107 protein-coding genes, 2 pseudogenes and 1 riboswitch (1 of these 110 cut by a window edge) are annotated in these 108,361 nt (G+C 72.1%); of the genes and pseudogenes, 46 read left to right on the forward strand and 63 right to left on the reverse strand.

Annotated elements, in window-relative coordinates:
* Positions 1 to 932, forward strand: the 3' portion of a protein-coding gene (locus ABD691_RS26670; protein WP_344684280.1) for a chitinase. It extends 49 nt beyond the left edge of the window; 932 of the gene's 981 nt are visible here — the last part of the coding sequence; its start codon lies beyond the left edge, outside the window; its stop codon occupies positions 930 to 932.
* Between the two features lie 120 nt (positions 933 to 1,052).
* Positions 1,053 to 1,340: an MGMT family protein gene (locus ABD691_RS26675; RefSeq protein WP_344684282.1), complete on the forward strand. Its 288-nt coding sequence runs from the start codon at positions 1,053 to 1,055 to the stop codon at positions 1,338 to 1,340.
* A 173-nt stretch (positions 1,341 to 1,513) separates the two neighbouring features.
* On the opposite strand, the gene ABD691_RS26680 is transcribed toward ABD691_RS26675, so the two are convergent.
* The 4 genes from ABD691_RS26680 to ABD691_RS26695 form a co-directional block, all read right to left on the reverse strand.
* Positions 1,514 to 2,338 carry a uroporphyrinogen-III synthase gene (locus ABD691_RS26680; protein ID WP_344684284.1) on the reverse strand — a complete coding sequence of 275 codons (825 nt, stop codon included), beginning with the start codon at positions 2,336 to 2,338 and terminating at the stop codon, positions 1,514 to 1,516.
* Positions 2,339 to 2,488: 150 nt separating this feature from the next.
* A complete protein-coding gene (locus ABD691_RS26685) occupies positions 2,489 to 3,286 on the reverse strand; it encodes a TIGR02569 family protein (RefSeq protein WP_344684286.1) in 798 nt (265 codons plus the stop codon).
* A gap of 105 nt (positions 3,287 to 3,391) precedes the next feature.
* Positions 3,392 to 4,564 (reverse strand): adenylyltransferase/sulfurtransferase MoeZ, encoded by a 1,173-nt coding sequence (gene moeZ, locus ABD691_RS26690; protein WP_344684288.1) that lies wholly within the window; start codon positions 4,562 to 4,564, stop codon positions 3,392 to 3,394.
* Positions 4,565 to 4,827: 263 nt separating this feature from the next.
* Complete coding sequence (locus tag ABD691_RS26695; RefSeq protein WP_344684290.1) at positions 4,828 to 5,886, reverse strand: DUF3152 domain-containing protein; 1,059 nt, start codon at positions 5,884 to 5,886, stop codon at positions 4,828 to 4,830.
* A gap of 462 nt (positions 5,887 to 6,348) precedes the next feature.
* On the opposite strand from ABD691_RS26695, the gene ABD691_RS26700 reads away from it, so the two are divergent.
* Positions 6,349 to 6,969 (forward strand): TetR/AcrR family transcriptional regulator, encoded by a 621-nt coding sequence (locus ABD691_RS26700; RefSeq protein WP_344684292.1) that lies wholly within the window; start codon positions 6,349 to 6,351, stop codon positions 6,967 to 6,969.
* Positions 6,970 to 7,172: 203 nt separating this feature from the next.
* Here the strand turns inward: ABD691_RS26700 and ABD691_RS26705 are convergent, their stop codons facing one another.
* Positions 7,173 to 8,090, reverse strand: a complete 918-nt coding sequence (locus ABD691_RS26705) for an alpha/beta fold hydrolase (RefSeq protein ID WP_344684294.1) — start codon at positions 8,088 to 8,090, stop codon at positions 7,173 to 7,175.
* Complete coding sequence (locus ABD691_RS26710) at positions 8,087 to 8,986, reverse strand: AurF N-oxygenase family protein (protein ID WP_344684296.1); 900 nt, start codon at positions 8,984 to 8,986, stop codon at positions 8,087 to 8,089. Before ABD691_RS26710 ends, ABD691_RS26705 begins: the two co-directional genes overlap by 4 nt.
* Before the next feature lie 63 nt (positions 8,987 to 9,049).
* Here ABD691_RS26710 and ABD691_RS26715 point away from each other — a divergent pair, with 63 nt between their 5' ends.
* Positions 9,050 to 9,799 carry a TetR/AcrR family transcriptional regulator gene (locus tag ABD691_RS26715; RefSeq protein ID WP_344684297.1) on the forward strand — a complete coding sequence of 250 codons (750 nt, stop codon included), beginning with the start codon at positions 9,050 to 9,052 and terminating at the stop codon, positions 9,797 to 9,799.
* Position 9,800: 1 nt separating this feature from the next.
* Positions 9,801 to 10,115 carry a DUF4873 domain-containing protein gene (locus ABD691_RS26720; protein WP_344684299.1) on the forward strand — a complete coding sequence of 105 codons (315 nt, stop codon included), beginning with the start codon at positions 9,801 to 9,803 and terminating at the stop codon, positions 10,113 to 10,115.
* 58 nt (positions 10,116 to 10,173) lie between these two features.
* Here ABD691_RS26720 and ABD691_RS26725 read toward each other — a convergent pair whose 3' ends face one another.
* Positions 10,174 to 10,401 (reverse strand): DUF3107 domain-containing protein, encoded by a 228-nt coding sequence (locus ABD691_RS26725; RefSeq protein WP_344684483.1) that lies wholly within the window; start codon positions 10,399 to 10,401, stop codon positions 10,174 to 10,176.
* Between the two features lie 106 nt (positions 10,402 to 10,507).
* Positions 10,508 to 11,209: a ferritin-like fold-containing protein gene (locus tag ABD691_RS26730; protein WP_344684300.1), complete on the reverse strand. Its 702-nt coding sequence runs from the start codon at positions 11,207 to 11,209 to the stop codon at positions 10,508 to 10,510.
* 391 nt (positions 11,210 to 11,600) lie between these two features.
* Between ABD691_RS26730 and ABD691_RS26735 the strand changes: the two genes are divergently transcribed.
* Positions 11,601 to 13,301, forward strand: a complete 1,701-nt coding sequence (locus ABD691_RS26735; RefSeq protein WP_344684302.1) for a DEAD/DEAH box helicase — start codon at positions 11,601 to 11,603, stop codon at positions 13,299 to 13,301.
* Between the two features lie 71 nt (positions 13,302 to 13,372).
* On the forward strand, positions 13,373 to 14,578 hold the full coding sequence (locus ABD691_RS26740; protein ID WP_344684304.1) for an Rv3212 family protein: 1,206 nt from the start codon (positions 13,373 to 13,375) through the stop codon (positions 14,576 to 14,578).
* Here ABD691_RS26740 and ABD691_RS26745 read toward each other — a convergent pair.
* The 7 genes from ABD691_RS26745 to ABD691_RS26775 form a co-directional block, all read right to left on the reverse strand.
* Positions 14,512 to 16,080 carry an FAD-dependent monooxygenase gene (locus ABD691_RS26745; protein ID WP_344684306.1) on the reverse strand — a complete coding sequence of 523 codons (1,569 nt, stop codon included), beginning with the start codon at positions 16,078 to 16,080 and terminating at the stop codon, positions 14,512 to 14,514. The genes ABD691_RS26740 and ABD691_RS26745 overlap by 67 nt on opposite strands.
* Before the next feature lie 78 nt (positions 16,081 to 16,158).
* Complete coding sequence (locus ABD691_RS26750) at positions 16,159 to 16,758, reverse strand: TetR/AcrR family transcriptional regulator (protein WP_344684307.1); 600 nt, start codon at positions 16,756 to 16,758, stop codon at positions 16,159 to 16,161.
* Between the two features lie 52 nt (positions 16,759 to 16,810).
* The gene (locus tag ABD691_RS26755; RefSeq protein ID WP_344684309.1) at positions 16,811 to 17,257 is read right to left on the reverse strand and encodes a hypothetical protein; all 447 of its coding nucleotides are present in this window, start codon (positions 17,255 to 17,257) and stop codon (positions 16,811 to 16,813) included.
* Positions 17,258 to 17,259: 2 nt separating this feature from the next.
* Positions 17,260 to 18,087, reverse strand: coding sequence for a RecB family exonuclease (locus ABD691_RS26760; RefSeq protein WP_344684311.1), 828 nt, complete (start codon positions 18,085 to 18,087; stop codon positions 17,260 to 17,262).
* Between the two features lie 56 nt (positions 18,088 to 18,143).
* A complete protein-coding gene (locus ABD691_RS26765) occupies positions 18,144 to 19,025 on the reverse strand; it encodes a PHP domain-containing protein (RefSeq protein WP_344684485.1) in 882 nt (293 codons plus the stop codon).
* Between the two features lie 98 nt (positions 19,026 to 19,123).
* Positions 19,124 to 19,687 (reverse strand): PH domain-containing protein, encoded by a 564-nt coding sequence (locus ABD691_RS26770; RefSeq protein ID WP_344684312.1) that lies wholly within the window; start codon positions 19,685 to 19,687, stop codon positions 19,124 to 19,126.
* Between the two features lie 26 nt (positions 19,688 to 19,713).
* Positions 19,714 to 19,875, reverse strand: a complete 162-nt coding sequence (locus ABD691_RS26775; RefSeq protein WP_344684314.1) for a hypothetical protein — start codon at positions 19,873 to 19,875, stop codon at positions 19,714 to 19,716.
* 148 nt (positions 19,876 to 20,023) lie between these two features.
* Between ABD691_RS26775 and ABD691_RS26780 the strand changes: the two genes are divergently transcribed.
* The 4 genes from ABD691_RS26780 (at position 20,024) to ABD691_RS26795 (ending at position 22,945) form a co-directional block, all read left to right on the forward strand.
* Positions 20,024 to 20,458 (forward strand): NUDIX hydrolase, encoded by a 435-nt coding sequence (locus tag ABD691_RS26780; RefSeq protein ID WP_344684316.1) that lies wholly within the window; start codon positions 20,024 to 20,026, stop codon positions 20,456 to 20,458.
* 413 nt (positions 20,459 to 20,871) lie between these two features.
* On the forward strand, positions 20,872 to 21,951 hold the full coding sequence (locus tag ABD691_RS26785) for a magnesium and cobalt transport protein CorA (protein WP_344684317.1): 1,080 nt from the start codon (positions 20,872 to 20,874) through the stop codon (positions 21,949 to 21,951).
* A gap of 146 nt (positions 21,952 to 22,097) precedes the next feature.
* Positions 22,098 to 22,262, forward strand: a complete 165-nt coding sequence (locus ABD691_RS26790; RefSeq protein WP_344684319.1) for a hypothetical protein — start codon at positions 22,098 to 22,100, stop codon at positions 22,260 to 22,262.
* Between the two features lie 260 nt (positions 22,263 to 22,522).
* Positions 22,523 to 22,945, forward strand: a complete 423-nt coding sequence (locus ABD691_RS26795) for a CAP domain-containing protein (protein WP_344684321.1) — start codon at positions 22,523 to 22,525, stop codon at positions 22,943 to 22,945.
* A 5-nt stretch (positions 22,946 to 22,950) separates the two neighbouring features.
* Here ABD691_RS26795 and ABD691_RS26800 read toward each other — a convergent pair whose 3' ends face one another.
* Genes ABD691_RS26800 through ABD691_RS26815 form a run of 4 tightly spaced genes read right to left on the reverse strand, consistent with a single transcriptional unit; the run spans position 22,951 to position 27,069 of the window.
* The gene (locus ABD691_RS26800) at positions 22,951 to 24,117 is read right to left on the reverse strand and encodes an ABC transporter ATP-binding protein (RefSeq protein ID WP_344684323.1); all 1,167 of its coding nucleotides are present in this window, start codon (positions 24,115 to 24,117) and stop codon (positions 22,951 to 22,953) included.
* A gap of 5 nt (positions 24,118 to 24,122) precedes the next feature.
* Positions 24,123 to 24,956 (reverse strand): carbohydrate ABC transporter permease, encoded by an 834-nt coding sequence (locus ABD691_RS26805; protein ID WP_344684325.1) that lies wholly within the window; start codon positions 24,954 to 24,956, stop codon positions 24,123 to 24,125.
* Positions 24,956 to 25,846 carry a carbohydrate ABC transporter permease gene (locus tag ABD691_RS26810; protein WP_344684327.1) on the reverse strand — a complete coding sequence of 297 codons (891 nt, stop codon included), beginning with the start codon at positions 25,844 to 25,846 and terminating at the stop codon, positions 24,956 to 24,958. The genes ABD691_RS26805 and ABD691_RS26810 overlap by 1 nt, the downstream gene beginning before the upstream one ends.
* On the reverse strand, positions 25,846 to 27,069 hold the full coding sequence (locus ABD691_RS26815) for an ABC transporter substrate-binding protein (protein WP_425565166.1): 1,224 nt from the start codon (positions 27,067 to 27,069) through the stop codon (positions 25,846 to 25,848). The genes ABD691_RS26810 and ABD691_RS26815 overlap by 1 nt, the downstream gene beginning before the upstream one ends.
* 267 nt (positions 27,070 to 27,336) lie before the next feature.
* On the opposite strand from ABD691_RS26815, the gene ABD691_RS26820 reads away from it, so the two are divergent.
* Entirely contained in the window at positions 27,337 to 28,260 is a 924-nt protein-coding gene (locus ABD691_RS26820; protein WP_344684329.1) for a threonine/serine dehydratase, read from the forward strand.
* Here the strand turns inward: ABD691_RS26820 and ABD691_RS26825 are convergent, their stop codons facing one another.
* The 5 genes from ABD691_RS26825 to ABD691_RS26845 form a co-directional block, all read right to left on the reverse strand.
* Positions 28,261 to 28,782: a YflT domain-containing protein gene (locus ABD691_RS26825; RefSeq protein WP_344684330.1), complete on the reverse strand. Its 522-nt coding sequence runs from the start codon at positions 28,780 to 28,782 to the stop codon at positions 28,261 to 28,263.
* Between the two features lie 107 nt (positions 28,783 to 28,889).
* The gene (locus ABD691_RS26830; RefSeq protein WP_344684331.1) at positions 28,890 to 32,246 is read right to left on the reverse strand and encodes a patatin-like protein; all 3,357 of its coding nucleotides are present in this window, start codon (positions 32,244 to 32,246) and stop codon (positions 28,890 to 28,892) included.
* Between the two features lie 87 nt (positions 32,247 to 32,333).
* Positions 32,334 to 33,314, reverse strand: a complete 981-nt coding sequence (locus tag ABD691_RS26835; RefSeq protein WP_344684333.1) for an HpcH/HpaI aldolase/citrate lyase family protein — start codon at positions 33,312 to 33,314, stop codon at positions 32,334 to 32,336.
* 75 nt (positions 33,315 to 33,389) lie between these two features.
* Complete coding sequence (locus tag ABD691_RS26840; RefSeq protein WP_344684334.1) at positions 33,390 to 33,788, reverse strand: NUDIX hydrolase; 399 nt, start codon at positions 33,786 to 33,788, stop codon at positions 33,390 to 33,392.
* A 263-nt stretch (positions 33,789 to 34,051) separates the two neighbouring features.
* Positions 34,052 to 34,543, reverse strand: a complete 492-nt coding sequence (locus ABD691_RS26845) for a MarR family winged helix-turn-helix transcriptional regulator (protein WP_344684335.1) — start codon at positions 34,541 to 34,543, stop codon at positions 34,052 to 34,054.
* Between the two features lie 168 nt (positions 34,544 to 34,711).
* Between ABD691_RS26845 and ABD691_RS26850 the strand changes: the two genes are divergently transcribed.
* The gene (locus ABD691_RS26850) at positions 34,712 to 35,848 is read left to right on the forward strand and encodes an Mrp/NBP35 family ATP-binding protein (RefSeq protein ID WP_344684336.1); all 1,137 of its coding nucleotides are present in this window, start codon (positions 34,712 to 34,714) and stop codon (positions 35,846 to 35,848) included.
* Between the two features lie 51 nt (positions 35,849 to 35,899).
* Here ABD691_RS26850 and ABD691_RS26855 read toward each other — a convergent pair whose 3' ends face one another.
* Complete coding sequence (locus tag ABD691_RS26855) at positions 35,900 to 36,511, reverse strand: O-methyltransferase (protein ID WP_344684337.1); 612 nt, start codon at positions 36,509 to 36,511, stop codon at positions 35,900 to 35,902.
* Between the two features lie 312 nt (positions 36,512 to 36,823).
* Here ABD691_RS26855 and sigE point away from each other — a divergent pair, with 312 nt between their 5' ends.
* The 4 genes from sigE to tatB all read left to right on the forward strand — a co-directional run bounded on the left by sigE (position 36,824) and on the right by tatB (position 40,924).
* Positions 36,824 to 37,429: an RNA polymerase sigma factor SigE gene (sigE, locus tag ABD691_RS26860; protein WP_344684339.1), complete on the forward strand. Its 606-nt coding sequence runs from the start codon at positions 36,824 to 36,826 to the stop codon at positions 37,427 to 37,429.
* Positions 37,426 to 38,154, forward strand: coding sequence for a zf-HC2 domain-containing protein (locus ABD691_RS26865; RefSeq protein ID WP_344684340.1), 729 nt, complete (start codon positions 37,426 to 37,428; stop codon positions 38,152 to 38,154). Before sigE ends, ABD691_RS26865 begins: the two co-directional genes overlap by 4 nt.
* A 931-nt stretch (positions 38,155 to 39,085) precedes the next feature.
* Positions 39,086 to 40,441, forward strand: coding sequence for a S1C family serine protease (locus ABD691_RS26870; protein WP_344684341.1), 1,356 nt, complete (start codon positions 39,086 to 39,088; stop codon positions 40,439 to 40,441).
* Positions 40,442 to 40,543: 102 nt separating this feature from the next.
* The gene (gene tatB, locus ABD691_RS26875; RefSeq protein ID WP_344684342.1) at positions 40,544 to 40,924 is read left to right on the forward strand and encodes a Sec-independent protein translocase protein TatB; all 381 of its coding nucleotides are present in this window, start codon (positions 40,544 to 40,546) and stop codon (positions 40,922 to 40,924) included.
* On the opposite strand, the gene ABD691_RS26880 is transcribed toward tatB, so the two are convergent.
* A complete protein-coding gene (locus tag ABD691_RS26880) occupies positions 40,903 to 42,093 on the reverse strand; it encodes an MFS transporter (protein ID WP_344684343.1) in 1,191 nt (396 codons plus the stop codon). The two genes, tatB and ABD691_RS26880, sit on opposite strands and share 22 nt — an antisense overlap.
* A 62-nt stretch (positions 42,094 to 42,155) precedes the next feature.
* On the opposite strand from ABD691_RS26880, the gene ABD691_RS26885 reads away from it, so the two are divergent.
* A complete protein-coding gene (locus tag ABD691_RS26885; protein ID WP_344684345.1) occupies positions 42,156 to 43,076 on the forward strand; it encodes a LysR family transcriptional regulator in 921 nt (306 codons plus the stop codon).
* Between the two features lie 30 nt (positions 43,077 to 43,106).
* On the opposite strand, the gene ABD691_RS26890 is transcribed toward ABD691_RS26885, so the two are convergent.
* Positions 43,107 to 44,672: a leucyl aminopeptidase gene (locus ABD691_RS26890; RefSeq protein ID WP_344684346.1), complete on the reverse strand. Its 1,566-nt coding sequence runs from the start codon at positions 44,670 to 44,672 to the stop codon at positions 43,107 to 43,109.
* Between the two features lie 158 nt (positions 44,673 to 44,830).
* Positions 44,831 to 44,998, reverse strand: a complete 168-nt coding sequence (locus ABD691_RS26895) for a DUF3117 domain-containing protein (RefSeq protein WP_009949794.1) — start codon at positions 44,996 to 44,998, stop codon at positions 44,831 to 44,833.
* A gap of 382 nt (positions 44,999 to 45,380) precedes the next feature.
* On the opposite strand from ABD691_RS26895, the gene ABD691_RS26900 reads away from it, so the two are divergent.
* On the forward strand, positions 45,381 to 46,169 hold the full coding sequence (locus tag ABD691_RS26900) for an enoyl-CoA hydratase-related protein (RefSeq protein ID WP_344684367.1): 789 nt from the start codon (positions 45,381 to 45,383) through the stop codon (positions 46,167 to 46,169).
* A gap of 245 nt (positions 46,170 to 46,414) precedes the next feature.
* Here the strand turns inward: ABD691_RS26900 and ABD691_RS26905 are convergent, their stop codons facing one another.
* From ABD691_RS26905 to ABD691_RS26915, 3 genes are all read right to left on the reverse strand, one after another.
* Positions 46,415 to 46,972, reverse strand: coding sequence for a DNA-3-methyladenine glycosylase I (locus tag ABD691_RS26905; RefSeq protein ID WP_344684368.1), 558 nt, complete (start codon positions 46,970 to 46,972; stop codon positions 46,415 to 46,417).
* A 13-nt stretch (positions 46,973 to 46,985) separates the two neighbouring features.
* A complete protein-coding gene (locus ABD691_RS26910; RefSeq protein WP_344684370.1) occupies positions 46,986 to 47,327 on the reverse strand; it encodes a DivIVA domain-containing protein in 342 nt (113 codons plus the stop codon).
* A gap of 67 nt (positions 47,328 to 47,394) precedes the next feature.
* The gene (locus ABD691_RS26915; RefSeq protein WP_344684372.1) at positions 47,395 to 47,727 is read right to left on the reverse strand and encodes a PadR family transcriptional regulator; all 333 of its coding nucleotides are present in this window, start codon (positions 47,725 to 47,727) and stop codon (positions 47,395 to 47,397) included.
* Between the two features lie 227 nt (positions 47,728 to 47,954).
* Between ABD691_RS26915 and ABD691_RS26920 the strand changes: the two genes are divergently transcribed.
* Positions 47,955 to 48,242, forward strand: coding sequence for a hypothetical protein (locus ABD691_RS26920; protein WP_344684374.1), 288 nt, complete (start codon positions 47,955 to 47,957; stop codon positions 48,240 to 48,242).
* On the opposite strand, the gene folP is transcribed toward ABD691_RS26920, so the two are convergent.
* From folP to ABD691_RS26935, 3 genes are read right to left on the reverse strand one after another with little or no spacing between them, the layout of a single operon-like run.
* Positions 48,243 to 49,112, reverse strand: coding sequence for a dihydropteroate synthase (gene folP / locus ABD691_RS26925; RefSeq protein WP_344684376.1), 870 nt, complete (start codon positions 49,110 to 49,112; stop codon positions 48,243 to 48,245).
* A gap of 55 nt (positions 49,113 to 49,167) precedes the next feature.
* The gene (locus ABD691_RS26930; RefSeq protein ID WP_344684378.1) at positions 49,168 to 49,725 is read right to left on the reverse strand and encodes an LOG family protein; all 558 of its coding nucleotides are present in this window, start codon (positions 49,723 to 49,725) and stop codon (positions 49,168 to 49,170) included.
* Positions 49,722 to 50,495, reverse strand: coding sequence for an LOG family protein (locus ABD691_RS26935; protein ID WP_344684379.1), 774 nt, complete (start codon positions 50,493 to 50,495; stop codon positions 49,722 to 49,724). The genes ABD691_RS26930 and ABD691_RS26935 overlap by 4 nt, the downstream gene beginning before the upstream one ends.
* Positions 50,496 to 50,714: 219 nt before the next feature.
* Here ABD691_RS26935 and ABD691_RS26940 point away from each other — a divergent pair, with 219 nt between their 5' ends.
* Together ABD691_RS26940 and ABD691_RS26945 are read left to right on the forward strand one after the other, a co-directional pair.
* On the forward strand, positions 50,715 to 51,575 hold the full coding sequence (locus tag ABD691_RS26940) for a slipin family protein (RefSeq protein ID WP_344684381.1): 861 nt from the start codon (positions 50,715 to 50,717) through the stop codon (positions 51,573 to 51,575).
* A 70-nt stretch (positions 51,576 to 51,645) separates the two neighbouring features.
* Positions 51,646 to 52,278, forward strand: a complete 633-nt coding sequence (locus tag ABD691_RS26945) for an NAD(P)-dependent oxidoreductase (RefSeq protein WP_344684383.1) — start codon at positions 51,646 to 51,648, stop codon at positions 52,276 to 52,278.
* A 7-nt stretch (positions 52,279 to 52,285) separates the two neighbouring features.
* On the opposite strand, the gene dapE is transcribed toward ABD691_RS26945, so the two are convergent.
* Entirely contained in the window at positions 52,286 to 53,362 is a 1,077-nt protein-coding gene (dapE, locus tag ABD691_RS26950) for a succinyl-diaminopimelate desuccinylase (RefSeq protein ID WP_344684385.1), read from the reverse strand.
* 99 nt (positions 53,363 to 53,461) lie between these two features.
* Here dapE and ABD691_RS26955 point away from each other — a divergent pair, with 99 nt between their 5' ends.
* The 6 genes from ABD691_RS26955 to ABD691_RS26980 all read left to right on the forward strand — a co-directional run bounded on the left by ABD691_RS26955 (position 53,462) and on the right by ABD691_RS26980 (position 58,928).
* Positions 53,462 to 53,758, forward strand: coding sequence for a hypothetical protein (locus tag ABD691_RS26955; RefSeq protein WP_344684387.1), 297 nt, complete (start codon positions 53,462 to 53,464; stop codon positions 53,756 to 53,758).
* Positions 53,758 to 55,443, forward strand: coding sequence for an alpha/beta hydrolase (locus ABD691_RS26960; protein WP_344684388.1), 1,686 nt, complete (start codon positions 53,758 to 53,760; stop codon positions 55,441 to 55,443). Before ABD691_RS26955 ends, ABD691_RS26960 begins: the two co-directional genes overlap by 1 nt.
* The gene (locus tag ABD691_RS26965; RefSeq protein WP_344684389.1) at positions 55,443 to 55,970 is read left to right on the forward strand and encodes an LppA family lipoprotein; all 528 of its coding nucleotides are present in this window, start codon (positions 55,443 to 55,445) and stop codon (positions 55,968 to 55,970) included. The genes ABD691_RS26960 and ABD691_RS26965 overlap by 1 nt, the downstream gene beginning before the upstream one ends.
* A 44-nt stretch (positions 55,971 to 56,014) precedes the next feature.
* Complete coding sequence (gene dapD / locus ABD691_RS26970) at positions 56,015 to 57,004, forward strand: 2,3,4,5-tetrahydropyridine-2,6-dicarboxylate N-succinyltransferase (RefSeq protein WP_344684391.1); 990 nt, start codon at positions 56,015 to 56,017, stop codon at positions 57,002 to 57,004.
* Positions 57,005 to 57,107: 103 nt separating this feature from the next.
* On the forward strand, positions 57,108 to 58,046 hold the full coding sequence (locus ABD691_RS26975) for a CHAD domain-containing protein (protein WP_344684393.1): 939 nt from the start codon (positions 57,108 to 57,110) through the stop codon (positions 58,044 to 58,046).
* A gap of 69 nt (positions 58,047 to 58,115) precedes the next feature.
* Positions 58,116 to 58,928 carry an NAD(P)H-binding protein gene (locus tag ABD691_RS26980; protein ID WP_344684395.1) on the forward strand — a complete coding sequence of 271 codons (813 nt, stop codon included), beginning with the start codon at positions 58,116 to 58,118 and terminating at the stop codon, positions 58,926 to 58,928.
* 30 nt (positions 58,929 to 58,958) lie between these two features.
* Here the strand turns inward: ABD691_RS26980 and dapC are convergent, their stop codons facing one another.
* The 7 genes from dapC to typA form a co-directional block, all read right to left on the reverse strand.
* Positions 58,959 to 60,068: a succinyldiaminopimelate transaminase gene (gene dapC, locus ABD691_RS26985; RefSeq protein ID WP_344684397.1), complete on the reverse strand. Its 1,110-nt coding sequence runs from the start codon at positions 60,066 to 60,068 to the stop codon at positions 58,959 to 58,961.
* A complete protein-coding gene (gene fdxA / locus ABD691_RS26990; RefSeq protein ID WP_344684399.1) occupies positions 60,065 to 60,385 on the reverse strand; it encodes a ferredoxin in 321 nt (106 codons plus the stop codon). The genes dapC and fdxA overlap by 4 nt, the downstream gene beginning before the upstream one ends.
* A 188-nt stretch (positions 60,386 to 60,573) precedes the next feature.
* Positions 60,574 to 60,942: a hypothetical protein gene (locus tag ABD691_RS26995; protein WP_344684401.1), complete on the reverse strand. Its 369-nt coding sequence runs from the start codon at positions 60,940 to 60,942 to the stop codon at positions 60,574 to 60,576.
* Positions 60,939 to 61,850, reverse strand: coding sequence for an N-acetyl-1-D-myo-inositol-2-amino-2-deoxy-alpha-D-glucopyranoside deacetylase (gene mshB / locus ABD691_RS27000; RefSeq protein ID WP_344684402.1), 912 nt, complete (start codon positions 61,848 to 61,850; stop codon positions 60,939 to 60,941). Before mshB ends, ABD691_RS26995 begins: the two co-directional genes overlap by 4 nt.
* A gap of 67 nt (positions 61,851 to 61,917) precedes the next feature.
* Positions 61,918 to 63,051 carry a threonine synthase gene (locus tag ABD691_RS27005; RefSeq protein ID WP_344684404.1) on the reverse strand — a complete coding sequence of 378 codons (1,134 nt, stop codon included), beginning with the start codon at positions 63,049 to 63,051 and terminating at the stop codon, positions 61,918 to 61,920.
* A 24-nt stretch (positions 63,052 to 63,075) separates the two neighbouring features.
* Positions 63,076 to 64,824: an ABC transporter family substrate-binding protein gene (locus tag ABD691_RS27010; RefSeq protein WP_344684406.1), complete on the reverse strand. Its 1,749-nt coding sequence runs from the start codon at positions 64,822 to 64,824 to the stop codon at positions 63,076 to 63,078.
* 203 nt (positions 64,825 to 65,027) lie between these two features.
* Positions 65,028 to 66,947, reverse strand: coding sequence for a translational GTPase TypA (gene typA / locus ABD691_RS27015; RefSeq protein ID WP_344684408.1), 1,920 nt, complete (start codon positions 66,945 to 66,947; stop codon positions 65,028 to 65,030).
* Between the two features lie 314 nt (positions 66,948 to 67,261).
* Between typA and ABD691_RS27020 the strand changes: the two genes are divergently transcribed.
* Positions 67,262 to 67,432 (forward strand): hypothetical protein, encoded by a 171-nt coding sequence (locus ABD691_RS27020; RefSeq protein ID WP_344684410.1) that lies wholly within the window; start codon positions 67,262 to 67,264, stop codon positions 67,430 to 67,432.
* A 45-nt stretch (positions 67,433 to 67,477) separates the two neighbouring features.
* On the opposite strand, the gene ABD691_RS27025 is transcribed toward ABD691_RS27020, so the two are convergent.
* Positions 67,478 to 67,789, reverse strand: coding sequence for a YciI family protein (locus ABD691_RS27025; RefSeq protein WP_344684411.1), 312 nt, complete (start codon positions 67,787 to 67,789; stop codon positions 67,478 to 67,480).
* 206 nt (positions 67,790 to 67,995) lie between these two features.
* Here ABD691_RS27025 and trpS point away from each other — a divergent pair, with 206 nt between their 5' ends.
* Together trpS and ABD691_RS27035 are read left to right on the forward strand one after the other, a co-directional pair.
* A complete protein-coding gene (gene trpS, locus ABD691_RS27030) occupies positions 67,996 to 68,961 on the forward strand; it encodes a tryptophan--tRNA ligase (RefSeq protein WP_344684413.1) in 966 nt (321 codons plus the stop codon).
* 239 nt (positions 68,962 to 69,200) lie between these two features.
* On the forward strand, positions 69,201 to 69,806 hold the full coding sequence (locus ABD691_RS27035) for a Uma2 family endonuclease (protein WP_344684415.1): 606 nt from the start codon (positions 69,201 to 69,203) through the stop codon (positions 69,804 to 69,806).
* 19 nt (positions 69,807 to 69,825) lie between these two features.
* Here the strand turns inward: ABD691_RS27035 and ABD691_RS27040 are convergent, their stop codons facing one another.
* The 3 genes from ABD691_RS27040 to ABD691_RS27050 are packed head-to-tail and all read right to left on the reverse strand — an operon-like array spanning position 69,826 to position 72,779.
* Positions 69,826 to 70,674, reverse strand: coding sequence for an NUDIX domain-containing protein (locus ABD691_RS27040; protein ID WP_344684417.1), 849 nt, complete (start codon positions 70,672 to 70,674; stop codon positions 69,826 to 69,828).
* Between the two features lie 39 nt (positions 70,675 to 70,713).
* A complete protein-coding gene (locus tag ABD691_RS27045; RefSeq protein ID WP_344684419.1) occupies positions 70,714 to 72,099 on the reverse strand; it encodes a sensor histidine kinase in 1,386 nt (461 codons plus the stop codon).
* Complete coding sequence (locus ABD691_RS27050) at positions 72,096 to 72,779, reverse strand: response regulator transcription factor (protein ID WP_344684421.1); 684 nt, start codon at positions 72,777 to 72,779, stop codon at positions 72,096 to 72,098. Before ABD691_RS27050 ends, ABD691_RS27045 begins: the two co-directional genes overlap by 4 nt.
* Before the next feature lie 145 nt (positions 72,780 to 72,924).
* Here ABD691_RS27050 and ABD691_RS27055 point away from each other — a divergent pair, with 145 nt between their 5' ends.
* The 5 genes and pseudogenes from ABD691_RS27055 to ABD691_RS27070 all read left to right on the forward strand — a co-directional run bounded on the left by ABD691_RS27055 (position 72,925) and on the right by ABD691_RS27070 (position 76,682).
* Positions 72,925 to 73,932, forward strand: coding sequence for a LolA family protein (locus tag ABD691_RS27055; RefSeq protein WP_344684423.1), 1,008 nt, complete (start codon positions 72,925 to 72,927; stop codon positions 73,930 to 73,932).
* On the forward strand, positions 73,932 to 74,891 hold the full coding sequence (locus ABD691_RS27060) for an ABC transporter ATP-binding protein (RefSeq protein ID WP_344684425.1): 960 nt from the start codon (positions 73,932 to 73,934) through the stop codon (positions 74,889 to 74,891). The genes ABD691_RS27055 and ABD691_RS27060 overlap by 1 nt, the downstream gene beginning before the upstream one ends.
* Positions 74,892 to 75,081: 190 nt before the next feature.
* Entirely contained in the window at positions 75,082 to 75,921 is an 840-nt protein-coding gene (locus ABD691_RS27065) for an ABC transporter permease (protein ID WP_344684427.1), read from the forward strand.
* Between the two features lie 94 nt (positions 75,922 to 76,015).
* A pseudogene (locus ABD691_RS33795) lies at positions 76,016 to 76,233 on the forward strand (IS982 family transposase); the annotation flags it as partial.
* Positions 76,234 to 76,265: 32 nt separating this feature from the next.
* The gene (locus ABD691_RS27070; protein WP_344684429.1) at positions 76,266 to 76,682 is read left to right on the forward strand and encodes a GNAT family N-acetyltransferase; all 417 of its coding nucleotides are present in this window, start codon (positions 76,266 to 76,268) and stop codon (positions 76,680 to 76,682) included.
* A gap of 874 nt (positions 76,683 to 77,556) precedes the next feature.
* Here the strand turns inward: ABD691_RS27070 and ABD691_RS27075 are convergent.
* The 3 genes and pseudogenes from ABD691_RS27075 to ABD691_RS27085 form a co-directional block, all read right to left on the reverse strand.
* A pseudogene (locus ABD691_RS27075) lies at positions 77,557 to 78,387 on the reverse strand (ABC transporter ATP-binding protein); the annotation flags it as partial.
* A complete protein-coding gene (locus ABD691_RS27080) occupies positions 78,387 to 80,012 on the reverse strand; it encodes an ABC transporter permease (protein WP_425565167.1) in 1,626 nt (541 codons plus the stop codon). The pseudogene ABD691_RS27075 and the gene ABD691_RS27080, both read right to left, overlap by 1 nt.
* Positions 79,988 to 81,034 carry a thiamine ABC transporter substrate-binding protein gene (locus ABD691_RS27085; protein WP_344684430.1) on the reverse strand — a complete coding sequence of 349 codons (1,047 nt, stop codon included), beginning with the start codon at positions 81,032 to 81,034 and terminating at the stop codon, positions 79,988 to 79,990. Before ABD691_RS27085 ends, ABD691_RS27080 begins: the two co-directional genes overlap by 25 nt.
* Before the next feature lie 26 nt (positions 81,035 to 81,060).
* A riboswitch (TPP riboswitch) is annotated at positions 81,061 to 81,170 on the reverse strand.
* A gap of 54 nt (positions 81,171 to 81,224) precedes the next feature.
* On the opposite strand from ABD691_RS27085, the gene ABD691_RS27090 reads away from it, so the two are divergent.
* Entirely contained in the window at positions 81,225 to 81,524 is a 300-nt protein-coding gene (locus ABD691_RS27090) for a 4a-hydroxytetrahydrobiopterin dehydratase (RefSeq protein ID WP_344684432.1), read from the forward strand.
* 36 nt (positions 81,525 to 81,560) lie between these two features.
* Here ABD691_RS27090 and ABD691_RS27095 read toward each other — a convergent pair whose 3' ends face one another.
* Both ABD691_RS27095 and bioD read right to left on the reverse strand, forming a co-directional pair.
* Positions 81,561 to 82,514 (reverse strand): FAD-dependent oxidoreductase, encoded by a 954-nt coding sequence (locus tag ABD691_RS27095; protein ID WP_344684434.1) that lies wholly within the window; start codon positions 82,512 to 82,514, stop codon positions 81,561 to 81,563.
* Entirely contained in the window at positions 82,511 to 83,209 is a 699-nt protein-coding gene (gene bioD, locus ABD691_RS27100; protein ID WP_344684435.1) for a dethiobiotin synthase, read from the reverse strand. The genes ABD691_RS27095 and bioD overlap by 4 nt, the downstream gene beginning before the upstream one ends.
* 282 nt (positions 83,210 to 83,491) lie before the next feature.
* Between bioD and ABD691_RS27105 the strand changes: the two genes are divergently transcribed.
* A complete protein-coding gene (locus tag ABD691_RS27105; RefSeq protein WP_344684436.1) occupies positions 83,492 to 84,250 on the forward strand; it encodes a S1 family peptidase in 759 nt (252 codons plus the stop codon).
* Here the strand turns inward: ABD691_RS27105 and ABD691_RS27110 are convergent.
* Complete coding sequence (locus ABD691_RS27110) at positions 84,231 to 85,355, reverse strand: serine hydrolase domain-containing protein (RefSeq protein WP_344684437.1); 1,125 nt, start codon at positions 85,353 to 85,355, stop codon at positions 84,231 to 84,233. The genes ABD691_RS27105 and ABD691_RS27110 overlap by 20 nt on opposite strands.
* A gap of 95 nt (positions 85,356 to 85,450) precedes the next feature.
* On the opposite strand from ABD691_RS27110, the gene ABD691_RS27115 reads away from it, so the two are divergent.
* Entirely contained in the window at positions 85,451 to 85,825 is a 375-nt protein-coding gene (locus ABD691_RS27115; RefSeq protein WP_344684490.1) for a MerR family transcriptional regulator, read from the forward strand.
* Here the strand turns inward: ABD691_RS27115 and ABD691_RS27120 are convergent.
* Together ABD691_RS27120 and ABD691_RS27125 are read right to left on the reverse strand one after the other, a co-directional pair.
* Positions 85,806 to 86,411, reverse strand: a complete 606-nt coding sequence (locus ABD691_RS27120; RefSeq protein WP_344684438.1) for an NAD(P)-dependent oxidoreductase — start codon at positions 86,409 to 86,411, stop codon at positions 85,806 to 85,808. The two genes, ABD691_RS27115 and ABD691_RS27120, sit on opposite strands and share 20 nt — an antisense overlap.
* Positions 86,408 to 87,319 (reverse strand): EamA family transporter, encoded by a 912-nt coding sequence (locus ABD691_RS27125; protein WP_344684440.1) that lies wholly within the window; start codon positions 87,317 to 87,319, stop codon positions 86,408 to 86,410. Before ABD691_RS27125 ends, ABD691_RS27120 begins: the two co-directional genes overlap by 4 nt.
* Before the next feature lie 78 nt (positions 87,320 to 87,397).
* On the opposite strand from ABD691_RS27125, the gene ABD691_RS27130 reads away from it, so the two are divergent.
* Positions 87,398 to 88,282, forward strand: coding sequence for a LysR family transcriptional regulator (locus ABD691_RS27130; RefSeq protein WP_344684491.1), 885 nt, complete (start codon positions 87,398 to 87,400; stop codon positions 88,280 to 88,282).
* Here the strand turns inward: ABD691_RS27130 and ychF are convergent.
* A complete protein-coding gene (ychF, locus tag ABD691_RS27135) occupies positions 88,272 to 89,351 on the reverse strand; it encodes a redox-regulated ATPase YchF (protein WP_344684442.1) in 1,080 nt (359 codons plus the stop codon). The two genes, ABD691_RS27130 and ychF, sit on opposite strands and share 11 nt — an antisense overlap.
* 69 nt (positions 89,352 to 89,420) lie before the next feature.
* Positions 89,421 to 89,588 (reverse strand): hypothetical protein, encoded by a 168-nt coding sequence (locus ABD691_RS27140; protein WP_344684443.1) that lies wholly within the window; start codon positions 89,586 to 89,588, stop codon positions 89,421 to 89,423.
* Between the two features lie 148 nt (positions 89,589 to 89,736).
* On the opposite strand from ABD691_RS27140, the gene ABD691_RS27145 reads away from it, so the two are divergent.
* The 4 genes from ABD691_RS27145 to ABD691_RS27160 all read left to right on the forward strand — a co-directional run bounded on the left by ABD691_RS27145 (position 89,737) and on the right by ABD691_RS27160 (position 94,046).
* A complete protein-coding gene (locus ABD691_RS27145) occupies positions 89,737 to 90,672 on the forward strand; it encodes a hypothetical protein (protein ID WP_344684445.1) in 936 nt (311 codons plus the stop codon).
* Positions 90,669 to 91,886, forward strand: coding sequence for a sensor histidine kinase (locus tag ABD691_RS27150; protein ID WP_344684446.1), 1,218 nt, complete (start codon positions 90,669 to 90,671; stop codon positions 91,884 to 91,886). The genes ABD691_RS27145 and ABD691_RS27150 overlap by 4 nt, the downstream gene beginning before the upstream one ends.
* Positions 91,883 to 92,524, forward strand: a complete 642-nt coding sequence (locus ABD691_RS27155; protein ID WP_344684448.1) for a response regulator — start codon at positions 91,883 to 91,885, stop codon at positions 92,522 to 92,524. The genes ABD691_RS27150 and ABD691_RS27155 overlap by 4 nt, the downstream gene beginning before the upstream one ends.
* Positions 92,525 to 92,588: 64 nt before the next feature.
* Entirely contained in the window at positions 92,589 to 94,046 is a 1,458-nt protein-coding gene (locus tag ABD691_RS27160) for a DNA-3-methyladenine glycosylase 2 family protein (protein WP_344684450.1), read from the forward strand.
* A gap of 37 nt (positions 94,047 to 94,083) precedes the next feature.
* On the opposite strand, the gene ABD691_RS27165 is transcribed toward ABD691_RS27160, so the two are convergent.
* Both ABD691_RS27165 and ABD691_RS27170 read right to left on the reverse strand, forming a co-directional pair.
* The gene (locus ABD691_RS27165; protein ID WP_344684451.1) at positions 94,084 to 97,029 is read right to left on the reverse strand and encodes an AAA family ATPase; all 2,946 of its coding nucleotides are present in this window, start codon (positions 97,027 to 97,029) and stop codon (positions 94,084 to 94,086) included.
* Positions 97,026 to 98,207, reverse strand: coding sequence for an exonuclease SbcCD subunit D (locus ABD691_RS27170; protein WP_344684453.1), 1,182 nt, complete (start codon positions 98,205 to 98,207; stop codon positions 97,026 to 97,028). The genes ABD691_RS27165 and ABD691_RS27170 overlap by 4 nt, the downstream gene beginning before the upstream one ends.
* A 131-nt stretch (positions 98,208 to 98,338) precedes the next feature.
* Between ABD691_RS27170 and ABD691_RS27175 the strand changes: the two genes are divergently transcribed.
* The gene (locus tag ABD691_RS27175) at positions 98,339 to 99,274 is read left to right on the forward strand and encodes a DNA recombination protein RmuC (RefSeq protein ID WP_344684455.1); all 936 of its coding nucleotides are present in this window, start codon (positions 98,339 to 98,341) and stop codon (positions 99,272 to 99,274) included.
* 54 nt (positions 99,275 to 99,328) lie between these two features.
* Here the strand turns inward: ABD691_RS27175 and ABD691_RS27180 are convergent, their stop codons facing one another.
* From ABD691_RS27180 to ABD691_RS27190, 3 genes are all read right to left on the reverse strand, one after another.
* Positions 99,329 to 100,276, reverse strand: a complete 948-nt coding sequence (locus tag ABD691_RS27180; protein ID WP_344684456.1) for an alpha/beta hydrolase fold domain-containing protein — start codon at positions 100,274 to 100,276, stop codon at positions 99,329 to 99,331.
* Between the two features lie 70 nt (positions 100,277 to 100,346).
* Positions 100,347 to 101,837, reverse strand: a complete 1,491-nt coding sequence (locus tag ABD691_RS27185; RefSeq protein WP_344684458.1) for an FGGY-family carbohydrate kinase — start codon at positions 101,835 to 101,837, stop codon at positions 100,347 to 100,349.
* Between the two features lie 107 nt (positions 101,838 to 101,944).
* A complete protein-coding gene (locus ABD691_RS27190; protein ID WP_344684460.1) occupies positions 101,945 to 103,360 on the reverse strand; it encodes an L-fucose/L-arabinose isomerase family protein in 1,416 nt (471 codons plus the stop codon).
* Positions 103,361 to 103,583: 223 nt separating this feature from the next.
* On the opposite strand from ABD691_RS27190, the gene ABD691_RS27195 reads away from it, so the two are divergent.
* Positions 103,584 to 104,579, forward strand: a complete 996-nt coding sequence (locus tag ABD691_RS27195; RefSeq protein WP_344684462.1) for a LacI family DNA-binding transcriptional regulator — start codon at positions 103,584 to 103,586, stop codon at positions 104,577 to 104,579.
* 42 nt (positions 104,580 to 104,621) lie between these two features.
* Here the strand turns inward: ABD691_RS27195 and ABD691_RS27200 are convergent, their stop codons facing one another.
* Positions 104,622 to 107,171, reverse strand: a complete 2,550-nt coding sequence (locus ABD691_RS27200; protein WP_344684464.1) for a glycoside hydrolase family 172 protein — start codon at positions 107,169 to 107,171, stop codon at positions 104,622 to 104,624.
* Between the two features lie 410 nt (positions 107,172 to 107,581).
* On the reverse strand, positions 107,582 to 108,361 hold a 780-nt coding region (locus ABD691_RS27205; RefSeq protein WP_344684466.1), incomplete at its 5' end, for a substrate-binding domain-containing protein.

Below are 108,361 nucleotides of genomic sequence, written 5' to 3' on the forward strand. Positions count from 1 at the left end.
CAGCCGCGTGCGCGGTCACCATGACCGCCGTTCCCGCCCTCAGCACCCCGCAGCCCGAGGCCGCTGGCGTGGTCAGCGCCTCGCCGTACCTCTACAACGGCTGGGGCAATCCGCCCGCCGCGACCGACGTCATGAGCGCCACCGGGGTCAAGAACTTCACCCTCGCCTTCATCCTCTCCGACGGCGGCTGCAACCCGGCCTGGGACGGCACCCGGCCGCTGGACGGGCCGGACAAGCAGACCATCGACGCGGTCCGCGGCGCGGGCGGCGACGTGATCCCGTCCATCGGCGGCTACTCGGGCAACAAGCTCGGCGAAGCCTGCCAGGACGCGCAGTCCCTGGCGGGCGCGTACCAGAAGGTGATCGACGCCTACGGCCTCAAGGCCATCGACGTCGACATCGAGGCCAGCGAGTTCGAGAACGAGGCTTCGCAGACCCGGGTGCTGGAGGCGCTGAAGATCGTCAAGGAGGCCAACCCCGGCCTGCGGACGGTGGTGACCTTCCCGACGCTGATCGCCGGCCCGAACGACGTGGGCAAGCGGATGATCGACAAGGCCGCCGAGCTCGGCGCCGACGTCGACGTGTGGACCCAGATGCCGTTCAACTTCGGCGGCAGCGACATGGCCGCCGACACCATCACCTCCACCGAGGGCCTGGTCGCGCACCTCAAGAGCGCCCTCGGCTACGACGACGCCACCGCCTACGCGCACGCGGGCATCTCGTCGATGAACGGCAAGACCGACACCGGCGAGACCGTCGACCAGGCCGCGTTCCAGAAGATGGCCGACTACGCCAAGGAGAAGGGCCTCGGCCGGTTCACCTTCTGGTCGGTCAACCGGGACCGCCCCTGCGACGGCGCCCCCGACGCCTGCGGCGGCATCGACCAGCAGCCGTGGGACTTCACCAAGGTCGTCGCCGGTTTCCAGGGCTGACCCGGTTTCCAGGCTGACCTGGTTTCCAGGGCTGATCGGTTTTCCAGGCTGATCGGTTTTCCGGGGCTGATCCGGTGCCCGCGGGGTTCGCGCGGCGGACCCCGCGGGTACTTTCGGGGCGTGGACGAGGAAACCCTGGAGCAGGTCCGGTCGATCGTGGCCTCGATTCCGCCCGGCCGGGTGCTCTCCTACGGCGACATCGCCGAGATCGCCGGGATCCGCTCGCCCCGGCTGGTGGGCCGGATCATGGCCGAGGACAGCGCCGACCTGCCCTGGCACCGGGTGCTGCGGTCCAACGGCACGATCGCCGAGCACCTGCGGAGCAGGCAGCTGGAACTGCTGCGCGCCGAGGGCGTGCTGGCCGACGGAGCGCGGATCAACATGCGCGAGTACCGGTGGGACGGCTGAAGATCACTCTTTCGGGGTGAATCAGCGGCGGGGGTTCGTTTCTCTTTATATCGGGGCGTTTTTCCGGCCCCGGTCCACGAGAAACCTCTGGAGGAACCATGTCCGTCCACGGTCTTTTCCTTCGCCTCGGACTCGGCGCCGCCGTCGGGCTCGCCCGCGGTCTCGACCTCGCGCTACGGCTGGCGCGAGAACCGCGGAAGCTCTTCGGCGACCAGGCGCACCAGCGCGCCGGTGCGGGGCCGCTCCGGCATCGCGCAGTCCAGACCGGCCGCGAGGATCGGCGCGGCGGTGACCGATCCGACGCAGGCGAGGAACACCCGGCCCCGCAGCGCGTTCCGGAACTCCGTCCCGCGGCCGGTGCGGTCGGCGCGGCCGAGCAGGTTGGCCGCGGCGGGCGCGCTGGTGAACGGCAGCGCGTCCACGCAGCCGCCGATCACGGCGTCGATCAGCCGGTCCAGCGCGTCGAGGTCCACCGGGTCGGTCCACCGGTAGACCGCCACCGGGACGACCTCGGCACCCGCCTCCGCCAGGCGCTCGCGGAACCGCAGCATCGGATCCCCGTGCACCTGCAACACGATCCGCTTGCCCTCGACCTCGCGCTCCAGCAGGTAGTCCAGGATTTCGGCGGACTCCTCCGACGGCGAGGTCCACTCCTCGGACAGCCCCGCGCCGCGGATGGCGCCGCACGCCTTGGCACCGCGCGCCAGCAGGCTCGCCGACCGCAGGTGCTCGACGACCCGCTCCCCGGCGCACGGGGCCTCGATCCAGCCGCGGAACCCGACACCGGTCGTCGCGACGGCGACGTCCACCGGCTTGGCGAGAACTTCCTCGGTCGCTGCCGCCAGCTCGCCGTCCTCGGGCAGCGGAACCGTGTGCATCGAAGCGCCGAAGAGCACCCGCGCACCGCGCCGCTCGAACAGCGCGCCGATCTCGGCGGCCTTGCGCTCAGCGGTGATCCCGACGGTGTAGCCGCTCAGAGGTTGGTCCGACACGGCCATATCGTCACACATCCCCCATTCGGAGGGTACTTCCACATCGGAGATGCAGGAGTGGATCACGGCCGTCCGGTGGCGAAGGCCCGTTCGCCGACCGGTTGATCATCCTGAGCCGACCGGCCCAACGAGCGTTCGCGACGACGAGAGGAGAGATCAGAGGACTTCGAGGACCATCTGCGAAGCGTGCTCCAGGCCGCCCAGCGAAGCGGTGGTCGAGCGCGGGTGCAGCGCGTGCACCGCCAGGCGGAACAGCAGCGCGCGCAGCAGCGCCTGCGGCCATTCCGACAGGTGCGACCAGCGCTCGACGATCGCCGGGTCGGAGCCGCCCCAGGCCAGCGCGTCGATCACCACGACGGCCGAGGCCCACTCGGCGGGCCGCCAGTACGGCGCGAAGTCGATGATGCCCGGCGGGGCGTTGCCCGCGAAGAGCACGTTGCCGAACAGGTCGCCGTGCACGACCTGCGGTCGCAGCTGCACCTTCCGGCGGGAGGCGGCGAGCACGTCGTAGAGCCGGCCGCCCTTCTCCGGCTGGAGGGCGTACTCCTCCTCGCCCCAGGCCATCCGGTCGGCCAGCGCGTAGATGTCCTGGCGCGCGGCCAGGAAGCGGGGGCAGGCGAGGAACCGGCTCGCCGCGTGCAGCCGCAGCGACATCGCCACGACCTCGTCGTGGCGCGGCTCGGGACGGCCTGCGAGGTTGCGGCTGGCCGACCAGCCTGCGACGACCCAGCGGCCGTCGGTGGAGCGGACCGGGCGCGACACCCGGATGTCGTCGGCCTCGAGCAGGTCGAGCGTCTGGGCGACCCAGGCGGCTTCGGCGGTGTTCGCGGCGGGCTTGAGCACGACGTCGCCGCAGCGCCACGCGACCGCCCCGTCCAGCAGCTCGGGTTCCTCGACGCGCGCACCGAACGCCGCGCGCACGTGCGGCGGGGGCGGCTCCGGCGTAGCAGTCACGCGCCAGACGCTACCTCGATCACCGGAGATTCCACAGCAGACGCTCCGAAAAGCACAGTGGCCGGGCGATCATCATCACGATCGCCCGGCCAGGTGCGGTACCGGTCAGTAGGTCGGCAGGCTCTTGTCGACCTCGTTGGCCCACCCGAGCACGCCGCCGCCGACGTGCACCGCGTCGGCGAAGCCCGCCTTGTGCAGCGCGGCCAGCGCCTCGGCCGAACGGGCGCCGGACTTGCAGTGCAGCACGATCTGGCGGTCCTGCGGCAGCTCGGCCAACGCCTCGCCGGACAGGATGCGGTCCTTGGGGATCAGCGTCGAGCCCTCGATCTTGACGATCTCGTACTCGTGCGGCTCCCGGACGTCGATCAGCTCGAACTTGTCGCCGCGGTCGAACTTGTCCTTGAGCTCGCGCGGGGTGATCGTGCTGTTGACCGCCGCCTGCTGCGCCTCGTCGGAGACCACGCCGCAGAACGCCTCGTAGTCGATCAGCTCGGTGATCGGCTCGGCCTCGGGGTCCTTGCGGATCTTGACCGTGCGGTAGCTCATCTCCAGCGCGTCGTAGATCATCAGGCGGCCCAGCAGCGTCTCACCGATGCCGGTGATCAGCTTGATCGCCTCGTTGACCATGATCGAACCGATGGAGGCGCAGAGCACGCCGAGCACACCGCCCTCGGCGCAGGACGGCACCATCCCGGGCGGCGGGGGCTCCGGGTAGAGGTCGCGGTAGTTCGGGCCGTGCTCGGCCCAGAACACGCTGGCCTGGCCCTCGAACCGGAAGATCGAACCCCACACGTAGGGCTTGCCGAGCAGCACCGCCGCGTCGTTGACGAGGTAGCGGGTGGCGAAGTTGTCGGTGCCGTCCAGGATCAGGTCGTAGTCCCGGAAGATGTCGAGCGCGTTCTCCGAGGACAGGTGCGTCTGGTGCAGGTTGACCTTGACGAACGGGTTGACCTCGGCGATCGAGTCCTTCGCGGACTCCGCCTTCGGGCGGCCCAGGTCGGACTGGCCGTGGATGACCTGGCGGTGCAGGTTCGACTCGTCCACCTCGTCGAACTCGACGATGCCGAGCGTGCCGACACCGGCCGCGGCCAGGTACAGCAGTGCCGGGCTGCCGAGCCCGCCGGCACCGACGACCAGCACCTTGGCGTTCTTCAACCGCTTCTGCCCGTCCATCCCGACGTCCGGGATGATCAGGTGGCGGCTGTAGCGCGCGACCTCTTCCTTGGTCAGCTCCGCCGCCGGCTCGACCAGCGGCGGCAGTGACGTTGCGCCGGACATCTCCCAGCTCCTCCTCAATGGTCGGTACCCGGCCCGCGCGCCCGCGCCGGACGGATACCCCGAGCATCCGCGAGGCCGTCGCAAGCACCTCGCGAAACCTGCAACGCAAGACTGGCCGATGGGCTTCCGCAACCCAAACTACTCCCACGATCCGAGAAGGGGTTGCGCCCACCGACCGCGGCTCCGGCCTGCCTGGACGACCATGGAACGCGGTCGCCCGCGTGGTGAACTTCTCGGTGGGTGGACTGCCGGCCCGAGGTGGACTACTGGCCCGCGGGGTCGGCGACCGGGAACGGCCAGGCGTTGGGACGGCACACGAACCCGTTCGCCGGGATCGAGGTGCCCTGGTCGGCGATCTTGTTCAGCTCGTGGAGCTCGTTGTTGGAGACGCTGAAGGTCTGCTGCATCATCACCGGCGCCAGCGCTCCCTGCTGCGGGCAGCCCAGGTGTCCGTTGTTGAAGACGTGACCGACCTCGTGGTTGATCGCGTACCTGCGGTAGCTGCCGATGTCGCCCTCGAACGAGACCGCGGCGCGGACCCACCTGGCCGCGTTGATGTAGACCATGTCGCCCTTGCGGCACGAGCTGTCGAACGGCACGCCGTTGCTGTAGTCGCACGCCTCGCGGGCGGTCTGCTGGCTGACGAGGATGACCCGGAAGTCCGGGCGCGGCCCGGAGCTGTCGACCCGCTGGAGCGAGATCCCCTCCGGCGACGCCTTCGGGTTCGTCCAGCTCCTGGGGTCGGACAGGGTCTCCTGCACGAGGGTGCCGAAGCTGTCGTTGCCGTCCGCGAGCTTGACCCCGACCTCGACCTCGACGCTGTACTTGTAGAGGGCGCCCTGGCCGATCTTCGGCGAGGTCCCCGGCAGCACCTCGAAGGTGCGCGCCCCGAACTCCGGGATCGGGCTGCCGGGCGGCAGCTCCGCGGAGAACATCTCCGGCGGGAACGTCTGGCCCGGCGGGGCTTCGGTCACGACCGGCGTCGACGGGCCGGGATCAACCGGGGAGTTCAGCCCGGACGCGCGCTCGTCCTCCGCGCCGCGCGGGCCGACCGCCTGGAAGATCGCGAGCGCGCTGACCACGACCAGCAGCGGCAGCGCGTAGATCCGCCAGCCGTAGCGCCCGAGCACTCCCCTGCGGGGCCGCTCGGCCGGCGCCTCCTCGGCGTCGAGGTCGTCCGGTTCCGGCTTCGGATTCCAGGACGCGGCAAGCGGTTCGGCCCGGCGACCGCGGTCCGGGCGGGCGGCGGTGCGACCGGCTCCCCCACCTGATGACGAACGACCGGAGGCGGAGGTGCGAGATCGCTGGGGCGGGCGGGTCACGGTCATAAGAGTGCCACAGCGCTGGTGGCGACCCCGGGCCGTGCCAGGCACTCCGCGTGACGAAAACCATGAAGATCACACGATCTTACGTACTTCTATCGTGAACTCCCCACGTCGATCACCCGCTGCTTGCCGCGACCGGGCGACCCGCCCCGTCAACCACCACCGCACCAACCGGACCGAGTGAGATCGACCGCTGTCAGCGCCGGACGGCGGATCGCTACCCTCGTCCATTCACGGTGCGGAGTCGGCGACGTGGTCTTCGGGGGGCCGCACACTCCATCGAGTTGCCCGAGCGATTTCGGTACATCTCACTACCGGCGAGTAAAGTCATGGCTCCGGGGCCGGACAGCCACCGGCGAGCCAGGAAGGATCGAGTGGAGGCGGCATGGCCCACGCGCTGCTCCCGCTCGTGGGGGCCGACCGGGTACAGGTCCCGCGGAGATACTGCTGGAGGCAAGCATGACGGAGACCGCGCAGCCGACCCGGGGCGTTCGGTTGCCCCGCGACGCACGCCGAGCGCAGCTGCTCGAAGCGGCCCAGAGCGTGTTCGTGAACAACGGCTACCACGCCGCGGCGATGGACGACATCGCCGAGCGCGCGGGAGTCAGCAAGCCGGTCCTCTACCAGCACTTCCCCGGCAAGCTGGAGCTCTACCTCGCCCTCGTGGAAAACCACGGCAGCGAGCTGGTCCGCCGGGTCCGCGAGGCCATCGAGTCGAACCCGGACAACAAGCACCGGGTGCGCGCTGCCGTCGGCGCGCTCTACGAGTTCATCGACGCCGAGGGGCAGGCGTTCCGGCTGGTCTTCGAGTCCGACCTGCGCAGCGAGCCCGTGGTGGAGCAGGCGGTGCAGCAGGCGCTGTCGGGCTGCATCGACGCCGTCGCGGAGGCGGTGACCGCCGACGCGGGTCTCGACCACGAACGCGCGCGGCTGCTGGCGGTCGGCCTGGTCGGCCTGAGCCAGGTCACGGCCCGCTACTGGCTCGACGCCTCGGACTCCATCCCGCGGGACGAGGCGATCTCCCTGATGTCCACCCTGGCCTGGAAGGGCATCTCCGGCTTCCCGCTCCAGTCGGGCTGACGCGGAGGCGGCCCTCGCACCGGTCCGGGCGCGAGGGCCGTCTCGTGCGCAACGACCGGCCGCTGCTCTGTCGTGGCTCGGCCGCTCAGCGGCGGCTCTGCTGTGGCCCAGCCGGGTGCCCAGCCGGACTCAGCGGCAGCTCAGCCGGGTGGCTCGGCCGCTCAGCGGCGGCTCTGCCGACCCAGCCGGCTGGTCTGCCGGACTCAGCGGCGACCGGCGGCGGCTGTTCTGACGACGTGCGCGATCCGCGCGGTGACCTCGTCGGTCCGTTCCAGCGGGAGCATGTGGCCCGCTCCCGCATAAAGCATGAACCGCGCGTCCGGCAGCGCCTCGGCGAGGCGCACGGCGTGCGACTGCGCGATCAGCCGGTCCGACAGCCCGGCAAGCACGACCGCCGGGATCGACCGCATCGCTTCCAGTGCGTGCAGCCGCTCGTGCTCGGCCAGCGACTCGCGGAAGCCTGCCATGTTCGCCGGGTTGCAGGCCGCCACCCATTCCGCCGTGTCCGCCACGTCCTCCGGACGCGGCCTGCGGCCGAACAGCAGCCACCGCAGTCCCGGCCGCATCCAGCCCGCCTGCCTGCTCAGCCGCCTGCCGCGCGCCCCGGCGAGCCGCTTGCGCACCAGGCGCTCGCCGCGCCCGACGACCACCGCGACCGGTTCGGGCAGGCCCAGGCTCGGCGCCGCCAGATCGCCCGCCGAGGTCGCGACCAGCGCGACGCCCACCACCCGCGCGTCGAACAGGTCCCGGTGCCGTTCGGCCAGCGCCATCAGCGTCATGCCGCCCATCGAGTGACCGGCAAGCACGATCGGGCCGTCCGGCACCCGCTCGCGGATCAGCTCCGCGAGGTCGTCGGCGCACTGCGCGATCGTCGCGGTCCCGGGCGGCGCCGCGTCGCTCTCGCCGTGGCCCCGGTGGTCGTAGCGCACGATCCGGACCGGCGTGCCGGCCGCGGCGGGCAGCCCGGCCGCGACCCGGTCCCAGGTGTGCTTGGTGAGCGTCCAGCCGTGCACGAAGACGACGGTCAGCGGCGCGTCGGCCGTGCCCTCCTCGACCACCCGCAGGCGGATTCCGCCGCTGGTGGTGAACGTTTCGGGTGCGATGGTGACCGCGGTGCTCATCGGATCAGACCTGCCTTCTTCCAGAAGGGCATCCCGGGCGCGCCGACCAGGCCGGCCTCGTCCAGGAAGCCCATGATCTTCTCGCCGCCCCAATGCAGCGTGTCCAGGAAATGCGGGTTCCGCCACGCCACCCGGTACGCGTCCCGCGGCCGCAGCCCGACCGACTTGTAGACGCGCGGGTTGATCAGGCTGAAGCAGATCCCGTAAGCGACCGCGGCCGTCCAGAACTGGTGGTAGGCGCGCTCCGCCGCGTTGCACTCGGCCATCCGCCGGATCACCTCCTCGCGGGCGAAGGTGACGTGCCGCGCCTCCTCCAGCACGTGGATCCGGTTGACCATCCGGACCAGCGGCTGGACGTCCTCGTCGTACATCTGGTCGCGCTGGAACCGGTCCAGGATCTCCTCGGCGACCAGGATCGACGCGTACGCCGACGGCCCCTTGAGCACGGCGGGCAACAACCGCCCGGCCTGGAACAGCACCGGGACCGGGCCGTAGGCGGGCGCGCCGATGCGGTCGACGGCCTTGGCGAACATCGTCGAGTGCCTGCACTCGTCGGCCACCTCGGTCAGCGCGTACTGGGCGTGGCTGGAGCGCGGATCGCTCCGGTAGAACTCCTTGAGCAGCATCTGCATCAGCAGGACCTCGAACCACAGGCCGTTGGAGGCGATGCTGGCGAACTCGTGCTTGGTCAGCTCGATCCGCTGCTCCTCGCTCAGCCGGTCCCAGAGGTGGGTGCCGTACAGCGAGCTGCGGTGCAGCGGGATGAAGGGCTTGGCCTCGGCCAGCGGCGCGGCCCAGTCGATGTCGATCTCGGGGTCGTAACTGTTCTTCGCCGACGATCCCAGCAGTCGCGCGGCCGTCTTCTCCCGGTCGTTGACCTGCAGAGTCCTGCTCATCCGGTCGTCACCCCTCGGCGCAGCCATTGCATGTTACTTCCAGTAACAGTTACCTTGGGTAGCGTGAGCCACATCTCCCGGCCTGTCAAGGTCGCCTCGGCGCGCGGCGACGCCCGGCGCGAACGGTGGCGCGAACACCGCCAGGCCCGTCGCGCGGAATTCGTGGAAGCCGCCGTCCGGGCCATCACCAAGCACGGCGCCGACGTCGGCATGGACGACATCGCCGCCGAGGCAGGGGTGAGCAAACCCGTCCTCTACCGGCACTTCAGCGACAAGAGCGACCTCTACGTCGCGGTCGGCGAGTGGGGCGCGGACCTGCTGATGAAACGGCTGCGCCCGACCATCGAGCAGCCCGGCAGCCCCAACGAGCGGATCCGCCGCATCGTCGGGGCCTACCTCGGGGTGATCGAGGAGCACCCGGAGCTCTACCGGTTCGTCGTGCGGCGCACCTTCGCCGACCGGCCGGTCACCCAGGACCCGGTGGTGGCGGAGAAGACCATGATCGCCAACACGCTGTCCCGCCTGCTCGGCGAGTACATGCGGGCGCTGGGCCTGGACTCCGGCGGCGTGGAGGCGTGGAGCCACGGCCTGGTCGGCATGGTGCAGGCCAGCGGCGACTGGTGGCTGGAGCGGCAGGCGATGAGCCGCGAGAACCTGACCGACTACCTCGCCCAGCTCATCTGGTACGGCATCGACGGCGTGCTGCGCTCGGCCGGGATCGCGCTCGACCCGGACGAACCGCTGGAGATGGATCCCCGGCTGTCGCTGGTCTCCGACGACGAGACCCCGGACGCAGGCGCGGAAGGACGATGAGGTGTCCGAACACGATCACGACGAGGACGACTACCGCGGTCCGGCCGTGGTGTTCGACCAGCGGCGGGAGATCCTGGTGGAGGTCGTCCTGCGCGGGCACTTCGAGCCCATCGACGGCCGTTTCCACTGGTACGGCCGCCTGAACTCGCACGACGAGGTCACCGCGCTGGCCGACGGCCGCAGGGCCGAGGTGGTGCTGCGGACCCCGGAGGGCGAAGCGGTCGGAACGCTGTCCGACCCCGACCCCTGGGGCCGCTACCGGATCACCGGGGTCGGCAGGCCCCCGTTCCCGGTGGAGACGAGCCTCACGGCGTAAGGCGCCCGAACGCACGAGTGCGGCCCCGGGACTCGCCCGGAGCCGCACTCGTCGCACGTCACCTGACGCCGAAGCCGACCCTCGTCGTCTCGGCCGGGCCGATCTCGACGTAGGCGATCTTGACGGCCGGGACGATGTAGCGCCGTCCCTTGTCGTCGGCCAGCGCCAGCACGCCCTCGGCGTTCTTCAGCGCGTCGGCGACCAGCGCTTCGACCTCTTCCGGGGACTGACCGCTGGCGATCGTCAGCTCGCGCGGGCTGTCCACGACGCCGATCTTGACCTCCACGCCGAACCTCCAGTTGGGCACTCGTATCCGTTGGGCACGGCAAGGCTATCCCAGGTCCGCACCGCAAGGCCGTCCGCGCACCGCGAACGCGACCGACCGGCCGGTGTCAGCCCAGCCCCAGCCGGGCCATCCGCTTGGTGTGGTTGTTCTGCAGGCGCCGGAACATCGCGGCGATGCCGGTCAGGTCCCCGGAGCCGTTGATGATCAGCTCCGCCAGCGCGTCGCGCTCGGCGACCACCCGCTGCGCCTGGGTCACCGCCTCGCCGAGCAGCCTGCGGCCCCACAGCGTCAGCTTGTCGCGCAGCGTGCGGTCGTCGGCGCAGGCCGCCTGCACCTCCCGCTCGGCGAACGCGGAGTGGCCGGTGTCGGCCAGCACGGTCAGCACCAGCTCCCGGGTCGCCGGGTCCAGCCACTCGGCGACCTCGCGGTAGAAGTCGGCGGCCAGCCCGTCGCCGACGTAGGCCTTGACCAGCGACTCCAGCCACGAGTGCGGGGCGGTCGACGCGTTGAAGTCGTCGAAGGGCGCCACGAACGGCCGCATCACGTCCTCGACCACGACACCCCGGCTCGCGAGGTTGTCCTCCAGCTGCCGGTAGTGGCCGATCTCGGCGGCGGCCATGCTTGCCAGCGCGGCGCGCCCGGTGAGCGTGGGAGCGGTGCGCGCGTCCTCGGCGAGGCGGTCGAACGCGGACAGCTCGCCGTAGGCCAGCGCCGCGAGCAGGTCGACAACGCCCTCGTCGTAGCGGTTCTCCTCGTAGCGCTGATCGGTTCCGGCAGGCGCGACGGCGCCTTGCTCAGGCTCACTCATGACCGCGAGCGTAACGGGCTGCGCCACACATCAGCATGAACTGTGGCGCGAACAGGTATCCTCGGAATCGCATGGCGTCAAGCGGTGCGGTTCCACGCCCGAGGGCTGGACCCCAACCAGAGCAGCCGCCCGGGCGTTGCGACCTGCGGCGACGGCGGAGGACGGGAGCAACCGCGGCCAGCGCGTACGCAGCCCGAGCGGTCGGCTCGCGGGTTCCCGCGCTGAGACGCCGGGCTGGACGAAAAGCTGACAGCGGATCACGACCGCTGGAATGAACGAAGGCGCGCACCATCACGTCAGTGAGCACGAGCCCAGTGACCCCCAGCACTGCGCACGGCCCCGGAACACCGGAGGCCGCCAGGCCGGGAGGTCGTCACGACGGATCGGCCCGATGCGGGGCGCATGCGCGCAGGTACCGAGAGAGGCGATCACACTGACGCTCAGCGAACACCGGACCACCGAAGGTCCCGAAGACAGTACCGGCGGGCCCACCAAGGCCGACGCCGTTCACGAGCTGGAACACAGCACCACCGGCGCGTCCGACCTGGACGTCGACACCGCGCCGCCGCTGCACGCGGAGGCGCCGGCGCTGCCGGACACGCCGACCTTCGCCGAGCTCGACGTGCACCCCGAGATCGTGCGCGCGCTCAAGGAAGCGGGCATCGAGCACACGTTCGCGATCCAGGAGCTCACGCTGCCGCTGGCGCTGCGCGGCGAGGACCTGATCGGCCAGGCCCGCACCGGCACCGGGAAGACGCTGGGCTTCGGCGTCCCGGTGCTGCACCGGTTGCAGGTGCCCGGTGACGGCACCCCGCAGGCCCTGGTCGTCGTGCCCACCCGCGAGCTGTGCGTGCAGGTCGCCCGCGACCTGACCGACGCGGGCAAGCACCTGGGCATCCGCACCCTCGCCGTCTACGGCGGGCGCCCGTACGAGCAGCAGATCGAGGCCCTGCGCAACGGCGTCGACCTGGTCATCGGCACGCCCGGCAGGCTGCTGGACCTGGCCGAGCAGCAGCACCTGGTGCTGGGCAAGGTCCGCGCGCTGGTGCTCGACGAGGCCGACGAGATGCTCGACCTGGGCTTCCTGCCCGATATCGAGCGGATCCTGCACATGGTTCCCGAGCAGCGCCAGACCATGCTGTTCTCGGCCACCATGCCGGGCCCGATCATCACGCTGGCCCGGACGTTCCTGCGCCAGCCGACCCACATCCGGGCCGAGCAGGCCGACGCGGGCGCGATCCACGAGCGCACCAAGCAGTTCGTCTATCGCGCGCACGCGATGGACAAGACCGAGCTGATCGCCCGCGCGCTCCAGGCCAACGGGCGCGGGCTGACCATGGTGTTCACCCGCACCAAGCGCACCGCGCAGAAGCTCTCCGACGAGCTGACCGAGCGCGGCTTCGCCGCCGCGGCCGTGCACGGTGACCTCGGCCAGGGCGCCCGCGAGCAGGCGCTGCGCGCCTTCCGCTCGGGCAAGGTCGACATCCTGGTCGCCACCGACGTCGCCGCCCGCGGCATCGACGTCGCGGGCGTCACGCACGTGATCAACCTCCAGTGCCCGGACGACGAGAAGACCTACGTCCACCGGATCGGCCGCACCGGCCGGGCCGGGCGCGAGGGCGTGGCGATCACGCTGGTGGACTGGGACGAGGAACCCCGCTGGAAGCTGATCAGCGACACCCTCGGCCTGGGCAAGCCGGAGCCGGTGGAGACCTACTCCACCTCGCCGCACCTGTTCAGCGACATCGACATCCCGTCGGACGCGACCGGCAGGCTGCCGCTGTCCAAGCGCACCCGCGCGGGCCTGGCCGCCGAGCCGGACGAGGACGCCAAGCGCACCAGCAAGCGCAAGCCGCGACGCCGCACCCGCGGCGGCGGCGAGCAGAAGGCCGCCGAAGACGAGGCCGAGACCCGGCCCGCGAACCGGCGGCAGCGCCGCCGGACGCGCGGCGGGGTCGACGCCTCGGCGCAGCCCGCGGAGGCGGCAGCCGACAGCGGCGCCGAAGGCGGCGAGCGGCAGCGGCGCCGTCGCCGCAGGCGGCGTTCCGGCGACGGAACCGGCGAAGCCGGTGACGCCGCGGGCACCTCGTGACGGGCGGCAGGGTGACGGGCGGCAGGCACTAAGCTCTGCCGCGGTAAGCACGATCACAGCGGGGTGTCGCATTGGTACGGCCGGAACGCCGGAGGAAGGCCGACGTCGCGGCGGTGGTGCTGATCGCGCTCGCGGTCGTCGTGGCCTCCGTCGTGGTGTGGGCGGGCAGCGACGCCCGCGCCACCATCTCCGAACCGGCCGCGCACCCGGCCCCTGACGTGCCCCCGACGACGTCGGTTCCCGCCGCGCTGCACGAGATGTGGCGGGCGCGAAGCCCGGCGACCCCGGTCCCCGTGGTCGCCGGTCCTGCGGTGGTGACCGGCGCGGGCAACGAGGTCCTCGGGCGCGATCCGGTCACCGGGCAGGTCCGCTGGCGCTATGCCCGCGACATCCCGCTGTGCACGATCGGCACCGCCTGGGACCGGGCGCTCGCGGTGTTCCGCAAGGAGCACAACTGCAGCGAGATCACGTCGCTGCGGGGTGACAGCGGGCTGCGCGGTCCGCAGCGCAACGCCGACGCCGAGTTCGGCACGCGGCTGCTCTCCGACGGCACCTACGTCACCGCGACCGGGCGCGAGGCCGTCGAGTCGTGGCGGTCGGATCTCGTCCGCACCCAGCAGTTCGGGATCCCGCCCGCGCTCAAGAACCCCGGCAACAACCTCAAGCGCCCCGGGTGCGAGTACCTCTCCGTCGCCGCGTCCGACGAGCGGGTGGGCCTGGTCGAGCAGTGCCCGCGGGAGCAGGGCGAGCGGATCACCCTGATCAAGACCCGCCCGGAGGACGACGAGAAGCCCGAGGAGATCTTCAGCACCGGCCTGGGCTCGACGGGCGCGACCGTGGTCGCGGTGTCCAAGAAGCGGGCCGCGGTGCTGACCGCGGACCGCTCCGAGCTGGTCGTCTTCGACAACTCGGCCGCGGTCGTCGGCACCTTCCCGGTCCGCGCTGCCGCGCCCGCCGGCGACGCGAACGCGCGGGTGGCCGCCACCAGCAAGGACGGGCTCGTCCACTGGCACACCGGCGTCGACACGGTCGCGCTCGACCCGGCCAACCTGACCCCGGTCTGGACGGCCCCGGACACGCTCGGGCCCGGCACGATCTTCGGCGAGCGAATGATCGTCCCGGTCCCGGAGGGCCTCGCGGTGCTCGACCCGAAGACCGGCGCGCGGGAGCGCGTCATCCCGGTCGACCGGCAGGGCTACTCCGGTCCGGTTCAGCTCGACTCGGTCGGCGACGTGCTGGTCGAGCAGCGCGGCACCGAGCTCGTCGCGCTGCGCTGACCGAACCACTTCTCCAGTGCCGAGCGCAGTCCCTCGGCGCCTTCGTCGGAGGCCCAGCCCACGTAGCCGTCCGGCCGGATCAGCATCGCCGCGGCCGGTGGTTCGGCGGCTTCGACGCGGACCGGGTCCACCAGGTCCGCCCAAGGCTTCGCGGTCTCGGCGAGCAGCGGATCGCCGCGGAAGTCAAGCAGGACTGGCCGCCCGTCGCGCAGCAGCTCGGCCACCCGCGTGACCGGGGCGGTGAGGTCGAGATCGGGGACGAACCGGCCGGCCAGCGGATGCGCGCCCACCGCGAGGCAGTCGACGTCCGGTCCCGCCATCAGCTCCGCGATCCGCCGGATGTTGTCCTTTTCGGACAGCAGCTCGCCGAACAGCTCGCGCAGCGCGTCGACCTCGGGGCCCGGTGCGGCGAGCGCGCTCTGCGCCATCGTGTGCATCACGACCCGCTCCGCGGCGGGCCGCCGTTCCGCCTCGTAGCTGTCGAGCAGGTCGTCCGGCGCCCAGCCCCGGACCTGGCCCGCGAGCTTCCAGCCGAGGTTGGCGATGTCCTGGAGTCCGAGGTTCAGGCCCGGGCCACCCATCGCCGAGTGCACGTGCGCCGCATCGCCCGCGAGCAGGACCCGGCCCTCCCGGTAGCGCTCGGCCAGCCTGGTGTTGCGCCCGCTCGTGCGCCGCAGCAGCGGTTCGTGCGGCGTGGTGGGCTCGCTCATCGGCAGGTCGACGCCGAGCACCCGCCGCACGCTTTCCCGCAGTTCGTCGAGGGTCATGGGAGTTCCGTCATCGACCGGGCCGCCCCATTCCGCCGTGCTGACGATGGGGTTCTTCGGTTCCAGCTCGAGGAAGCTGAACATGCCCCGCTCGGTGCGGGTGAAGGCCGGGGAGATGCGGCCGAACCCCGGCACGTCCACCTCCCGCCGCTCGGTGAACAGCTCCTCCGGGATCGTCACCTGCGCGGACCGCGACACGCTGTCCACAGTGGTCACCCCGGGGAAGCCGATCCCGGCGAGCTTGCGGACGGTGCTGCGACCGCCGTCGCAGCCGACCAGGTAGCGGGCGCGGAACTCGACCACGCCGTCCGGTCCGCGCACCTCGGCCGTGACGCCGTCGGCGTCCTGCTCGAACCCGACGAGCTCGTGCCCGCGGCGGACGTCGGCGCCGAGCTCCAGCGCGCGTTCCTCCAGAACCTGCTCGATCCGGCGCTGCGGCGCCCCGACCGCGTACAGCGGATTGACGTCCAGCTCGCTCAGAGCGAGCGGCAGCGCGCCGAACACGAACCCCGGAACGGGATGCGGCCGATCCGATCCGCTCAGCTCCTCGTAGAGCCCGCGGTGGTCGAGCAGCCGGACCACCTGCCCGACCATCCCGTTGGCCTTGGGGGAACCGCTGCGCTCGGGAAGCCGCTCGACCACGATCGGCCGCACCCCGGCCAGCCGGAGTTCGGCGGCCAGCAGCAGACCCGCGGGACCGCCGCCGACGATCAGGACATCCGTGGGAACAGGCATGGAAGGTCTCCTCCTCGAAAGCGGGCATGACTCATCGACCTCGCGACGGCGCGAGGTTCCTCGTGGCGGCGGAAGGACTTACGGCGTGGGCAGCCCGGCGGCCAGCTGCGCGAGCCCGTCCCGCAGCAACGGCTCCAACGGGCCAGGGGGATCAGCGCTCATCCACCGCTGGAGCACCACCCGGACAACCGCGCCGACCGACGCCGACACCAGGCTCGGGTACATGTCGGTGGTGACGTCGGTGCCGGTGCGCTCCGCGATCACCTCGGCGAACTCCGCCTCCGCGACGGCGTCGGCGCGCATGAACTCGCCCTGCAACGCGGGCTCCGCGGTCAGCACGCGAACTCCGGAAAGCCACTCCGGCGACGGATCGCCACCGGCGTACTGCGCGATGAGCACCTGGCTGATCGCTTCCCACAGCGGCTCGTCCGCCGACCTGGTGCGCAGCTGCTCGTTGGCGTGCCGCATGCGGTCGAGGTGCCGGGCGCTGATCGCCTCGGCCTTGCTGGCGAAGTAGTTGTTGAAGGTCCGGGGCGAAACCCCGGCCGCTTCGGCGATTTCCTCGACCCGGACGTTGTCCAGGCCGCGTTCGACGGTGAGCCGGATCGCCGCCAGGCTCAGCGCCTCGCGGGTCTGCTGCTTCTTGCGCTCGCGCAGTCCGGGGCTCACGAGAACCAAGCTAGCCAAAACTTGCGCGCCGCGCAATTATTCGCGATCCGCAAGTTTTGCTCTAGAGCCACCACCAGAACCACAGCGCCCACAGCACCACGGCGTAGACGCCGATCGTCGCGAGACCGCCGGTGAGATCCCGGCGACGGTCCGCGAGCGCCTGCAGCACCAACGCCACGGCGGCCGAGACCAGATGGCCGATCACCACACCGATCCCGGGCCCTTCCTGGCCGCTGTTCGTCGCCCAGTACTGCACGCCGATCAGCCCGAGCGCCAGGATCAGCAGCCCCACCGCCAGCGCACCGGACAGCCCGCGCGCCGCGGTCCCGCTGCGCGTCGGGCGCGAAATCGCGTGCCTGCCGCGAGAACGCGCGACGTGACCGCGCCAGGCGGCGACCTCGGCCTGCTCCCGGCCGGATAACGGCTGGGAGCGCGTCGCCGGGATCGGCCGGGTGCGGGGGAACGGAGCCCCCGACCGGTCCCGCGCGTGCGGATCGTTCGGTCGCATCGTCACTCCCCCAGCAGGGCCCACGGCTCGACATCGGGAGCAGCCTGCCTGCCTTCCGCGCAGTGAGCGCGAAAATCGCACCACGAGCAGTGGCGGCCGGTCAACGGTGGGAACGCGTCCCGGTCACCGCGGTCCTCCCACGCGTCGGTGGCGGCCTGGAGCTCCCCGGCCAGGCGCTCGGCCCGGTCCAGCTGCTCGCGCAGCGACTCGTCGGTGTGGTCCCAGCCGACGTCGCGCCCGCTGGGCAGGTGGTGCAGCTCGACCCGGCGGCACGGCTTGCGCAGGTTCCTGCGCGCCGCCAACGCGTACAGCGCCAGGGCGAGCGAGTTCCGGGCGTCGTCGACGGTGAGGGCGTGCCGTCCGGTCTTGTAGTCGACGACCACGAGTTCGCCGTCGCGCTCGTCGATGCGGTCGACCCGGCCCTCGGCGATGATCGACCCCATCGGCGCCGAAACCCACCGCTCGACCGCGAGCGGGGTTTCGTCGGCGTCCAGCCGCTCGACGTAGGACCGCAGCCAGCCGTGCGCGCGCTCCCGGTAGCGGGCGATCTGCTCGGCATCGCCGAAACCGTCGCTCTTCCAGTAGTGCCGCAGCAGGGCCGGAAGCTGTTCGGAGCTGCGCTTTTCCGGCCGCAGCTCGAAGAACGCGCGCAGGACGTTGTGCACGACCGCGCCGAGGGTGCTGTGCGCCCAGGCACCGGACCGCGACGCGGGCTTGTCGAGGTAGGTCATGCGGTAGCGGCGGGGGCATCGCGCCCAGGTCGCCAACCGGGCCGGCGTCACGCGCACCAGCCTGGTGGGAATACCTTCGAGTCCGAGCTGCCCCTGCACGCACACCACATTACGCAGTTGCGGGCCATCGTCGAGATCGGCCCCGGCGCCGTTCCTCAGCCGATGATCTTGCTACCGGTGCACAGCTGCGCCAGCCGCTCCAACGACTCCGGCGCGGTGGTTTCCTGGCCGATGCCGATGGTCTTGTTGGTGCCGTGGTAATCGCTGCTGCCGGTCGGGATCAGCCCGAGCTCGGCGGCCAGCCCGCGCAACCGGACGCGGGCGTGCTGGTCGTGGTCCGGGTGGTCGACCTCGACCCCGCTGAGCCCGTGGGCGGCGAGCTCACCGATCTGCTCGGCGGTGACCACCGGCCCCCGCGCGGTCGCGAAGGGATGCGCGAGCACCGTCGCACCACCGGCCTCGGCGATCATCTCGATCGCCCGGAGCACCGGCGTGTCGGTGCGCGGGAGGTAGTAGCTGCCGCGCCCGCCGAGGTAGCGGGCGAACGCCTCGTCGACGCTGCCGACCGTGCCCGCGCGCACCAGCGCCCGCGCCAGGTGCGGACGGCCGCCCGGCGAGTCCGGCGGGAGCCCGTCCATCAGCTCGTCGGGGTCGATCGGGAAGCCGTCGTCGGCCATCCGCTGCGCCATGGCCCGCAACCGGACCCGCCGTTCCGCGCGCAGCCGCGACTGCTCCTCGGCCAGCGCGGGCGACCGCGGGTCGAAGAGGTAGGCCAGCAGGTGCACGGTGATCGTGCCGCCGTGCCCGTCCGAGCACGCGCAGGAGAGCTCGGCACCGGGGACGACCCGGAACCGGCCCGCCCCGCCGCGCTCCAGCACGGCGCGCTCGGCCTCGGCCCAGCCCGCTGAGGTGTCGTGGTCGGTCAGCGCGATCACGTCGAGCCCGGCCGCGATCGCGGTGTCGACGAGCTGCGCCGGCGTGTCGGTGCCGTCGGACTCGGTGGAATGCGTGTGCAGATCGATTCGCACACCCAACAGTGTGGCCGATGCCCGGGCCGACCGGACGCGCACCTGCTCACCAGCGCGCAAACGAAAGGCGGATCCGAGGATCCGCCTTCATGTTCAGCAGCGCCGCGTCAGAGCTTGGCCTTGCGCCTGCCCACCGCGGCGCGCCGCGCCTTGAGCATCGAGAAGCGGTCCTGCTGCGCCTTCTTGTCACCGAAGACGAGGCCGGAGATCGCCTCCTCGACGCGGTCCGGGCTCGGCACGTACTCGATCCGGTTGAGCGCCTGGATCTGACCGGCCGATTCGACGATCAGCGTGCCGTAGCCGAGCATGCGCCCCATCAGGGTGCGCCGGAAGGTCAGGTCGGTGACCTTGGTGATCGGCATCATGGCGACGTTGATGTCGAAGACCCCGGTGGTGATGAGGAATCGCTTGTCCGTCACGACGATGCGCTCCACGTACCAGCTCAGGACCTGGTACGTGAAGCGCAACAGCACGATCAGACCCGCGTACCAGACGATGTTGACCAGCAGTGCGCTGCCGACCGGTAGCAGTTGCGACGCCATCACCAGGCCGACGAGCAACCCGATCGCCTCGAAGAGCTCCCACACCAGGCTCGCCCAGTGTCGGCGCACCCGGATGACCCGTCGCTCGGATTCGAGCAGGTATTCGTCGGGATCCTTCGGAGCGAACACGGCACCCGCCTCCTGCGGCTCGCGTTTTAGCGGAAGAGGTTCTGCATGAACGTGATGACTGCTTCCGCAGCCGTGCGGAGACTGCCGAGGATGCCCTGGACGACACCGCTGGCTCCTCCCGGGTCCGAGATCAGGAAGAACAGCACGAGCGCGATCCCGGCCCAGGTGAGGATCTTCTTTATGTTCACTGTGACGCACCCCGTCCGAAATGCCCTTGAGTAGCCGCCTGGCGCCTGCTGATCCGTTGTACCGCACTCAGCCGCCTTACGGCAGCTTTGTACCGCACTTGGGTCAGTCCTTCGCGAGCAGCCTCGGATCGACTACCCTCCGTGGTTGATGATCGTATCCGAGAACCCCCCGATCCGCTGCGTCGGTGCGGTGGTGTTCGACCAGTTCGGCAGGTTGCTACTGGTCAAACGCGCTCATGACCCCGGCAGGGGGAAGTGGTCCCTCCCCGGTGGACGAGTCGAGCCCGGGGAAACCGACCAGATGGCGGTAGCCCGGGAAGTCCGGGAGGAAACGGGACTCTCCGTCACCGTCGGCGCGCACATCGGGCGAATCCTGCGCCCGGCCCCGCATGGCACCTTCGAGATCCACGACTACTCCTGTCGGGCTAGTGACTCGTCGCTTTCCGCAGGTGACGACGCCGTGGACGCGCAGTGGGCCGACAGTGCGACTTTCGCCACACTGGAACGGGAAAACGCGCTCACCGAAGGGCTCGCGGAGGTCCTCCGGTCCTGGGACTGCCTCCCCCGGGACAGTGACACCTGATCAGAGTCCGACCTTTCGGACATCCGGCCGCGCCGCGGGGGTTCGCCGGACACCCGGCGGCGATTCCGGGGCGGCCTCCGAAAAGTTCGCAATTCACCCGTTCCGCCCCGCGCTGTGACGTCTGATGCCATCCGTTGCATCACCCGTGGGACGGAGGAGTAGCCTTGGCCGCTGGCTGGTGCGAACGTCGCCGGCCGGTACCACCGCCGAACGGGCGGTCGACCTCCGGGAGGTGAGGGATCGTTGAGCAACAGTGCTGACAGCGCACTTCCGTGCAGTACCAACCGCATCCCCGCCCGGGTGGTCCGCCGGTAGGCGAACTCCCTTTCGGCGCCGTCGGCAGGCGGACCTCGAAGCACCGGGGATGCGTGCGCAGTCCCGCGTCCCGGTTCTCAGCTTCTCTGGAGGTCGCCGTGCCCAGCCTGCCCTCTCTCGGTCTGCGCCACCGCCGCAACGGCCGCGTCCGCCCCGCGCCGCGCGTCCCGTCGCCGGTGGCCGACTACGTCGTCGACTGCGCCGTCTACGTCGACGGCCACCGCCTGGAAGGTCCGTGGACGCACACCGAGGCCGTCGAGGAGGTCCGCGCGCGCGGTACCGGGTTCGTCTGGATCGGGCTGCACGAGCCGAGCGAGGAGCAGATCAACGGCCTCGCCGAGACCTTCGGGCTGCACGAGCTGGCCGTCGAGGACGCGGTGCACGCCCACCAGCGGCCGAAGCTGGAGCGCTACGACACCACGCTGTTCATGGTGCTCAAGACGGTCCGGTACGTGGCCAACGAGACGTTGTCGGCCAACAGCGAGATCGTCGAGAGCGGAGAGCTGATGGCCTTCGTCGGGCGGGACTTCGTGATCACCGTCCGGCACGGCAAGCACGCCGGGCTCGCGCAGGTGCGCAGCCAGCTGGAGGAGGACCCCGAGCAGCTCGCGCTCGGCCCGTCGGCGGTGCTGCACGGCATCGCCGACCACGTCGTCGACACCTACCTGGAGGTCACCGAGGCGATCCAGGTGGACATCGACGAGATGGAGGCGGAGGTGTTCGCGCCCCGGACCAAGATCGACGCCGAGCACATCTACCTGATGAAGCGCGAGGTCATGGAGCTGCGGCGGGCGGTGATGCCGCTGGCCAAGCCGCTCCAGCGGCTGGCCGAGGGCTACACCCCGACGGTGCCGGAGGAGGTGCGCTCGTACTTCCGCAACGTCGACGACCACCTCGCGACGGTGTCGGAGCGGGTGGCGTCCTTCGACGAGCTGCTGACCACGCTGGTGGACGCCACGCTGGCCAAGATCACGCTCCAGCAGAACACCGACATGCGCAAGATCTCGGCGTGGGTCGCGATCATCTCGACGCCGACGATGATCGCCGGGATCTACGGGATGAACTTCGACGTCATGCCGGAAACGCAGTGGCAGTTCGGCTATCCGGTGGCGCTGCTGGTGATGATGGCCTGCTGCGTGGGGCTGTTCAAGATCTTCCGGAAGAACAAGTGGTTGTGATCATGGGGTGTAACGAATCGAAGCCCCGTGCCGATGTCGTAGGCGGGGTCAAGACCGGGGTCGGCGTCGTCCGGACCGGATTCCGCCGTTGGCACATCATCTCCCGGTTTCCCGGGCGCCCGATGACGACTGGTGAGGAGGAAGTCATGCGTTTCGCACCGCCTGCCCTCACCGATCCCGTGCCGCGGCGAAGTCCCGGCGCGCGCCGGGTTCTGGCCGAGCAGCGGTTCCGGCACACCGCGTGGATCGAGCGAAAACCCGGCGCGATGTGGGACGCGGTTTCCGCCGCGCCTGGCGCCGCCGTGCGCTGACGCCCGGTACCGCGGGCCACATCGTGAGGCGAATTTCCCGACTTTCGTTTCTCACGCTGGGAGGCACCGCCATGACCCGCTTGATCACCAGCAAGCTCACCGTTCTGTCCGCCCTCATCATGGGCTGGATCATCACCCTGTTCGTGATCATCGCGAACCAGATGTGACCGCGTCCGGCTCCACTATGGACTCGATAGTGGAGCCCCGGCGTGCGGTATAACTCCGCCACCTCTGTCCCCGGTGGTTCCAGGAGTGCGGAAATGCGAATTCTCGGACGGGCTGCCCGGATGTTCGGGCTCATCGCTCCCGAGAGGTCCGAAGCGGACCAGATCCTCGACATGACCAACCAGGCCCGCGCCGAGGCCGGGCACCCGCCGCTGCGGTTCGCCGACGCGCTCAACCGCGCCGCGCTGGCGCACAGCGCGGACATGGCCGCAGGCGGCTTCCTCTCGCACACCGGCACCGACGGCAGCGATCCGGCCGACCGGGCGAAGGCGGCCGGATATCCCGTCGGCGCGATCGCCGAGAACATCGCCTGCGGCTCCGACGATCCGCTCCGGACCTTCCAGCAGTGGCTGGAAAGCCCGGAGCACTGCGACAACATGCTCAGCCCGGCCTTCGCCGAGGCGGGCGTCGGCCACGACGGCGACTACTGGACGCTCAAGCTCGCCCGCCCGGTCTGAGCACCTCAGGTCAGGTTCCGCCCGGTCTCCGGGTCGAAGACGTGCAGCTTGTCCGGGTCGAACCAGACCGACGCGCGCTCGTTCTCCCGCGCGCGGGACTGCACCGACAGCCGGGTCACCAGGTTTCCGGAGTCGCCGGGCAGCTCCGCCGTGCCCGCGTCGGCGGCCAGCTCGTCGAGCTCGGCGGTGCTGGCCCGCCCGCCGCGCAGCGGGAAGTAGACGTAGGTGTCCGAGCCCATCTCCTCCACGACCTCGACCTCCTCGGTGAAGGTCACGCCGCCCGCGCCGCCGTCGACCAGCGCCGCGTCCTCGAAATGCTCCGGCCGGATGCCCAGGACCAGCTCGCGCGGCGCGTCCGCGGACTCCAGCGCCCGCCGGATGCGGTCGGTCAGCGGCACCTCGCCGAGCGCGCAGCGCAGACCGCCCTCGGCCACCTCGGCAGGCAGGAAGTTCATGGCCGGGGAGCCGATGAAGCCCGCCACGAACAGGTTCGCCGGGTGCTCGTAGAGGTGCTGCGGCGGCCCCACCTGCTGCACGACCCCGCCGCGCATCACCACCACCCGGTCGCCGAGGGTCATCGCCTCGGTCTGGTCGTGGGTCACGTAGACGGTCGTGGTGCCCAGCCGCTTCTGCAGCTTCGACACCGAGGTCCGCATCTGCACCCGCAGCTTCGCGTCCAAATTGGACAGCGGTTCGTCCATCAGGAACGCCTTGGGGCTGCGCACGATCGCACGCCCCATGGCCACCCGCTGCCGCTGCCCGCCGGAGAGGTTGGCGGGCTTGCGGGTCAGGTGCGCGGTCAGGTCCAGCACCCGGGCCGCCTCCTCGACCTTCGCGCGCACCTCGGCGTCCGGGACCTTCGCCAGCCGCAACGGGAACGCCATGTTCTCGAACACCGTCTTGTGCGGGTACAGCGCGTAGGACTGGAACACCATCGCGATGTCGCGGTCCTTCGGCGCGCGGTCGTTCATCCGCTCGCCGCCGATGCGCAGCTCCCCGGCGCTGATGTCCTCCAGCCCGGCGATCATGTTGAGCGTGGTGGACTTCCCGCAGCCGGACGGGCCCACCAGGATCACGAACTCGCCGTCGGCGATCTCCAGGTCGACCCCGTCGACGGCGAGCGAGCCGTCCGGGTAGCGCTTGGTCACCTGGTCCAGAACGATCTCGGCCACGTTCCCTACCCCTTCACCGCGCCCGAGGTCAGCCCCGAGACGATCCGTCGTTGGAAGAACAGCACGAACAGCACGATCGGGATCGTGATCACCACCGCCGCCGCGGAGATCGAGCCGGTCGGGTCCTCGAACTGCGAGTCCCCGGTGAAGAACTGCAGCGCGACCGGCACGGTGCGGGAGTTCTGCGTGGAGGTCAGCGAGATCGCGAACAGGAAGTCGTTCCAGCAGAAGATGAACACCAGGATCGCGGTGGTGAACACGCCCGGCGCGGCCAGCGGGGCGATCACCCTGGCGAACGCCTGGCCCGGGGTCGCGCCGTCCATCTTCGCCGCCTTCTCCAGCTCCCACGGGATCTCCCGGAAGAACGCCGACAGGGTGTAGATCGCCAGCGGCAGCGAGAACGTGGTGTAGGGCAGGATCAGGCCGGGCCAGGTGTCGAACAGCCCGGTCGCGCGCTCGATCTCGAACAGCGGCGAGACCAGGGAGACCTGCGGGAACATCGCGATCAGCAGCGACACCCCGACCAGCAGCCGCTTGCCGGGGAACTCCAGCCGGGCGATCGCGTAGGCGGCCATGGTGCCCAGCACCACGGCGATCGCGGTCGCGATCAGCGCGATGCCGACGGAGTTGAGCAGCGCCCTGGTGAACTCGGTGGTGCGGAAGATCGCCGCGTAGTTCTCCAGCGTCCACTCGCGCGGGATCAGGTTGCCGTCGCCGAGCGTCGCGGGCGTCTTGAACGACAGCGACACGATCCACAGCACCGGAAGCAGCGCGTAGACCACGACGACGATGTTGAGCACCGTCCACCTGGCCCTGCGCGCCGGTGTCACGTCGGCCATCAGCGCCTCCCCGAGTCGTCGCCGCCGGGTGCGGCGGTGCCGAACAGCTTCACGAACAGCCACGCGATCAGGGCGACCGCGATGAAGATCAGCACCGACATGGTCGAGCCGATGCCGAGGTTGAGCCCCTTGATCAGGTTGCTGTAGGCCAGCACCGACACCGAGGAGGTGTCCTGCGCGCCGGAGGTGAGCACCACGATGTGGTCGAAGACGCGGAAGGCGTCGAGGGTGCGGAACAGCAGGGCGACCAGGATCGCCGGTTTCATCATCGGCAGCATCACCCGGACGAACCGCTGCCAGGGTCCGGCGCCGTCCATCGCCGCCGCCTTGAGCAGGTCGTCGGGCACCAGCGCGAGACCGGCCATCAGCAGCAGCGCCATGAACGGCGTGGTCTTCCAGACCTCGGCCAGCACGATGATCGCCAGCGAACTCGCCCGGTCGGTCAGCGGCGCGGCCTCCGGGGCGAACAGGTTCGCCAGGTAGCCGGTGTCGGGCGTCCAGGCGTAGCGCCAGCTGAACGCGGCGACCACGGTGACGATGCCGTACGGGATGAGGCTGACCGTGCGGACCAGGCCGCGGCCGATCAGCGCCCGGTGCATGATCAGCGCCAGGCACATCCCGAGCACGAACTCGATCGCCACCGAGACCGCGGTGATCAGCACCGTCACCCCGAACGCGGTCCACCAGTAGCCGTTGGTCAGCACGGTCGCGTAGTTGTCCAGGCCGACGAACTCCCGCTGGTCCGGGAACTTCAGGTCGAAGCGCTGGAACGACAGCCAGAACGCGTAGAGGATCGGCCAGCCGGTGACCGCGACCATCACCAGCGCGGCCGGTGCGCACAGCATCCAGCCGAGGCGGCGTTCGGCCCGCTTGCCCTCGCTGATCACCATCACGGCATCACGCCCTTGGACTCCAGGGCGTTCTGCACCTCGGTGCGCATCCGCTCGGCGGTCTTCGACGGGTCGATCTCGGCGACCGGTGCGAGCAGGTTCGTCAGCACCGTCGAGACGTTCTGCGCCGCCGGGCTCACCGGGCGCACGCCCGGATCCTTGAGGGCTTCCAGGATGGTCTCCTTCATCGGGTACTCCTGGTCCATCGCGGGGTCGGCGTAGACCGACTCGATCGTCGGCGGCACCCCGTCGTTGATGGCGGAGAACTTCTGGTTCTCCGGGTCGCGCAGGCACAGCGCCGCGTCGAAGGCCAGCTCGGGCTTGGCCGAGTACTGGCTGACGGCCAGGTTGTAGCCGCCGATGGTGGACTTGCTGGGCACGCCGGGGAGCACGCCCGGCAGCCGGGCCCACCTGACGTTGCGCGCCAGGTCCGGCCTGTCCTCCTGCATCGACGGGTAGACGAACGGCCAGTTGAGCTGGAACGCGGCCTGGCCGTTCTCGAACTCCATCCGGGCGTCGTCCTGCTTGGCGTTGTTCATCGCCGGGCTGGTCACGCCCGCGCGCCCGAACCCGCGCAGGACCTCCAGCGCCCGCACCGCCCCGGCGTCGATCTCGGCGCGGTTGCCGTCGGCGGAGACGATGCGCCCGCCCGCGGACTCGACCAGCGTGTTGAAGTGCACGAACAGGCCCTCGAACTGGGCTCCGCTGAACGAGATCCAGTGCGGTTTGCCCTCGCGCTTGAGCCGCTGGGCCTCGGCGATCATCTCGTCCCAGGTCGCAGGCGGGTGGTCGACCAGGTCGGCGCGGTACCAGAGCAGCTGCACGTTGGTGTTCTTCGGCGCGGCGTAGAGCTTCCCGCTGGACCGCGCGGTCTCCAGCGGTCCCTGCAACGTCCCGCGCTCGGCCTCGGCCCTGTCCTCGCCGGTCCACTCCCGGATCCAGTTCGCCTCGGCGAACTCGCCGGTCCACGTGACGTCGAGGCCGAGGACGTCCATCCCGCCGTCCTGCGCGGCGAGCCTGCGGACCATCTGCTCGCGCTGCCCGTCGGCCTCGCGCGGCAGCTTGTTGTAGACGATGTGGTACCTGCCGCCGGACTGCGCGTTGCAGCGGTCGACGACCGCCTGCAGGTTCTCCTCCGGCGCGTAGTACAGGTTCACCGTGTTCGCGCTCGACGCCGGGGCGCAGGCAGCCAGCGCGGAAACGCACGCCAGCGCGGCGGCCACGCGCCTTCCACCACCACGAGCTCTCACCGTTGCGGCCCTCCACTCCGATCGCGCGCAGAGGGCCGTTGGTGCCCGGCGCCGCCCTGCGCTGCCACCACCGCTCGGTCGCGGTGGGAAGAACCTAGGGCGGTGGAACGATCAAGGCAAGGTCTTGTTGCCAAGCCGTTGGACGCGGTCCGGGCCGGGATGCACCGCGCGGTCCGTTCGGCGGATCGACAGTCGTGCGACCGCATTGCAGAGTTCCGGCAAGAGGAGACGGGAGCAGCCGTGATCACCAGTGCCGAAATCCGCCGCACGCTCGAAGTGATCCGGCCGCACGTGCGGCGAACACCCGTGCTGGAAGTGGACCTGCACGACCTCGGCGGGCCCGCGCACCCCGGCCTGGTGCTGAAGCTGGAACAGCTCCAGCACTCCGGCTCGTTCAAAGCGCGCGGAGCGTTCGCGAACCTCCTGCTGCGCCAGGTGCCGGAGGCGGGAGTGGTCGCGGCCTCCGGCGGCAACCACGGCGCCGCGGTCGCGCACGCCGCGCACCGGCTCGGGGTGGCCGCGACGATCTTCGTCCCGACCATCTCGTCCCCGGCGAAGACCGACCGGATCCGCGAGCTGGGCGCGAAGCTGATCGTCGGCGGCGACCGCTACGCCGACGCCCTCGCCGCCGCGCAGCGCTGGACCGCCGACTCCGGCGCGCTCCCGGTCCACGCGTTCGACCAGCGGGAGACCTTGCTGGGCCAGGGAACCCTCGGCCTGGAGCTGGCCGAGCAGATCGCAGATCTCGACACCGTCCTGGTGCCGGTCGGCGGTGGCGGGTTGATCGCCGGCGTCGCGGCCTTCTTCGCCGGATCGGTCCGGGTCGTCGGGGTCGAACCCGAAGGAGCGCCCACGCTCACCGCCGCCCGGGCGGCCGGTGCGCCGACCGACGCCGCGACCGGAAGCATCGCCGCCGACGCGCTTGCTCCGAAGCGGGTCGGGGAGCTGGTGTTCCCCATCGCGGAGTCGTACGTGGAGGACGTGGTCACCGTCGACGACGATGCCATCCGCGACGCCCGCCGGGCGCTGTGGGAAGGTGCGCGGCTGGTCGCCGAGCCGGCTGCCGCCGTGGGAGTCGCGGCGCTCGTGACAGGCGCCTACCGGCCGGACCCCGGTGAGCGGGTCGCCGTCGTGATCAGCGGCGCGAACGCGGCGCCGGGCTGATCACTGCGCCGACGGCGGGCGCATGGCGAGCTTGGCGAGCAGGTTGCGGCCCTCCTCGGCGTGCTTGGGCTGCGCCAGCACGTCGTAGCGGCCCGCGACCAGCTGGCTCGCGGAGGAGAAGTCGCGGCGGCCCCGCGTCGAGGCGTAGCCGACGGCGGCGAAGACCAGGCCGAACACCACGCCGGTGCCGAGGCCGACCAGCACCGGTCCGAGCCACGAGCCCTGCGGGGTGAACATGCCCATGATCAGGCCGACGAACAGGCCGAACCAGGCTCCCGAGGCCGCACCGCCGCCGAGCACCCGGCCCCAGCTGAGACGGCCGGTGACCCGCTCGACCAGCATCAGGTCGACCCCGACGATGGTCACCTCCTGGACCGGGAAGTCGCTCTCGGCCAGGTGGTCGACGGCCCGCTGGGCCTCCTCGTACGTGCCGTACGAACCGATCGGCCAGCCGGTGGGCGGCGTCGGCAGACTCGGTGTACCCGCCGACGGCCGGCCCGCGCCGGTAAACGGGTTGGACACCGTGGACACCTCCGTGGGCTCGCGGGACTCGTGAAACGCAGGTCCGTTTCGTCCACTCCCAGGCTACTCCACGAGGAGATCAACGCTAGGCCGGAGCGCAGCGTCCCCTAGGGCCGAGGGCGCGGCCGGAGCACGTCGACGGTGGCGCTCAGGATGGCGTGCGCGTACGCGCTGACGACCAAGGCGATCAAGATCCAGGAACCGCCGATCAGGCTCCCGTGCAGGAACAGGGTCCCGAAGAACACGACGAACGTCAGCGCCACCGCCAGGACCCGCGCGCCGGTCCGGTAGGCCAGCGTCGCGGGCCAGGTCAGCGCCGCCGCGGCCACCGAAAGCCCGAGCGGTGTGATCCGGAATCCCGTTGTCAGCAGCCAGAATTCGGCCGCGAGCAGGAGTACGGCGATGACGAGTCCGGGCAGCCAGCGCGCGAGTCCGCTGCCGTGCCCGAGCGACGCCCTGCCCAGCCACACCGCGAAGACGATCGTCAGCAGCACCGCGACGAGCACGCTGCTGCCGAAGGAGACCCCGGAGAAGTCGTAGAGCCCGAGCGGCCCCGGCTCGACGGGCTTGAACTGCGCCGCCGCGCAGAGGACCAGTTCGCCGTCGTCGGAATCCGGGCAGTCGGGTATCGAGAACGTCGTCGAACTCTCGTACTGGTCATAGGACAGCAGCTGAGCCCCCAGGCCGCTGATGTCCGCCCCGGTGAACGCCACCGCCGACGCGGCCAGGAACGCCACCAGCGCGGCCCGCTTCGGGGCGGCGAAGGCGAAGACGACCGCGAGCAGCAGCGGCTTGACCAGGGTCATGGCCCACCGCCCCAGCCGGGCGGGCACGCCCGGCCCGTCCGGGCGCGCTGCGCGGTAGGCCAGCAGCCCGAACCGGGTGGCCAGCGCGGCGGTCCGCCGCTCGCCCAGATCGGCCAGCCGCTCCCGGCCGACGCCGTACCGCTCGACCTCGCGGGTCAGTTCCGCCGGCCCCGGCACCTCCGCCTCGGTCCCACCGCGCGGGTCAGCGCCGCGCGCCACGGTCCCCACGAACGGGACCTCCTGCGCCGCGATCGTCCACTGCAGACGTTCGGTGAGCAGTTTCCTGGTCTCGGTCAGCGGATTCTCGTCGCCGGGCTCGGCGAACAGGGCGTCGAGTTCGGCGCGGACCTCGCCTGCCCGGGTGGTCCACAGCTCGGCGAGGAACGCCCGCCACTGCCCGGCCCGCTGCTCGTCGAGCTCGCCCAGCTCGGCCGCGCTCGGCTCGCTGACAATCGCCCGAAGCGCTTCGCCAACCCCGTCCGGCCCCAGCTCGGCGTTCTGCCGCACGATCCGCCGCGGATCGGCGAGCAGGTTCACCAGGCTGGCCGCCGCGTCCATCCGGCCCCACATCCAGTCGTTGGCCCGCCACCGGGCCGACAGGAAGGAACCGAAGTTCCCCAGGTCGTTGCCGCGGATCTTGTCCGCGATCCGCAGCGGCGCGCCCTCGTCGCACAACCCCTTGAACGGCAAGGAGGTCTGCTCGTCGCTGACGACCCGGAGCAGGTTGATGCGGGAGCCGGGAACCCGGCCGACGTCCAGCGGAGCGGTGAGCACGACCAGCGGGCGCAGCGCGCGGGACTCGGCTTCCTCCAGCAGCGAGTAGCCCAGCTGCTCCGGTTCGGCGAACTCCTCCCGGCCCGCGGCTGCCGCCGCCAGCTTCTCGACGATCCGGTGCAGCACCGCGGTCGCCTCGGCCACCGCGTCCACGCAGTCGGAGTCCTCCGGTGCCGCGTCCGCCCCCGACGACTCCACGATGGACCGGAGTTCGCGGGCGAACTCGGCCAGCTCGTGCTGGAACCGGTCGCCGCCGGTGACCTCGGCCAGCACCGCGCCCAGCAGCGGCCGGACCGGCGCGGGCAGCCGGTGCTGGAGGCGGTCCCGGCGGCGCAGGACCCGGTCGATCCAGCTGTCGAGCTCGCCGACCTCGACGATCGGCTCCAGCCGCGCGCCGTTGAGCCAGTAGCGGTCGGCGTGGCCCTCCAGCACGTCGGCGAACATCCGCAACCGGTACAGCTCCGACTTGCAGCGGCCGATCTCGGCGGTCTCCGGCGACCAGCGCTCGACGTCCCGCGCCCAGGCGATGCACTCCTGCACCGCGGAGGCCAGCCCGCGCACGTCGTCGAACAGCGCCGGGGTGGCCAGGGCTCCGAGGCGACGCGAAAGGTGCGCGGCCAGCACGTTGCGCGCCCGGGCCGACCAGCCCTGCAGCGGATCACCCGGCACCGGCGGGAGCAGCCGGTGGTCCTCGGTGCCTTGCGGTTCCTCCAGCAGCTGCCGCACCGCCTGCGCGTCGAGCTCCGCCCGGATCACGGCGTGATCGGCCTCCACTGCCGCGGCCTGCGCGACCAGCTCCGACTCCCGCCGCTCCGGAGCGGCGGCGCGCAGCGGCGCGAAGAGCGCCTTGCGGCGCAGGGCGGTCCGCTCGACCACGCGGTTGTGCTCGTCGAGCGCGTCGAGGTCGGTCAGCAACGACTCCTGGCTCATCCGCGCGCGGATCGCGGTCGAGGCCACCGGCAGGCCGGAGCCGTCCGGGAGTTCGGTGTCCGACGCCGCGGGCTCGGGGTTGAGGTAGAGCAGCCAGCGCTGGGTCGGGCGGTCGGCGGGCGCGTCGGAGATGGCCCGGATCGCGGCGGTGACCGGGATGTTGTCCAGCACCCCGCCGTCGATCACCCGGTACGGCGTGCCGCCGGTGTTGACCTCCGAGAAGAGCCCGGCCAGGTTCGGCTCGCCCGCGGGCACCGGGCCGGTCGACGAGTGCACCGCAGACGGTTCGAAGGCGAACGGGAACGACGAAGTCGTCCTGGCGGCGAGGGCGAGCCTGCCGACCGTCTCCTCGAACCGCTCGCCCGCCTGGAAGTCCGAGAACGGGTCACCGGCCCGCCCCCGGTGCCGGAACCGGAACGACGCCGTGCGCCGTTCCTGGGTCAGCGGCCGGGAACGGCCGTCGTAGTGCCGCTCGACCACCGGGTCCAGCAGGGTCGCGGTGAGCAGCAGGTCGGCGCGGACGGCCGGGCGGTGCGGATCCGGCTCGACGTTGCCGGTGATGACCCGGGCCAGCTCGGTGCGGAAGTAGCCGTCGCCCTCCAGCAGCGACAGCGGGCGCGGGTGCCAGAACTTCGGCACCGGCCTGGCCATCGCCTCCAGGTCGGCCAGCTGGATCCACATCCGGCGCATCCGGTCGAAGGGCATGCCGTAGACCAGCGACGCCGACAGCAGGGTCGCGTTCAGCCCGCCCGCCGACGCGCCCGCGAGCACGTCCACCGACACCGAGTCGTACCCGGCGAGGCCGGCCAGCGCCGCCCACGGGTGCGGCTGCGGTTCCGCCAGCGCCGACCGCAGGTGGTTGATCTCGGCTACCGCGCCGCCGATCCACACCGCCATGCTCGCGCCGCCCCGCATCGCCAGCGCCAGCCGCAGTTCCTGCGCGTTCTCCCTCACCGGCCCAGCAGCCCCCTCGCGAAGTGATCGGTGCAGTACCGAAAGCTACCTCGCGGGCAGGACCGGACGAAGATCGACCGGAGGCGGTCAGCCCGACGGCCGAGCCGATTGCTCTGATGGTGCCGTCCAGCGGCTCGTCCGGCGCATCCCGGCCGCCCGGCCCTTGCCCGCGACGACCAGCGCCATCTTCCGGGACGCCTCGTCGATCATCTCGTCGCCGAGCATCGCCGCGCCGCGCTTGCCGCCGGCTTCGGAGGTGTGCCACTCGTAGGCGTCGAGGATGTTCTCCGCGTGGTCGTAGTCCTCCTGGCGCGGCGAGAAGATCTCGTTGACCGCGTCGACCTGCGCGGGGTGCAGCACCCACTTGCCGTCGTAGCCCAGCGCCGCCGACCGGCCGCCCACCCGGCGCAGCCCGTCGACGTCCTTGATCTGCAGGTACGGCCCGTCCACGGCCTGGACGCCGAACGCGCGGGCGGCCATCAGCATCCGCATCAGGATGTAGTGGTAGGCGTCGCCGGTGTCGTAGCCCGGTGGCTGGTGGCCGACGGTCAGCGAGCGCATGTTGATCGAGGCCATGAAGTCGGCCGGGCCGTAGACCAGCGCCTCGACCCGGGGCGAGGCGGCGGCGATCGCGTCCACCTCGACCAGTCCGGCGGCGTCCTCGATCTGCGGCTCGATGCCGATCCGGCCGACCTCCAGGCCGGTGGCCTTCTCCACCTGGGTCAGCGTCAGGTCCAGCCAGCGCACGTGCTCGGCGGCGCTGGTCTTGGGCAGGATGATCGTGTCCAGGTTGGCGCCCGCGCCCTCCACGACCCGCACGACGTCCTGGTAGGTCCACTCGGTGGTCAGATCGTTCACCCGCACCGAGCGGGTCTTGGCGCCCCAGCCGCCCTCGTTGAGGGCGCCGACGATCCGGTCCCTGGCCTCGGCCTTGGCCAGCGGGGCGACCGCGTCCTCCAGGTCGAGGAAGAACTGGTCGACGGCCAGCCCCCTGGCCTTGTCGATCATCTTCGCGCTGGAGCCGGGCACGGCCAGGCAGCTGCGGCGCGGGCGCAGTCGGTCGACCACGGTGTCCTCCTCGATCGGCGTCGCTGTCGTATCTACCACGCCGGGCCCGGCCCGGACTGTGATCGCGACCGCAGGTCAGGCGGCGTCGAGGTCCTTCATCAGCTCGACCACCGCGGGCGCGGTCTCGGCCTGCGCCAGGTACTCGGCGCAGGTCATCCAGGCCATCTCGGCGATCTCCGCCGCGGGCGCGGGAGTCCCGGCCAGCTCCGCCGAGTAGCAGCGGAGGTCGACCCGCACCCCTTCGCCCTGGCCGTAGGCGTCGGTGACGTAGCGGCCGACGAAGCGCTCCGACCCGGCCAGCAGGTCCACCCCGAGCTCCTCGACGACCTCGCGGCGCAACGCCTCCAGCTCGGTCTCCCCGGGTTCGATCTTGCCGCCCGCCAGGTAGAACGCGGCGTGGTGGCGGGCGCGCACCAGCAGCGCCCGGCCGTCCACGCGGTGGACCAGGCCGACGACGCGGAGGATTTCGCTCACCCGGCCATCCTCACGCACCAGGTGACGGCTGCACGCACTGGCCCGGGCGGCTTGGAGGCCGGGCGGTTCGATTCCGACCGGCGCACGTATGCGCGCGCTGCCTCAACAGGCTCGGCAGCCGAGCGGGTTCAATGTCGACCGACGCACGCCCGTGCGCACGGTCCAGCGAGCCTGGCAGGCGAATGATTCGACGTCGACCGCCTCACGCCTGCAGGCACCGGCCTGGCCCATGACGAGCACCGCCGGATGCAGACGGTTTCGCCTCACGCCTGCGCGCGCTGGCCCGGCGGGGCGGGCACACCTCCGTCCGCCAGGCGCTCGCACCAGCGCACCAGTTCCGCCAGTTCTCCGCCCTGGGCAGCGCGGAGGAAGTACCGGGCGACGCCGTTGCGGTGCGTCGCCGACGCGGTGCGCAACCGGTGCTCACCGCGTTCGGTGATCACCGCCTGCACCCCGCGCCCGTCGGAGTCCACCCGGACCCGGCGCACCAGCCCGAGCCGCTCCAGCCGGTCCACGAGCCTGGTCACGCCGGACCTGGAGAGCAGCACGGCGTCGGCGAGTTCGGTCATCCGCAACCGCTGTTCGGGGGCTTCGGCCAGCGCTTCGAGGACGTCGTAGGCGGCCAGCGTGAGCCGCTGTTCGGCGATGAGGTCACCTTCGAGGCAGCGGGTGACCCGAGCGTGCGCACGGAGGAAGGACCGGTACGCCAGCAGTTCGGTTCGAGTGGGTAATCGTTCTAGACCCGTCTCGGTCACGTCGATCGATATTACGGACCGCGTTCACCCGACTCCGAAGCGCCCCTGGATCCCGGCCGGTGGGCGCCGTGGATGGGGTGAACGCGCGGCCACTACTGTCCGCGTGCTACCGGTCCGTAGCATGGAGGCAGCAGCGCAGACGCGCAGAAAGGTCGGTGTCAGGCAACCGTGACCACTACGCAGTCCACACCCACCGAAGAGGCCGTGCGGCGGGCTCTGGGCAAGGTCCTGGACCCGGAGATCAACAAGCCGATCACCGATCTCGGCATGGTCAAGTCGGTCTCCGTCGCGGGCGGCGACGTCGCCGTCGAGGTCTACCTGACGGTCAAGGGCTGCCCGATGCGCGAGACCATCACCCAGCGGGTCACCTCCGCGGTCTCCGAGGTCGAAGGCGTCGCGAACGTCTCCGTCGAGCTCGACGTGATGAGCGACGAGCAGCGCACCGAGCTGCGCAAGAAGCTGCGGGGCAGCTCCGAGGAGCCGCGCATCCCGTTCGCCGAGCCCGGCTCGATGACCCGGGTCTACTGCGTGGCCTCCGGCAAGGGCGGCGTCGGCAAGTCCAGCGTCACCGTCAACCTGGCCGCCGCGATGGCCAAGCGCGGGCTGTCGGTCGGGGTCGTCGACGCCGACATCTACGGCCACTCGGTGCCGCGCATGCTCGGCGCCGGGGGCAAGCCGACCCAGGTCGACAAGATGATCATGCCGCCGCAGGCGCACGGGGTGAAGGTCATCTCCATCGGCATGTTCACCCCGGGCAACACCCCGGTGGTCTGGCGCGGGCCGATGCTGCACCGCGCGCTGCAGCAGTTCCTCTCCGACGTCTTCTGGGGCGACCTCGACGTCCTGCTGCTGGACCTGCCGCCGGGCACCGGCGACGTGGCGCTGTCGACCGCGCAGCTGATCCCCAACGCCGAGATCCTGGTGGTCACCACCCCGCAGCAGGCCGCGGCCGAGGTCGCCGAGCGCGCGGGCGCGATCGCGATGCAGACCCGCCAGCGGCTGGCCGGGGTCGTCGAGAACATGTCCTGGATGGAGATGCCCGACGGCTCCCGGATGGAGGTCTTCGGCTCCGGCGGCGGCCAGATCGTGGCCGACTCGCTGACCCGCGCGATCGGGTCCGAGGTGCCGCTGCTTGGCCAGGTGCCGCTGGACCCGCGGCTGCGGGAGGCTGGCGACAACGGCAAGCCGCTGGTGCTGGAGGACCCGGACTCGCCTGCCGCCGCGGTGCTCAACGACGTCGCCAAGCGGCTGTCCACCCGCGCCCGCGGGCTGGCCGGGCGGATGCTGTCGGTCTCGCCCGCGTAACGATTCCGCGCGGGACCGTCACCCGGCGGTCCCGCGTCAGGTCCCGGCGCGTCAGGTCCTGGCGACGGCGAGCAGTCCCTCGCCGACCGGCAGGCGCACCGGAACGAGGGTTTCGTCCGAGCGCACCAGGCGCAGCAGCTCGCGCAGCGCGAGCGATGCCGGGTCGCGGCGCGCGTCGTCGTCCGCGCGGACCCCGGCGAAGACGATCACGCCGCCGGGGCGCAGCAGACGCAGCCCGAGCTCCAGGAACACCGGGTAGTCGGTGCGGGCGCCGAAGACCGAGACCAGGTCGTAGCCGCCCTCGGTGAGCCGGGACATGACGTCGGTCGGCAGCCCGGTGATCAGCCGCGCGCGCCCGGCCGGGATGCCGGCCCCGGTCAGCGCCGCGCGGGCCGCCCGCTGCCCGGCCTGGTCCACGTCGATCGAGGTCAGCACGCCTTCCGGCACCATGCCCCTGAGCAGCCACAGCGAGTGCGCACCCGTGCCGGTGCCGATCTCGACGACCGCCTTCGCGCGCAGCGCGGCGGCCAGGAACCGCAGCACGTGCCCCGGCGTCATCTCGCCGGCGTCGTCCTGGGCGGGCACGGCGCCGGTGCGGGGCGGACCGCTCCGCATCGCATCCCGGCCGACCGGCCCGGCACCGATCGGTGTCTCGGGTATCACAACGCGCAAGGCTAACGGCGAGCCCTCAGGCGGCGAACACGCGCGGGCCGATCGTTAGAGGCCCGTTTCCGTCGGAGGCATCCCTTAGGCCATTGGCGTGAGCCGCACGTCACGGGGTCCGGACGGGTTCTCAGGCTGCTCTCAGGTGGCTTTCATGCCCGCCTCACCGGGGTAGAGGAGATTGGTGGCGTCACATCCGGTGGTCTCGGCGCATCCCATCCCAACAACACCAAGACAGACCGCACCGGAACAAAGCGACCACCATGGTCGTTCCAACTAGGCAGCCGCCCGCAGGAGGTGGGTTCTCGCCCGATGGCAACACAGCCGATGAGCACGCAGCCGATCAGCTCGGCTGAGCCCGAACAGCACGCGACCGTGGCCGTCCAGCAGCCCTGGACGCCCCCGTCGTGGGACGAGGTCGTCCGCCAGCACGCCGACCGGGTCTACCGGCTGGCGTTCCGCCTGACCGGCAACCAGCACGACGCCGAGGACCTGACCCAGGAGACGTTCATCCGCGTCTTCCGGTCGCTCGCGTCGTACAAGCCCGGCACGTTCGAGGGCTGGCTGCACCGGATCACCACGAACCTGTTCCTGGACATGGCCCGCCGCCGCGCCCGGCTGCGGATGGAGGGGCTGCCCGAGGACACCGACCGGCTCCCCGGCGGCGGTCCGAGCCCGGAGCAGGTCTTCCACGACACGCACCTGGACCCCGACCTGCAGGCCGCGCTCGACGAGCTGCCGCCGGAGTTCCGGGCCGCCGTGGTGCTCTGCGACGTGGAAGGCCTTTCCTACGAGGAGATCGGTACCACCCTCGGGGTGAAGCTGGGTACTGTGCGCAGCAGGATTCACCGCGGTCGCCAGATGCTGAAGGCCACCTTGGAAGCTCGACGCGAGCACTCTCGGGAGGACACCGAATGACGGTTCTGCGTGGGTGGGGTCTGTCCGAACAGCACCTCGCGCTGGACGCGATCGTGGCGTTCGTCGACGGCGAGCTGAGCCCGAACGCCTATGACCGAGCGGCCTCCCACCTCGCCCGCTGCCCAGCGTGCGCCGCCGACGCCGCCGCCCAGCGGCAGGCGCGGGCCGCGGTGCAGGCGGCGGACACACCGTCGATCTCCCCGCGCCTGATGCAGGCGCTGCAGTCGATACCGACGCACGCCGAGCTGCCGCCGCAGCCGGACGGCCTGGCCCTGACCCGGGACGGCCAGCTGGTGGCCATGGCCCCGAACGGCCGGGCGAAGCCCTTCGGCTCGGGACCGGTGCTCGGTTCCGGCACCCCGCTCGGCGGCGGTCAGCAGCCGCTGGGCACCTCGGCCGCGCTCGGCGAGGCCGACGCGGTGCCCGCCACCCGCGACGCGAGGGGCCGCCGCACCCGGCAGGGCGCGGGCGTCGTGTTCTCCGGTCTGGTGCTCGGCGCCCTGGCCCTGATGAACGTTCCCGGTGACGACGAGCAGCTGCCGCCGACCACCGGCCAGCTGCCGCTTCCGAACGGCGCCTACGGCAATGCGGTGCTGCCCGCGTCGGTGCAGCGAACCGAGCCGTCGGCCGCCGCCACCACCGAACCGGTGAGCGCGGGACAGCCGCAGGTCGCCGGGCACACCGCACCGGTCTCGACCGCCGCGTCGGCGGTCCCGCTGCCCTGAAAGCCACACGAACTTCACCTCCCGCGAGGCAGGATGGGGCCCGGCGGCTCACGTACCGGTGACGCGGAGGGCCCGCCCGTGTGATCCACTCGAACAAAGTGGTGACGAGTCGAATGCGCATGCCCGGGGAGCGATGAGCGAGCAGTCAGGAAGGCCCGAGCGGGGTGGTCGAAGCGGCGACGAGACCACCGGGGCCGAGCAGGTTCCGCCGGGTGGAGCGGGCAACGGCCACGGCGCACGCCCGTCCGAGCCGGTGCACCCGTGGCAGGGCGGGCCCGCGGGGACGCGGGGCGTTCCCGCCGACCGGTTCGCTCCGGCCCGTCCGCCCCGTCCGCCCGCAGGCAACGGCAGGCCGCCGCAGGCGGCTCGGGCGCAGGGTCCCGGCTCCGGCGAACAGGCTGGCGTGCCCGGAGCGCACCCGCCCCGGTCGGCACAGGCTCCCGGCCACCAGCCCAGCACCGGCGCGGAAACTCCTGGACCACAGGCGGCTAGGGCGCAGGGCCACGGCCACGGCGAACAGCCCGCCGCACCCGGAGCGCACCCGGCCCGATCGGCACAGGCCCCCGGCCACCAACCCAGCACCGGCACGGAAACTCCCGGGCCACAAGCGGCTCGGGCGCAGGGCCACGGCTCCGGCGAGCCGCCCGCCCCAGGCACAGGAGCCCCGCACCCACCGCACCCCGCATCGGCTCCCGGCCACCAGCTCGGTACCGGCGCGCCCCGCCCCCCCGCCTCCGGCGACCAGGCGGCCAGCCCACAACAAGCCGGCCCACAACAAGCCAGCCCCCAGCAGCACAGCGCCCAGCAAGACCCCTCCCCCCGGCTGGCGCCGCGCCCGCTCCAGCGTCCCGCGGTCGACCCGGCGCAGTCGGCGGTCTTCGGCCGCCCGAAAGATGTCGAAGGCAGCTTCGACCCCAAGCGACCGGACGGCGTGCCCGCGCGCGGCATCGAGCAGGTCGCGCCGCCGGCGGAAGCGCTGAGCAAGGCGTTCGGCAGGCCCGCGGACGCCGACGAGACGTTGCAGCGCGCCCCCGGCGAGAAGCCGCTCGCCCCCGACCGCGACGACCCCGCGTTCTGGGACGAGGGCAGCGAGCGCGATCCGTGGCGCAATCCCGCGGCGTCCGCCGTCCTCGGTCCGCCCGCCGCGTCCGAGGACTCCGCCGGGGAGCGCGCGGAACCCGATCGCGGTCCGCTGCTCAGCGCCCGCGAGGTGCTGTTCGGCCGCCGGGTGTCGCCGCGCGCGCTGGCCGCTCTCGCGGCGGTCGCGGTGCTGCTGGCGGTCGTCGGCGGTTTCGTCGGGCGGCTCACCGCCGAGGAGGGCAACCCGCTGACCAACCCGGACGTCACGCTCGCCGAGGTGGAACCGGGAGACGGCAGGCCGGCAGGCGCGGTCGCCGGGGTCGCCAAGCGGGTCGTGCCCGCCGTGGTGTCGATCGAGGTCCGGGTCGGCGGGCAGGGCGGCTCCGGTTCCGGCGTGGTCATCGACGGCAACGGCTACGTGCTGACCAACAACCACGTCGTCTCGATGGCCGCCGACACCCCGGGCGCCCAGGTCTCGACGGTCTTCCACGACGGCACCCGCGCCCCCGCGCGGATCGTCGGCCGCGACCTCAAGACCGACCTGGCCGTGATCAAGGTCGAGGTGGCCAACCCGACCGTCGCGCAGCTCGGCGACTCCGACGCGCTCGCCGTCGGGGACGACGTGATCGCGATCGGCTCCCCGCTGGGCCTTTCCGGCACGGTGACCACCGGCATCGTCAGCTCCGTGCACCGGCCGGTCCGGCTGGCAGGCGAGGGCACCGACACCAACGCCGTCATCGACGCCATCCAGACCGACGCCGCCATCAACCCCGGCAACTCCGGGGGCGCGCTGGTCGACGGCAACGGCGCCGTGGTCGGCATCAACAGCGCGATCCGCACGCTCGGCGCGGGCGGCGAGGGCGGTTCGATCGGCCTCGGCTTCGCCATCCCGATCGACGACGCCCGCCGCATCGCCGAGGAGCTGATCCGCACCGGGCAGGTCCGGCACGCCGACCTGGGCGTCAACGCGAAGTCGGTCAGCGACGGCGTCGCCGACGGCGCGCAGGTGCAGAACGTCCAGGACGGCAGCTCGGCCGCCGCCGCGGGCATCGCCGAGGGCGACGTGATCATCCGCGTGGGCGACCGCAAGGTGGGCAGCGCCGACGAGCTGATCGTCGCCGTCGACCGCCACCAGGTCGGGGCCACCGTGCCGATCACCGTGGTCCGGCAGGGCCGGGAGCTGGTGCTCGACGCCACGCTGCGCTGACGGCTTCGGGGGCGAAGATTCGTTCCGATCCGCGCACCAGTGTGGGTACCCTGGTTCGCGGTAGGTGGCGGTTCGAACCGAGATGGCCCGGAGGTAGTCGAGGTGTTCGAGAACATCGGCTGGGCCGAGCTGCTGGTTCTCATCGTCGCCGGTCTGTTCATCCTCGGCCCGGAGCGGCTGCCCCAGGGGGCGGCGTGGCTGGGCCGGACGGTGCGTCAGGTCAAGGAGTACGCGACCGGCGCCCGCGACCAGATCCGCTCCGAGCTCGGGCCGGAGTTCGACGAGCTGCGCAAGCCGCTGGAGGACCTGCGCGGCATCCGCAACTTCGACCCGAAGCGCGCGGTGACCAACCACCTGTTCAACGGCGAGAACCCGCTGGACGGCATCACCAACGACAAGCCGTCCACCGCGCCGACGCGGCCGGCCGAGCAGAAGCCGCTCGCTCCCGGCGAGCGCCCGCCCTACGACTCGGACGCCACCTGAGCCACCGGCGCCCGGTGGGTGACGGCGACGGCCGCTCCGGCCAGCAGCAGCCAGCCGCACAGCAGCGCCGTCATGCCCGCCCATCCCCACGCCGCGTAGGCGAAGCCACCGAGCACCCCGCCGACACTGCTGCCGCCGTAGTAGGCGAACTGGTACAGCGCCGACGCCTGTCCCCTCGCTGACGCGTCGGCCCGCGCGCCGACCCAGCCGCTGGCGACCGCGTGCGCCGCGAAGAAGCCGCCGGTGAACACCACCAGCCCGACCATGATCGTCGGCAGGTCGTCGACCAGCATGAGCAGCAGGCCGACGACGGTGACCGCCAGCCCGAGCAGCAGCGTCCGGGTGCGGCCCCAGCGGTCCGCCGCCCGGCCCGCGAGCGCGGAGGTCAGCGTCCCCGCCGCGTAGGCGAGGAACGCCAGTGCGGCCAGCGCCGGGGTCACCAGCAGCGGCGGCGCGGTCAGACGGAAGCCCAGCACGTTGTAGACCGCGACGAAGGCTCCCATGCCGAGCGCGGCGACCAGGTACGGCACGTACAGGACGGGATCGCTGAGGGCGGTGCGGAGCCCGCCCAGCAGCGGCCTCCAGCGGAGTTCCTGGCGCTGGTGGGCGCGTTCGGCCGGGAGGAGCACGACGAACAGCGCGGTGCACGCGGCACCGAGCACGCCCACGGTGAGCACCCCGCCGGTCCATCCGGTGAAGTCCCCGGAGATGCCGCCGAGCAGCCGCCCGGACATCCCGCCGATCGTGGTTCCGGCGACGTAGAGCCCCATGGTCGTGCCGAGCTGCGCGCCGCCGGTCTCGTCGGCCAGGTACGCGGCGGCGACCGCCGCCAGCCCCGCGACCGCCACGCCCTGCGCGAGCCGCAGGCCGACCAGCACCGGGAACGCCTGCACCCACGGCATGACCAGCCCGAGCGCCGCGGCGAGCACCAGCGAGCAGACCATCGTGCGGCGGCGGCCGACCGCCTCGGAGAGCATGCCCAGCGGGATCGCGCCGACGGCGAGGCCGAGCGTGGTCGCCGAGACGGTCAGCGCGGCGGCGCCGGGGCTGAGGCCGAAGGCGTCCGCCAGCTGCGGCAGCACCGGCTGGGGCGCGTACAGCAGCGCGAACATCCCCAGCGCGCCGACGAGCAGGGAGATCCGAATCCGGCGGAGGCGAGCGTTGTCCACGCCCAAAAACTAAGCAGCGCTAATTAATGCGTCCAATACGCCGAAGTAGAACAATCCATGCCATGGTGAATGAGTCAGGTCCGGCGGAGTCCGCGCCGCAGCTCGCGGCACATCTGGCCCCCGCGCTCGCCCTGCTCCGCGCGGTCGCGGCCGAGGGGCATCTCACACGCGCGGCCGAGTCGCTGGGCGTTCCGCAGCCGACCGTCAGCCGGACGCTGGCCCGGCTCGCCGACGAGATCGGCACCCCCGTCATCGCCCGCCAGGGCCGGGGCGTCCACCTGACCAGGGCGGGGCAGCTGCTGGCCGCGGCCGCGGCGGACGCGCTGCGGACGCTGGAGGCGGGCTGCCGCGAGGTGGTCGAGGAGATCGCCCCGGAGCGCGGCCAGGTCGTCATCGGCTTCCAGCACACGATGGGCGCGACCCTGGTCCCGTCGCTCGTGCGGGGCTTCCGCGCCGATCATCCGCAGGTCCGGTTCGGGCTGCTCCAGGGCCCGCGCGACGAGATGGTCGCCGGTCTGCGCGACGGCCGGATCGACCTCTGCCTGATCTCCCCGCCGCCGGATTCCCCGGAGCTGGAGTGGGCGGCCCTGCGCGAGGAGCCGCTGCTCGCGGTCCTGTACCGGGACCACCCGCTGGCGCACCGGAGCGGGCTCGGGCTCGCCGAGCTCGCCGGGGAGGACTTCGTCGTGACCCGCCACGGCTACGGGCTGCGGCAGATCTTCACCGACCTCACCGACCGCGCCGGGTTCGAACCGCACATCGGGTTCGAGAGCGAGGAGGTGGACACGGTCCGCGGGCTGGTCGCCGCCGGGCTCGGGGTGGCGCTGCTGCCACCGGCCGTCCCGGAGGCCATCCCGGGCACGGTCGAGATCCCGCTGGACCCGCCCGCGCACCGGACCGTCTGCCTCACCTGGGTCGCGCACCGGACGCTGCCCCCGGCGGTCCGGGCGTTCCGCGACTTCGCCTCCCGGCGGCGGACCTAGCGGCCCCGACTTCGCCTCCCGCAGGCGGACCTAGCGGTCCGCGAGATCGGCGACGAACTCGACGAGGCTCCGCGCGGCGAAACCGGTGCCGCCGGAGACGACCTCGGCGTAGTTCTTGTCCGCCCGCGCCGGACCCGCGATGTCCAGGTGCACCCAGGGAAGCCCGTCGGTGAACTCGCGCAGGAACAGCGCGGCCGTGACCGCACCCGGCCCCTTCGGGCCCTGCTTGACGTCCGCGAACTCGCCCCGCACCGCGTCCGCGTGGTCCTCCAGCAGCGGCATCGGCCAGTACGCCTCGCCGACGCGCTCACCCGCCGCGCGCACGCGCTCGGACAGGTCGGGCTCGGTGGCGAAGAAACCCGCGGTGCGCAGGCCGAGCGCGACCTTCATCGCGCCGGTCAGCGTCGCGACGTCCACGAGCAGGTCCGCGCGGTGGTGGCTCGCGGCGTAGGCCAGGGCATCGGCCATGACCATCCGGCCCTCGGCGTCGGTGTTGCTGACCTCGGTGGTCTTGCCGCCGTAGTGGCGCACGACGTCCCCGGGCCGGTAGGCGCTGCCGGACACGTGGTTCTCCGCCGAGGGCACCAGCGCGGTGACCCGCACCGGCAGTTCGAGCCTGGCGATCGACAGCATCGCGGCGATCACCGCCGCGCCACCGGCCATGTCGGTGCGCATCAGGTGCATGCCCTCGGCGGGCTTGAGCGAGATTCCGCCGGTGTCGAAGGTGATTCCCTTGCCGATCAGGCCCAGGTGCGGACCGGTGGCGTCGGCGGGCTGCCAGGACAGCTCCAGCAGGCGCGGCGGGCTGGCCGATCCGCCGCCGACCGCGAGCACTCCGCCGAACCCGTTCTCGGCGAGCCACTTCTCGTCGCGCACGGTCGCGGTCAGGCCGGGGACCGGCTCGGCGAGCTCGGCGGCGAGACCGGTGAGCCAGGCCGGGTCCTTGACGTTGGAGGGCGCGTTGGCCAGGTCGCGGGCCAGCGCGGTCGCCGCCGCCCACTCCCCCGCCCGGCGCACCGCGGCGGCCACTGATTCGTCCTCGGTGACCAGCAACGCCTTGCGCAGCCGGGGCGGCGCGGGTTCGGCGGTGACGCGGAACCGGTAGTCGCCAAGGGAAAGGCCGAGCGCGAGCGCGGAGACGATCTCGGGGTCGGCTTCGGCGGGGATCCGGATCTGGAGGTACTCGGCGTCGGAGGGATCGCCGAGATCGACGGTGTCGCCCTCGCGTTCGCCGGTCTCGCCGAGCCGCTCGCGGGCCGCGCGGGCCAGCGCCGCACCGGCGGTGCGCCACTGCTGCGGCTCGCCCGAACCGACGCCCACGACCCAGCCGAACCGGCCCTCGGGCAGCGGAACCGTGCGGACCTCGCCCGCCGACGCGGTGGCGCGCAGGCTCTCCAGCAGCGCGACGTCCACATCGAACTGTTCGGCCGCGTCCGCGAGCTCCGGCCCGGAACCACCGCCGAAGACCGGCACCGCGGTGGGCACCCCGTCCCTGGAACGCCGCACGACGTCCACTTCGACCAGTGACGTCGGGATCACCGGCAGTACCGAGTTCTCGGCGCCGTCCCGGCGACCGAACCTTGAGGCAGCGGACACTTCGAAACCCTCCCGCACGGGCAGCCGTGCACAATCCGAACCGCGGGCCGACAAGGGCCCCGGCACCGTCGGCGATGCCGGGGCCTGTCACTCCCGCTCAAGTTGTCGCCACGGCGACCGGGCCGGGCGACGACTCACCCGATCGCCTCCCAGCGGCCTCAGCCGGTGGCCGACTCCAGGGCATCGCCCAGGTTCTTGGCCTCCTCGACCGACATCTCGACGACGAGCCGCCCACCGCCCTCAAGTGGGACGCGCATCACGATCCCGCGCCCCTCCTTCGTCACCTCGAGGGGACCGTCACCGGTCCGGGGCTTCATGGCCGCCATAGCGTGCTCCCTCCGTGAACTCTTCCCCGCACTGGTCGCCACAACCAACCGGGTCCGCCTCCATTCTCCCCCATCCGGACGCAGCCGCGAAACCGAACCGATCAACTCGTGTCGCTCGTGCGCTGGTCGAATGCCCGCAACGGGTGGCAGACTCGACCGCTGTGCGGGGTCTTTCGGTGCGTCGGGGCGCCATTCGCCGCCGGCCCGCCGCGGCCGGCGCCGCGATGGCACCCGCATCCGCCGCAGAGCCCGGCCGCCACCGCCACCACCAGGACCGACACCGTCTACTCGGGACTGGCGGGCGGACCCCGCAGGTGTCCACTGTGGAATCCGTCACCCGGGCGGACCGGAGGCCGGAACCGAACCGACGAAAGGGCGAGAAGTGTCCGAGGTACTGCTGACCCAAGACTCCGAGGGTGTGCGCCTGCTCACGTTGAACCGTCCGGAGAGCTTCAACTCGCTCAACGTCGAGCTCAAGCAGGCGCTGATCAGCGCGCTGCGCGAGGCCGCGGCCGACGACGCGGTGCGCGCGGTCGTGATCACCGGTGCGGGCAAGGCTTTCTGCGCGGGCCAGGACCTCAAGGAGCACGTCGCCCTGCTCGAGGCCAACGACCCGACTCCGCTGCGCACGGTGGAGGAGCACTACAACCCGCTGATCCGCGCGGTGGCCACGATGCCCAAGCCGGTGATCGCCGCGGTCAACGGCACCGCGGCCGGGGCGGGCGCGTCCCTGGCCTACGCCTGCGACCTGCGGATCGCGGCGGCGGACGCGAAGTTCCTGATGGCCTTCGCCAACGTCGGGTTGTCGACCGACTCCGGTGTGTCGTGGACGCTGCCGCGGCTGATCGGCTACGGCCGGGCGATGGAGATGCTGCTGCTGGCCGAGCCGGTCGAGGCCGAGGAGGCGAAGCGGATCGGCATGGTCAACCGGGTCGTGGAGGCAGGCCAGGCCGCGACCGCGGCGGCGGAGCTGGCGAGCCGGATGGCGGCGGGCCCGACCAGCGCGTACGCGCGGATCAAGGAGACGCTGCTGGCGGCGGCGGCCGAGGGCCTCGACGAGGCCCTGGCGGTGGAGGCCGGAGCCCAGGCGGAGGCCGGCCGCACCGCCGACCACCGCGAGGCGGTGGCGGCGTTCACGGAAAAGCGAACCCCCAACTTCACCGGCCACTGACACCCGCCTGAGAACCCACTCAGACGGCACGCCAACCCAGCCATCGTCCTCAAGCGGCGAAGCCGCTTAGCCCACCCCAGCAACCGGCACCGCCGCGGGTTCTCAGGCGTTCGCTGGCGAGGACAGCTTTTTCCGTCGTATTGGACATACGTCGGAAAAAGATTCCGGAGCCAGCGGACGCCTGAGGTTCCGCCACAGGCACCGCAACGCAAAATCCGCCACCCGCACCGCCAAGCAAAACGAGCTCAACAAGAAGCCAGCCAGCAATCCGCCAGATGATCGTCGACCATGCCGGTGGCCTGCATGAGCGCATAACACGTCGTCGGCCCGACGAAGGTGAAGCCGCGGCGCTTTAGCTCCTTGGCCATCGCCGTCGATTCCGGGGTCGTGGCGGGGACTTCGCCGATCGTCGCCGGGCGCGGTCTGCCCGGCGTCGGGGCGAAGGACCACAGCAGGTCGTCCAGCGGCCGGTCCAGCTCCACCGCCGCGCGGGCGTTGCGGATGGTGGCGTCGATCTTCGCGCGGTTGCGCACGATTCCGGCGTCGGCGAGCAGGCGCTGCCGGTCGTCCTCGCCGAAGCCTGCGATCCGCCGGAAGTCGAAGCCCGCGAAAGCCGCGCGGAACGCGTCCCGCTTGCGCAGGATCGTCAGCCAGGACAGCCCGGACTGGAACGACTCCAGCGTGATCCGCTCGAACAGGGCCTGCTCGCCGTGCAGCTCCCGGCCCCACTCGGTGTCGTGGTACTCGGTGTAGTCGGCCGGGCCCGCGCCCCACGGGCAGCGCGCCCGCGCCGACCACGGCACCGCTGTCAGCCACTCACCCCTCCTCGCGCTGGGCGCGGGCCTGCCGCAGCTCCTCGCCCGCCACGTCCAGCTGCCGCTCCAGCACCGCGATCCGGCCGCGCAGCTCGTCGAGCTCGCCGGCGACCCGCTCCAGCGCCCAGTCCACCTCGGTCGCCTTGTAACCGCGCAGGACCTGCTGGAAGCGCAGCGCTCGCACGTCGGAACCCTCGACGTCGGCCGGGGGCAACCGGGTCGGCGTGGAACCGGGCGGCAGCGCCTCCAGTTCCTCACCGCGGCCGAACACCAGCGAGGCGAGCAGGTAGACCACTGCGGCGACCGCGAGCACGACGAGCAGGTAGATGAGCGCACTAGCCACCCTCAGATCGTGGCACGGCGAACGCCTCGCGCACCGCACGGACCCCGGGAATCCCGGGCGACGAGTCCTAGGCCGGTGCCGGGGGCTTGACCAGAACGCCTTCGATGGCCGTGGTGAACTCGCGCCACGCGCGCCGCTCGGCCTGGAGCGTCTGGACACCGGAGTGGGTCAACCGGTACGTGCGGCGCTGCCGACCGCCGACGGTGCTCCAGGAGCTGTGCACGTACCCGGCGCGCTCCAGCCTCCGCAGCGCCGGATAGACCGTTCCGGTCGGCAGGTCGAGGGCGCCACCGCTGCGTTGCTGCAGGGCCTCGATGATCGCGTAGCCGTGGAGCTCCCTGCCGTCGAGCGAGGCGAGGAGCAGGGCGTCCAGATGTCCGCGCAACGCATCAGCCTTCACAAGTAGTGATGCTACGGATATTTGCCACCACTGTCATCGGCCTCCGGCAAGGGGACCTAGGTCCTTTCGCGATCTGGACCTGCGATGACCTGCGTCACATCGGCTTCCGACGGCCGCACGAAGTTGGGCCGTTCGGCTGAACAAGTCCCGAGCCGCTCCGCCTGCCGCCGCCCGTGATCCACACTTCGGGTCGCCCGGTCCCCGCAGTAGCCGAGGAGTTCGCCGAAGTGCCCACCGAAACCGACGATGCCGGTACCGCCGACGCGCTGGGCAGGCTCCGCGACTACGTGAACGCGCTCGTCGACGTCATCGCCACGCACCCGGAACCGAGCCTGGAGCGCGACGAGGCGCAGTGGCGGCTGGAGGAGCTCGCGGCGGAACTGGCCGCTCCGGCGCCGAGCGCGCCGCGGGTGAAGGCGCGCTGGATCAAGCTCGCCCCGGTGCTCACCGAGGTGCGGCCGGACGTGCCCGCCGCCGCGGTCGGCGAGCTGGTCAACGCGGCCTTCCGGCGCTGATCAGGCCAGCGCGCGCAACACCTGCTCGGGCGGGCGGGTGCCCGCGATGCTGGCGACCATCTCCACCACGCGGCGGGTCTCGGCCACGTGGTGCGCGCGGAACACCCGTGCGCCGCTCCAGGCCGCGACGGCGGTGGCCGCGAGCGTGCCCTCCAGCCGCTCGTCCACCTCGGCGCCGAGCGTCTCCCCGATGAAGTCCTTGTTGGACAGGGCCATCAGCACCGGCCACCCGGTGGCGACGAGCTCGTCGAGCCTGCGCAGCAGGGCCAGGCCGTGCCAGGTGTTCTTGCCGAAGTCGTGGGTCGGGTCGATCAGCACGCCGTGCTCGGGGACGCCGAGCCGCACCATGCGCTCGGCCCGCTCGACCAGTTCCGCGGCCACCTCGGCGACGACGTCGGCGTAGCGGACCCGGTGCGGGTCGGTGCGCGGCGGGAGGCCGCCGGTGTGCGAGCAGACCACGCCGACGCCGAACTCGGCGGCGACCTCGGCGAGCCCGGGGTCGGCACCGGCCCAGGTGTCGTTGAGCAGGTCGGCACCGGCCTCGCAGACCTGGCGGGCGACCTGGTGCCGCCAGGTGTCGACGCTGATCACCAGGCCGGGGTGGCGTTCGCGGACGGCCGCCACGAACGGCACGACCCGGCGGGCCTCCTCGTCGGCGTCGACGTGCTCGCCCTGGGCCCCGGCCCGGACGCCGCCGATGTCGACGATGTCGGCCCCGTCGGCGACCGCCCGGTCCACGGCGGCGGTCGCCGCGTCGACCTCGAAGGTGCGGCCCCGGTCGTAGAACGAGTCCCTGGTCCGGTTCACGATCGCCATCACCAGCGCGCGGTCCCCGGGCACGTCCTTGGTGCCGAACCTCAGTGCCTTCACGTGCTCGATCCTGGCACGGGCCGCGGCGCGGGTCCTCCCCAGTCCGCCCGGTGGGCTAGGGGGCGCAGGCGTCGAGCGCGGCCTCCACATCGGTGACCACGGTCAGCGCGTCCAGCGAGTGCTGGGAGGCGAAGCCGCTGTCGACCATGCCGCGCAGCCAGGCGAGCAGCCCGTCGTAGTGGCCGTCCGGGTCGAGCAGCACGACCGGCTTGACGTGCATGCCGATGTAGCGGGCGGTCCACACCTCGAACAGCTCCTCGCAGGTGCCGATCCCGCCGGGCAGCGCGAGGAACGCGCTCGCGTGCGCGTCCATCAGCCCCTTGCGCTCGCGCATGGTGTCGACGACCAGCAGCTCGTCGGACTCGGTGTCGGCGACCTCGCGCTCGACCAGCGCCCGCGGCATGACCCCGACGGTGCGCGCGCCGCCTGCCCGGGCCGCGCGGGTCACCTCACCCATCATGGACACCCGGCCGCCGCCGGAGACCAGCGACCAGCCGCGCTTGGCGATGCCGGTGCCGACCTCGGCGGCCAGGGCCAGGTAGTGCTGCGGCACCGGGCGGGAGGCGCAGTACACGCAGACCGAGACGTCCACTGTGGATTTGGAGCTGGTCAATGCGTGGCCTCCCAAGCCTGGTACGCCTCCTCGACGATGCTCACCGCGTCGTCGATGTCATCGGTCAGGTGCAGCAGCGCCATGTCCTTGTCGCCGATCTTGCCGGTGGCGTGCATGGTGTCGCGGACCCAATCGTAAAGACCCTGCCAGTACGACCGGCCGAACAGCACGACCGGGAACTTGGTCACCTTCTTGGTCTGCACCAGGGTCAGCGACTCGAACAGCTCGTCCATCGTGCCGAAGCCGCCGGGCAGGCAGATGAACGCCTGGGCGTACTTGATGAACATCGTCTTGCGGGCGAAGAAGTAGCGGAAGTTGACCCCGAGGTCGACCCACGGGTTCAGCCCCTGCTCGAAGGGCAGCTCGATGCCGAGGCCGATCGAGAGCCCGCCCGCCTCCGAGGCGCCCCGGTTGACCGCCTCCATCGTGCCCGGCCCGCCGCCGGTGATCACCGCGCAGCCGATCGCCGCCAGCGCCGCGCCGAGCTCGACGCCCGCCGCGTACTCGGGGTGGTCGCGCGGGGTCCGCGCGGACCCGAACACGGTCACCGCGCGCGGCACCTCGGCCAGCGCGCCGAAGCCCTCCACGAACTCCGCCTGGATCCGCAGCACCCGCCACGGGTCGGTGTGCACCCAGTCGGACGGGCCGCGCGAGTCCAGCAGGCGCTGGTCGGTGGTGGTCGGCTCGGCGACCCGCGACCGGCGCAGCACCACCGGTCCGCGTTGCTTCTCGTGCGGCCTGTCCGCACCGTTGGGTCCCTGTGTCGTCATGCGATCGAGAGTAGGCATTCGCGGCGAACCGCGGGTGAGGCGGCAGTGTCGGAGGCGTGCCGGACAGCTCTCGCGGCGGGAACGAAACGCCTGTTCAAGGCGTACGATACGAGGACAAGACCGAGTGGGGCCGGCGACCGCCGGCGGGGCACCCCGCGAGGCGACGGGGCGATCGGGGCGGATCGCCGGGCACGACGCCATCGAGCCCGGGAGCCTGTCATGGGTATCGAAATTCTGCTCGGAGTCCTCGCGCTCGTCCTCCTCTACGCCGGTTCGGCCGTGAAGGTCGTCAAGCAGTACGAGCGGGGCGTGGTGTTCCGCTTCGGCCGCCTGCAGGAGAAGACCCGCGGCCCCGGGCTGACCGCGATCGTTCCGGTGGTCGACCGGATGCGGAAGGTCAACCTGCAGATCGTCACCATGCCCGTGCCCGCCCAGGAGGGCATCACCAGGGACAACGTGACCGTCCGGGTCGACGCCGTCGTCTACTTCAAGGTCGAGGACGCCGCCCGCGCCATCGTCAACGTCGAGGACTACCTGTTCGCGGTCGGACAGGTCGCCCAGACCTCGCTGCGCTCGATCATCGGCAAGAGCGACCTCGACGACCTGCTGTCCAACCGGGAGCGGCTCAACCAGGGCCTGGAGCTGATGATCGACAACCCGGCGCTGGGCTGGGGCGTGCACATCGACCGGGTGGAGATCAAGGACGTCTCGCTGCCGGAGTCGATGAAGCGCTCGATCGCGCGGCAGGCCGAGGCCGAACGCGAGCGGCGGTCGCGCATCATCGCCGCCGACGGCGAGTTCCAGGCGTCCCGCAAGCTCGCCGACGCCGCGAGCGTGATGGCCGACAAGCCCGCCGCGTTGCAGCTGCGGCTGCTGGAGACCGTCGTCGAGGTGGCGGCGGAGAAGAACTCGACGCTGGTGCTGCCGTTCCCGGTCGAGCTGCTCCAGTTCGTCGACCACCTCAAGCCCGGTGACGGCGTACCGGCGCAGGCCGTTCCGAAGGAGGGGCAGGAGGAGAAGCTGCCCGCGCCGCGCGACGAGGAGCCGGTGCCGAGCTGGACCACCACCCCCGCGGACTGATCCCCTGTAAGTTCGGAGATACGAACTGTATGTTCGGAGATGCGAACCTTCTTCGAACATCGGGGAGACCATGCGGCTCACGATCCTGGGCGCGACCGGTGGCGTCGGCAAGCACCTGGTCGCGCACGCGCTGCGGGACGGCCACGAGGTGACCGCCGCCGTCCGGAATCCCGACCGCCTGCCCGTCCGCGACGACAACCTGACCGTGCTGCGCGTCGACCCGCTCGACGCCGGCTCGCTGGAGCAGGCGGTGGCCGGTGCCGACGCCGTGCTGTCCGGGATCGGCGCCGCCGGGCGGCGCGACCCGCTCAAGCCCGCGTCCAGCTCGGCCAGGGCCGCGGTGGAGGCGATGTCGGCGACCGGCGTGCGGCGGATCCTGGTGGTCAGCGCCGGGCCGCTGAACCGGTCGGGCACCGGGCAGCCCGCGTTCGCGCGGCTGCTCTCGCCGGTGCTCTGGGCGGTCCTGCGGGAGGTCTACACCGACCTGGAGGCCATGGAGCGGGTCCTGCGGGAAAGCGGGCTGGACTGGACCTCGGTCCGGCCGCCCAGGCTGCTCGACCAGCCCGGCCGCGGCACCTACCGGTCCGCGGTCGACGCCGGACCGGTTGGCGGCTCGATCCCGCGGGCCGACGTGGCCAGGGCGATGCTCGACCTGATCGGCCGGGAGGACACCGTCGGCCACGCCGTCGGCGTCGCGAGCTGACCGCTCGTCAGCCGAGGAAGCGGCGCAGGACGTCGGCGCAGTGCCGGATCTCGGCGGTGCGCACGTGCTCCTCCCTGGTGTGCGCCACCGTCGGTGAGCCGGGGCCGAAGTTGACCGCGGGCATGCCGAGCGCGGCGAACCTGGCCACGTCGGTCCACCCCAGCTTGGCGACCGGCTCCCCGCCGGAGGCCGCGACCAGCTCCGCCGCCGCGGGCTGGTTCAGGCCCGGCAGCGCGCCCTGCGCGCTGTCGACCAGGGTGACGTCGAAGCCGTCGAAGACCTCGCGCACGTGCGCCTCGGCCTCGGCCGGCGAGCGGTCCGGTGCGAACCGGTGGTTCACCGTGACCACGCATTCGTCGGGCACGACGTTGCCCGCGACCCCGCCGCTGATCCGGACCGCCTGCAGTCCCTCGTGGTAGCGCAGGCCGTCGATCTCGGGCTCGCGCGGCACGTAGTCGACCAGCCGCCGCAGGATCGGGTGCACGGCGTGGATGGCGTTGTCCCCCATCCACGCGCGGGCGGTGTGCGCCCGCTTGCCGGTGGTGCGGACCTCGACCCGCAGCGTGCCCTGGCAGCCCGCCTCGATCGAGGCGTTCGACGGCTCGCAGACCACCGCGAGATCACCGGCCAGCCACTCCGGCAGCTCCCGCTCGATGCGCCGGAGCCCGTTGCGCTCGGCCTCGATCTCCTCGCAGTCGTAGAAGACGAAGGTCAGGTCGTGGCGCGGTTCGGCGAGACCGGCGGCGACGTTGAGCATCACCGCGTCGCCGCCCTTCATGTCGGTGGTGCCGCAGCCGTGCAGGATCTCGTCGGCGCCGGAACCGGTGCGGTGCGAGGGCACGTTCTCGTTGATCGGCACCGTGTCCAGGTGCCCCGCCAGCACGACCCGCGAACCCCGCCCGAGGTTCGTCCGCGCCAGCACCGCGTCGCCGTTGCGCACCACCTCCAGGTGCGGGGCCTGCTGCCGCAGCGCCTGCTCCACCGCGTCGGCGATGGCCTTCTCGGTGCCGGAGACGCTGGGGATGTCGACCAGCGCGGCGGTCAGTTCGACGGGGTCTGCGGTGAGGTTCAGCTCGGCGGTCACGCCGGGCAGGCTACCCGCGCGCGACCGCCGCGGCCCCGGGTGGAACCGGTTCGGACGCTCCGGCGTCCCACGAACGATCGCCGAACTCGGGAGGTGGGCGTGGGGTACCGAGCGAACCCCGATGCGCTGGACGGGGCCGGGGCCAAGGCCGAAGCGGCCGGGAGCCAGGCCGGGCGGGTGGATCTGGAGCGGCCCGCCGCCGACATCGGCCGGGCGATGCCCGGCGGGGCCACCGAGGACACCGCCGCCCGGGTCTCGCGGAGCTGGGCGGACGCGCTGGAGAAGTGGAGCCGCGAGGCCGAGCGGCACGGCGCGTCGCTCAGGGCCGCCGCCGACGACTACCGCGCCACCGACCGGTCCAACGCCGACCAGCTCGCGCGGACGGGAGCCCGCTGATGGTGTCGCTGGCCGACGTGCGCCGGTGGGAACCGGCGGCCCTGGAGGAGATCTTCCGCACGCTGGGCAAGCGCCGGGACGAGCTCGTCGGGCTGGAGGACGAGCTCGACGGCGTCAAGAACCCGCCGGACTGGGAGGGCGAGGCCGCGGGCCCGGCCGCGAAGCGGCACGCCGGGCTGACCAGGTCGATGCGGGAGCTGATCGCCGAGGTCTCCTCCGTGCGGACCGCCGTCGGCAACGCCTCCGACGACGTCGAGGCGATCCGCCGCAGGCTCGCCGAGACCGAGTCCACCGCCGAGGCGCACGGGTTCCAGATCACCGCGGAGGGCGGCGTGCGCGACGCCCATCCGCCCGAGGACGTCCCCGAGGACGAGGTGGAGCAGGTCAGGCAGCAGCGCTTGCAGGTCCGGGACCGGCTCGTCGAGGACGTCCGCAAGATCCTGATCGACGCCAAGCGGACCGACGCCGAGCTCGCCGAGGTCCTCGACTCGGCCGACAAGGACAGGATCGAGCCCGGTAAGGGCGACTCGCTGGCGTCGGCCGCCAACACCACCGAGGTCCAGGCGCTGGCCGCCTCGGTGCGCCCGCCGGAGGGCGGCTCGCCCGAGGACAACGCCAGGTGGTGGAAGTCGCTGCCGGAGGACCAGCGCGAGGCGCTCCGGCAGAACCCGCCCGCCTGGCTGGGCAACCGCGACGGCATCCCCGCCGAGATCCGCGACCGGGCCAACCGCGCCCGCATGGGCGACGAGCGGGCCGCGCTGACCGCGAAGAAGGCGGAGCTGGAGCAGGGCGGCGTCTCCGACGACGAGAAGGAGGAGCTGGCCGGGGTCGAGGCCAAGATCAAGTCGGTGGACGCGGTGCAGAAGATGCTCGACCGCGGCGACCGGCAGCTGATGCTGCTCGACACCGGCGGTGAGCGGGCGAAGGCCGCGGTGGCGGTCGGAAACGTCGACACCGCCGACCACGTCGCGGTGTTCACGCCCGGGTTCAACACCACCGTCGACGGTTCGCTGAACGCCGACAAGCAGATGGACGAGCTGCGCAGGCAGGCCCAGTACGAGAGCGACCGCTACGGCGAGGGCGGCGAGGTCGCCGCGGTGACCTGGGTCGGCACCGAGTTCCCGCAGTGGAGCGAGATCGCCGACCCGGACCGGTCGGTGGCCAGCTCCGAGCCCGCCGAGAAGGGCGGGCAGAAGCTCGGCGACTTCTACAAGGGCATCAACGCCTCCCGCGAGGACGACCCGCACCTGACCGCGCTCGGCCACTCCTACGGCTCGACGATGACCGGCTACGGCCTCCAGCAGGACGGCCACGGCGTCGACGACGCGGTCCTGTTCGGCTCGCCGGGAGCGGGCACCGGCGACGTGCAGGACCTCGGGCTGCCGGAGGGCCACGCCTACCGGATCGAGGCCAGGGACGACAAGGTCGCCGACCTGGCGCGCTTCGGCGGCGATCCCAGCCACCTGGACGGGATGACCGGCCTGTCGGCCAAGGACTCCGAGGTGGGCGGCCGGAAGCTGGCCGAGGTCACCGGCCACAGCAGCTACTTCACCCCGGACAGCACCAGCCAGTACAACATGAGCACCGTGGTCGCCGGTCTGCCCGACCGGGCCGTGCGCGACGATGGGCGCGGTTTCGGCGACGTGATCTCGTGGCCGGTGTCCAAGATCTCGGGGCTGTTCTGATGCGACTCGGCAAAGCACTCCCGCTCATCGCGGGCGGCGCGCTCCTGGCCGCCTGCGCCACCCCATCCGCTCCGAACGACGAGGGACCCATGGAAGACCCGCGGGCCGCGCTCCGGCAGCGCCCCAGCATCGAGGAGATCTCCGCCCGGTACGACCAGATGCAGCAACGGCTGCGGGACCGGTTGTCCGCCGAGGTCGGTGCGGCGGGCTGGGAGGTGTCGGCACCGGTCAGCCGGGCGGGCTGCACCGAGCTCCCCGAGGTCCACGACGCCGAGAGCTGGGTGCTCGACTCCTGGAAGTCCCCCGGCAACCTGCCGGACGCGGAGTGGTCGCGGGCGGTGGCCATCGTCGGCGAGGTCACCGGCGAGTACGGCTTCGGCGCGCCCGAGGCGGTCGTGGATCGGCCGGGCGACCACGAGATCACCGCCAAGGACCCCTTCGGCGCGGTCTACCAGTTCGGCACCGCCAGCAACACGATGCTGATGGTCAGCACCGGCTGCCACCTGCTCCGGTCCGCGCACGGCTGACCCCTGCGGGACAGCTGTCACCTGCGCCGATTACCGTTTTCCCCATGAGCAGCGCACACACCCCCGACCCGCAGTCCACCGGCGCCCACGGCGTCGGCCTGGCCACCGTCACCGACGACGGCACGGTGCTCGACACCTGGTTCCCCACCGTCAAGCTCGGCGACCCCGGCCGGTCCGGCAGCACCCGGCTCTCCGCCGAGGAGGCCGCGCAGTCGCTGGGCGAGGCCGGTGCCGCACTGCTCGGCCGGGACGACGCCAGGGGCGTCGAGATCGTCGCGGTCCGCACCGAGATCGCCCGGCTCGCCGACGAGCCCGCCGACGCCCACGACATCTACCTGCGGCTGCACCTGCTGTCGCACCGGCTGGTGCACCCGCACGGCCAGAACCTCGACGGCATGTTCGGCGTGCTGTCCAACGTCGTGTGGACCAACCACGGCCCCTGCCCGGTGGAGGGCTTCGAGGCGACCCGGCTGCGGCTGCGTGCGCGCGGGCCGGTCACCGTCTACAGCATCGACAAGTTCCCGCGCATGGTCGACTACGTCGTCCCGTCCGGGGTCCGCATCGGCGACGCGGACCGGGTCCGGCTGGGCGCGCACCTGGCCAGCGGCACCACGGTCATGCACGAGGGCTTCGTCAACTTCAACGCGGGCACGCTGGGCGCGTCGATGGTCGAGGGCCGCATCTCGGCGGGCGTGGTGATGGGCGACGGCTCCGACCTCGGCGGCGGTGCCTCGATCATGGGCACGCTGTCCGGTGGCGGCAAGGAGGTCATCTCGGTCGGCGAGCGCTGCCTGATCGGCGCCAACGGCGGCGTCGGCATCTCGCTGGGCGACGACTGCGTGGTCGAGGCCGGCCTCTACGTCACGGCGGGCACCAAGGTCACGCTGCCGGACGGCACCATCACCAAGGCCCGCGAACTGTCCGGCTCCACCGGCCTGCTGTTCCGCCGCAACTCCAGCACCGGCGCGGTCGAGGTCGCGACCCGCACCGGCGGCAAGGTCGAGCTGAACGCGGCACTGCACGCCAACGACTGAGGCACTCAGGGCTGCGAACGCAGCGAAGCGGAACCACCGCCGGGGTGCATCTCCGCCCGGAAGAACCAGGCGGAGATGCGCCCCGGCATTTTTATAATCGGGAATGGCTTCGACGATCGGCGCACGCGAGTGGCACAACCGGGATATCGCCGATCTGGTCGGCGCCGAACCGATCGAGGTGGGCGCCGACGCGCCGATCTCCGAGCAGATTCGCGCCGGGCTCGACTCCCGGCTGCGCGCGCTGGTCTCCCACGACCCCGGCACCCGGCTCGGCGAGGACCCCGAGGAACTGCACCAGATGCGGGTGTCGGTGCGGCGGATGCGAGCGATGCTCAAGTCCGGCCGCCGCTTCCTGGACTCCGCCTGGTCGGAGCCGCTGCGCGCGGAGCTGGGCTGGCTCGGCCGCGCGCTCGGACCGGTCCGCGACCTCGACGTCCTGCTCGAACGCCTGCGGGAGGAGGCCGCGACCTTCGACGCCGACGAGAGCGCGGCGGCGGCCCGGCTGATCTCGGGCCTGGAGGTCGAGCACGGGCAAGCCCGGTACGAGATGCTGGCGGCGCTGGACAGCGACCGCTACCTGGAGCTGGTGCGCGCGCTGGCCACCGCCGTCCGCGACGAACTCCCGAGGTCCGCTGTGGACGGCTCCGGGGAGCTGCGGCAACTGGTCCGCAAGCAGTACCGCAGGCTGGCGAAGTCGGTGCGGCAGCTCGAAGACGAGCCCGCGGACGCGGAACTGCACGCGCTGCGCATCGAGGGCAAGCGGCTGCGCTACACCGCCGAACTGGCCGAAACCGCGCTGGGGCTCAAGAACCTGCTCAAGGCGGCCAAGCGGTTCCAGGACGTGCTCGGCGAGCACCAGGACGCCTGCGTGGCCCAACAGCGCGTGCGCGAACTGCTCGCCGGTCTCGCCGACGACGTCGACGCCGGGGTGGCCTTCGTGGCCGGGCGGCTCGTCGAACGGGAGGAGGCCCGCAGGCTGGAGCGCCGGGCGCAGTGGCGCGCCGCGTGGGAGGAGCTGGAGTCAGCGGCCGACGGCATCTAGACGAACGGACATGGGATTGGAGTCGATTACCCATAGATCGTCCGGGCCGGGGCCGGTTGACTGAGCGCCATGACATCGATTCTCGTACTGGCCGCGTCGGGCAAGACCGGCCGCCGCATCGTCCCCCGGTTGCAGGCCGCGGGGCACTCGGTCAAGGCCGCGTCGAGGTCGAGCGAGGTCCGCTTCGACTGGACCGACCGCTCCACCTGGTCCGGCGCGCTCTCCGGAACCACCGCGGTCTACCTGGTGGTGCCGGACGAACCCGTCGCCGTGGACGACTTCGTGCAGCAGGCGGTGGCGGCCGGGGTCACCCGGTTCGTCGCGCTCTCCGGCCGCGGCGTGGACATCTACAAGGTGCCCGGCATGCACGCGGCGGAGGAAGCGGTCCGCGCCTCCGGCGTCGAGTGGACCATCCTGCGGGCGAACAACTTCGCCCAGAATTTTGATGAGGATCTCTGGCTCGCGCCGCTCCAGGAGGGCGAGCTCGCGCTGCCGATCAAGGACGAGCGGGATCCGTTCGTCGACCTCGAGGACGTCGCCGACGTGGCCGCTGCCGTGCTCACCGAGGACGGGCACGCCGGGCGGGTCTACGAGCTGTCCGGGCCGCGCGCGCTGGACTTCGGCGAGGCCGTCGACCTGGTCGCGAAGGCCACCGGCAGGACCATCCGGTTCGTCTCGCAGTCGTCCGAGGAGTACGTGGCGGGGCAGGTGGCGCGCGGTGTTCCGGCCGAAGCCGCCCAGTTCCTCGACATGATCATGGGCGTGCTGCGCGACGGGCACATCGCCGCGGTCACCGACGGGGTCCGGCAGGTGCTCGGCCGCGAGCCCCGCAGCTTCGAGTCCTACGTCGAGCGCACCGCGGCGACCGGCGTCTGGGGGTGAGGTCGCGGGCCCGGCCCGGCCGGGCCCGCGTCAGCTCTCGGCGAGCCGCTCGGCCGCGGCGGCCACCCGCTCGTCGGTCGCGGTGAGCGCGACCCGCACGTGGTGCGAGCCCGCCGGACCGTAGAAGGTGCCGGGAGCGACCAGGATCCCGCGCTCGGCGAGCCAGTCCACCGTCTCGGCGGCGGTCGCGCCACGCGTGGCCCACAGGTACAGGCCCGCTTCCGAGTGCTCGATCGCGAAGCCCGCCCGCTCCAGCGCGGGCCGCAGGACGGCGCGCCGGGCGGCGTAGAGATCCCGCTGCGCGCGCACGTGCTCGTCGTCGCCCAGCGCGGCGGTCACCGCTTCCTGCACCGGCCGCGCGACGATCATCCCCGCGTGCTTGCGCAGCTCCAGCAGCCGCTTGACCAGCACCGGGTCACCGGTGACGTACCCGGCCCGGTATCCGGCCAGGTTCGACGACTTCGACAGCGAGTGCACCGCGAGCACCCCGGTGAAGTCCTCGGTCACCGACGGGTGCAGCACCGAGACCGGCTCGGCGTCCCAGCCCAGCGCCAGGTAGCACTCGTCGGAAGCCACGACCGCGCCGACCTCGCGGGACGCGCGCACCAGCGCGCGCAGCCGGTCCGCGCCGAGCACGCGACCGGTCGGGTTCGACGGCGAGTTCAGCCAGACCAGGGCGGTTCCGGGCGGCGGCAGGTCGTCCGGCCCCAGCCGCACCACCGTCGCCCCGGCCAGTGTCGCGCCGACCTCGTAGGTCGGGTACGCCAGGTCCGGAATCGCCACCACGTCGCCGGGGCCGACGCCGAGCAGCGTCGGCAGCCAGGCGACGAGTTCCTTCGAGCCGATCGTCGGCAGCACCGCCTCCGGCGCCACCCCGGCCACGCCGTACCGGCGTTCCAGCGCCGCGACCGCGGCGGCCCGCAGCTCGGGCGTGCCGTGGGTGGCCGGGTAGCCCGGCTGGTCACCCGCGGACGCCAGCGCCCGCTGGAGCCGGTCCGGGACCGGGTCGACCGGGGTGCCGACGGACAGGTTGACGATCCCCCCGGGATGCTGCTGCGCGCGCTCCTTCTGGCCGGCGAGTGAGTCCCACGGGAAATCAGGCAGCGCCGGTCCCCGGCGGCCGATGGCCGGGCCGGTCATTCGCCCTGCGGAGGCAGGCTCGTGACGGGCTCCACGTCGAAGTCCTTCTTGCCCACCTTCGCCGCGCCACCGGGCGAGCCGAGCTCGTCGAAGAAGTCCACGTTCGCCTTGGTGTAGGCGGCCCACTCGTCCGGCACGTCGTCCTCGTAGTAGATGGCCTCCACCGGGCACACCGGCTCGCAGGCACCGCAGTCGACGCACTCATCGGGGTGGATGTAGAGCATCCGCCCGCCCTCGTAGATGCAGTCGACAGGGCACTCCTCGATGCATGCCTTGTCGAGCACGTCGACGCAGGGCTCGGCGATCACGTAGGTCACGGTTGCTCTCCTGCTTGAAGCGTTGTCCTACCCGCGAAAGGAATCTCCTGACGCGGCTGATGACAGTATCCCCCGAGGTCTCCTGAGCGGGAACAGGTCCCAAGGCTTGGCACCGGACGTCTGCCACGCGAAACGCGCCGATGCTGGTCGGAGGGCAGCGATCCACCGCGGAGTGCTCTTCGCCACAGTCAGCCGCCGCGGGCCGCGTTCCGGCCCGTCACGATGCCCAGCATCAACGCGCTCGGCAGCGAGCCCGCACCGATGAACAGCAGCGCCCGCCAGTCCCCGACGAGCACGATGTCCCCGCCCGGACCGAACAGCCCGAAGACGAACACCGTCAGGAACCACAGCGCGAACGGCGCCGCCGCCACCCGCCTGCGCGGCGAGAGCCTGCCCGCCGCCGACACCAGCAGCGGGGTGGTCACCGCGGCCACCGCCGCCGTGATCGGGAACTGCACCTGACCCACCCAAAGCGGCAGGTAGAGCAGCTCGACCACCGCCAGCAGCACGGCGTCGACCAGCAGGAGGGCGAACAGCGTCCGGTCGGCACCCGTCAACGGTTGCCCACCGGCTCGGTACCGCTGACCCCCAGCCCGCCGAACAGATCGGTCGCGCACCCCTGCGGGTCGCCCGCGGCCAGCACGTAGTGCTCGGTCTGCACCACGGGCTGCGCGACGCCGTTCGACAGCGCGTACGCGGCCACCCCGGCGCCGTTGTCCCACCGGTCGAGCCAGACCTTGACCTGCGTGCCGTGCGCGCGCAGCGCGCTGATCTTGGCGGGCAGGTGCTCGCCGATGTCGATCACGGTGCTGATCGACTCGTCGGCCACCCCGGGCAGCTCGTGCGGCTCCGGCAGGTCGAACGGCATGCCCTCGGCCTCGGCCAGCGCCGCCAGGCCCTCCCCGGTCACCCCGCGCGAGGGAACGGCGTGGAAGACCCGCAGCACGTCCGGCGAGTTCGCGGTGGCCGCCATGGTCACCTCGTGGGCGCGGATGTGGTCCGGGTGCCCGTAACCGCCGTCGGCGGCGTAGGTCACGACGACCTGCGGCCGGACCTCCCGCAGCACCGCCTCCAGAGCCTCGGTCTGCGCCTGCCGGTCGCCGGTCGCGAAGGCGCGCGGGTGCGCTTCGGCCAGCGCGCCCGCCTTGCCCGGTTCCTCCCAGAGCATCCCGGAATCCCGCCAGCGGCCGACGCCGCCGAGGAACCGGTGGTCGGCGACCCGCAGCGCGGTGCAGGCCGAGCGGAGCTCGCCGACCCGGTAGCCGCCGAGCTGGTCGGCCTGGTCGGCGGCCAGGCCGCGAAGGCTGTCCGGGATGACCTCGCCCTCCTCACCGAGGGTGCAGGTCACCAGGACCACCTGCACGCCGCGCGCGGCGTAGCGGGCGATCGTCCCGCCGGTCCACAGGGTTTCGTCATCGGGGTGCGCGTGTACCAGCAGCAACCGCGGTGGGGCCGTCAGCGTCACCGCTCCAGCCTAATCGTCCGGGTGATCATGTGAGCGAAAGGTAGCGGGATTGGCCCCGAAGTCCGGTTCAGGACAGCGTCCCTGGCTGGTTGGCCGCGTGCGCGGTCACGACCGCGACGACCCGGTCCGCCGGCGACAGCCGCGAGTCCCGGCGGAGCGCGTCGGCGGCGACCAGGCCGGCCGCCGAGCTCAGCTCGACCCCCACGCCCGCGCGGCCGAACCGCTCGGCCGCCCGGTGCAGGTCCGCGTCGGTGCAGGCCACAGCGGTACCGCCGGACTCCCGGATCACCCGCAACGACATCGCGGTCGCCTGCGGGTTGCTGATCGAGGTCGCCTCGACCGGCCCGGGATCGTCGACGACCGGCGGCAGGTCGGCGTCCTCGCGCAGCGCGCGGGTCAGCGACGGGTACCGCTCGACGGCGACCATCCGCGGCGTCCGGGACACCACGCCCAGCGCCAGCAGCTCCTGGAAACCCAGCCACATCCCCATGAACCCGTCACCGCGCGACACCGGCGCGGCCACGACCTCCGGGACGTCGCCGAGGTCGCGCACGATCTCGTAAGCGATCGTCTTGTACCCCTCGATGCCGACCCACAGGCTGCTGACCGGGACCGCCGAGGTGTTGGTCAGCACTGCCCACTCGTCGGAGTTCTCGCGCAGGATCGCCCACCGCTGCTCGGCGTCGGAGCCGAAGCGCAGCTCACCACCGAAGCGCCGGACCAGCCCGCGCGCGGTGGCGTCCATCTCCTCGGTGGTCACCACCACCGACTCCAGCCCGGCCGCCGCGGCGTAGGCGGCGGCCGACACCCCGGCGTTCCCGCTGGAGGCCACCGCGACCGTCGCCGCGCCGTGCTGGCGCGCCCAGGACACCGCCGTGCTGAAGAACCGGTCCTTGAAGCTCCCGGTCGGATTGCGCCGCTCGTCCTTGACCAGGACGCCCGCGGCCTCGAACAACGGCGTCCCGCCCTCGGCGAGCGTCACCGCCTTGCCGGCCTCCACCGGCAGCAGCTCCCGGTGCGACCACAGCCCGGGACGGCGGCGCGACCACTCGTCCCAGAGCGCCGGGCCGTCGACACCGGTGAGGTCGAGATCGGCGACCAGCGCCGAAGGCACGCCCTGCGCGCGGCACCGCGAGCACCCCAGGGTGTCGTGGCGCGGCTCGGCCGAGGTCCCGCACCGGACGCAACGCAGTCCTCGCAACAACGTCAGTTCCTCCCGCGGCTATTACCAGCCGTCATTCTTGGCAGGTGTTCCCAGCCACTGGGCCGCGGTCGAGAACGGCCCGGCGAAACCGTGTCCCGGCTGCACGCCGGTGACGTCCCGGCGCAGCGCAAGCACCTGCGCCTGCTGGTAGAGCGGCAGCGCCACCGCCTGGTCCCACACCGCCGCCTCGACGCGGGCGGAGGCGTCCGGGAAGGGCATGCGGCCGGTGAGCGCGGCCTCGATCGTCGGCTGGAGCAGCTCGTCGCAGAACCCGGCCGGGTTCTGCGGGAACGGCTGCTCGCCGTCGGGCGAGACGCCCGGGCAGCCGAAGGAGGACGCCATCATCGCGGCCGGATCGCCGCCCGCGGGCCGCGGCGCGATCGCCATGTCGACCGAGGTGACCTCGGCCGGGTCCTCGGCCAGCGGGTTGGCCGGCAGCGTCTCGCCGAACAGCTGGTCGCCGGTCGGCGTGGTCACGGTCGCCCCGATGCCCTGCTCGCGCAGCTGCTGCGCCAGCGCCTCGGCGATCCGCACGTACTGCTCGTGCCGGAACGGCGCGGCGATCAGCAGGTTCAGCGGGCGGCCGTCCCGCTCCCAGACCCCGGCGGTCCGCTGGTACCCGGCCTCCCGCAGCGACTGCTCCACCCGCGCCGGGTCCGGCTTGCCGGAGAAGGCGCCCGCCGGTTCGGTCGGCGTGTAACCCCGCTCGGAGGGCGCGAGCACCTGCGCGTGCGCGGGCAGCTGGTCGGCCGGACCACCGCCGGTGCCCGCTTCGATCAGCGCTTCCCGGTCCACGGCCGACATCACGGCGTTGCGCACCCGGAGGTCGGACAGCTGCGGGCTGTTCGGCCGCAGCAGCAGCTGCATGGTCGCCTGGTGCGGCACGGTGAGCAGCTGGACCTGGTCGCCCAGCTCGCGCAGGGAGTTCATGGTGGTGCTGTCGGCGCCGAAGACCGCGAGGTGCGAGTCACCGCTGCGCAGCGCGTTGATCTGGCCGACCTCGTCGTTGGCCCGGAAGACGATCCGGTCCGAGGCCGCTGGCGTGCCCCACCAGCGCTCGTTGCGTTCCAGGACGATCTCGCCGCGCTCCAGGTCGACCTGGCGGATCGCGAACGGCCCGCCGGAGGCGGGGTAGCCGTCGTCCAGCGCCGTGGACCAGCCGCGCGGCGCGTCCCGCAGCAGGTGCGCGGGCAGCAGGTTGGTGAACAGCGTCTGCCAGCCCGGGTAGGGCTTGGCGAAGGTGACCTCGACGGTCTTGCCCGCTTGCCGGGACGCGACGTTCTCGATCAGCTGGTACCCGGCCGGATCGGCCACGCCCGGCTGCGACCGCAGCTGCTCCCACAGGTAGACGAAGTCCTCGGCGGCGATCGGCGCGCCGTCGGACCAGCCGGCCTCCTTGCGGATCCGGTAGCGGACGGTGAACTTCTCCGCCTCCGGCACCACCTCGGCGGACTCCATGAGCGTGGTGTCCAGCTGGAGGGTTCCGTCCGCCGCCGGGCGGAAGACGGACGGGAGCATCAGGCTCGACAGCGCCGACGAGGTCGGCGACAGGTCGGCGAGGGTGTGCGGGTTGAACCCGCCTTCCATCCGGTCGACGCCCACGACGACCTCGGTCGGCATCGGCTGCTGCGAGCTCGACGACGTCTCGGGTGCGGGCGCGGTCGGTTCGACCAGCGGGGGCGGGGGCGCGTTCGTGCAGGCCGCCACCACGCTCACCACCGCCACCAGCAACCCGGCCCCGGTGAGCCGTCGGCGTCGACCCTGGTACACGACGTGCGAACCTCCCCTCACCGAGATCCCCCTCCGCGCTTCCCGATGGAGGACGCGCGGAAGTACCCCATGGTTCCGTCCACCGATCCGGTGACCGACACCGGGGTGCCGCTACTCAGCGTTCTCTCAGGTCGCGGGTGGGATCCAGCCTCCCGCAGCGGAGGCGTTCGCGCGCGCAGCGGAGGCTCCGCGCGCGAACGCGGTCACGCCTGGTTGTCGCGGGCCTTCGCCCGGGACCGCTCACGACCGCGGGTGGTGGCGTCCAGGACCATCTTGCGGACCCGGATCGCGTCCGGCCCGACCTCGACGCACTCGTCACCGGCGCAGAACTCCAGCGCCTCCTCCAGGCCGAGCTTGCGCGGCCGGGCCAGCCGCTCCAGCTCGTCCCCGGTCGCCGAGCGCATGTTGGTGAGCTTCTTCTCCTTGGTCACGTTGATGTCGAGGTCCTCGGCGCGCGGGTTCTCGCCCACGACCATGCCCTCGTACACCTCGGCGCCGGGCTCGACGAAGAAGCTGCCCCGGTCGGCCAGCTGGAGCATCGCGTAGCTGGTGACCGCGCCGGACCGGTCGGCGACCAGCGAACCGCTGTGCCGGGTGCGCAGCTCGCCCACCCACGGGAAGTAGCCCTCGAAGACGTGGTTGGCGATGCCGGTGCCGCGGGTCTCGGTGAGGAACTCGGTGCGGAAACCGATCAGCCCGCGGGACGGGACGACGTACTCCAGCTTGATCCGGCCGGTGCCGTGGCCGTCCATCGTCTCCATCTTGCCCTTGCGCCCGGCCAGCAGCTGGGTGATCGCGCCCAGGTGCTCCTCCGGCGAGTCGATGGTCAGCCGCTCGAACGGCTCGCACAGCTTGCCGTCGATGGTCCTGGTGACCACCTGCGGCTTGCCGACGGTGAGCTCGAAGCCCTCCCGGCGCATGGTCTCCACCAGCACCGCCAGCGCCAGCTCGCCCCGGCCCTGCACCTCCCAGGCGTCCGGCCGCTCGGTCGGCACGACCTTGACGCTGACGTTGCCGATCAGCTCGGCGTCCAGCCGGTTCTTCACCATCCGCGCGGTGACCTTGGTGCCGCCGTTGCGGCCGGTCAGCGGCGAGGTGTTGACGCCGATGGTCATCGAGATCGCCGGGTCGTCGACGGTGATCCGGGGCAGCGGCTGCGGGTCCTCGGGGTCGGCGAGGGTGTCGCCGATGGTGATGTCGGGGATGCCTGCGATGGCGACCAGGTCGCCCGCCGAGGCCTCGGCCGCCGGCACCCGGTCCAGGTTCTCGGTGATCAGCAGCTCGGTGAGCCGGACCTTCTCGACGGTGCCGTCCTCGCGGCACCAGCCGACGGTCTGGCCCTTGCGCATGGTCCCGGAGTGGATCCGGCACAGCGCGATCCGGCCGAGGAACGAGGAGGCGTCGAGGTTGGTCACCAGCGCGCGCAGCGGCGCGTCGGTGTCGGCGACCGGCGCGGGCACCCGCTCCAGCAGCACGTCGAACAGCGAGCTCAGGTCTTCGTCGGCGGGCAGGTCGCCGTCGGCGGGAGCGGTCAGGCTGGCGCGTCCGGCGCGCGCGGAGGCGTAGATGACGGGCAGATCCAGGATCTGCTCCATGTCGACGCCCTCGCCGTCGAGCTCCGAGGCGAGGTCGAGCAGCAGGTCGTGGGCCTCCTCGACGACCTCGGCGATCCGGGCGTCGGGCCGGTCGACCTTGTTGACCACCAGGATCACCGGCAGCCCGGCGGCCAGCGTCTTGCGCAGCACGAACCGGGTCTGCGGCAGCGGGCCCTCGCTGGCGTCGACCAGCAGCACCACGCCGTCGACCATCGACAGCCCGCGCTCGACCTCGCCGCCGAAGTCGGCGTGGCCGGGGGTGTCGACGACGTTGATCGTGACCGGGCCGTCCGGGGTTTCGCGCCGGATGGCCGTGTTCTTGGCCAGGATCGTGATGCCCTTCTCCCGCTCCAGGTCGTTGGAGTCCATCACGCGGTCGACCAGCTCGGCCCGCTCGGAGAAGGCACCTGACTGCCGCAGCATGGCATCGACCAGGGTGGTCTTTCCGTGGTCGACGTGCGCGACGATCGCGACGTTTCGCAGATCGCTGCGGACCCGCTGGTTGGGGGCGACGCTCGTGGCGGACACGCGAGTACTCCTGTCGAACAAGGTGGGCGAACTGAGTCGGAACGGCTGTGCGCGGCGGTTTTCGTCGACTCGGCGTCCGGCCGCGGCTCCGCTGTCGTTCGCCGCTGCGGAGCTGATGACGGCGCCGCCGGTCTCCCCGGAAGCGCGGCGCGTGTCGACGCGCGGCCCTCAACAGCGTAGTGCAAGCCCGCTGCGCCACGGCCGACACGTGCGCAGCGCAACAGTTGCCCCGAACGCCAACATCAAGTTCGCCCAAACGGGTTAGGTTCGCCTACCCTGACCGCGCCCCACCTCCGCACCGGAAAGACCGCAGCGTGAGCAAAACGATCAAGGTCAAGAAGAAGTGCTGCCGCTCGCGGCCGCCGTGCAAGCAGTGCCCGATCGTGGTGCTGCGCGAACTGCTGCGCGAGGCCAAGGCCGAGGAGGTCCGCAAAGCCGAGAAGAAGGCGAAGAAGGCGGACGGCAAGAAGAAGAAAGCGAAATGATCCGACCTCGGCGCCCGGGGGCCGAGGGGAGCATGATCGCGACCGCTATTCGCCGGTCGCCGGGGCCAGGGGGTCGGCGTACTTCGCGAGTTCGGGGATCGTCCGCAGCGCCTGGAACTCGATCACCTCGTACCGCGCCATCTTGTGCAGCACCAGCGGGTCCAGGGCCAGGATCGCGTCCAGCCTGCCGCGGGGCATCGCCCGCGCGATGACCACGCCCCCGGCCATGTGCCCGCGATGCCCGGCGGCGATGAAATCGCCGGCGTCGTAATGCTGGGTGACCCAGTCGTAATGATCGACCAGCCATGCGTCGAGATCCGATTGCGCCGCCGTGTAATTCAGCAGTACCACGTACATTCCTTCACGGTAACTCCGGGACTTGACCCCTGCCGATCACCGAGCGGTAACATGGCCGTCGTGCGCGCGATGCTGAGCATGTGGTGGGCCGCCGAGGAGCGGCCCCGTCAGTTCGCGCACTGACCACGGAAAATCGGCCGCCGACCAGGCGGCCGGTTCGATCCGCGGTCCAGGCCTGGTGGCGGCCCGGAACACCAGGAGCCACCATGACCCGTCTGTCCGGCATCACGCCCTCCGGCCACGTGCACCTCGGCAACCACCTCGGTGCGGTGCGGCGATGGGCTGCCGACCGGGAGCCCGAGGACCTGTTCTTCGTCTCGGACCTGCACGCCATGACGATCCCGCACCGCCCCGAGCGGCTCCGCGCGCTGACCAGGGAGACGTTCGCGATCCTGCTGGGCGTGGGGATCGAACCGGACTCGGTGTTCGTGCAGTCCGACCTCTGCGGCGAGCTGGGCGCGCTGAACTGGGTCCTGGAGTGCACCTGCACCTTCGGCGAGGCGGCCCGGATGATCCAGTTCAAGGAGAAGGCGGGCGGGCAGGACTCGGTGCGCGTCGGGCTGCTGACCTACCCGGTGCTGATGTCGGCCGACATCCTGCTGCAGGGCGCGACCGAGGTCCCGGTAGGCACCGACCAGGACCAGCACGTCGAGCTCGCCAGAGCCCTGGCCAGGAGGTTCAACTCGACCTTCGGGGAGGTGTTCGCCGTCCCGAAGGCGGTGGTCCCCAAGACGGCGGCGAGCATCCGCGACCTGTCGGACCCGGGCCGCAAGATGGCCAAGTCCGCCCAGCAGTCGCCGGGCGGGGTCTTCGTCCTCGACGAGCCCGACGTCATCAGCCGCAAGTTCCGCCGCGCGGTCACCGACGGCGAGAGCGAGATCCGCTACGACCCCGAAACCCGGCCCGGGGTGGCGAACCTGCTTGAAATCCTCGCCGCCTGCACGGGGGTGAGCCCCTACGCCGCGGCGACGTCCGTCGACTCGTACGCGGATCTGAAGGACACCGTCGCGGCAGCGGTGATCGAGGAGCTGCGACCCGTGCGCGAACGCGCGCGGGAGCTGCTCGACGATCCGGCGGAGCTCGACCGGGTCCGGGCGCAGGGCGCGAAGCGCGCAGCGGAGCGCGGGCGACCGCGGCTGGAGGCCGCGATGCGGGTGGCGGGCCTGCGCTGAAAGCCGCCGCCCGGCGTCCCGGCCGGGAGTTCCAGCCGGGGCGCCGGGCACTCGCCCACCAGGGGTCAGGTCACTCGGTCACCAGTTCGAGTGGAGCATGATCCGGTTTGTGGCGACCGGACGATCGATCCCGCCAGCCTGGACTCATGGGTACTCTGGTTGACCAAGGGCACGCGCACGCGCCTCGCGTGTGCGACGAGACGGAGTCCGCATCCGCACCGGCCGAGAGGAGCGCGGTCATGGCAGCACCAGCGTTCGATCCGACGGCGAGGTTCGACCCCCTCATCGACCTCGACGGGCTGTGGACCCCCGAGCTGGCCGACCGGTACCTGCCGATCCCGGGGATGCCCCCGGCCAAGTACGAGTGCCTGGACGGAAAGCTGATCGTGAGCCCCTACGAAGGAACCGCCAACGCCTACGCCGCCGACGAACTGCGGTACCGGATGCGCGAGCCCGCCCGGACGCTCGGGGGAGCTGCCTACACGACGATCAACGTGCAGCTCGGCCAGCAGAGATGGATCGAGCCCGACTTCGTCGTCCTGAACAGTCCCGGCCGCGGCAGGGTGTGGGTCCCCGCCGATCGGGTGCTGCTCGTCGGCGAGTGCGTGTCCCCGTCCAGCCGGCGGAACGACCGGATCGACAAACCGGCCCTGTGCGCGCAGGCCGGGATCCCCTTCTTCATGCGCGTCGAGATCTCCTACGCCCGGCAGCGGGTCGAGGCCGAGCTGCTGCGGCTGGAAGACGGCGCGTACCGGGACCACGCCAAGGCGCTCGACGGCCAGCGGTTCGAGACCGAGGAGCCGTTCCCGCTGGCGTTCGACCCCGCGGAACTGCTGGAACCCTGAAGGGCCTGCGCCGGGACGATCACCGGCGCCGCAGCAGATCGCGCAGCGAGTGCACGAGCACCTTGTCGGCGTCCAGCCAGTCCAGTTCGACCAGTTCACCGGCGTCGATCCAGCGCACCTCGTGGTGCTCGACGGCCCTCGGCGCCGCTTCGGGATCGACCAGTCGCGCGGCGTGGATCCGCAGCAGCATCCCGTTGTCGAGGGGAACATCCGTCCCGATCCGCCCGGTAGGCGTCACCTCGACGTCGAGTTCTTCCGCGCATTCCCGCACAACCGCGTCCTGTTCGCTCTCCCCCGGTTCGACCCGGCCGCCCGGGAGTTCCCAGCGCCCCGCGTCCCGGGCCGGGTAGCGGCGCTGCTGCGCGAGCATCCGTCCCTTGTGGACTATCGCGGTGCCGACGACGACCTTCCGCTCCGCCCAGGACTCGGCCACCTCCCGGACGGCCGCCAACCGCTGGTCCTGCGCCGCCAGGATCCAGCGCCGGACCAGCGCAGTGTCGGCGATGCGCCCCAAGCTCCCGAACGGCGTCCGCCAGCGCACCTCGTCGGTGACCAGCGTGCGCCCGCCGGAAGCGGTGAGCGTTGACTCGTGGCGGAGTTCCCGGAACGGGCCGGAAACCAGGACCGAGCTGAACACGTCGGGCTCGGCGCGCACGATGCGCGTCCGGATCGTCAGCGGCACACCGAGCGCGGGAACCCGGAACGCGAGCTCGTCCCCGGGTACCAGCAGCTGAGCCGGATCCGTGAGCGCGCGGGCGCGAACTCCGATGCCCGCCAACCCGGTTTCCGCGGTTCGGGTGTGGCGCAGCGCCGCACCCGCGGTCGCCAGTGGCGCGTTGATCAACCCGGTACTTCGCAATGCCGACACGTGCGCACATCCTGCCTGACGGCGCCGCGCACCGGCCGCCTAACCACCGGAATCGCGCCGCGCAGCGGGTAGCAGCGGGCCGGCCAGCGGCCACCGCACCTCGATCCGGGCACCTCCCTCCGGCGACTCCGCCGCCCGGACGCCACCGCCCCTGCGGCGGACGGCCTCGGCCACCAGCGCCAACCCGAGCCCGCTGCCGCCACTGCTGCGGGCCCGGTCCGGCTCGACCCGGTGGAAGCGGTCGAACACCCGGGGGCGGTGCTCGGCCGGTATTCCCGGGCCGTCGTCGTCGACGACCAGGCGCACCGAGTCGTGCGCGGGCAGCACCGCGACCCGCACCAGCGCCCGGGCGTACCGCAGGGCGTTGGAGATCAGGTTGTCCAGGACGGTGGCGGCTTCGGCCGGGCTGGCCTGGATCACGACCGCGGTGGTCGGGGTGTCGAGCTGGACCCGTGGTCGCGCGCCGCGCATGTTCGCCCGGTCCACTGCGGCCCGAGCCGCCGCGGCGAGGTCGACCGGGCGGGGCGGTGGTCGGGTGCCCCGCTCCGCGCGGGCGAGCGCGAGCAGGCCGTCCACCAGGTCCGACAGGCGGCGGGCCTCGTCGGCGATCTCCTGCAACGTCTCCTGCGCCAGCTCGGGGTCCGGGTGCACGACGGCGACCTCGGCCTGCGCGCGGATCGCGGTGACCGGGTTGCGCAGCTCGTGCGCGGCGTCGCCGGTGAACCGGCGCAGCCAGTCGGTGTCCGCGTCGCGGCGCGCCAGCATCGCGTTGATGGCTTCGGCGAGGGAACGCAGCTCGTCCTCGGCCTCCGGCACGGGCAGCCGCTCGCCCTCGGGCAACGTGCTCGCCGCCAGCCGCATCCGCTCCACCGGCCGCAGCGACCGCCGCACGACCAGCCAGGTGGCCAGCCCGATCGACCCGGTCGCCAGCAGCGAACCGAATCCCAGGACGTGGCCGGCGGTGCGGAGGGTGTCGGCGTAGCCGACCAGCGGAGTGCCCGCCAGCACCAGCAGCGGCGCGCCGTCGGGGGCGGGCACGACCGCACCGACCCAGCGGCGCCACTCCCGGTGCTCGGTCTGCTCGATGACGCCTGCCCCGGACTTGAGGTCGTTGACCTGCCGGCTCTCCAGTTCGAGCCGGGGCCGCCCGTCCAGCGGGGCGCCCGTCGTGTCCAGCACCCGGACGTCGGTGGTCGCGAGCGCCTCCGCCGGAACGCCTGCGCTGAGCTCACCGGTGGTGACAGCGGCCCTGCGGCGCAGGTCGGTGTCGACGGAGTCCAGCAGCAGCCATCCGACGAAGCCCGTGCTGACCTGCGCGATCACGCCCAGCGCGCAAAGCGCGACGCAGGTGGCCACGGCGCTGGTGCGGAACTGGATCGTGCGGCGGGCCCACCAGGACCGCAGCCGCCGGAGCAACCTGGTCACGTCGCACCGTCACCGACCCGGTAGCCGTGCCCGCGCACGGTCTGCACGAGATGACCGGCGCCGACGGCGGCCAGCTTCCGGCGCAGGTAACCGACGTAGACCTCGACGACGTTGCGGGTGACGAACTGGTCCTCGCCCCACACCGTGCGCAGCAGGTCCTCTTTGGACACGACGGCCCCCGGATGCCCGGCCAGCGCGACCAGCAGCCCGTACTCCCGGGGGGAAAGCGCGACTTCGGCACCGGCCCAGCGCACCTCGCGGTTGCCGCGGTCGATCTGCAGCTCGCCGATGCGCAGCTCGCCGCGGACCGCCGTCTCCCCGCGCCGCAGCAGCGCCCGGACCTGGGCCACCAGCACCAGGAACGAGAACGGCTTGACGATGTAGCCGTCCGCGCCGAGGTCGAGGCCGTCGGCCTGGTCGACCTCGCCGTCCTTGGCCGACAGCAGCAGCACCGGGGTCGCGACGTCGTCGGCGCGCAGGCGTTCCAGCACCCGGTAGCCGGACAGGCCCGGCAGCATGATGTCGAGGACGATCACGTCGAAGGCGCCCGTGGCCGCCAGCCGCAGCGCCTCGTTGCCGTCCGCCGCGACGGTCACCTCCATCCCCTCGGCGGACAGCCCTCGGCGCAGCGCTGAGCGGACTCCGGGCTCGTCATCGACCACCAGTACCTGCGGTGCCATGGATTCAGAATGCCGAGAACGGCCGACATCGCGCACCTCTGCTTGAGAGGCTTCTCAGGCGCAGCTCCGGTCTCAGTGGGTTCTCAGGCACCGCGGGTCACTCTTGGTGTCAAGCGCACCGGACAGGTTCGGATCAGGAGGAGCTATGAAACGCACTCAGATCGCCGCCACGGCGGGGATCGCCGCAGGGGTCGTCGGCCTCACCGCACTCGCGTTGCCAACCGGAGCGGGCGCCGACCCGGTGCTCCCGCCGGTCGCGCCGGAAGCCCTGGTGGAGTCGGTGCTCACGGCCACCCCTCCGGCGCTGGCCGGCACGGTCGAGGTGGACAACGAGCTCGGGCTGCCGGCGGTGCCGGGCGCACCGGAGATCTCCCAGGGCGACGCGTCGTTCCAGGTCTGGGCCGACGGGCAGGGCAGGCACCGGGTCTCGATCCCGTCCCCGGCGGGCGAGACCACGGTCGTCAACGACGGCGCGACGGTGTGGAAGTGGAACGCGGAGAAGCGCCAGGTCGTCAAGGCCCCGCACCACGAGCAGCAGCCGCGGCACGAGGCGACCGACCCGGCCGCGCTGTCCCGCCAGCTCGTCGACACCCTGCGCCGGAGCAGCGACGTCACCGTCGACGGGACCGCGAGCGTGGCGGGCCGCGACGCCTACGAACTTGTCCTCACGCCGAAGCCGACCGAGCGCACAGTCCTGCGCGAGGTGCGGATCGCGGTGGACTCGGAGAAGCGGATTCCGCTGGCCGTCACCGTCAACACCAACGGTTCTGACAACCCCGCGCTTCGGGTGGGCTTCTCGAACCTGGACCTGTCGCAGCCGGACGCCGCGCTGTTCCAGTTCACCGCCCCACCAGGTGCGCAGGTCGAGGAGGCGAAGCCAGGGCCGGAGCACAAGGCCGACCACCCGCAGCCGACCTTCGTGGGCGACGGTTGGGACACCGTGGTCCGGACGGCACTGCCTGCCGGTGACGACAAGGACGCCGCTGATCCGGTCGCCGTGGTCAAGCAGATCGGCAAGCCGGTCAACGGGCCGTGGGGACAGGGCTGGATCGTCACCACCAAGGCCGGGTCCGCGCTGGTCACCGCCGACGGCCAGGTCCTGGCCGGCGCGGTGCCGGAGCAGGTGCTGACCGAAGCGCTCGGGAACCGGTGATGACGGGAGTCGTCGAATCCGTCGGGGCGGAGATCTCCGCCCCGACGGGCGGCCTCGCGGCGCGCACGACGGGCCTGCGCAAGGTTTACGGCTCGACGGTCGCGGTCGCCGGTGTCGACCTCGAAGTCCCGCGCGGAGCGGTGGTCGGGGTGCTCGGGCCGAACGGCTCGGGCAAGACCACCACGATCCGGATGCTGCTCGGGCTGACCCAGCCCACGGCGGGTTCGGTCGAAGTGCTCGGGCACGAGATGCCCACGCACGGTGACCGGGTGCTGCCGAGGGTGGGTGCGCTGGTCGAGGGACCCGGGTTCCACCCGTTCCTGTCCGGGCGCGAGAACCTGCTGCGGTGCGCGGCGATGGAACCGGCGCTGGACTCCGGGGAAATCCGGTCGGCGGTCGGCGACGCGCTGGAGCGGGTCGGGCTCGCCGGGGCCGCGCACCGCCGGTACCGCGGCTACTCGCTGGGCATGAAGCAGCGGCTCGGCCTCGCGGCGGCGCTGCTGGTTGCGCGCGACCTGGTCGTGCTCGACGAACCGACCAACGGCCTGGATCCCGCCGGGACCAGGGAGATCCGCCGGATCATCGCCGATCTGCACAAGGTCGGGACGACGGTCCTGGTCTCCTCGCACCTGCTGTCGGAGGTGGAGGCGACGTGCACGCACGTCGCGGTGATGCACCAGGGCTCGCTCGTCGCCCAGGGCGATCTGGCGACGTTGCTGGAGTCCGGCGGGCCGCACCTGCTGGTGTCGACGGCGGACGTCGAGGGTGGGCTGCACGCGTTGCGGGACAACGGGATCCCAGCACGCGAGGAGGACGGCGTGCTCCGGGTCGAGCTGACCGAGGTGGATCCGCCCGAGGTCATCGCGACGCTGGTGCACGCCGGAGTCGGAGTGCACGAGGCGCGGCGCGGTCGCGCCGGGCTGGAGGACCTGTTCGCTCGGTTGACGGAGGAACCATGAGCGACCATCCCGCACCGCACACGCCCCACGGCACCGAAGCGGAGTCCGCTGTGGACACAATGCATCCCCGCGCGACCGGAGGTCTTGCGCAACCGAAGGTCCTCAGTCCGCGCCGGTACTGCCATCGGTGGCGCACTGGCGTCAGCACACCAGCCGAGGTCGCAACGCACCGACCCGTCAAGGAGGAAACATGACGACGGCCGTCGCGGCACGCACGACCGCTCCGCTGGGGCGAGTGCTGCTGGCCGAACTGCGGTGGGTGCTGCGCCGTCCCCGCAACCTGGCATCGCTGGCGGTACTGGCGCTGATGCCGGTGCTGATCGGCATCGCCGTGGTCCTGACCGGCGGCCCGGACGGGGGCGACGGGCCACCGGCGCTGGCCACGGTGGCTGGCAACGGGCTGGTGCTCCCGGTGGCGACGCTGGTGCTCGCGCAGTCGATGCTGCTTCCGCTGGTCGTCAGCATGACCGCGGCGGACGCGCTCGCCGGTGAGTCCGCGCACGGAACCCTGCGCGGGTTGGTGATGGCACCGATCAGCCGGACCCGGCTGGTCGGCGTCAAGGCCGTGGGCGTGCTGGTCATGACCGTGCTGTCGGTGGTCGTGATCGGTGTCAGCGGGGTGCTCACCGGCCTGGTGATCGTCGGCGGCGGTGACCTGGTCACGATGTCGGGGACGACGCTGCCGATGGGCTCCGGGCTGGGGCGGGTCGCGCTCGCGGTCGGCTGGTCGGTGGTGCAGATGGCGGCGGTCGGAGCGATCGCGCTGGCCATCTCGTCGTTCACCGACCACCCGCTGATGGTCATGGTCACCACCATGGGCGCGCTGATCGTGTTCGGCGTGCTCGGGGCGCTGCCCGCCCTGGATTGGCTGCACCCGCTGCTGATCACGAAGGGATGGGCGTCGGTGATGGAGGTCCTCCGGGACCCGATCGCGACCGGCCCGCTCGTGGACGGCCTGCTCCGCGCGGGCTGCTACGTGGTGATCGGGGTTTCCGCAGCGGTGTTCCGGATGTCATCGAAGGACGTGTGAGCCGGTGGCCGACGCGGTCCGATCTACCGGCGCTGCCCGGAACACCTAGATCGTGTCTGTTGTGTCGCGACCCGCAGCTGCTCGCCCGGGTCGAGGGCTGCCGGTCGTGGCCCACAAGGGCTACGTACCGGCTGAACCGACCGCCACCTCGCCGAGCGAGACGCCCGGCTCCTGCGACCGTCCTACCGCAACCGCGCCCCGCACCCCGCCCAGCACCTGCTCAAACCGATCCTCACGGTGACCTGCGCGATCCGGCACCACCGCGCCACCGGCCAGCCCATCACCCGCTCCCCGACCACCTACGACCACTGATCAATCAGGACTTGATCGTCTAGATTGAGCCGGTGGATTTCGAGGTGGATGACTCGCCGGAGCGGATCGACCGCGACGTCGTGTGGGAGTTCGTGTCGACCGACGCGTACTGGTCCCGCTGGCGCACCCGCTCGGACGTGGAGCGCCAGCTGGACCACGCCTGGCGCGTCGTCGGCGCGTACGAGAAGCCGAGCGGCCGGATGATCGGCTTCGCCCGCGCGTTCTCCGACGGCGTGGCCAGCGCCTACCTCGCCGACGTGTTCACCGTCGCCGCCGCACGAGGCCAGGGCGTCGGCAAGGCCCTGGTCCGCGCGATGGTCGAGGAAGGCCCGGGCGCCAAGTTCCGCTGGATGCTGCACACCGAAGACGCCCACGGCCTCTACGAGTCCTTCGGCTTCGCCCCGCCGGACCGGACGTACCTCGAACGCCCGTCCCGCTTCACCACCTGACCCCCACGACGGCGACGCCGTCCGGCTCCAGCGCCAGCCGCACCACGTCTCCAACGCTCGGCGCACCGGCCGTCCCGGCCACCGCCTCCACACGCCCGACCTCCGGCGCCTCCGGCACCGTGACGGCCAGCCGCACGTGATCGTGCCGATGCACCCGCTCCGCAACGACGCCGATCACCGGCTTCGCCCAGCCGGCGGCAGCTCCGCGATGACCGTCGCCCTCCGGCACCGCACCACCCGAACCACCTCGGCCACCCGAACCACCTTGGTCACCCGGGGCACTTGGGTTACCCAGGCCACCTCGGCCACCCGGAGCACCTCGATCTCCCGGGGCACCTCGGGCACCCGGAGCACCCTGGTCGCCCAGAGCACCTTGGCCGCCCAGGCCACCTCGGTCGCCTGGGGCACCCTGGTCGCCCGGAGCCGCTCCTCTGCCCGAAAACTCCCCGGCATCCGGAACCGGCTCGCGATCCGAGATCACCCCGTGGCCTGAAGCAGCCCGGACATCCGGAACCGGCTTGCCGTTCAGCCCCGCTCCATCCAAAACCGCCTCGGCGTCCAAGACCGCCCCAGCATCCGAGGCCACCCCACGATCCGAGGCCACCCCACGATCCGAAGCTGCCTCACGATCCGAAGCTGCCCCACGATCCGAAGCTGCCCCACAATCCGAGGCCGACGCACGATCCGGAGCCGCCCCAGCATCCGGAGCCGCCCCAGCATCCAAGACCGCCCCGGCATCCGAAGCCGCGCCGCCGCCGGAAACCGCACGACCACCCAGGGCCGCACCATCCGCAGCCACCTCGACCGGGCCCATCTCGACCGGGACCACCTCACCGCCAAAACCACCCCCACCACCCGGCACCACCCCAAAACCAGCCCCGGCCCGCACGCCTGCGGCGCGCAGCCCGAGCCGCGCCTCCCCATCCGGCGCCCCCACAGCGACCTCCCCCAGCGCGCAGCTCGCGACTCCGTCGCTCACCCGCGCGGGCAGGAACGTGGTGCAGCCCAGGAACGCCGCGACTTCGTCGTCGGCGGGGTGGCTCCAGAGCGCCTCCGGCGTGTCGACCTGGAGCACGCTGCCGCGTGACATGACCGCGACGCGGTCGGCGAGGGTGAACGCCTCGTCGTGGTCGTGGGTGACGACGATGGCCGTCGCGTCGTCGCGGGCGAGCAGGGACGCCAAATCGACCGCCAGCTGCTCGCGCAGCATCCTGTCCAATGCGGACAGTGGCTCGTCGAGCAGCAGCAACCGCGGTTCCGCCGCGAGCGCGCGGGCCAGTGCGACGCGCTGGGCCTCACCTCCGGACAGCTCCGTCACGCGGCGGCGCTCGTAGCCCGCGAGGCCGACCAGTTCGAGCAGTTCCGCCACTCGTTCCGCGCGCCGGGCTCGGCCGGTGGAGCGCATGCGCAGGCCGAACTCCACATTGCCCGCGACGTCCCGGTGTGGGAACAGCTGGCCGTCCTGGAAGACCATGCCGAAGCCGCGGCGGTGCACCGGGACCCGGGCCAGGTCTGCGCCGTCCCAGTGCACGCTGCCCGCCGACGGGCGTTCGAGGCCCGCGATCGCGCGCAGCAGCGTCGACTTGCCGCAGCCCGAAGGGCCCAGCAGGGCCAGCACTTCACCATCGGCCAACTCGATGTCCACATCGGACACCGCGGGCTGCGATCCGTACCGGACCGACAGGCCGCTGACGTTCAGGCTCATCAGAACTCCCCGACGGATTCGGCCCGGCCCCGCACCCGCTCGATGAGGACCACCGCCGCGATGGTGACGATCATCAGCAGGGCGCAGGCCGCGTAGGCCATCTGGCTGTTCAGCTCTCCCGGCCGGGAGACCAGCCTGCCGATCGCGACCGGCAGGGTGGGCGCGTCCGGGCGCGCCAGGAAGCTGGTGGCGCCGAACTCGCCGAGTGCCACCACGAAACCGAATCCCGCCGCTGCCACCACGGCTCGGGCCGCCAGCGGCACGTCGATCTCCCACCGCACCCGCCACGGGCTCGCGCCGAGCGTGGCGGCGGCCTGCCGCAGGCGGGCGTCGATCGCGCGCAGCACCGGCAGCACCATCCGGATCACCAGCGGTGTCACCACCAGCGCCTGCGCAAAGGGCACCAGCAACGGGGACGTGCGCAGGTCGCCCGGCAGCACGTCAAGCGTGATCAGGTAGCCGAACCCGACCGTCACCGCCGACACCCCCAGCGGCAGCATCAGCACCGTGTCGAGCAGTTCGGCCGTGGTCCGCCGCTGCACGCTGATCAGCACGAACGAGGCGAGCAGGCCGATCAGCAACGCCAGCCAGGTCGCGTCGACCGCGGTGCGGACCGAGTTCAGGGCGGCGTCGATGCCCGACACCTGCAGGGTGCCGCGCTCCCCCGTCCCCGCCAGCGCGCGGTAGCCCGCGAGGCTCCATCCGTCCCTTGTGGACACCGAGCGGACGAGCAGGCCGATGATCGGCGTGAGCAGTCCGGCGACCACCGCCGCGGCCAGGCCCACGACCCACCACTCCCCGCCCTGCGGTCGGCGGGCCGTCTCCTCCGCCTTCCGCAGCCGCAGGGCGGTTTCGCGGCGACGGCGGGACACCGCCGCGATCACCAGCGCCGCGACCACCGCCGCCAGTTGCAGCAGCGACAGCGCCGCCGCTCCCGGGAGGTCGAGCAACTGCACGGTGCGCAGGTAGATCTCGGTTTCCAATGTCCGGAAGTCCCCGCCGCCCAGGACGAGCACGACGCCGAAACTCGTCGAGCAGAACAGGAAAACCACCGCCAGCGCCGAACCCAGCGCGGGCAGCAGCGCAGGCAGCGTCACCGACGTGAACGCGCGCAACCGCGACGCTCCCAGCGAACGCGCGGTGTCCTCGACCCGGCGGTCCAGATGCGTCCAGAGGCCGCCGACCGTGCGGGCCACGACGGCGACGTTGAAGAACGCGTTGGCCAGCACGATCCCGGCCACGCTGACCCCGTCCGCACCACCGAACAGCGCGCGGAACGCCATGCCCACCACGAGCGTCGGCAGCACGAACGGCACCATGACCATCGCGCGCAGCACCATCTTGCCCGGAATCGTCAGCCGCGCCAGCACATACGCCAGCGGCATGCCGAGCACCAGCGCGACCACCGTGGAGGCGGCGGCCTGCCCGAGCGTGAAGGCGACCAGCCGCCAGGTGGCCGGATCGCCCAGCACACCGGCGATCCCGCCACCAACGCCCATCCCGACGATCACCGCGACCGGCCAGGCGAAGAACAGGCCGAGGAACCCGAGCACCAGCGCGGCGGCGGCACCGACGGCCGCGCGGTGCCCGCTGCCGACGCTCAGCCCCGCACCACCGAGCGCCACTGCTCCACCCAACGGTCGCGGTTCTGCTGGACCTGCTCGGCAGGCAGTTCGGCGGGCCGCTCCGGCAGCGGCGCGCTGGTCTGCCAACCCGGCGGGAGCGGCACGTCGCGCACCGAGGGGTAGACGTACATCGTGTCCGCGACCTGCGCCTGGAACTCGGGCGACAGCAGGAAGTCGACCACCTTCCCCGCGGCCTCCGGGTCCTTCGCGCCGGTCAGCACGCCGGCGTACTCGACCTGGCGGTAGCAGGTGTCCAGCAGTGCCTTCGTGCGCGAGGTCCCGTCCGGGTTCGTCTCGGCCGCGGGCGAGGAGGCGTAGGACAGCACGATCGGCCGCGGCCCCCTGCCGGCCGAACCGGAGAAGTCCTGGTTGTACGCCTCCTCCCAGCCGGAGGAGACCTTGACGCCGTTGGCGGTCAGCTGCCGCCAGTAGTCCTGCCAGCCGTTCTCGCCGAACGCGGCGACGGTGTCGAGCAGGAACGCCAGCCCCGGCGAGGACGTGGCCGGATCCGGCACGGCGAACAGGTCCTTGTAGCGCGGGTCGGTCAGGTCGCGCAGCGTCGTCGGCTCCGGGAGGCCGTGCTGGGCGAACCAGCCGGTGTCGATGTTGACGCAGACGTCGGCGACGTCGACCGCGGTCAGCCGGTTCTCCGGTTCCAGCGCGTAGCGCTCGGGGCCCTGGCCCGCGTTCGGCGGCCGGTGCGGCTGGAGCACGCCCTCGCGCAGGGCGCGGGAGGCGAACGTCGAATCGATTCCGTAGGTGACGTCGCCGATCGGGTTCGCCCTGGTCAGCGCCAGCTTGTTGGTGAGCTCGCCCGCGTCACCGCTGTTGACGACCTGGAGCGTGATGCCGGTCGACTCCTTGAACTTCGCCAGCAGGCCCTCGTCCGCGACGAACGAGTCGTGCGCGACGAGCGTGACGGTGCGGGCGCCCTGCCCGGCACCCTGCGTTCCGGCCAGCGAGCACCCGGCGGTCAGCACGGCCAGCGCGGTCGCTCCGGCGAGCTGCAGCAAACGGTTCAACGATCCTCCCGATGTCCTGCCACGCAGCCGGCACCGAGGGGCCTCCCTGCGCCGGCATGACCCGGTTCAGGTTCGACGGTCGAGGGGCTCGCCCCCTCCTCTCAGCCCAGCGTGCTGGACTCCCGTGGCCCCGGAAGTGTACGTCAGGGGGACGCTCGCGCCGGGCGCGGCGAGGGCCCACCATGTGGGCATGACCGAACTTCTCACCGACACCCAGGTGTCCGAGGCGCTCCAGCACCTGCCGGAGTGGCAGCAGGACGGCCCGAAGCTGACCAGGACCATCGAGTTCGCCAGCTTTCCGCAGGCCATCCAGGCCGTGAACCGGATCGCCGAGATCGCCGAGAGCGAGAACCACCACCCCGACATGGACATCCGCTGGCGGAAGGTGACCTTCTGGTGCATCACCCACTCCGAGGGCGGCATCACCCAGAACGACGTCTCGCTGGCGCAGGAGATCGACTCGGTCGCCGACGCCTTCGCCAACGCCTGAGCAACCGGGCGGAACCGTCGCCGGCGGTTCCGCTCCTCAGGCCCCGAGCAGCTCGGCGATCTCGAAGGCGCAGCCCCAGGAGAGGCTGACCCCGCAGCCGGAGTGGCCGTAGTCGTGGATGATGCGCGCCCCGGCGAAGTCCTCCACCTCCAGCCGGACCGAGTCCCGGCCCGGGCGCAGGCCGATCAGCTCGTCGACGACCTCCGCACCGGCGAGCGCGGGCTCGATCTCGGCGCAGCGCCGCAGGATGCCCTCGCTCACCGTGCGCGACGGGACCAGGTTCCAGTCCTGCTCCACGGCGACCCCACCGAGGATGACGCGGTCACCGTGCGGCATGTACCCGGCGAACTCGCTGTTGGTGGTCAGCTCGATGAAGTACTCGTCGATCCCGGGGTTGGCCACGACCACGTGCTGCCCGCGCACCGGGTGCACCGCCGGATCGCCGACCAGCTCCCGGGCGCCGACGCCCGTGCAGTTGACCACCAGCGGCGAGTCCGCGGCGGCTTCGGCCAGGGTCGGGACCGGGCTCACCGCGATCTCGCCCCCGGCCGCCCGGAACCGGTCGACCAGGTAGTCGAGGTAGGCGGGCATGTCGATCAGCGGGACGGTCGCCCGGTAGCCGCTGACGAACCCCTCCGGGAGCTCGTCGGGCCGGCATCGGCGCAGGTCGGGGATGAGCCGAGCCTCCGGCGGCACGGCGTCGCCGAGGTCGAAGCGGGCCGCCATCCGGCCGGACGCGAGGTGGACCCCGGAACCGCTGTCGCGGGCGAGTTCGGTGAACTCGGCGTGCGAGAGGGTGCCCCAGTACAGGACGCGGTCGGCGGGCCGCAGCATCGCCGGGCCCCACATCGCACCCGCCACTGCCGAAGTCGTGTCCCGAGGCCGGTCAGCGGTCCGGATCCGGACCCGCAGCCCCGCCTCGGCGAGCACCACCCCGGCGGTCAGCCCCTGCACTCCGGCGCCGATCACCAGCACGGACTCTCCGGTCACCCGTCCCACGCTAACAGCCCGGACGGGGTGAAGGTGCCGCCGAGCTCCGGCGCCAGCCCTGCCCGCGCGCGGGCCCGGAACCCCTCCGGGTCGGCCGCGGCCTCGGGGAGCGCACCCAGCAGCGGCGCGCCGGTCACCGCGGGCAGGTCGACCAGGTTGCAGCGGGAGGCCAGGTCCGGCTCGTCCGGCCAGCTCCCGACGACCACGCCCGCGCACTCCACGCCCCGGCTGCGCAGCGCCTCCGCCGTCAGCGCAGCGGCGTTGAGCGTGCCCAGACCGGCGTGCGCGACGACCAGCACCGGCGCCGAGAGCAGGGCCGCCACGTCCGCGAGCGTGCCGCCGGCGTCGTCGTAGTGCACGAGCAGTCCTCCCGCGCCTTCCACCAGGACCAGGTCGTGGTCCCGGTCGAGTTCGAGCGCCGCGGCCGCGACCTCGGCCGGTCGCACCGGAGGAAGGCCCGACCGGCGCGCGGCCGTGGCGGGCGCGAGCGGTTCCGGGTATCTGGCGAGCTCGACCGCGGTGATCGGTCCCGCGAGCCGCTCGACCTCCGCGACGTCACCGGGTTCGCCCTCGGCGACGCCGGTTTGCGCCGGTTTGAGCACCGCGACGCGGCCGGGCTCCAGCGCGGCGATCGCGGCGGTGACGACGGTCTTGCCGACCTCGGTTCCGGTGCCGGTCACGACCAGGACGGACATCGAGCCTCCTCAGCGGTGGTGCTCCGCGCGAGGTCGTCGGTGCCGGTGGGCGGCATGGTCGCGGAACCGTACCGCGATCGTGCCGGATCGGGGGCCGGAGGCGCAGTCCCCCACCGGACAAGATCGGCCGCCGGGCATTGTGCACATCGGACAGTGCTCGGGCGGGGAACGCCCCACCTAGGGGTCGCCTGGGCCCCGAGGATGACGATCGGCGAGACCTGGAGCTGATCCGCCGGCACCACCCGCGCTCCTACCTTTTCCCTTGTGAGAAGGAGGAATTCGATGCATCTGCTAGCGGGAGCCATCGCGGCGTCGCTGATCGCGGCTCCGGTCGCGTCGGCCGCCGGGACCGAGGTGATCGGCGGTGGCGAGGCGACCGAGCCCTACGAGTTCATGGCGGCCACCTCGCTCGACGGCGAGTTCCGCTGCGGCGGCTCGCTGATCGCTCCGGACTGGGTGGTCTCGGCCGCGCACTGCTTCGCGCAGAAGGCGCCGGACGGCTCGATCGTGCCGATCCCGACCGACGGGCTGGCCGCGCGCGTCGGCAGCCACGACCGCACCGCGGGCGGCAGCGAGGCCCGGATCAGCGAGATCGTGCTGCACCCGGGCTTCAGCGTGCAGGGCGGTGACATCGCCCTGCTCCGGCTCGACCACCCGGTGCCGCAGCGGCCGATCGGGATCGCCGACGCGTCCGGGCCCGCGGGCACCGCAACCCGCGTCCTCGGCTGGGGGCGGACGAACGAGGAATCCGGCGAACTGCCGGTGCGGCTGCGGGAGCTCGACACCCGGATCGTGCCCGACGACCGGTGCGGAACGTTGTCCGATCCGCACCGGAACATCTGCACCGAGGGCGTCGTCCCCGGCACGAACGCCTGCGACGGCGACTCCGGTGGCCCGCAGTTGCAGGGCAGGCCCGGCGAGTGGGAGCTGATCGGCGCCACCGGCGGTCCGGCCGACGGCGACGGGAAGTGCGGGACCGGCTACGGCCGCTGGTCCGACCTGCCGCAGGCCCGCGACTGGATCACCGCGACGACCGGCTGACGACCTCGTGCAGCGCGGTCAGGACCGCCTTGCGGCGCGGGTCGATCCCGCCGGAGTCGCGCAGCTCGTTCATCACGTACGACACGCCGACGCGCGCGCTGGGCCAGGCGGCGTGTCCGGAACCGCCGGCTCCGCCGTGGCCGAAGACGTCGTCCGGCGGGCCCAGCGGCTGGGCGGAGCTCTGGAGCCGGTAGCCGAGGCCGTAGGCGAGGTCGTCGCCGGTGGTCGGGTCGATCCCGCGCGCGAGCGGGGACCGGGCGAGGTCGATCGTCTCCGGCTTGAGCAGCTGGACACCGTCCAGCGTTCCGCCGAGCGCGAGGCAGCCGTAGAGGCGCGCGATCGAGCGGGCGGTGCCGAGCGCGTTGACCGCGGGAAGCTCGGCCCGGTGCGCGCGGGCGGTGTTCCAGAAGATCGGGCCTTCGGCGAACAGCGGCGGATTCGCCCAGACCCGGCGGTCGAAGTCGCGTTCCGGCGCCGCCTGCACCAGGCCCGGCGCGTAGCTGAACTCCGACGCCCGGTGCTCGTGCTCGGGTGGCAGCCCGATCCACACGTCGAGGTCCAGCGGGGTGGCGATCTCGTCGTGGAAGAAGGAGCCCGCGGTGCGGCCGTCGACGCGGCGGATCAGCTCGCCGACGAGCGTGCCGAAGGTCAGCGGGTGGTAGACGACCGCGTCGGTCTGCCGCGACGAGTCCGCGAGCCGGGCGGCGAGACCGGCCTGGTCGAGCAGGTCCTCGTGGGTGGTGGCGTCGGGGTAGGCGGGCAGCCCGCCGCGGTGCGACAGCACCTCGGCGACGGTCACGTCCTGCTTGCCCCGCGCGGCGAACTCCGGCCAGTAGCGGGCGACCGGGGCGTCCAGCTCGATCGCGCCGCGCTCGACCAGCACCAGCAGCGCGGTGGCCACCAGGCCCTTGGTGCCGGAGAAGATCATCTGGAGGGTGTCGTGCCGCCACGGGCGGCCGGGAGCCGCCGATCCGCCCCACAGGTCCAGGACGGTCCGGCCGTCCTGGACCACGGCCAGCGCCGCCCCGACCTCCCCGCGTTCGCCGAAGTTGGCCTCGAAGGCTTCGGCGACCGGCTCGAACCCCGCCGCGACGTGCTGCTGCATCTGCTCCCCCGGCTCGTGGTGAACGGATCACGACAATACGCGGCGACGCCCGCTAGACTCTGACATTGATGTCAACCTTGCCTGAGCCGGATCTCATGAAGATCGGCGAACTCGCCCGGCGCACCGGCGTGAACCAGCGCCTGCTGCGCTACTACGAGGAGCAGGGCCTGCTCACCTCGCAACGCGCCCCCAGCGGTTACCGCTACTACGCGCCGGAGGCGATCACCGTCGTCCGCCAGATCCGGCAGCTGCTCGCGGCCGGGCTGACCACGGATGTCATCCGCGACATCCTGCCGTGCGCGCGCGGCGAGGTGCCGACGCTGGAGCCGTGCCCGGCGCTGCTGGCGACCCTGCGCCGGGAACTCGGCAACATCGACGACCGGATCAGCTGCCTCCAGCAGACCCGGGGCGCGCTCGCGGACTTCCTCGACGCCACCGACCGGGTCCCCGCTACCGGTGGACGACCGTGATGTGGTGTTCGGAGCCGGGCGTCTCGACTTCGTCGACCACGGCGACGGCCAGGTCCTCGGCGCTGATCCACGACTTGCCGTCGGCCGCGGTGAGCAGCACGTCGGTTCCGCGCCGGTAGCGGCCGGTGCGTTCACCGGGCTCCAGCAGGGCGGGCGGGCTCAGGTAGACCCAGTCGCCACCGGGACGGGCCTGGCAGGTCCGCAGCTGAGCGACTCCGGCTGCGGCGACGTCCTTCAGGGCGGCAGGCACGTACTCGGGGTTGTCGGCGACCAGGAGGTCGTGGTTCCCGGGGCTGCGCAGCGCACCGGCACCACCGACGACCAGGACGCGAATTCCCAGCTGTGCGGCGATGTCCAGGACCGTGCGCGTGATGCTGACCAGGTGGTCCTGATCGACCGGGACGGTCCGCACTGTCAGCACCACCGCATCGGTGCCGGCGATCGCCCCGCGCACCGCGTTCGGGTCCGTGGCGTCGACGGCAGCCCTGCGGGACAGGGCGAGCACTTGGTGGCCGCGGGCGCCGGCCTCGGCGAGCACCCGGCTGCCGACCATCCCGCTGGCGCCGATCACTGCGATCCTGCTCATCGAATCCGATCTCCTTCTTGCTTCGACGGGTTGAGCTGGGCCGCGAGCATGGCGGCCAGGGCGAGGACGAAACCCAACGACTGGAGCAGGCTCAGCGATTCGCCGAGCACGATTCCCACGACGGTCGCGACCAGCGGCGACAGCAGCACCAGCGGGGCGGACGCACCGACCGGCAGCTTGCCGATCCCGCGGAACCACAGCGTGTACGCGATCAGCCCGCCCATGCTTCCGAGCCACAGGTAGCCGCCGATCGCTCCGGCGTCGATCCGCTCCGGCGTCCCCTCGATCGCGAGGGTGAGCGGGAGCAGCAGCACTCCGCCTGCCGTCAGCTGCCAGCCGGCCAGGGCCAGCGGGCCGACTCCCGCCGGACGCCCCCAGCGCTTGGTGAGGACGACCCCGCCCGCCATGGCCGCTGTGCCGCCGAGTCCGGCGAGCACGCCGACGAAGTCGAGCCGGGCCTCCGGTCCGAGCACGACGAGCCCGACGCCTGCCACGCCGAGCACGCCCCAGGCCAGTCGCCAGGCCGTCGGCCGGTCGCCGAGCACCGCGACGGCCAGTCCGGCGACCAGCAGCGGCTGGGCGGCGCCGAGGGTGGCGGCGACGCCGCCGGGGAGGCGTTCCGCCGCCAGGAACAGCAGCGGGAACATGGCACCGATGTTGAGCACGCCGAGGACGGCGGCCTTCCACCACCAGTCGCCGCGCGGGAGCACGCGGGTGATCGCCAGCGCGAGCAGCCCGGCGGGCAGGGCGCGCATCAGCCCGGCGAACAGCGGGTGCCCGGCTGGAAGCAGCTCGGTGGTCACGGCGTAGGTGGTGCCCCAGGAGGCTGGAGCCAGTGCGGTCAGGGCGACGGTCGCCGCCCGCGAGGTCCGCAGCGGGACGGGTGGCCGCTCGGTCAAGGTCTGCATGCGAAGAAGTCTCGGCTCAGCGCATCATGAATCCAAAGCATCCTTGCGATGGCAGCTATGAATGAGGACGATCGTCGCGTGGACCTCCAGCAGATGCGGTACGTCGTCGCGGTCGCCGAGACCCGCAACTTCACCCGCGCCGCCGAGCGCTGCGCCGTGGTGCAGTCGTCGCTCAGCCACCGGATCGCGGGCCTGGAACGGGAGATCGGGGTCAAGCTGTTCGCCCGGTCCAGTCGCCGGGTCGAGCTGACCAGCGCCGGGGAGGCTTTCCTCGTCGGCGCGCGCGAATGCCTGGCCGCGGCCGACCGCGCGGTCGCCGACGCTGCTGCCGCGGGTGGCGTGGTGCGCGGCCGGTTGGCTGTGGGCGTGATCGTGACGACGGCCGCCGTGGACGTGCCCGAGGTGTTGCAGCGGTACCGCGCCCGCTACCCGGACGTCCACGTCAGCCTCCGCGCGGGCGGGAGTGACGAGCTGGCGGGGGCGGTCCGCGACGGCGAACTGGACATCGCCTTCCTCGGCATGCCGGTGGGCGAAAAGCCGTCCGGCGTGGAAACCGTCGTCCTCGACCACGACCAGCACGTGCTGGTGGTCCCGGCCGACCACCGGCTCGCGGGCGCCTCCCGGGTCACGTTGCGGGACCTCGCCGACGAGGCGTTCGTGGACTTCATGCCGGGAACGCCCGCCCGCGCCCAGTCCGACCAGGCGTTCGCCGCCGCGGGCCTGGCCCGCGACGTCGCGTACGAGGCGGGCGTGGCCGAGCTGATCACCCGGCTGATCGCGCGCGGGCTGGGCGTCGCGCTGCTGCCGTCGGCGTTCATCCGGCCGCTGGCCGCGGGAGACCCGGAACTGGCGCTGGTCCCGGTGGTCGACGGGCCGCACCGCATCGAGTACCTGGCGTGGAGCCGGTTCAACCCCAGCCCCGCCACCCGGGCGCTGCTCGGGGTGCTCGGGGTCAGACGTTGAAGCGGAACTCCACGACGTCGCCGTCGGCCATCACGTAGTCCTTGCCCTCCATGCGGACCTTGCCCGCCGACTTGGCCGCGGCCATCGAACCGGCCTCGACGAGGTCGTCGAACGCGACGATCTCGGCCTTGATGAAGCCGCGTTCGAAGTCGGTGTGGATGACCCCGGCCGCCTGCGGCGCGGTCCAGCCCTGCCGGATGGTCCAGGCGCGGGCCTCCTTCGGCCCGGCGGTCAGGTAGGTCTGCAGGCCGAGGGTGTGGAACCCGGCGCGGGCCAGCGCGTGCAGGCCGGGCTCGGGCTGGCCGATGGACTCCAGCAGCTCGCGGGCCGACTCCTCGTCCAGCTCGACCAGCTCGGACTCGACCTTGGCGTCCAGGAACACCGCGTCGCCGGGCGCGACCAGGTCGCGCAACTCCTGCTGCTTGGCCTCGTCGGTGAGAACGCCCTCGTCCGCGTTGAACACGTACAGGAACGGCTTGGTGGTCAGCAGGTTCAGCTCGCGCAGGTCGGGCTCGTCGGTGCCCTTGCCCGCGCCGAACAGCGTGCGACCGCCGTCGAGGATGTCCTTGGCCTCCTTGGCCGCCTCCAGCGCCGGACGCCGGTCCTTGTGGGTCCGGGCCTCCTTCTCCAGCCGCGGCAGCGCCTTCTCCAGCGTCTGCAGGTCGGCCAGGATCAGCTCGGTGTTGATCGTCTCGATGTCGCTGGAGGGGTCCACGCGACCGTCCACGTGCACCACGTCCGGGTCGTCGAAGACGCGGATGACCTGGCAGATCGCGTCCGCCTCGCGGATGTTGGCGAGGAACTTGTTGCCCAGCCCCTGCCCCTCGGAAGCACCCTTGACCAGACCGGCGATGTCGACGAACGACACCGTGGCGGGCACGGTCCGGGCCGAGCCGAAGACCTCGGCCAGCGCGTCCAGCCGCTTGTCCGGCAGCGGCACCACGCCGACGTTCGGCTCGATGGTCGCGAACGGGTAGTTCGCTTCGAGCACGTCGTTGCTGGTCAGCGCGTTGAACAGGGTGGACTTGCCGACGTTGGGCAGACCGACGATTCCGAGGGTGAGGCTCACGGGTGCAGAGTCTAGGCGTTGGCCCCGGCGATCAGCGGGCCCGGTGGTCCGCCCACCGGGCCCGCCGGGTCAGCCGTCGTCCTCCTGTTCGCCGCCCTGGTCGTCGTTCTGTTCCTGCTGGTTGTCGTCCTGCTCCTGCTCCTGGTCGGCGGGCGGGGCGCCGGTGTCGCAGCCTGCGGTGACCGCGACGGCGAACAGCGCGGACAGGACGATCTTCGAAACACGTGTGCTGATCACAACCCGACATTAGGTATCAATCGCCCGCCGCGCACCCATCTCGGCCAAATCCCTCCCGGGAGGGAGCCGACCGGTTCTCCGGCGGGAGTCGCCCGCGGGCCGCGCGCAGAAGCATTCGAAGGCGAATCCACCGACCCCGGGAGCCCGGATGCGCACTGCTCCAGCCGTCTTCGCGACCCTGACCCTGCTGGCGTTCCTCGCGGCGAAAGTCCTTCCGCACAGCACGGTCCTCTTCGAGATCCCCGCCTGGGTCACCCCGGCGGGAGCGATCGCCGGGATCGCCGCGGCCATCGCGCTGCCGACCCGTCGGCACCGGACCGCGTTCACGATCACCGGGGTCGCGCTCGTGCTGCTGCTCTGGTCGGCGGGCGGCCTGCTGTTCGACATCGTCATGCCGATCACCTGGCTGCTGGTGCCGGACTGGCCGATGCCCGACTGGCCGATGGGCGCGACCAGGGCGCTCGCGCTCACCTCGGCGATCCTGCTGTTCCGGGCGCTGGTGCGCCGCCGCAGGCAGCTGCGCGGCGAGTGCCTCGGCTGCGGGTGGGGCGGCGAGCCGGTGCGGCAACGGCTCTGGCTCGGCTACGCCGGGCTGCTGTTCGGCCTGCCGTACCCGGTGCTGAAGACGATCTGGGCGCTCGGCGGCACGATCGGCCTGGACTACCCGGTGCCCGAACGGGACGGTTTCACCAGCGGATGGCTGGTCGTGCCGGTCGCGCTGGTCGGTCTCGTCCTGTCGCCGGCGCTGGTGCACCGGTGGGGGCGGATCTGGCCGCGTTGGGTGCCGGGCCTGGCCGGGAAACCGACACCGCGCGGTCTGCTGCTGTTCGGCGGCTGGTTCGGCTCGGCGCTGCTGCTGACCATGGGAATCCCTGCCGTCATGCTGGAACTGGGGTTCACCGGCGGAGTGCAGCCGCGACCGATCCCGGGGATGCACGCCTGGCCGTCGGCGCTGTTCTACACGAGCTGGTTCTTCTGGGGACTCGTGCTCACCCCGGCGACGCGCCTCTACCAGCTGCGCACCCGGCAGCGGTGCAGGTCGTGCGACCGCGCGCCCGCGCTCGAAGGCACGATGGGCCGATGAGCGCGCTGATCCGACCGTTCATCACCAGGACCACCTACCTGCGGTGGGTTCACCTGGTCCTGGGATCGGCGCTCGCGGTCCCGTACGTGGCGGTCGCGGTGACCGCGCTGGGTCCGCTGCTCTCCGACGGCCCGGTCGGGCTCGGCCTGTGGTCCGGCTGGGTCCTGGCGGTCCAGATCGCGTTCGTGGCAGCCGCGTGCACCGCCACCGCGCTGGTCCCGGTGGCCCGCCTGCTGTCCGGCGGGCTGGCGAAAGCGCTGGTCGCGGATCTGCAGCCGGAGCGGGCGGAGTCGTGGCCGGACCGCTGGCGGACGGTGGTCTGGTTCGCGCTGCACCTCGCCGCCGGATCGCTGATCGGGGCGCTCACGCTCGCGGTTCCGCCGTTCGTCCTGGTGCTGGTGCTATCCCCGGTGCTGGACATGCCCTGGGCCGCGTCCGCCTACCGCTGGTTCGGCTTCGGCGAGCCGTGGGCACCGCTGGTCGCGATCGTGCTGGTCTTCGCGGGCTTCCACCTGGTCGCCGCCACCGGTGAACTGCTGAGCAGGCTCGCGCCCGCGCTGCTCGGTCCGTCCGAACAGGACCGGCTCCGGCAGCGGGTCGAGCAGCTGTCGGAGCGCAACCGGATCGCCTCCGAACTGCACGACTCCGTCGGCCACGCGCTCAACGTCGTGACGTTGCAGGCGGGCGCGGCGGCGCGGGTCCTGGACGCGAACCCGGAGTTCGCCAGGGAGGCGCTGACCACCATCGCGGAGTCGGCCCGCCACGCGCTGACCGATCTCGACCACGCCCTCGGCGTCCTGCGCGAGGACCCGCGGCCGGAGCCGACCACCGCGCGCGACCTCGAAGACCTGGAAGAACTCGCCCGCGCCACCGACCTCGCCGGGCTGGAGGTGGTGACGACGGTCGCCGGCGACCCGGCGGAGGTTCCCGGGCACATCAGCCGCGAGTCGTACCGGATCGTCCGGGAGGGGCTGACGAACGCGCTTCGCCACGCCGGAAGCGTGCGGGTGGACCTGCGGGTGCGGGTCCACTCCGGACTGCTGGAGCTGGAAATGACCAATCCGCTGGGCGAATCGCGGTCGTCGCGCCGCTCCGGGCTGGGGCTGTCCGGGATCCGCGGGCGGGTGCGCGCGCTGGGCGGGGAGGCCGAAGCCGGCGCCGCCGACGGGAAGTGGCGTCTGACCGTCCGCATCCCGCTACGGTCGTCGGCATGAGCGTGCCGGTGCTGCTGGTCGACGACGAGCCCCTGATCCGCACCGGGCTGCGGGCGGTCATCGACGCCGAGCCCGATCTGGAGGTCGTCGGCGAAGCCGGTGACGGCGCCGAGGTCCTGCCGCTGGTGCGGCAGCTGCGCCCGCGCGTCGTGCTGATGGACGTGCGGATGCCCACCGTCGACGGCATCCGCGCGACCACCACCGTGCTCGACGGCGTCGCCGAACCCCCGGCCGTCATCGTGATCACCACGTTCGAGCACGACGACCACGTCTACGACGCCCTGCGCGCTGGCGCCACCGGCTTCCTGCTCAAGCGCTCGCGGCCGGAGGAGATCGTGCAGGCGGTCCGCATCGCCGCCCAGGGCGAGTCGCTGCTGTTCCCCGCCGCCATCCGCAGGCTCGCGGTGCGGCGGGCCGCGCCGCGGCGGGCGGCGCCGGACCTCACCGAACGCGAGTCCGAGGTGCTGCGGCTGATGGCGAAGGGCCGGACCAACGCCGAGATCGGCGGCGAGCTGTTCATCGGCGTGCAGACGGTGAAGACGCACGTCGGCAACGTGCTGGCGAAGCTCGGCGCACGCGACCGCACGCAGGCCGTCGTCTTCGCCTACGAGTCGGGCTTCGTCGACGCCTCCCGCTGACGAGAGCGCTGCCGGGTCCGATTCCCGCTAGTGGTGCTCGGGGTCCGCTGGGACGATCGGCCACGTGCTGGTCGCAACGGAACAAGCCTATCGAGCGGTCGCGGCGCGTGACTCGCGCTTCGACGGCTGCTTCGTGCTCGCGGTGCGGACAACGGGCATCTACTGCCGCCCGTCCTGCCCCGCGCGCACGCCCAAGTCGGCCAACGCCGAGTTCTTCCCGACCACGGCCGCCGCGCAGGCCGCGGGCTACCGCGCCTGCCGCCGCTGCCTGCCCGACGCGGTTCCGGGCTCCCCGGAGTGGAACCTGCGCGCCGACCTGGCCGGGCGCGCGATGCGGCTGATCAACGACGGCGTGATCGAGCGGTCCGGGGTGACCGGTCTGGCCGCGCAGCTCGGGTACTCGCCGCGGCACCTGACCAGGGTGCTCACGGCCGAGCTGGGCGCGGGTCCGCTCGGCCTGGCCCGCGCGCACCGGGCGCACTCGGCCCGGACCCTGATCGAGACGACCGCGCTGAGCTTCACCGACATCGCGTTCGCCGCGGGGTTCGCCAGCCTGCGCCAGTTCAACGACACGGTGCGCGAGGTCTTCGCCGCGACCCCGACCGAGCTGCGCTCGCAGGCGCGGCGGCGCGGCGGCCCGGAAGCCGGTACGACGGGCGTGATCCGCCTCCGGCTGCCGTTCCGGCCCCCGTTCGACGCCGAGGGGCTGTTCCGGTTCCTCAGCGACCGCGCGCTGTCCGGGGTGGAGGACGCGAGCCCGCAGCACCACACCCGCGCTCTCCGCCTGCCGCACGGCACCGGCATCGTGACGCTGCGGCCCGAGCCGAACCACATCTCCTGCACGCTGCACCTGACCGAACTCCGCGACCTGGGCACCGCCGTGTCCCGCCTGCGCAGGCTGCTCGACCTGGACGCCGACCCCGTCGCGGTGGCCGACCTCCTCAGCACCGATCCCGCGCTGGCGCGCAGCGTCGCCCGCACGCCGGGGATCCGGGTGCCGGGCAGCGTCGACGGGGCGGAGATCCTGATCCGCGCCATCATCGGCCAGCAGGTCTCGGTCGCCGCGGCGCGCACCACGCTCGGGCGGCTCGTCACCGATCTCGGAGACCTCCTCCCGCACCCGCAGGGCTCGGTGACCCGGCTGTTCCCGACTCCCGCCGCCCTCGCGGAGAAGGCCGCGGACGTCCTCAGCGGTCCGCGTCGCCGGATCGACACGATCCAGCGGGTGTCGGAGGCGCTGGCCGACGGGAGCCTGGAGCTGCACCCCGGCCGCGACATCACCGAGCTGCGCGAGGAGCTCGAACGCATCCCCGGCGTCGGCCCGTGGACCGCGGGTTACGTGACCATGCGGGTGCTCGGCGCCCCGGACGTCCTCCTCGACGGCGACCTGGTGCTGCGCAAGGGCGCGGCGGTGCTGGGCCTGCCCGACTCCCCCACCGGCTTGCGGGAGAGGTCGAGCGCGTGGAGCCCGTGGCGCTCCTACACCGGGATGTTGTTGTGGCGCGCCGCTACCGGCGGCTGAGCGCTGCTCGCATCGAAGACCAAACGACCGCCTCCCCTCACCGCTCGACGGCCAGGGTCGAACCGGTGCGGGACTTGCGCACGCGCAGCCGGACCGAGATGCGCTGGCGCATCTCCTCGACGTGCGAGACCAGACCGACCACCCGGCCGCCCGCCCGGAGCTCGTCGAGCGCGTCCATGACCAGGTCCAGCGTGTCGGCGTCGAGCGTGCCGAAACCCTCGTCGATGAACAGCGTGTCCAGCAGCACGCCGCCGGTCTCGGCGGCCACGACGTCGGCCAGCCCCAGCGCGAGCGACAGCGACGCCAGGAACGACTCGCCCCCGGACAACGTCTTGGCCGGGCGGACCTTGCCCGAGTAGTCGTCGAGCACGTCGAGCCCGAGACCACCGCGGGTGCCACGCGCCCCCGCCGCGTCGGAGTGCACGAAGGAGTAGCGGCCCTCGCTCATCTTCTGCAGCCGCCTGCTGGCGGTGATCGCGACCTCCTCCAACCGCGCCGCCAGGACGTAGGCCCGCAACGACATCTTCCGCGCGTTCTGCCCCCGCCCGTTGACCACGTCCGCCAGCGCCGACAGCTCGTCGTACGCCTCCCGCACCGGCCTGAGCTCCGCCCAGGCCGCCCGCAGCCGCTCCGCGAGCTGCGCCACGTCGCGGTGCCGCTGCTCGGCGCGATGCGCCATCGCCGCGGCCCGCTCCGCGGCCTCCCGCGCGACGGTCGCCCCCTCGGTGGCCTCTTCGAGGCCGACCTCGGCGGCTCCGTCGACGCCGGCCAGCTCCGCGCTTGCCAGCGCTGCGCGCGCGCCTGCGGCGCGCTGCTCGACCTCGGCCAGCGCCTCGGTCAGCTCGGCGATCCGGGCTTCGCCGCGTTCGGCGGCCATGGCCGCCTCGACGCTGTCGAAGCCCGCCGCCACCGCCGCTTCGCGCAGGGCGCTCCGCTGCTCTTCGGCCAGCCGCCGCGCGTCGTCGCGGGTCGCTCTGGCCTCGATCAGCCGGTCGATCCGGTCGGCGAGGTCGAGCAGGTGCGCGCGGCGTTCGGCGATGGACCCGAACTCGCCGCGGGCGGTCTCGATCCTGGTCCCGCGTTCGTCCACTGTGGTCTGGAGGGCGGAGCGCTCCGCGCGCTCGGTGGCCAGCCGGGTGCGGATTTCCGAAAGCTGTGCGGTGATCCGCTCGGTCGACACCTCCAGCTCCGCGAGCTCGTCGGTTCGTTCCCCGAGCTTGTCCGCGTGCTCGCGGAGGGTGTTGCGTTCTGCTTCCAGCGCGGAGAGTTCGGCCGCGAGGGCGTCTTCGGTCTGCTCGCCCACCCGCTCGCGGAGCCGTTCGTGCACCTGTTGCGTTCGCTGGGCTTCCGCGGTGGCTTCTTCCCGGCGGGTGTGCGCCCGCTGTTCCTCGGTTTGGGCGCGCTCCTCGTCTTCCGCGCCGACCGGGTCGTCGACCGGGGTTCCGGGCGACGGGTGTTCGGCCGATCCGCACACCGGGCACGGTTCGCCCTTGGAGAGCTGTCCGGCGAGTTCCGCGGCCATTCCGGCGAGCCTGCGGGCCCGGAGGTCCTGGACCAGGTCGCGTGCGCGCTGGTGGGCGTCGACCGCCTCCTGCGCGCGCTGCTTCGCGGACTCGGAATCCCGTTGCGCGGCGGGGAGATCGCGCGCGGCGGCCAGCGTCGCGGTGAGCTCTTCGAGCCTGGAGCCGAGCGATTCCAGCCGGATTCCGGCGTTCTTCGCCTCCTCGACGGCGGCTCGGGCGTTGCTGATCCGTTCCGGCAGCGCGGTCTGCCGCGCCGCGAGATCGGCCTCTTCCCGCTCGTCCGCCTCGATCTTCGAGGCGAGATCGCCGATCCGGCGCCGGTCCGATTCCTGTTGCTCCGCCTCGGGAAGCAGGCGGGCGATTCCGCCGGCTTCCTCGCGGTGTTCGTTCGCGAGCGCGCGCAGCCGGTCGGTCGGCTCGTCGGCGTCGACCTGGCAGCGGGCGACCGCGCCCAGCAGGTCGGTTTCGGCCTTGTTCAGGGCTGTTTCGGCGCGTTCGGCGGCATTGCGCGCGGTGAGCACCGGAGGAACCCGCTGCGCTGCCGCCAGTTCCGCGCGCCAGGACTCGTGCCGTTCGCGTTCCGCGGCCAGCTCTTCGAGGTCCTTCTCCGCCGCCCGCACGCGGCGGACCTTGTCCGCGAACTCGCGGCGCTCGGCCAGCTTCGCGTCGGCCGCTTCGCGCTCGCGGCCGAGCCGGACGTGCTCGGCGCGGGTGCGCTCCAGCTCCCGGACGCCGCGCTTGTCCAGGTCCTCCAGCCAGCTCTGCTCGTCCTGGTCCTCGTCCGGTTCGCTGCCGGAGACCTGCGAAACGCGGGCGACCAGCTCGCGCACCTGCTGGGTCTGCGCCTCCAGCTCGCGGCCCTTCTCCCGGCGGCGGTCGACGAACCACTTCTCGACGTCGGCGAAGCGCTCGGTGGCGAACAACCGCTCAAGCAGTTCCTCGCGTTCGGCGGTGCTGGCGCGCAGGAACCGCGCGAACTCGCCCTGCGGGAGCAGCACGACCTGGAAGAACTGGTCGACGCTCATGCCGAGCAGCCGCTCGACGGTGCGGGCGACCTCGTCGATGCGGGTCGCGCCCTCCTGACCGCCGGGGGCGTCGCCGAGCCAGGTCAGCGACGCCTTCGCCTGCTGCGTGGTGGTTCCCTCGCCGCGCTTCTTGGGCCGCTCGTACTCGGGGCTGCGTTCCAGCCGCAACCGGTGCCCCTGCACGGTCAGCTCCAGGACGACCTTCGTCACGACGTCCGGATCCGCCGTGTCGCAGCGAAGTCGCTTGGCGTCGTTGCGCGCGCCGGGGACCTTTCCGTAGAGGGCGAAGGCGACCGCGTCGAGCAACGTCGTCTTGCCCGCGCCGGTGTCGCCGTGCAGCAGGAACAGGCCGTCCGAACCGAGGGCGTCGAAGTCGATCACCTGGTGGTCCCGGTAGGGGCCGAACGCGGTGACTTCCAGGTGGTGCAGCCTCATCGCCGGACCTCCGCGACGTCGACGGCGCGCAGCGCCTCGTCCAGCAGCGCGCGCTCGGACTCGTTGGGTTCGTCGCCGCGGCAGTCGGCGACGAAGCCCCTGGTCAGGGCCTGGTCATCGCGTCCGCGCACCACCTCGGCGTAGCGCAGCGGCGCGGTGGCCCGGCCGCCCGCCGGCTTCCACTCCAGGTGGACGGCGTGCGGGAACCGCTCCTGCAACCGCCGCATCGCCTCCAGCGGGCGGACCTCGTCGGTGAGCGTGGCCGACAGGTAGCAGTCCTCCAGCTCCGCGTGCTCCGGCGCGGTGAGCAGGTCGCCGAGCCGCCCCTCCACCGTCGCCAGCGCGCGCGGGACCGGCAGCGGGCGCGGCTCGACACCGGCCAGGCCGTCGGCGTCGAGGTCCACCAGCCACACCGATTTCCGCTGCGCCGCCTCGGAAAACGAGTACGCCAGCGGGCTCCCCGAGTAGCGCAGGTGCTCGGCGAGGACCTGCGGGCCGTGCAGGTGCCCCAACGCCACGTAGTCGACGCCGTCGAACACCGAACCCGGGACCTGCTCGACCCCGCCGACGGCGATCGAGCGCTCGGACTCGCTCGGGTCACCGCCGGTCACGAAGGCGTGCGCGAGCACCACGGACCTCGCCGTCCGGGTCGCCAGATCGGCCCGGATGCGGTTCATCGCCTCCGTAAGCACCGCGGTGTGCCCTCGGGACTCCAGGCGTTCGGTCGCTCCGGGCACCTCCGCGGCCGACGACTGGAGCACGTGCTTGGCCGGATCTGGCTCCAGGTAAGGGATTCCGTAAAAGGCGACGGGTCCGTGCTCGTCGTCGAGCAGCACGGGCTCGTGCAGCCGCGCGATCCTCGTGCGCAGGTGCAGGCCGCCCGCCGCGGCGAACTCCGCGAACGCGCCGACCCGGGCCGCCGAATCGTGGTTGCCCGGTGTGATCACGATGCGCGCACCCGCTTCGCGGATGCGGGACAGCACCCGGACGCAGGTCTCCACGGCCTCGCCCGACGGCACCGCGCGGTCGTAGAGATCACCGGCGATCACGACGACGTCGACCCGCTCGCCGGTGACCAGGTCGGCCAGCCCGGAGAGCACGGCTTCCTGATCTTCGAGCAGGTCACGGCCGTGGAACGTGCGTCCCACGTGCCAGTCGGAGGTGTGCAGTACCCGCATGCCGCCAAGCTATCGGCCGAGATTGTCCGGGCGGATCAACCCCCCCAGGACGCTTCGGCGTGTCGGGCACCGGGTCACGGACTGTCAGTGGGGTTCGAGAGGATCGGTGCACCGGCTTTGGAGGAGCTGACATGGGCACCGGCGTCCTGATCACCGTCGTCATCCTGCTGACGCTGCTTTTCGCGGCGGCGCTGATGCTGATCTGGCGGCTCTACACCGACAGCGCGCGCCGTGCCGACGACGCTCTGCGCATGGTCGAGGCCGAACGCGCGCGGACCGCGGAGCAGTCGGCGGCGCTGCGCCGGTACGAGGTCGCGTTCGCCTCCATCACCGGGCGGGGCGAACTCGGCGAGCAGGTCCTGCTGGAGACCGCGCGTTCGCTGGGGCTCCGGGAGGGCCTCCACTTCAGCCTCCAGACCGACCTCGCGGGCGGCGGTTCGGCCAGGCCCGACCTGGTGCTGACCGTCGGCGGCGGCCGTCAGGTGCCGGTCGACGCCAAGGCGAGCCTCGCGGTGTGGGCGGAGGCGATGGAGACCGACGATCCCGAGGAGCGGCAGGACGCGCTGCGGGTCCACGTGCGCAACATCCGCTCCCGCGCCGCCGAACTCGCGGGCAAGGGCTACCAGAAGTGGGCGGACGCGATCTACGGGTCGATCATGTTCGTGCCGTCGGACGCCGCGGTCGTCGCCGCCATGGACACCGACCCGCAGCTGCTGAGCTGGTTGCTGGACAAGCGCGTCTTCCTGTGCGGCCCGACCGGGTTCGCGGTGCTGGCCTCCGCCGCGATGTTCGCCGCCACCGAGCGCACGATCGCGTCCGACATCGAGCAGGTCCGCTCGCAGGCCGTGCGCGCGCAGCGGGCCGCGTCGGGGGCCGTCGACGCGGTGAACCTGTCGAGCACGCACCTCCAGCGGTTCGTCTCCGCCCGGCGGCGGGAACTCGACGCCCTGGAGGCGTTCCGCAGTGCGGTGCAGCCGCTCGCCGAGACCGCGGGCAACGCGGGGACCGTCGCAGCAGTCCGACGTGAGGAGGACGCCGTGATCAGCGGGAACGGGCAGGAGGGCTAGGGCACGTCCGGTAATTGATCTTGTGGTGCGTAGTGGCGAACAACCAGACACGCCCTAGCCCCGCTCCGCCAGGTGGGTGTCGGCGAACGCCACGACGGTGTCGGTGATCAGCGGCGTCAGCGGGCCGCGGCCGAAACCGTGGTCAAGACCCTCGTACGGGTGCATTTCGACCGGGACGCCGAGTTTCCGCAGTTCCGCGGCGAAGTCCAGGGACTGGTCGATCGGGACGATCGAGTCGTTGGTGCCGTGCTGGATCAGGAACGGCGGTTCGTCGCCGGAGAGGTTCTTCATCGGGCTGGCCGCGTCCGCGGTCGCCGGGCACTGCACCGGCTCGCAGCCGAGCATCTGCCGCACCGAGCGGTACGCGTAGTCACCCAGTTCCGGGTGCGCGACCTGCGCGGCAGCGCTCATGTCGGTCGGGCCGAACCAGCTCACCGCGCCGCGGAGCCCGGTCAGGCCGCCACCCGGCTTCGCCGGATCACCCGCGACCGCCGCGAGCTGCGACACCAGGTGAGCGCCCGCCGACGCACCCCAGAGCAGCACCCGGTCACCGTCGAGCCTCCAGCGACCGGAGTTCTCCTGGAGGTAGCGCACCGCGTCGCCCACGTCCACGATCGGCGCCGGTGCCTGCGCGACGCCGCTGAGCCGGTAGTCCACGGTGGCCACCGCGTACCCGCGCTCCAGCAACCGTTCCGCGGTGATCGACTCGGTCGCGCCGAGATCCCGGTCCAGCGTGCGGAAACCCGCGTCCCAGCCGCCGCCGTGCACGTACACGACCAGCGGGACCGGGCCCGGTTCGGCGGGCAGGAACAGGTCCAGCTTCAGCGGACCGGTGTCGCGGGTGGCGTACACCTGGTCGCGCACCACCTGCCGCGCGCCCAGGCCGGGCTCCGCGGTCGGCGGCGTCGCGTCCGCGCTGGACTCGGGCAGCCGCGCGCATCCGGTGGTGACCAGCGCCAACACGGCGAACACCGCCGCGAGGACACGTCGCGTCACCACCATCAGACCCAGCCTTTCCCGACCGCGCCGTGATCACGGCGCGAGGACGCCCGGAGCCTAACAAGATCGACCCTCAGTCCGCGGCGTGTTGCTCGGCCGCGAGGAAATGCGCGATGTCGACGGTGGATTCGTACAGGTTGCGGTAGTGCCGGTAGAAGGCTTCGTAGCGCTCGGTCCGCGCGGGATCCGGGCGGACCGTGCTGGTCACCGGGTTCCAGTCGTCGGGCGCGACAGCGGCACCGGTCCCGATCCCGGCGAGCAGCGCGTCGCCGAACGCCGCGCCGACGGTCTCGGCCGGGATCTGCTGCTCCTGGCCGGTGATGTCGGAGACGATCTGGGTCCACAGACCGCCCTGCGTGCCGCCGCCGACCGCGACCAGGCGTCCGGCCGTGCCGCCCGCCTCGCTCATCGCCTCCAGGTTGTGCCGGACCCCGAACGCGATCCCCTCCAGCGCGGCCCGGTAGAGCTCGGCCTGGCCGTGGCTGGTGGTCAGCCCGGCCACGATGCCGCGCGCGTCCGGGTCGAAGATCGGGGTCCGCTCGCCCGCGAAGTACGGCAGCAGGAGCAGGCCCCTGCTGCCCGCGGGCACCTCGGCGGCCTTGCGCACCAGATCGGCGAAATCGCCGTCCATCAGCCTGCGCAGCCAGTCGGTCACCGCGCCGGAGGTGGCCATGCCTGCCGCCAGCGTGTAGGTGTCCGGGAAGGCGCCCGCGGTTCCCCACAGCGCAGGGTGCGGGTGCGGGTCGGTGAGGACCTGCACGAAGAACATCGTGGTGCCGTACATCAGCATCACGTCGCCCGGCTTGCGGACGCCGACGCTGGTCGCCTCGGCCCAGGCGTCGACGGTGCCCGCCGTGACCGGCAGGCCCTCCGGGAGCCCGGTCTCGGCCGCCGCCTTCGCGCCGACCCGGCCGACGACCTCGGTCGGCCACGCCAGCTCCGGCAGCGCCAGCCCGGGCGCGACCGCCGGCGCCCACTCCGCGGACCAGTCCCTGGCGGCCAGGTCGTAGAGCGGGTCGCACTGGCTGGCCGAGTGGTGGTCCAGCACGTAGCGCCCGGTGAGCCGGTGCACCAGGTACGAGCTGCACATCAGCAGCTTCTCGGTGCGCCGGTAGATCTCCGGCTCGTGCTTGGCCAGCCAGCGGATCTTCGGGCCGACCGCCTGGCTGGTCAGCGCCGACCCGCCGCGGCGCAGGATCTCGTCGGCGCCGAACTCCGCGGTCAGCTCGGCGATCTCCACGGTCGCGCGGGTGTCGACGCCGTAGAGGATCGCCGCGCGCAGCGGCTTGCCGTCGCCGTCGGCGGGCAGCAGCACCGGGCCGATGCCGCTGACGCCGAGCCCGGCGAGCTCGCTGCCCTCCGCCGCGGGCAGCAGCTCCTGGACCAGGGCCAGGAAGTCCGACCACCACACGCCTTCCGCGTCGTGCTCGACCCAGCCCGGGTGCGGGTAGGAGGTGTCGTGCGGCCGGGTCGCGCGGGCGATGATCCGCCCGTCGGCGCTGACCAGGACGCCCTTCGAACTCGATGTGCCGATGTCGATCCCGAGCAGCACCGTCTCGGCCATTGCCGTTCCCTCCTCGAAGCCGGTCCTAGATCTTTTAAGCGGCGCAGCCGCTTGGCCCACCCGACCAGCCGGCACCGCCACGCAAGGCGAGCTCGACCATCATCAACTCAGCCGCGGGTCCACTCGTCGACCCGGACCCCGAGCTGGTCGGCGACCGCGCGCAGGGCCGCGCGGTGGTCGCCCGGCACGGCGTGGATGTGGTTGGCGCCGAACTTCGACAGGAACAGCTCGCCCGGCGCGTCCAGCCGTGCGAAGGCGTGCGGCCACTCCGGCGTCGACTGGTCCACCAGCGCCTTGTTGGTGGCCTCGTCGTAGCTCTCGAACTCGCCCAGCATCAGCTGCAGCCGGTACTGGCCGTCCTCCCTGGTCAGCCTGCCGAGGGTCATCTGGCCCGGAGCAGCGATGTGCTGCACCGACGCGCCGCCGGCCGGGAAGAAGAAGACCTCCGGGTAGAAGTTGACCTTCGCCAGGTTCTCCGCCGGGTCGTCGCTGCGGGCGGCGAACCAGGTGGCGTGCTGGCCGGAGTTGCACAGGTCCCAGATGTCGCGGTCGGCGTGGTAGTGCCGGACGTCGGCGAACAGCACCGGGGTCTCGGCGATGTGCTTGAACAGCTGCATCGTCAGCGCGCCGTCCATGTCGGCCTCGGTGGCGCAGACGTGCGGCTGCTTCGGGCCGTTCCAGTCGTAGGGGTCGTTGAGGAACGCCTCGGTGACGTCCATCGTGGCGAAGTGCTCGGTCAGCTCCGGCTGGCCCTTGATGCCGGAGAAGTCCAGGTTGCGCTCCGCGATGATGTCCCGGATCGCCAGGTACGACCGGATCTGGCGCTCCAGCAGCTCGGGGGTGAGCTTCTTGCCGTCGTAGTGCACCCCGGCCGCGTACCGCTCGATCCACTCGCGCGCGTGCTTGGCCTCGGCCGCGTCGGCCTTCTCGGAGCGCAGCACCAGCTCGTACTGGTCGATCTCCTCGACGTCGATGCCGAACTGCCGCTGCCACTGGTCGGTGTTGGCGACCGCGGTGTTCATGCCCATCGGGCGACCGCCGAAGCGCCCGAAGGTCGAGCCGTGCAGCGAGGAGACCGCTGCCGCCGCCCTGGCCTGGACGCTGATCTTCTCGGCCAGCTCGGTGTCGTCCGGCGCGCCCCAGGCACGGGTGTGCTTGCGGCCGATCTGGTCGAGGGCACCGCCTGCGGCGAGCATGCCGACCAGGCCGGGCTCGGTCGGGTCGGTGCTGGCGACCAGCACCAGCGGGCTGCGGGTGGCGTCCGCGGCGAGCATCGTGAAGTGCGGGAAGGCCCAGACGGTGTAGTAGAAGACGGTGACGTCGACGTCGGCCGCCGCGACCTCGCGGGCGACGGAACCGGCGAGGACGTTGGTGGCGACGAGGTCGCGGCCCACGACGACCTCGTGCCCGGCCTGCTTCAGCGACCGGACCAGGTCGTCCTGCTTGGACTGGATGAAGTCCGCATTCCGCGCGTGCACATGGTCACGGCCGTCGGAGATGCTGATGACGCCGATGCGAGCCACGGTTCCTCCCAAGTTTCCAGACAGGCGGCGTTGACTGCTGAGAGCACGACGGCTGGGAATCCGGACGCCGGACGCCCGGTAGCTGCACTCAAACGGGAAGTTTCTTCACAAATGCACCGTACGAGCGATGAGCAATCGTTTTCTCGGACGCTATTCTCGTACAACACGGGCTGTCAAGGCCGACGGCCGGTGACCACGCGGGAAGAGGACAACGGGAGGCACGGTGGCGACGATCAGTGACGTAGCGACCCGGGCAGGGGTATCCACCGCGACCGTTTCCAGGGCACTCAACGGCAAGAGCACGGTCGATCCGGAACTGGCGGCACGGGTCCTCGCGGCGGCCGACGAGCTCGGGTACCGGCCCAACGGCCCGGCCCGCAACCTGCGCAGGCAGGAGACCGCGGTGCTGGCGCTCATCATCTCGGACGTGGAGAACCCGTTCTTCACCGCGATTTCCCGCGGTGTCGAGGACGTCGCGCACGAAGCCGGGTACTCGGTCGTGCTGTGCAACTCCGACGACGAGCCCGACAAGGAGCGGGAGTACGTCGACGTCGCCCTCCAGGAGCGGGTCGCGGGAGTGCTGATCTCCCCGGCAGGCGCCGGGGACAGCGCCGAGGTCCTGCGCGCGCACAACACCCCGGTGGTCGCGCTGGACCGGCGGCTGGAGGGCTCGCTCGGCGACACCGTCCTGGTCGACAACCAGCTCGCCGCGCGGGAGGCCACCCTGCACCTGAGGGCCCAGGGATACCGCCGCATCGGCTGCCTCACCGGTCCGTCCGGGGTGCTCACCGCCGACGACCGGCTCGCGGGCTACCACGACGGGCTCGCGGAAGCGGGCCTGACGGCGAGCTCCTCGCTGGAGCGCAGGTCGGAGTTCAAGGCGGCCGGGGCCAAGGACGCGGCCCGCTCGCTGCTCACCCAGGATGAGCCGCCGGACGCGCTGCTGGTCGCCAACAACGCGATGGCGATCGGTGTGCTGGAGATGATGGCCGAGCTGGGACTGCGAGCGGGACGCGACATCGGGGTCGTCGCCTTCGACGACGCGCCCTGGGCGACGCTGCTCGACCCGCCGCTGACCGTGGTCGCCCAGCCCGCTTACGACATGGGCTCCGCCGGGGCGCAGCTGCTGCTCAGCCGGATCGGTGGCGACCACTCCGAGCCGACGACCACGACGCTCTCGGCGCACCTCGTCGGGCGCGGCAGCAGCTCGAAGGGCTGACGGTCGTGGGCGGTGCCGGGCAGCACCGCCCACAACCGGTGATCAGCGCGAGAACAGCGAGTACTTCGACGCGGACCAGGCAGGAGCGCCCGCGACCGGGATCAGTTCCACCCGGACCGACTGCTTGCCCGCGGTCAGCTCCGGCGGCACGTCGAAGCTGTCCTCCAGCCAGCGGTGGTGCGGGTTGCCCAGCGGCTGCAGCCACCGGCCCGCCGGCCTGCCGTCGACGCGGACGTCGGCCGCCTGGTAGGCGTCGGCCTGGTCGCCGAGCCGCCGGATCCGGACGCCGCCGTTGTCCCCGGCGACCGCCGCGGTGAAGCTGACCGGCCCGGTCGCGCGGGCGTTGTCCCTGGTCATCGGCGCCGGGTTGCGCAGGCCCTCGAAGGTCGAGTTCAGCGACGCGATGGTCTCGCCCTGCGCCTGGTACTGGTGGGCCTGGCGGCTGCCGGGGTCGGCGAGGTCGACCTCGTCGGTGAGCGCCTGCTCCGGCGGGTGGCCGCCGTACCAGTAGGCCACCGAGCTGTAGTCACCCGGCTCGTCGTTCTGCGGGCCGTGCTCGATCGAGGCCAGCAGGCCGTCGGCGAACGGCAGCGCGTCCGGCACCATCAGCCGGTACGCACCGGTGCAGTCGTACTGGCAGCCGTCGGCGTTGAGCTCGTGCGACGGGTTGCCCGCCAGCGGCATCGAGAACGTCGTGCCGTCCCGGAAGTACCAGCCCGCCTCGTAGTAGTCCTCGCTGCCGGTGCCGTGCCAGGCCGGGCTGGACGAGCCGTCCGGGTAGAAGCGCTCGTCACCTTCGAGGTAGTTGCGCTGGTTGGCCGCGGCCCGCTCGTCGACCGACAGCGGCTCGGCCGTGCTGCGCTGCCCCGGCGGGATCAGCCCGCGCATGGTGTGCGTGACGCCGTAGAAGGTGCCCGCGCCCGCCGCCTCGACGAAGGTCCAGTCCTGGCCCGGCGTCGTCGGCGCGCGGTGGTGCGTGGCGTGGAAGTAGCCGGTGTTGGTGCTGATGTCGGCGGGCGCGCTGAGCACCTCGGCGGTGGCCCCGGTGACCGGGATGCCGCCGGTGTTGACCAGCTCCACCTTGGCGTTCTGGCTGAACGGCATCGGCCACCACGCCGTGTACCAGCCGTCCTGGCCCGGGTCCACCGAGCTCATCATGGTCCGCACGTCGTGCTCGCCGAGCCCGGTGCCGAAGAACTCGCCGACCGGGGCGTCCACGGTGGTCCTGCCGTCGAAGGTGATCCGCAGCCGGGTGGTCTCCAGGACCTCGTCGGAGGCCGCCACCTGCTCCGGCGGGAACGCGTAACGGGCGACCAGCTTGGAGCGGGAGAACACCGGGTTGTCGATGGTGTAGCCGTGCGCGTCCTCCTCGCCCGGGTGCGCCGGACCGAGGTCGAGCACGTCGGTGCGCACCCACTCGCCGTTGACCAGGCTGTGCACGTCGTAGCGGAACTCGTTGACGTCCAGCGACGAGGAGACGAACTGGTTGGCGATCTCCACCGACGACTTGCCCGCGGTCAGCTGCGGCGGCAGGTCGATGGCCTGCACGCCCCAGTGCCCCGGCGCGGCCGGGCCGCTGCGCCACTCACCGGCGGGGGTGCCGTCGACCGACAGCCGGGCGACCTGGTCGGCGATCTGCGCGTCGAACCGGCGGACCACCCGGATGCCCTGGTTGTCCGGGTGCACCCGCATCCGGAACCGGCTGCCGCCGCCCTGGCCGAAGGCCATGCCGTCGTCGACGACCTGCGGGCTGGCCACGACCTGCGGGAGCCGGACGCGGAGCTGGTTGATCTGGGCGGGCCCCTCCAGCTGCGCGACCTGGGCGGTGCCGCCGGGCGGAAGGTCGAAGTCCCTGCGGGTCGGGGTGGCGCCCGCGGCGGCCGGTTTCGGGTCGGCGACGCCGAAGGCGCGCAGGCGGTCCAGCACGTCCGATGCGCCGTCGTTGGGGTTGAAGGTCTGCACGCCGGTCGCGTCCGGGAAGGTGCGGTTGCCGACGTGGTAGAAGTACGGGTTATTCTGCACCGTCACCCGCATCGACTCGCGGTAGGGCATCGGGACCTTGATCACCGCGCCGCCGGAGGCGTCCTCGGCGTTGCCGACCAGCGGCCACTGGAACGGGCCGCCGACCTTGCCGGTGACCACGTCGATCAGCGGGGCGTCGAGCACCACCCGGCCGTCGAGCTCGATGATGATGTTGCCGGTGCCGGTCACGTCGCCCCACGGCTCCCGGGTGAACCAGATCGAGGAGACCTCGCCCGGCCCGGCGTGCTCGGCGATCACGCAGCCGCGCTCCCAGGTGCGCAGGCACGAGAAGGTGCCCTGGAACCCGTCGTTGTTGCTGCCGTCCCTGGCGAAGCTGGAGAACTGCCTGCTCTGCTCCCCGCCGCGGAGCTGGGTCAAACCGTTGACGTCCCGGTAGGTGTCCCAGCCGACGCTGCCGCGCGCGCCCGGGCGGGCTTCGGCGCTGCCGGGGGCGAAGCCCGCGTCGGCGACGACGACGGCCGTCGCGAGCGACGCGGCGCCGAGGTAGGCGATTAGTTTGCTGGGGCGCCGTACGCGCGCCGGGTTCGCATTCCTTGAGCCGTCCCTCATCCTGCTTGCCCTCCCCACAAACATCCCCGTCGGCTGTGGACGGTGATGTACCGGTTCAATCGATCGGTGGTCCGCGACTCGACTGCGCCTTCCTGGTCGACTCGGTACGGAGATCTCTCGGCTGCGCTGCGAAAAAAGGGTAAGAGCGGACGCCTTCAACAACCCCGGAACACCGAAGGCGATTGAGGGATCCGCATGATGAATTCACTCGTACTGATGGTTGCTCCGCGAGTCCTAAGCGGCAACCACCAACCAGGTGTTATTCGGCCATTTACTGCAAAACGGGCGCGAGAGAAGTTCCGGAAGCGGCCGTCATCAACTGCCGCAACGGGATTTCGTTCTTCCTCAGTGGATGGACAACGCCGGCGACGGGTTTCCGGACGGTCCCGGGAACCCGTCGCCGCGCGGGCTCAGCCCTGGTTCAGCCGGGTGTAGACCTCGGCGGCGTTCTCCTTGGTCACCAGCTCGGTCGGCAGCGTCTGCTCCTTGGGCACCGGCTGGCAGTCGATGAGCAGCTTGCGCGCCGCCTCGACGGCCTCGGCGCCACCGGTCGGGTACAGGTTCGTGGCCTCCAGCCGGCCCTGCTCGACGGCCTTGATGCCACCGGACTCGATCGGCAGGCCGTCGATGCCGACGAACTTCAGGTCGCTGCGGCCCGCGGCCTGCGCGGCCAGCCAGGCGCCCTCGGCCATCGGGTCGTTCTGCGAGTAGACCGCCTGGATGTCGGGGTGGGCCTTGAGCAGCGCGTCCATCTTCTGCTGCCCGACCGAGCGCTCCCACTCGCCGTCGGCGGTGTCCACGACCTCGATCTTGGAACCGGCGATGCCCTCCATGAAGCCCTTCTCCCGCTCGGCGGCGGGGGTCGAGCCGGAGAGCCCCTTGATCTGGACGATCTTGCCGCCCTGCGGGAGCAGCGTGTTCTTGAAGTACTCGCCCGCCTGCTTGCCGATCTGGACGTTGTCGGCACCGATGTAGGTGGTGAAGGCGTCGCCCTCGACCTTGCGGTCCAGCACCACGATCGGGATGCCGTCGTTGTAGGCCTTCTTGACCACGTCGGTCAGCGGCGCGGCCTCGTTCGGCGAGATCATCAGCAGGTCGACCTTCTTGGTCATGAAGTTCTCGACGTCGCTGACCTGCTTGGAGTTGTCCTTGGCCGCGTCGGCGAACTGCACCTCGAACTGCGGGACCTT

The organism is Saccharopolyspora taberi, assembly GCF_039534165.1.
Taxonomy (GTDB): Bacteria; Actinomycetota; Actinomycetes; order Mycobacteriales; family Pseudonocardiaceae; genus Saccharopolyspora_D; species Saccharopolyspora_D taberi.

Bases quoted from the DNA above. Each gene is read 5' to 3' on its own strand.
- ABD691_RS26945 (WP_344684383.1), top strand. From the start codon at position 51,646: ATGCGGCTCACGATCCTGGGCGCGACCGGTGGCGTCGGCAAGCACCTG.
- trpS (WP_344684413.1), top strand. From the start codon at position 67,996: ATGACCCGTCTGTCCGGCATCACGCCCTCCGGCCACGTGCACCTCGGC.
- ABD691_RS26680 (WP_344684284.1), bottom strand. From the start codon at position 2,338: ATGGCCGTGTCGGACCAACCTCTGAGCGGCTACACCGTCGGGATCACC.
- ABD691_RS26885 (WP_344684345.1), top strand. From the start codon at position 42,156: ATGGTGAATGAGTCAGGTCCGGCGGAGTCCGCGCCGCAGCTCGCGGCA.
- ABD691_RS26790 (WP_344684319.1), top strand. From the start codon at position 22,098: ATGCGTTTCGCACCGCCTGCCCTCACCGATCCCGTGCCGCGGCGAAGT.
- ABD691_RS26735 (WP_344684302.1), top strand. From the start codon at position 11,601: ATGCGGGGCGCATGCGCGCAGGTACCGAGAGAGGCGATCACACTGACG.
- ABD691_RS27125 (WP_344684440.1), bottom strand. From the start codon at position 87,319: ATGCAGACCTTGACCGAGCGGCCACCCGTCCCGCTGCGGACCTCGCGG.
- ABD691_RS27060 (WP_344684425.1), top strand. From the start codon at position 73,932: ATGACGGGAGTCGTCGAATCCGTCGGGGCGGAGATCTCCGCCCCGACG.
- ABD691_RS27115 (WP_344684490.1), top strand. From the start codon at position 85,451: ATGAAGATCGGCGAACTCGCCCGGCGCACCGGCGTGAACCAGCGCCTG.
- sigE (WP_344684339.1), top strand. From the start codon at position 36,824: ATGGCAACACAGCCGATGAGCACGCAGCCGATCAGCTCGGCTGAGCCC.
- ABD691_RS26745 (WP_344684306.1), bottom strand. From the start codon at position 16,080: ATGCCTGTTCCCACGGATGTCCTGATCGTCGGCGGCGGTCCCGCGGGT.
- ABD691_RS26730 (WP_344684300.1), bottom strand. From the start codon at position 11,209: ATGAGTGAGCCTGAGCAAGGCGCCGTCGCGCCTGCCGGAACCGATCAG.
- ABD691_RS26960 (WP_344684388.1), top strand. From the start codon at position 53,758: ATGGTGTCGCTGGCCGACGTGCGCCGGTGGGAACCGGCGGCCCTGGAG.
- ABD691_RS26755 (WP_344684309.1), bottom strand. From the start codon at position 17,257: ATGCGACCGAACGATCCGCACGCGCGGGACCGGTCGGGGGCTCCGTTC.
- ABD691_RS27050 (WP_344684421.1), bottom strand. From the start codon at position 72,779: ATGGCACCGCAGGTACTGGTGGTCGATGACGAGCCCGGAGTCCGCTCA.
- ABD691_RS27185 (WP_344684458.1), bottom strand. From the start codon at position 101,837: ATGGCCGAGACGGTGCTGCTCGGGATCGACATCGGCACATCGAGTTCG.
- ABD691_RS26865 (WP_344684340.1), top strand. From the start codon at position 37,426: ATGACGGTTCTGCGTGGGTGGGGTCTGTCCGAACAGCACCTCGCGCTG.
- ABD691_RS27025 (WP_344684411.1), bottom strand. From the start codon at position 67,789: ATGTACGTGGTACTGCTGAATTACACGGCGGCGCAATCGGATCTCGAC.
- ABD691_RS26975 (WP_344684393.1), top strand. From the start codon at position 57,108: ATGGCTTCGACGATCGGCGCACGCGAGTGGCACAACCGGGATATCGCC.
- ABD691_RS26965 (WP_344684389.1), top strand. From the start codon at position 55,443: ATGCGACTCGGCAAAGCACTCCCGCTCATCGCGGGCGGCGCGCTCCTG.
- ABD691_RS26795 (WP_344684321.1), top strand. From the start codon at position 22,523: ATGCGAATTCTCGGACGGGCTGCCCGGATGTTCGGGCTCATCGCTCCC.
- ABD691_RS27200 (WP_344684464.1), bottom strand. From the start codon at position 107,171: ATGAGGGACGGCTCAAGGAATGCGAACCCGGCGCGCGTACGGCGCCCC.
- ABD691_RS27170 (WP_344684453.1), bottom strand. From the start codon at position 98,207: ATGCGGGTACTGCACACCTCCGACTGGCACGTGGGACGCACGTTCCAC.
- ABD691_RS27065 (WP_344684427.1), top strand. From the start codon at position 75,082: ATGACGACGGCCGTCGCGGCACGCACGACCGCTCCGCTGGGGCGAGTG.
- ABD691_RS27175 (WP_344684455.1), top strand. From the start codon at position 98,339: ATGGGCACCGGCGTCCTGATCACCGTCGTCATCCTGCTGACGCTGCTT.
- ABD691_RS27180 (WP_344684456.1), bottom strand. From the start codon at position 100,276: ATGGTGGTGACGCGACGTGTCCTCGCGGCGGTGTTCGCCGTGTTGGCG.
- moeZ (WP_344684288.1), bottom strand. From the start codon at position 4,564: ATGTCCGGCGCAACGTCACTGCCGCCGCTGGTCGAGCCGGCGGCGGAG.
- ABD691_RS27165 (WP_344684451.1), bottom strand. From the start codon at position 97,029: ATGAGGCTGCACCACCTGGAAGTCACCGCGTTCGGCCCCTACCGGGAC.
- ABD691_RS26980 (WP_344684395.1), top strand. From the start codon at position 58,116: ATGACATCGATTCTCGTACTGGCCGCGTCGGGCAAGACCGGCCGCCGC.
- ABD691_RS27090 (WP_344684432.1), top strand. From the start codon at position 81,225: ATGACCGAACTTCTCACCGACACCCAGGTGTCCGAGGCGCTCCAGCAC.
- dapD (WP_344684391.1), top strand. From the start codon at position 56,015: ATGAGCAGCGCACACACCCCCGACCCGCAGTCCACCGGCGCCCACGGC.
- ABD691_RS26705 (WP_344684294.1), bottom strand. From the start codon at position 8,090: ATGAGCACCGCGGTCACCATCGCACCCGAAACGTTCACCACCAGCGGC.
- ABD691_RS27035 (WP_344684415.1), top strand. From the start codon at position 69,201: ATGGCAGCACCAGCGTTCGATCCGACGGCGAGGTTCGACCCCCTCATC.
- ABD691_RS26935 (WP_344684379.1), bottom strand. From the start codon at position 50,495: ATGACGACACAGGGACCCAACGGTGCGGACAGGCCGCACGAGAAGCAA.
- ABD691_RS26700 (WP_344684292.1), top strand. From the start codon at position 6,349: ATGACGGAGACCGCGCAGCCGACCCGGGGCGTTCGGTTGCCCCGCGAC.
- ABD691_RS26780 (WP_344684316.1), top strand. From the start codon at position 20,024: ATGATCGTATCCGAGAACCCCCCGATCCGCTGCGTCGGTGCGGTGGTG.
- ABD691_RS27105 (WP_344684436.1), top strand. From the start codon at position 83,492: ATGCATCTGCTAGCGGGAGCCATCGCGGCGTCGCTGATCGCGGCTCCG.
- ABD691_RS26805 (WP_344684325.1), bottom strand. From the start codon at position 24,956: ATGGCCGACGTGACACCGGCGCGCAGGGCCAGGTGGACGGTGCTCAAC.
- ABD691_RS26710 (WP_344684296.1), bottom strand. From the start codon at position 8,986: ATGAGCAGGACTCTGCAGGTCAACGACCGGGAGAAGACGGCCGCGCGA.
- ABD691_RS26810 (WP_344684327.1), bottom strand. From the start codon at position 25,846: ATGGTGATCAGCGAGGGCAAGCGGGCCGAACGCCGCCTCGGCTGGATG.
- ABD691_RS27155 (WP_344684448.1), top strand. From the start codon at position 91,883: ATGAGCGTGCCGGTGCTGCTGGTCGACGACGAGCCCCTGATCCGCACC.
- dapC (WP_344684397.1), bottom strand. From the start codon at position 60,068: ATGACCGGCCCGGCCATCGGCCGCCGGGGACCGGCGCTGCCTGATTTC.
- ABD691_RS27120 (WP_344684438.1), bottom strand. From the start codon at position 86,411: ATGAGCAGGATCGCAGTGATCGGCGCCAGCGGGATGGTCGGCAGCCGG.
- ABD691_RS27055 (WP_344684423.1), top strand. From the start codon at position 72,925: ATGAAACGCACTCAGATCGCCGCCACGGCGGGGATCGCCGCAGGGGTC.
- ABD691_RS27150 (WP_344684446.1), top strand. From the start codon at position 90,669: ATGAGCGCGCTGATCCGACCGTTCATCACCAGGACCACCTACCTGCGG.
- ABD691_RS26895 (WP_009949794.1), bottom strand. From the start codon at position 44,998: ATGGCGGCCATGAAGCCCCGGACCGGTGACGGTCCCCTCGAGGTGACG.
- bioD (WP_344684435.1), bottom strand. From the start codon at position 83,209: ATGTCCGTCCTGGTCGTGACCGGCACCGGAACCGAGGTCGGCAAGACC.
- ABD691_RS26940 (WP_344684381.1), top strand. From the start codon at position 50,715: ATGGGTATCGAAATTCTGCTCGGAGTCCTCGCGCTCGTCCTCCTCTAC.
- ABD691_RS27110 (WP_344684437.1), bottom strand. From the start codon at position 85,355: ATGCAGCAGCACGTCGCGGCGGGGTTCGAGCCGGTCGCCGAAGCCTTC.
- ABD691_RS27145 (WP_344684445.1), top strand. From the start codon at position 89,737: ATGCGCACTGCTCCAGCCGTCTTCGCGACCCTGACCCTGCTGGCGTTC.